We start from the raw sequence: 115,343 nt of genomic DNA, 5'->3' as shown, positions 1-115,343 counted from the left end.
CCGTCGTGGTCTCGGCGGCCGCCGTCAGCCCCGCCTGCTTTCCGGCGTCGTCGAATTCCAGGGCGACTCCCGCGACGTCGCCGCGCGGGTAGATCTCCGGCACGCACACGACGAACCCGGCCGACGCGAGCCGCCGAGCGGTCCGCAGCGTCGACTCGGTGAGCTGGAAAATGTCGGTGTAGAGCACCACTCCAGGAAGCGGCTCCTCACCAACGGGCCTGATCACCTTGGACCGGATCTCGCAGTCGGGCGCGGCAACCCGCACTTCGTCCTCACGCAACTTCATGCCGACCGACCCTACTGGCGTTCCTCGAGCGACCCGCCTACGGCAGCACCCTGTCACGCTCCGGAGGCACTCCAGCGGTCGACCGGCCTGGTCAGCGCCCGTGCCGCAGCCGATCGTTTCGAGCGACGCCCGGGTTGCGGCCAGTCGCCGCAGCGACGCATGGGTCGACTCTCGCGGCGCGGAGTTGCGCCGAGTAGCCGCCGGCGGGCCATGCCGCGTTGATGGACCGGCGGGCGGTGCCGTGCTGATGGACCGGCGGGCGGTGCCGTGCTGGCGGGCCGGCGGGCCGTGCCGCGCTGACGGGCCGGTGGGGTCGGCGGGTCGGCGGATCGGCGGGTTAGCGAGTCAGTACGGAATGCAGGCGCCTCGCCTCTTTCACCAGGCGGGAACTGCCCTTCTGGGTGGCGGCCTCGGCCAGCGGTGGGAGTTCTGTTCGTATGCCGGTTGCCGTGGCTACCTGGGTCGCCAGCTCCAGCAGGTCGGGCAGGCCGCGAGGGGCCGAGGGGAGAAGTCGCGGGATGGCGGCGGCCAGGACCTCCCAGACGGCGGTGGAAGCGCCGGCCCGGTGAGCGTCGGCCAAGGCGGGTACGACCCGGTTCAGTTTGATCAGGCTCAGGGCGCCCAAGTCGCCCAGGTCCCGGCCGACTGCTGTGGCGAACGACCCTGAGGATGGGAGGCCGGACGGGGCCTCGTCGAGGCGTTCGAGTCTGTAGCGGGTGGCCATGGTCAGGAAGGCGTCGGCCGCGGCTACGCGGTCGGCTTCGTGGCGGGCGGCCAGACCGTAAGCCATGGTGAGGGTCGTGGCGGGACCTATCGGGCCGTTGCACTCGGCCAGCAAGGGGAGCAAAGGGCCGGCGCCGCGCTGGTCCTCGTCGGCACCGGCGGCCAGCTCGGGGAGGGCCCAGGCGGCCAGGATCTCGCGATGGTGGGGCAGGGCGGCGGTGAGGACGCTGCCGTTGAGGATCAGGTCGTGGACGAAGACGTGTTTCACGTCGCGGCGGGTCAGGGTGACCAGTTGGTCCTCCACCCGCAGCAGCGGGGCCCGGGTGGGGGCCAGATTGACGGCCAGGCGGGCTACCGCGGGTGGTGGGGCGACCGCGGAGTCGCGTTTCGGGCCGGCGTGGAACTCGAACGTGCGGCCTGCCGCCTGTTCGATGCGGGTGCTTGCCGGGTCGGCCAGACCGCCGGCGGTCAGCCAGTCGAACATCTTGCGGCCGGCGGGAGAAGCCAGGTCGGCGGCGACGGCGGGATCGCTGTCGCGGGGCAGGCGCAGCAGCGCCTGTTCCAGGTCGAGGGGCCAGTGCTCGCGGCCGGTGGCCTCGAGCCGGCGGATGCGGTCGGCCAGGACCGAGGCGTCCAGGCTGCCGTTGGCCAATGTGGGGGTTGAGAGCAGCTCGGGAATGGGCGAGCGGAGGATGCGCAGGTAGAGCTCGGCCGCCCGCAGGGACAGCAGGCGGTCGGGTGGCTCGGAAAGGACCGGGTCGCCGATCGTCCAGGGAGCGTCGACGCCGGCGATCAGGCGGTGCCAGCGGCCTCTCTCGGCCTGGTCGCCGAAGGTGGGGTCGGTCAGGCGGCGGATCGCGGCGGCCAGGAGGGACAGGCGTGCGCGCGGCTGCCAGTGGTCCTCGGCGAAGTGCTCGGCGTGGCGGTTCAGCAGCGGGGTGAGCGCGGTGGCCAGGGCTGGTGTCTCGCCGGCGGCGCTCAGGGTGACCAGGGCGGCCAGGATTCGTTCCCAGCGGACGGCGGTCTCCTCATGCAGCATGGCGGCGACCTCGGTGGCCAGCTCGGACGCCGAGGTGATCGGCGGTGGCATCTCGGCCACCACTGGCAGCGGTGGAAGGTAGATGACGCCGGCGACCGGCGTGGGCTCCTCGGTGCCGAAGAGCAACGCCGCCTTCGCGGCCAGATCGCCACCGAGACCAGCCGCCAGGCCGGCCAGGCGATCGAGAGTGGCCGCGTCGAGCATCCCGTCCGGCGTGTCGGAACGGCCGGGCGTGTCCGGGCCGGTCGGGTTGGCGGAGCCGGTGGATGGGCGTGGCCCTGGCTTGGTGAGTCGCTTGAGGTGCTGGGCGGTCAGGGTCAAAGCGCGTTCCTGTACGTCCAGGGCGGGGTGACCGAAGGCGACGGCGATCGTCTCGAGGATCTCGGGTGCTCGCGCCGGCGTACGGCGGGCTGCCTTGTCGAGCCACGAAAGCTGGGCCTTGACCAACACTTTCTCTTTGCGGAGCAGGGTGTGGTGGCTGACTTCCAGGAGAGTCTCCAGGTCCAGGAGGCCGGCCTCGTCGACCGTACGGAGGGCTCGCTGGGCCAGACCGGCCACCGTGGACGGCGCGTCGGGGAGCAGGCCGGCGTAGTCGACGGCGTGGGTGGCTGACTCTTCGAGCGTGGGGGCCAGCATGTCGTGAAGCATGACGAAGGGGCGCAGCCAGGCGGGGCGGTCGCCGCGGACCAGGCGGTCGATGGTGGCGGCCAGGATCTCCTTGCGTTCGAGGCGGCCCTCGGCGACCAGTTGGGCGGTCACGGCGGGGAAGACCGGCTCATCGATCCAGGAGTTGGTGTCGGGGTCCATGGTGCCGCGGGTCAGCTCGGCGCCCAGGCCGTCGATCTCGAACAACGCGGGGAGGAACAGGTCCAGATAGGGCGAGGCGCGGAACTTGTCGAGCGGTGGCACCGCGGGGCGCTCCCACGGGCTGCGGAGTGTCTCGTCGAGCCAGCAGCGGACCACCGGCTCGGTCACCGGTGGGGTGGCGCCCGACTCGGCCAGCAGGGTGGCAACGAGTTTCCAGCCCCCCGTCCACGTGTCGTCCGTGGACAGCCTCATGGCCAGGCGGGTGGCCAGATCGCCGAGCCAGGGCAGGTCGCGGCCCCGGACGATCTCGAGCAGGCGGGGGATCGGGATCTGCCGCCACTTGTCGCGGATGTCGCGGCGCAGGAGCAGGCGGGCCGCGCGAGGGGCGGTCGGCATCGTGCCGAGGACCGCCAGGGCGAAGCTGCCGGTCGGGTCGGTGGCCGGGCGCCACCAGTCTTCGATCGTCAGGGCCTTGATGTGGGACTCGACCACGGGGGCGAACGCCAGGCGTTCCTCCTCGGTCGCCTTGAGCAGCAGGGAGGTCACGCCGACGGTGTCGCCGTTGTGGGCGCGACGCTCAAGCACTTCCCATTCGAGGCTCATGCGCGCACCTCCTCGGCGTCGACGCCGGAACGGACCAGGCGGACGGCCAGCGCGTGTTTGCACGGGCCCCGCTCGCCGCGATGTCTGGCCCACCACCAGCATGTGCAGGAGCCGTCAAGACGTACGTGATAAAGCTCCTCGCCGCTGCGAACCACCGCGGCCTCGCCCTCGAGGGTCACCGCGCCCTCGGCGGCCAGTGATCGCGCCCCGGCCAGGCGAGGATTCAGGTCGGCCACGGCGTCGGCCGAATAGGGCAGCGTGCGGTGGAAGTAGCCGGCCTCGGCGACGTCGTAGCCGACCCGGCCGGCCGTGCCGAGCTGGGTCAGGGCATCACGCACCCGAGCGGCGGTCAGACCGGCCGCGACGGCCAGCGCGTCGACGTCGATCGTCGGGTCCCAGGAAAGCAGCACGCTGATCAGGTCGGCGTCGTCGGTGGCCTCGTCGCCGGCCAGCGAGTCGAGCACTGAGCCCTCGCCGGAGAAGCCCCGGTAGGGCTCGGGTGAGAGCGTCAGCGACAGGCGCTGCGACGGGGTGCTCAGCTCCCACGTGCTGGCCACCGGGCCGCTGCCGGCGGCGACCGGCGGACCGTAGACGCGCAGCGTGGTGGCATGACGCAGGAAAGGTCTGAGAGCGGCCAGGCGCCCGGGGCCCGCCAGGCAGACCGCTCCGGCTGTGGGCCGCGAGGTGAACCGCAGCGAACGGCCGGCGGGCACCGCCCAGAGCACCGACCGGTCGCCGGCGGAGAGCCGGTTGAGCAGGGCGCGGGCCTCGACGGCACCGAGCTCCGCGCGGGGGTCGAAGCGGGAGGTGAGCACCTGAGCCTCGGCGAAGCCGCGCAGCCAGCGCGACGGCAGCGGCACCTTGCGCTCGACGACCGGTCCGTCAAATGTCGTCACGGTCAGGTCGTCGGGGCCGACGGCCAGGTGCATCGGGTCGGCGCGGCCGACCCGGCCCAGGGCGCGCCGCAACGGTGGATTGACGTCCACATTGGTCGTGCCATGAGCGACGATCTCGCCGTCGATGCCGGCGGGCAGTACGTCGACTCGCGCGTAGACCCCGCAGCAGCCGGAGAACGACTCGAAGCGCAGCCGGTCGCTGCCCGCGGTCACCACCGGGTCGAGGCTGGCCGGGCTGACCGGCCGGAAATATCGGGTGCGGGCGACCTCGGCCACCGCGAGCAGGCCGGCCGCGGCGGCGCCGGGATCGGTCAGGAAGCCGGCGAAGAAGCGCGGATGCGCCGCCGGGCCGCCGGAGGTCTGAAGGGCCAGGCCCGAGGGGTCCAGCGCCGACGAGCCGAGGTATGAGTACGCCGCTGCGGTTGCCATGGCGGACAAGCTAGGGGGTGGGTACGACAAGTTTCCAGGCCATTTTCAGGGCAGCCGGTGACGGGCCGCGTAGGTGGCCGCTTCGGCCCGGTTCCGGGCGCCGATCTTCGCGAAGGCGTTGTTGATGTGGGTCTTCACGGTGGCCTCGGCGATGTAGAGTTCGGCCGCGATCTCGGCGTTCGTGCGCCCCAGCGCTATCCGTCCGAGCACCTCCGCCTCACGCGGTGTCAGGCCGTCCGGGAGCGGCGGCGGTGGTGCCGCGGGCGTACCGGAGAAGGTCTGGGCAATGCGGGCCGCGACGACCGGGTCGAGCAGGGAATGGCCGGTCGCGGCCGCTCGCAGGGCCATGCCGATCTCGGCGCGCCCGGCGTCCTTGGTCAGATAACCGCGCGCGCCGGCGGCGAGCGCCCCCGCGATCGACTCGTCGTCGGCGTAGGTGGTCAGCACGACCACGGCCACACCCGGGTGCTGGTCACGGATGCGGGCGGTCGCGGTGATGCCGTCCAGGACGGGCATGCGCAGGTCCATCAGCACCACGTCGGGCTCGTGCTCGGCGACCAGCGCCAGGGCCTGTTCGCCGTCGGCGGCGGCGCCGACCGCGGTCACGCCGTCGACGAGGTCGAGCAGGGCGGTCAGCCCCTCCCGGACGAGCTGTTGATCGTCGGCCACCACCACCCGCAGTGTCATGCGGGAACCTCCGCGACGACGTGCCACATGCCGTCGGCGACGCCGGCCTCGAGGGTGCCGCCGGCCAGGGCCAGCCGTTCCCGCGCGCCGACGAGCCCGTAGCCGCCATCTGAAGAGGACCCCTCGCACTTGTTGGCGACCGTGAGCCGTACGGCGGAGTCCGTGCATTCGAGAAGAACGGTCACATCGGTCCCTGGGGCGTGTTTGGCGGCGTTGGTCAAAGCCTCACGCGCGGTCCGCACGAGGGCGACCTCAGCCGCCGGATTGAGGTTGTGCGCGCTCCCGTGCGTACACAAGGAGGCCTGAACCCCGTGATCAGCGTGATGCGCCGCAGCGAGATCGGCCAGCGCCCGCGGCAGCGGAGGAACGTCGGCTCGAAGGGCCGCCACCGCGGACCGCGCCTCCGTCAGACCGTCCCGGGCCAGCTTGCGGGCCCTGCGGACCCGGGTCGCGGCGGCGGTCAGGTCACGCTTCTCCGTCAACTCGGCCTCGGCGACTTCCAGTTGTACGGCGAGAGCGCCCAGCGAATGAGCGAGCACATCATGAAGTTCACGGGCGATCCGGGCGCGCTCATCCAGGGCGGCGGCGCGAGCCTGTGCCTCGTGGGTCCGCGCGCGTTCCTCGGTACGAAGGCGATGCTCGCGGCGGTGCAGGCTGAACAGCACCACGATGACGATCACCGCGGCCTGGGCGAGCACGGCGCTGCTTCTGATGCTGAGCGACATGACGGCCACGACGGCGGCGGTGACGCCGAGGATCGCCCAGAGAGGAATCCTCGGCAGCATCACGAAGATGAAAAGAGCGGCGAAAAGGAAAAGCTGCGCCGATCCGTTGCCGTCGCCGCCGACGACCGCGGCGGGCAGAACAGCGGCCACGGCAAGGGACGTGCGCGCCAGTCGTGGCCACCGGTGGTCGGTGGCCACGAAGACGAACCAGCAGACCAGAGCGGCGACGAGCGGAGGCGTCGCCTGCCCGGGCAACGCCCAGATCAGCAGGGCGCTGAGCGCGATCCGGACGATCCACCCGGTCTCCGGGTCGTCGGCGCGAACGAGGGCCGCGGCCCGGCGCAGCAGCGTCAAGCGCGGTCCCGCACGAGGTCGAGGATGATCTCCACCATGAGCAGACGGTAGGCGACGAAAGCCAGCCCCACCACCACGAGAACCACGACGATCGCGGCGATGAGCTTGCCGGTCACCCTGCCACCCTCCTTCTCCAGCACCCGATCGACGACGGTCGCGGCGAGGCGGGTGCTCCGGCTGCCGCGCTTGTCCCCGGTGATCAGATAGTTCGCGGCCCGGACGGCGGGCCGGCGGTCCATGTCCTTGGTCATGGCAAGGAAGCTACGGACGACCCCGGGTGGAGAAGGACCACCGAGAGATGGAGAAGAGGGTGGAGCTACTAAGAGACGACCTGAATCGCCTGCAGGAACAGGATGACCAGCTTGGCGATCGCCACGACCCCGACGATCCCGGCGATGTACGGCGCGATTTCCGGCTTGCCCATTTCGATTACCCCCGACGACGTTTCCCGAAGAGGCAGAGGATTTGACCCTGGCGGGTGTCGCTGAACCCCACTGAGCACGTGAGGAGCGCGACGTTGCCCCAGGTGAACCCCCGGAGCGGATTCCGCCCGAGCTCCTCGTCATAGCGGTGTCCGGGTTGGTCATCGGCGTCGGCAGTCTCACCATGCTCGTGCCCGACGTGCGGGCAGCACACGGCGAAGGCCGCAGGGGAAGTTCACCCTCGCGGAACCGATGCCTTGTGACCGGTCCGATCCGCCGCGCCGGCGATGCGGTTGACTCGGCGACTTCGTCAGCGACAACGGCCGGTTCGTGCGACAAACATGGAACTGTCCGGAGGACTGCCGGACGGAGCAAAGGCCAGCGACGTCATAGCGGCGCGCGGTACTGAAAGCTGGAAGCAGGACCGCGATCCACCCGCTCACAGGCGACCAGACGCGGAAACAGGCAGCCGGATTCGCAGCCATGGGGCTGGGCGCCAGCTTGATCGGCCTGCTAGTCCTCCGCCGTGGTTATGGCTACGCAGATAACAGAGCCAGGAAGCCACCGTGACCCACCCACCGTGACCCACCCACGCAGCGCGCCCACCGCAACGTGGGGTCCGGGGGTCGCCCCCGGAGGAGGTATGACGAGTGGCCCCGGCCCGCGCTCCCCGCGGGCACACTCCACCCATCCACTCGTGGGCCGCCGGGGATTCGAACCCCGAACCTAAGGATTAAAAGTCCTCAGCTCTGCCATTGAGCTAGCGGCCCGCTGATCCATAAGGCTACCGGAGCGATCGCGGGACGAGCATGCGGCTTTCCCCGTGGCGTACGGATCGAGGATCTTCAGGTCTTTCGGGTTTGAGAACGATTGTTCTTGACTGATCGTTCTCAAACCGGCTAGCGTTGTGGTGTGGGACGGCCTAGAGGGTTTGACGAAGAGGCGGCGGTGGTGGCCGCGGCGGCGTTGTTCGCCGGGCGCAGCTATGACGGGACCTCGGTGGACGACCTCGTCGGGCAGACCGGCGTGCACCGCGGAAGCCTCTACAAGACGTTCGGCAGCAAGCGGGGGCTCTATCTCGCGGCGCTGCGGCACTACGTCGATCGGGAGCTCGGTGAGCGCGGCGACCTTCGGTTTCTGCTGTTGGCGGCGGCCGAGCGGGCGCCCGTCGACAGTGAGGTCGCGGCAGAGGTGACGAGAGGGATCCGGCTGCTCGATCGGGGCGACGGTGAGGAGGCCACGACGGTGGCGTTGGGGCTGAGAATTCGGGAACTGGCGGAGGGGAATCATGGCGGTCGTTGAGATCGAGGGTGGCTCGCTGGTGGTGCGGGTCCAGGGGATGGACAAGCTGTGGGCGCTGAAGAGCAGCCTCACCATTCCGCTGGCCAACGTGCGCGGGGCGACAAATGACCCGGGCATCGTGAACGAGCCGAAGGGTGTGCGCAACGCGGGGACGTACATGCCGGGGGTCGTGGTTGCCGGCTCTTTCCGCCGCGAAGGGGAGCGGATCTTCTGGGATGTGCGCGATCCGGCGAAAGCCGTGGTCATCGAGCTGGCCGACGAGCACTACGCGCGGCTCATCGTGCAGGTGGACGATCCGCGGGCGACGGTCGAGCTGATCGAGAACGCCATGACGCATTGACGGGAGCCGCTGCGTAGTCGAATCTCTAGTGGAAACAGTGTTCCGCGAAGGGAAACGACATGGTCCTACGCCGCGCCGCTCTGATCGCTGCCACGCTCGTCGCCGGGGTCGCCATTGCCCCGGCGGCGGCCGAGGCGGCTCCGGCGGTCAGCTCCTACAGCACGACGATCAACGGTGATCAGACCGACGTGTACTACCCGGTGCGCAAGGACCGGGCGCCGGTGGTCCTGCTTCTCCAGGGCGCCAACGTCGACAAATCGGCCTATTCGAACTTCGCGAGCGGTCTGGCGGCGTACGGCTTCGTCGTCGCCGTGCCGAACCACGCACGCAGCTTGGGCCCTGTGAACGGCCTTTACCCGGATGCTCTTCAGGCGAACTGGACCGTGAGCTGGGCCGTGGCCGAGAACGCCCGGGCCGGATCGCCGGTGAAAGGACGGATCGACACCGGCACCCTGCTGCTGACCGGGCACTCCTTCGGTGGAGCGGCGGGGTTGGGCATCTCGACGGGGCTGTCCACCCCGCCCTTCACCGACGTGCCGGTGGCGGCGCCGGCCGAGCTCAAGGCGGCCGCCTTCTATGGCGCCAATTACACCATTCCGGTCGCCAACATCGTGCCGGTGGCGCTGATCCAGGGCAGCGTGGACGGCATCGGGTTGCCGGCGAAAGGCCTCGCGACCTACGAGGCGATGCTGGGACGACCGCGGCTGTACGTCAGCGTGACGGGAGCCAATCACTACGGCATCACCGACACGCAGAACCCGGCCGGCGCCATTCCGGACGCGTCGCCGCCGACGCTGGCGCAGGCGACCGGCACCACGACGATCGCCCGCTGGACGGCCTACTGGCTGCGGGCACAACTGGGCGATCCGGTCGGCCAGGCCTGGGTGAACGGGGTCGGCGATCTGGTCGACCAGAACGTGGAGACACGGAAGGATTAGCCTGCTCGGGCGCGGGATTGCCCGCGAACGGCCGCTGGTCAGGGCGTACCCCGTGGGACAGTATCGGTAGCGTGACCGAGTACGACGCCGAGCAACTGACCGCGGGGTTCCGCTCCATGACCATGCTGACCGCCCTCGTCGGGCGGGGAGGCCGGCCCGCGGCGGTGAGCCCGACCATTGCGCTGCGCGCCGCCGAGAAGCAGTACGGATGGCTGCCGGTCAAGGTCGACGGCTCGAAGATGGAAGTCGCCGTCATCACCAACCTTCGGATGATCCTCGGCGAGAGCGAGATCCCGCTCTGGGCGATCACCCGGCTCCGGCCCGGCAGCGCCCAGTGGTCGGTGGCGCTGGAGATCATCGGGCGCGAGGAGGCGCTGGTGCTCAGCGGGCCCTGGGTGCCGTGGATGAGCGTGGTCATCTGCGCCGAGCTCTACGGCACGGCCTGGCCGCCCGCCTATGCTCCGATCCCGGGAAACAATAGGGAAAATCTTGTGACGGCATAGACCGGGCCCTCCGGTACTGCGACGCTAAGTGTCGTGTACGACTACGACCTGTTGGTGCTGGGCTCCGGGCCCAGCGGTCAGAAGGCCGCCATCGCGGCCTCCAAGCTGGGACGCCGCGTCGGCGTCGTCGACCGCCGGGACATGATCGGCGGAGTCTGTATCAACACCGGCACTGTGCCGTCGAAGACCCTGCGTGAGGCTGTTCTCTATCTGACCGGCCTCAGTCAGCGCGATCTGTACGGCAGCAGCTACCGCGTCAAGGACGAGATCACCGTGAGTGATCTCGCCGCGCGCACCCAGCATGTGATCAGCCGGCAGACCGACGTCATCCGTAATCAGCTCGCCCGCAACCACGTCACGATGATCACCGGCGTGGGCCGTTTCGCCGACGCGCACTCGATCTGGGTCGACGGCGGCAGCGGCCGGGAGAGCAAGGTCAGCGCCGACAAGATCATAATTGCGGCGGGTACGAGGCCCGCGCGGCCGGACAGCGTCGACTTCGACGACCGGACGATCGTCGACTCGGACGGCGTGATCAACCTTCAGGCGGTGCCGCGCAGCATGGTCGTGGTCGGCGCCGGGGTCATCGGCATGGAGTACGCGTCGATGTTCGCCGCGCTCGGCACCAAGGTCACAGTGGTCGAGCGCCGCGAGCAGATGCTCGACTTCTGCGACGACGAGATCGTCGAGTCGCTCAAATACCACCTGCGGGACCTCAGCGTGACGTTCCGTTTCGGCGAGGAGGTGGCCGCGGTCGAGCGTCACCAGACCGCCGCGCTCTGCATCCTCAAGAGCGGCAAGAAGATCGCCGCCGACACGGTCATGTACTCGGCCGGCCGTCAGGGACAGACCGACGACCTGGCGCTCGAGGCGGCCGGGCTCAGCGCCGACCGGCGCGGGCGGATCGAGGTCGACGGCAACTTCCGGACGGCCGTGGACAACATCTACGCGGTCGGTGACGTGATCGGCTTCCCGGCGCTCGCCTCGACCTCGATGGAGCAGGGGCGCCTGGCCGCGCATCACGCCTGCGGCGAGCCCACCCGCGACATGCACCAGCTCCAGCCGATCGGCATCTACACGATTCCCGAGATCAGCTTCGTGGGCGCGACCGAGGATCAGCTCACCGAGAGCTCTACGCCATTTGAAGTGGGCATAGCGCGCTATCGCGAGCTGGCCCGCGGGCAGATCGTCGGCGACTCCTACGGCATGCTGAAACTGCTGGTGGCGCCCGAGGACGGCAAGTTGCTGGGCGTGCACGTGTTCGGCACGGGCGCCACGGAGATCGTGCATATCGGGCAGGCCGTGATGGGCTGCGGCGGCTCGGTCGACTACCTGGTCGACACGGTCTTCAACTATCCGACGCTCTCCGAGGCGTACAAGGTGGCGGCTCTCGACGCCTCCAACAAGATCCGCAACATCACGAGGATCGACGGCTAAGACCTTTATTTCCGTACGCCCGTAGCACGCCTTCCCGCATTTTCGGGACTTATCGGAATCGTGCTCCACGAAAGGGTGCGCTGCCGTGATTGTCCAAGGTGGCATCACGCGATCACCCCGCAGTGTGTCTAACCGGTACAAGAGGAGCGCCTCGTGGCGATGAAAAACTGATCTCTAAGGGGGACCTAAGGTTTCACAGGCATTGCCGTGAAAAAGAATCAAGTACCCTTCGGCTATGTCATGGATGGCCAGTGCCCGGCACGGCGTACGTGAGGCCCCCGCCGGGTTGGCCCTCCTGCAAGAGTTGCTGAACACGCGCGCACCCATGGCGTACGGCGTCGATCTCCTGCTCGACGCCGACGACGCGCAGCGCTGGCTGACCGAGGCCCTGGCCACGTGGTCGCGGGTGTCCGGGTTGCCGGCGCCGACGCTGCTGATCTCGTCGTCCGATCTGCGCTCGCTGCGCCGGCTCCGGTCCACCTTTGAAAACGTGATCCTCGCCGGCGGCACGCGCGAGCCGTCGGGAGCGCTCCCACCGGCGGATGTGCCGGTCAGTCTCGTTCCCGACGCCGACGGTTGGGTGCGCATCGTGCCCACCGGGCGCGGCGTGCGGTGGCTGGCGTCGGCGCTCTGGGCCGAGGCGTTGCTGGCTCAGCAGGCCGGGCTCTGGCCTCGGCTCAAACTGTGCAACAACTCGGAGTGCCGGGCCGCCTTCTTCGACACGTCCCGGAACAACAGCGGTGTCTGGCACGACGTCAGCACTTGCGGCAATACGGCTAATTTGCGGGCCTTCCGCGAGCGCCGCCGTTTGATGGGCGGCAGTGGGGCGGTGCCGCCGCGCCCGACGGTCCAAGGACCGCCGAGCCTGATTTAGGCTCAGCGGCCGACTCGCGTTTCGGCTGGCCTTGAGGGCTCTGCGGCCGACTCGCGTTTCGGCCGGCGTTGAGGGCTCTACCGCTTTCTGCTGAGCTGTCTGGCCCGCCTTGACGTCTGCGGCGAGGGGTTGCGCGCGTTTGAGCGGCGACAGCGGGCAGTCGAATGGTTGTGGACGGTGGAAATGATTGCGGAGGAAAGGTTCGAAAAGGCTGACAACCCCCACTCGGGGATCGGTGTCTTGCTTGTCGTAAGGGATTTCCGACCAAGGAGACACCATGTCGCGCAACACCGAGATCGGCCAGCACGAGGCCAAGCCGCGTCGCACCGTCGTGTGGCGGGCCACCGCGGGAGTGGGCTTCGCCGCCGCGGCGATCGCCGCCGTGGCCGTGGCCACCAGCGGCAGTGGCACGCAGGCGCCGGCGCCGGCCGCCGCGGCCGCGAAGCCGGCGACGACCACCGCCGCCGCCCCGGCCGAGCAGCCGCCGCTGGTGCAGCTGGTCGGCTACCTGAGCAAGGCCGAGCAGCCCAAGGGCGACGCCACCCTCGTGCTCCGCGACCAGCACCTCACGAACGGCCAGACGATCGACGTCTGGGACCTCTTCGCCGACAACGGCGACCTCTACTTCGCCAGGACCCGCGCCGGGATGCCGGCCCAGGTCAAGGGACACCACTCCCAGGTCTCCGAGGACAAGATCGGCCAGCAGAAGGCGGTCGCCGCCGCCAAGTACGCCGCCAAGGGTGACCTGAACGAGGCCCGCAAGCGGATGGCCCTGGCCTACGTGCCGAAGAACCCCAAGGTCAAGCCGACCCTGCTGCCGCCGGGCTTCGTCCCGCCCGCGCCGACCAGCACCAAGGTTCCGGCCGTGCTCAAGGAGATGTCCCAGATCAACACGACCGACAACTGGGTCTGGGGCAACTCGATGACCGCGCTCCAGTCCGGTGCCGGCGACCCGGCCGTCCGCGCCGGCGTGCTGCGGCTGCTCGGCCAGATGCCTGAGGTCAAGGTCAGCAAGAGCAGCGCCGGTGGCAGGGCCGTGCTCGTCCTGACCGCCACCAAGCCGATCAACCCCGAGGTGGAGACCCTGACCGTCGACGCCACGACCGGTCTGCCGACCAAGTACGCCAACGGCGGCGGCACCACCAACTACACGGTTACGCGCGTGACCTTGGCGGATGTCGCCAAGGGCAAGTTCTGAGACCGGGGCTCCGGGAACTTCGGGGCCCTCCCGCGCGACTATGGATTCATGGCTTGTGAGCGGTGGCGCGAGATGCTTTCGGCGCAGCTGGACGGCGAGGACGACCCGGCCGACCGGCCGCTGGTCGAGAAGCACCTGGCCGGATGTGCCGAATGCCGGGATTGGCTGGACGGTGCGGCGGCGGTCAACCGCCTGACGAGCACGCGGATGGCCCCGGCGCCCGACCTCAGCGAGGCGATCCTGGCGGCGCTCCCGGCGCCGTCGCCGCGAAGGCGAGCCTTCTTCGTGAAGCGGATCCCGATCGCGGCGGCGCTCTTCGTGGCTCTCGCGGCCGTCGGGGCCGTGCAGCTCATCCTGGGTCTCGACCAGATCGGCGGCGGGGTCGTCGTCGGCGGCCACCAGCACACCGCCGCGGCCGCCGACCCCGGTCACCTATGGCACGAGTCGGCCGCGTGGAACGTGGCGGTCGGGGCGGGCTACCTGTTCATCGCGTTGCGCCGGGTTCGGCCGTCGGGGCTGGTGCCGATGCTCACCGCGTTCGTGGGGATGCTGGTGCTGCTTTCGGTGAACGACCTCTCCGGCGGCCGGGTCGACGCCACGCGGCTGGTCAGCCACGGTTTTGTGATCCTCGGCTATCTGCTGATCGTCACGCTCTCCCGCATTCCGGGCGGTTTCGTGAGCACGCCGCCGGGTGCGCGGGCCGGTGCCGGCTCGGGCTGGACCGCGCGCTTCGCTGACGAGGAGGACGAGGTCGAGCCCGCGGCGCGGCCGGGGCTGCGACTGGTACCGCGCGGCCCGATGACCGCGCGAGAGGAAGAGCGCCGGGCGGCGTGACCGCGCGAGAGGAAGAGCGCCGGGCGGCGTGACCGCGCGAGAGGTGGAGCGGGTGGTGTGGCCTCGCGGAGGGAGAGTGCCTCTGGCGTGGCCGCGCGGGAGGAAGGCGCCGGCGGCATGGCCACGTCGGGGGAAGGGGCGCCGCGCCGGGGGAAATGCGGGCCGCGGGATCGAGCGGGGATTGCGGGGCGGCATGACCGCCCGGGGAGAAGAGCGGGCGGCATGACCGCGGGAAGTAAGGCGGCGCCGGAACGCTAGAGGCGGGGGCGTATGGAGAGCTCGCGCCACTCGTCCGGGCCGGCGAGCAAGGCGCGTACGGTGTCGAGGGCGGCGTCCTCCGAGTCGTACTCGAAGAAGTGTGAGACGCCGTCGGCACCGCCCGCGCGCTGCTCGACATACCACTGGTCGCCGCTCACCCGCAGGTAGACGTCCTTGCGAGCGACCCGGCCCCACTTACCGTTCCACCAGTGCTTACGCTGCTCCATCCCGGCAGCGTATCGAACATTTGTTCGAACGCTACCGGGTGGGTTGATCTTTTATGAAACCGGGGGCTCCCGGTGACGGCCCAGAACGTCGTCGAGGGCGCTGTTCTGCACCTGGTGACCCTGGCCGCGCAGCAGCGCGTCGCGGATTTCGGTGAGCAGCTTGACCTCCTCGCTGGGCGCCTTCGGCGGCGGCTCCTCGCCGCGCTTGCGACGCTCGGCCAGCTTATTGAGGGGGAAGACGACCAGGAAGTAGATCACCGCGGCGGTCAGCAGGAAGGTGATGAGCGCGTTGATGAACGCCGCGTAGTCGAAGACGACGCCCTGCTCGGGCGACCAGGTGCCCTTGAGGTTGCCGGAGCCGCCGGTGATCCATTTGATCAGTGGCTCGAGGAAGGACTTGGTGAAGCCCGAGACCACGGCAGTGAACGCGGCACCGATGACGACGCCGACCGCCAGGTCGACGACGTTGCCGCGCATGATGAAGTCTTTGAAGCCTTGGAACATTTTGCTCACGAGCGCTCCTGCGTACACCGAAGGGGTTCGTCCGGCAGCAGGTGCCCACGGCCGGTCGGCGACAAACTACGCCGACCGGGCCAACCAGGGAAAGTCAGTCGAGCGCGGGCTCCTGCGCCGTCACGGCCTCGTCGACCGTCGGATAGGTGCGCAGCACCTCCACCAGGCCGCTGACCTCGAGGATGCGCAGCACGCCCCGCTGTGGAGCGGCCAGGCGGACCGTGCCGCCGGCGTCGTCGGTGCTGTTCTTGGCCCGGACGAAGACCGAGAGCCCGGTGGAATCGCAGAACGAGACCTGGGCGAGGTCGAAGACCAGACGGGTGCGGCCCTTCTCCAGAAGGTCGCTGATCTGGTCCTGAAGCTGGGGCGCGGTGGCCATGTCCAGCTCACCCGCGACCGACACGACGACCATGTCGGCGCGCTGTTCCGTTTGTACCGTCAGAGACATTCAGGACCTCCAGATTATGAGCAGAACGGTACTCCAACCCCGGGTGCATCCGCAGAACCGGGGCGCGCCACCGCGTTATTTGGCTGACAGCAAGTATTAGAGCTTCCGGTGGTAAAGTCCGCGCGTTGCTCGCGGGACGGACAGAACAGAGTCGGGAGGCAGCGGTGACGCTGACTGCGGAGGAGGCGGCTCGGTTCGCCGGTCTGCTGGAAGAGAACAGTGACGCCCTGGTGGCGGCTTGGACGGACAAGGTGGCGGCCACCCTACGGGGCCGGTTGAGCCATGCCGAGCTGCAAAGGCAGCACTCCGAGCTGCGCAAGGCCTTTCATCAGGCGCTCTCCGGCGGCGCCCAGGCGATCGGTGACGAGCCCGCGGCCGAGCTGCGGGCCCAGCTGAGCGACCTCTCGGCGAGCCGGGCCCGGCAGGGCTTCTCGGTGACCGAGACGGCGGTCAGCGTGTTCGCCTTCAAAGAGGCCGTGCTGGGGGTCGTCGACCAGGTCGGCGGTGGCGAGGCGGCCCTGCGTGACTACTTGGCCCTGTCCGCTTTCGTCGACGGGGCGGCCCTGTTCACCTCCGACAGCTACGTGCGCGTGCGCGAGGAGCTGATCGCCGACCAGGCCGAGCAGCTGCTCGAGCTCTCCACGCCGGTGGTCAAGCTCTGGGAGGGCGTCGTCGCGGTGCCGCTGGTCGGCACGCTCGACTCGGCCCGGGCCCAGGTCGTCATGGAGCGGCTGCTGCAGACGCTCGTCGACACCGGTTCGCCGTACGCCATCATCGACATCACCGGCGTGCCGGCGGTCGACACCCAGGTCGCCCAGCACGTGCTCAAGACCGTGGTGGCGGCCCGCCTGATGGGCGCCGACTGCATCATCTCCGGCATCCGCCCGCAGATCGCCCAGACGATCGTGGCGCTCGGCATCGAGTTCGGCGACATCGCCACCAAGGCGTCGCTGGCCGACGCGCTGCGCTACGTGCTGGGCAAGACCGGCCAGGCCAAGCGGCTGGGGCGCTGACGTGGAACGTGTTCCGGTCCTCAAGATCGGTGACGTCCTCCTGGTCTCGATCCAGATCGACATGGAGGACCAGACCGCCCTGCAACTGCAGGAGGACCTCGCCGACCGGATCGTCGCGACCGGCTGCCACGGCGTGATCATCGACATCAGCGCGCTCGACATCGTCGACTCGTTCGTCGGCCGCACCCTGGCCACCATCGCCTCGGTCTCACGCGTGCTCGACGCCGAGACGGTGGTCGTCGGCATGCGCCCGGCCGTGGCGATCACCCTGGTCGAGCTGGGCCTGCAACTGCCCGGCATCCGTACGGCGCTGAACGTCGAGCTCGGCATGGAGCTGCTGGCCCGTGAGCGCGCCGCCACGGACTGGGCGCTCGACGAGGGTGACGCCGAGGACGAGGGTGAGCCCGAGACGCCCGCGGCAGCGACACCGTGAACCAGCAGGGCGAGCTGATCCAGGTCAACTCCGACCAGGACGTCGTACGGGTGCGGCAACTCGTCCGTACGGTCGCCGTGGCCGTGAAGCTCTCGCTGGTCGACCAGACCAAGCTGGTCACCGCCGCGAGCGAGCTGGCCCGCAACACCCTGGTCTACGGTGGGGGCGGCACCGTCGAGGTGAGCACGGTCAACAACGGCCGGCGACCCGGCATCCGGATAGTCTTCGCAGATCAGGGTCCCGGCATCGTCGACCTCGATCTGGCCTTCACCGACGGTTACACCACCGGCTCCGGTCTGGGGCTCGGTCTCAGTGGCGCCCGCCGGCTGGTGGACGAGTTCGACATCGTCACCGCGCCCGGCGCGGGAACGAGCATTACCGTGACCAAGTGGTGCCGATGAGCGGAGGCGCAGTGGCGTCGATACCCGAGGGACTCCTCGACGGGGGAGCCTGGTTCCGGGTGGAGGCCGCCGCGACCGCTTCCGCTGTCCGGCGGTCGGCCGAGCGCCTGGCGGTCGAGATCGGCCTGCCCGAGCGCAAGACGGCCGACCTCTCGATAGTGGCCGCCGAGGTCGCCGGAAACCTGGTCAAGCACGCCGACCAGGGTGTCCTGCTGCTGCGCACGGTCCGGGCGGCGGGACAGGCCGGCGTCGAGATCGTCGCGATCGACAGCGGTCCCGGCATGGCCGATCTCGCCCGTTCCTTCGGTGACGGCCATTCGACGGCGGGCACGCTCGGCATCGGCCTCGGCTCGATCCTCCGTCAGTCCGACTGGTGCGATCTTCACTCCGTACCCGGCAAAGGCACCGTCCTGACCGCACAGGTCTGGCCGGCCGACCGGCCCGAGCCCGCCTGGGCCGCCGGGGTGACCCGCCCGCTGACCGGCGAGCCGGTCAGCGGCGACGCGTTCGCCGTCCGCGACGTCGGTGGCCGCCGCCAGATCCTCATGAGCGACGGTCTCGGGCACGGCGGGCTGGCGGCCGCCGCCTCCCACGAGGCCGTGCGCGTCTTCCTCGACGCGCCCGCCGACCAGCCGTCGGGCGTCGTCGACGTGCTTCATCGCCGGCTCAACCACACCCGGGGCGCCGCGCTGGCCGTGGCCGAGCTCGACGGCGAGGCCGGTGTCGTCCGCTACTGCGGCCTGGGCAACATCTCCGGCACGGTCCTCGCGCCCGGCGGGGCCCGGCGCGGCATGGTCTCGCTGCCCGGCATCGCCGGCCATCAGCGGCGGCAGATCCGGCAGTACGACTATCCGCTGGAGCCCGGCTCGGTCGTGCTCATGCACTCCGACGGGGTGGTCGACCGCTGGAACCAGGCGGACTATCCCGGCCTGCTCACCCACTCGCCGGTGGTGATCGCGGCGACCGTGCTCCGCGACGCCGGGGTGCGCCGCGACGACGCCGGTGTGATCGTGGCCCGGCTCCCATGACCAGCGGGCCCGAGCAGCTGATGCGGACGCGCCTGCGGGTGGCGCAGGACGTCTTCGCGGTGCGCCAGCTCGGCCGGGAGGTGGCCCGCGAGGTCGGCCTCGAGCAGCAGGATCAGACCCGGCTCGCGACTGCCCTGAGCGAGGTGAGCCGGGTGATGCTGTCGGAGGGGCGTGATGCCGATGTGACGTTCACGGTCCATCCTGACGGGGTATCACTCACGTTGCGGGTGACGGTCGAGAGTTCGGTGCCCGGCGACGCCGCGAGGCTGCGGCCCGAGTTGGCGCAGGCCGGCCGCCTGGTGGACAAGATGGAGGTCACCGATGCCGGAAACGGTACGGTCGTATGGATGGCTCGACGGTTGCCGGCGAGTGCGCCGAGGCTGACCCCCGACCGGATGGACGAGATCCGCGCCGGGCTGGCCAAGCATGTCCCGGGTAGCCCTCTCGACGAGCTGAACGTCCAGAATCAGCAGCTCATCGCCGCCCTCGACGAGGTGCGGGCGCAGCGTGACGATCTGGCCCGGCTCAACGGTGAGCTCGAGGAGACCAACCGCGGCGTCATGGCGCTCTATCACCAGCTGTCCGAGGAGCTGGAGGAGACCAACCGCGGCGTCGTCGCCCTCTACGCCGAGCTCGACGAGAAATCGGTGCAGCTGGCCGCGGCCAGCGAGGCGAAAAGCCGGTTCCTGGCCAACGTCAGTCACGAGCTGCGGGCGCCGGTCACCGCCATCATCGGGCTGGGCCGGCTGCTCGGCGACGAGGCCTCCGACGAGCTGACCGAGGAGCAGACCCGCCAGGTCGACCTCATCCGCAGCTCCGCCAGCGACCTGCTCTCGCTGGTCAACGACCTGCTCGATCTGGCCAAGGCCGAGGCCGGCCGGGTCGAGGCGAGCATGGCCGACGTCGACCTCAAGGCCGTCTTCGGGCAGCTCCGGGGCACCCTGCGGCCGCTGGCGACCCGGCCCGAGGTCGATTTCGTGGTCGACGAGCCGTCGGTGCCGGCGATCCGTACGGACGAAGTGCTTCTGGCCCGGGTGTTGCGCAACCTGCTCACCAACGCGCTGAAATTCACCGAGTCCGGCGAGGTACGTCTGAGCGTGCGCCAGATCGGCGACGACGCCGAGTTCACCGTGTCCGACACCGGCACCGGCATCCCGCCCGAGCTGCACGAGCGCATCTTCGAGGAGTTCTACCAGGTGCCCGGCAGCAAGCCGATCAGCGGCAAGGGCACAGGCCTGGGCCTGCCGTACGCCCGGCGGCTGGCCGGCATCCTCGGCGGCGCCCTGCGCGTGGCGTCCACGCCCGGTGAGGGCAGCACGTTCACGCTGTGGCTGCCGATCTCATGAGCTCCGCCGCCGCTACCACCACCGTCCTCGTCGTCGACGACAGCGCGACCAAGCGCTATCTGCTGGTGAGCTGGCTGACCCGCGCCGGTTTCACGGTGCGGCAGGCGGAGACGGGCGGCGAGGCGCTGCGGATGTTGCCCGGATCGGGCGTCGACCTGGTGGTCCTGGACGTGAAGCTGCCCGACATGAGCGGTTTCGACGTCTGCGAAAGGATCAAGACCGACGCCGAGTACGGCACGTTGCCGGTCATTCACGTCTCGGCCCACGCCGTCGACGTCGTCGATCGCACGCAGGGCCTGAACCGCGGCGCCGACGCCTATCTGGTCGAGCCGATCGAGCCCGACGAGCTGATCGCCACCGTGCACGCGGTGCTGCGCTATTACTCGGCCCGCCGGCGCGCCGAGACCCTGGCCACCCGTCTGGTGCGGCTGGCCGAGGCCACCCTCGAGATCAACTCGGCGCCGACGCTGGCCGGCCTGCTGACGGCGGCCGCGGACGGCGCCATCGACATCTTCGGCGGCCCGGTCGTGGTGGTGGCCGAGACGGTCGACGGCGAGATCCTGGCCGCGGCCGGCTCTCCGCCGGAGGTTCGGCGGTGGTCACCCTTGTCGCGTGACGTCGCGGTGGGTTCCCTCGTACGCCGAGAGGAGCCGGCCGACTGGAACTTGGTCGAATGGCCCGAGGGCGACACCGTGGCGGTGGCCGCCGCGCGTCTGCGGGCCGACCGTCCGCCGGTCTTCGTGGCCGTGCCGAGCAGCTCGCAGACCCCCGGCTTCCCGGTGCTGCGACAGCTCTCCCAGGCCGTCGCGGCCGCGGTCGAGGCCCAGCGCTCGTACGACGAGGAGCACCGGATCGCGGTGACCCTCCAGCGCAGCCTGCTCCAGTCGCGGCTGCCCGACGTGCCCGGCCTGGAACTGGCCATGCGCTACGAGCCGGCGGGCGCGCAGACCGAGGTCGGCGGCGACTTCTACGAGCTGACCATGCTCGAGGGCCGGCTGCTGGTGGCGATCGGCGACGTGGCCGGCCACTCGCTGCACGCGGCGACGGTGATGGCCGAGGTCCGGCACGCGGTCCGGGCGTACGCGGTCGAGGGTCATCCGCCGGGAACGGTGCTGGGCCTGGTCAACCGCTTCATGCGCACGGTCCTGCCGGCCGAGTCGGCCACCATCTGCCTGCTCACCCTCGACCCGGCCACCGGCCGTGTGCGCCTGGCCAGCGCCGGCCACCTGCCGCCGCTGCTGCACACGCCGGATGGTGGCGCCCACTTCCTGGAGCCTCGCGGCCCGCTGCTCGGCATCAACGCGCCCCGCCCGGACGACCTGGAGTTCGTCCTGCCGCCGGGCGGCACGCTGGTGCTCTACACCGACGGCCTGGTCGAGCGCCGCGACGCCGACATCGACGTGGGCCTGACCGCCCTGGCCGAGGCGGCGGCGACGATCGAGCCCGACCTGGACGACTTCGGCCGCCGCCTGCTGACCCAGCTGGGCGGCGACGGGCAGCAGGCCGACGACGTCGCTGTCGTCGCCCTGCGCCGTCGCCCTTAGGCGCGCTTGGCGCGCCCCGCGCCTACCAGCCGCCGACGCCGCACTTCGCGCGGTCCCGCGCCTACCAGCCGCCCACGCCGGTCAGGACGCGCTCCACCGGCACCGGCTTGCCCAGGTAGAAGCCCTGGCCGAGCGGCACGCCGCAGGCCACCAGGGCGTCGCGCTGCGCGGCCGTCTCGATGCCCTCGGCGATGACCGTGCAGCCGTGCTGCTCGGCGAACTCGACCAGGGCCCGGATGGCGGCCTGCCGCGCGGTCTGGTTCTCGACGCCCTCCAGCGAGTCGAGGCCCAGCTTGAGGAAGGCCGGCCGCACCGTCTCGATCATGGCCAGCGTCTCGTAGCCGGCGCCCAGGTCGTCGACGGCGACCCGCACGTTGCCGCCGAGCTGGGCCAACTCGGCCGGCGTCTCGGCGCCCACCTCGAGCACCACCGGGCGCCGCGCCTGGTGGAGCAGCGGGGCCAGGTCCTGCGGGCGGCGCAGCAGGTCACCGGAGACGTTGATCGCGAGCCAGGTGCCGTTGGGCAGCGACGCCGAGGACGTGATGGCCGCCTGGACCAGCGCGGCGTCGAGCGCGACGTGCACGCCGCGTTCGGCCGCCGCCTCGAGCCCTTCACGCGGGTTGCTGCCGTCGGCGAAGCGGGTGAGCGCCTCGTACCCGACGACGTGGCCGTTGATCATGTGGTAGACCGGCTGGAAGACCGTGAAGAAGCTGAACTCCTCGAACGAGTGCGCGCGGCTGGACGAGGACTTGTCGGCCTTCCAGGCGCCCGCGTCGTTGCGCTGGAGCCGTACGGTCGTCTGCCCGGCGGCGGCGCCGTGCTCGTGCCGGTAGTGCAGCACCGTGGCCCAGTCGCCGACGGCGGCGGCGGCCGTCTTCTTCGGCGCCTTCTTCTTCCGACGGCCCTTCTTCGGGGCGACCGGCCGGACCAGCCAGTCGCGCAGGTGGGTCCAGAGGTCGACGACCGTGTTGCCCAGGCCGACGAAGGCGACCATCGCGTACAGCGAGAGGATCAGGTTGAGGCCGGCGAAGACCAGGTTGTTCCAGTGGTGGAGCTGGATGTCGCGAATGACCGTGTAGACGCAGAGCGCGATCAGCGCCAGCGGCAGGATCAGATAGCTGGTCGCGGCCGTCGTGCGGTCGCGCACCTTCGGCGTCCGTTTAAAGGCGCTCTTCTCGCCGGTGAGCAGTTGCAGCAGCGAGGCGACGCTGCCCGACAGGTTGACCGGCAGCAGGATCAGGTTGAAGCCGTAGATCCGCAGCATGTCCGACCGCTTGTAGCCCAGGTGCTTCAGGTCGGCCGCCATCATCAGGAAGTACGGCACCGAGACGAGCAGCAGGATCGGGTTGAGCAGGTCCTTGTTGAACGGGTAGGCCAGCATCACGATCAGGCACACGGAGCTCCAGAAGATGGAGGCCATGTAGTTGACCCGCAGGAAGTACTCGCCGAAGCGGTTCTTGTCCTCGCGCTTCGACTTCGCCCGGAACTGGTCCTTGAGGCGCGACAGGATCAGCAGGCCGCCGTTGGCCCAGCGCTGCCGCTGGATGCAGAGCGAGCCGAAGTCGGGCGGCGTCGCGCTGTAGGCGAGCCGTTCCGGGTAGTTGTGCAGCGACCAGCCCCGTACGCCGAGGTCGATGGTCGATTCGGTGTCCTCGATGACCGTACGGTCCTGGATGTACCGCTTGATCTCCCAGTCGCCCTCGTACGAGACCTCGCAGATCTCGTCCAGGGCCCTCTTGCGCAGCACGGCGTTGGCGCCCACCCAGAACGTGGCGCCGTAGTGGGTCATGCCCTGGTGGACGATGTACTGGATGTCCGTCGTGGCGCCCGAGATGCGCTCGATGCGCGTCGCCGAGCCCGGATAGGCGCTGTACGGCGTCTGCGCCACCGCGTGCTGCGCGTAGGCGCCCTGTTCGAGCAGGTGGACGAGCCGCAGGGCGTACTCCGGAAGGAGAACGCTGTCGGCGTCGAGGGTCAGCACGTAGTCGGGGTCGGGGACGACCAGGTCGGCCCGGTTGGGGCCCGCGGTCACCAGCGCGGTGCCCATCGGGGTGCTGACCTCCTGATAGGCGCCGCCCATGAGCCCGATGTAGCTGTTGAGGTTCATCGCCTTGTTCGGCTCGTGCGACAGCGACACGTACTTCTTGCGCTCGAAGCTGGTGACGTGCGCGTCGAAGATGGCCAGCAACCGCCGGTAGAGCTGGTTCATCCGGGCCAGCGGCAGCGTGACCTGTTCGTCGGCGCCCTTGTGCAGAGCGCCCGAGATCTGGCCGAGCTCCACGGCCAGCGGGTGGAGGATGTGCTCGACGAAGAACGTGTCGGTGTGGTCGACGATCTCCTGCCGGGCGCCGAGGTCGTACAGCCAGTCGGAGGCGAACCGGTACTCGTCGGCCAGCCGGCGCATGTCCTCGAGGACGACCAGATATCCGCCGCGATAGCGCACCTGGTCGTCGAAGGCCGCGAAGCCGGCCGAGACGTGCTGGTACGGGACCCGCAGCTCACTCTCGATCCGGCCGGGCAGCGCGCGGGCGGCGAGGAGCATGTCGCGGGCGGCCCGCGTCTTCGGCTGCCGGGGGTCGTCGATCAGCAGCGTCACCCGCAGGCCGGGGTACTCCTGAAGGGCGGCCGAGAGCAGCGTGGTGCGGTTGGTGCGCTCGTCCTCCTGATATGAGGGGACCAGAACGGTCACGGACGGCGTCTTCCCGCCGATGAACTCGTCGAGCATGATCCGTGGCGCCCGCTGGTGGCCGCGGCCCCGGTAGAAATAGCCGATCCGCGTGATCAGGTAGGCGATGGCCGACGCGGCCAGGCCGGTGACGACGAGCATGTAGACGATCGCCTCGATCGCCAGCCGCACGCTGGACGCGTGGCCGGCGATGAACTGCTGGATGATCGTGTATGTGATGTAACAGGCCCAGACCGTGATGGTCACCACGATGGCGAGCCGGCCGCGGGTGATCCTGCCTTCGGAGACCGGGGGCGGAACGATCGGATGAGGCTCCGTCCTCCGGTCGGCTCCCCATTGGCGCTGGGCGTCCGGCTTTCGCCGGTCCGCCGGTGTGCGTGGCATGCGTGTTCGGGCCCTTCGGTACGAATTGCGACGTCACTGCGCAGCGACGTCCGGCGGAATTGTCGTGCCAAGATCAAGATTTAGCGCTCCGATGTCCAGATTGGACGCCGTCGTCCTTTTGCCCGATCGTGCAAAAGGCGGGCGTGCGTCACCGTGTGGCGACTCGAAAACTCGAAAGGCCATACATGACGGACCGCGCCACACACGTAGCCGTGCGGCCGGAGTACGACCCGCTCGCCGACCCGAACTGGCAGGAACCGGAACAGCCGCGCCGCCGGCTGTCCTGGCCGAGGCTGGGCATCCTGCTGCTCGTCCTGGCCTTGGCCGGCGTCGGCGGCACCCTCGAGGTCATGCACCTGCGGAACACGTCCGGACCGACCGCGAAGTCCTGGGCGGTGCCGTACGTCGACGTGACCCTGACACCGACCTTCCAGTTCCAGGACCCCACGGCCAACCCGGCCAACGACGTCGCCCTCGGCTTCGTCGTCGCCGACCCCAAGAGCCCGTGCACGCCGAGCTGGGGCGGCGCCTACTCGCTGGACGGGGCGGCTTCGTCGCTGGAGCTCGACCGCCGCATCAGCCAGCTGCGGCAGGCCGGCGGCGACATCACGCTGAGCCTCGGCGGCCTGGCCAACAAGGAGCTCGCCGTCGCCTGCGCCGACCAGGACCGGCTCACCGACGCCTACCGCCAGCTGATCAAGCGGTACGACGTGAAGACCCTGGACCTCGACATCGAGGGCACCGCGGTGGCCGACCAGGCGTCCCTGCGGCGCCGGGTGGCCGCGGTCGCCACGGTGCAGAAGGAGCGGGAGAAGGACGGCAAGCCGCTCGCCGTCTGGCTCACCCTGCCGGTCACCCCGAGCGGGCTGACCGACGACGGCGTCGCCCTGGTCCGCGGCATGCTCGACGGCGACGTCGCCCTGCGCGGCGTCAACGTCATGACGATGGACTACAACAACGGCGACAAGAACCCGGACATGCTGGCCCTGAGCACGAGCGCGCTCAACGGCACCCACAAGCAGCTGTCCGACCTGTACCTGCGCCTCGGCCAGAAACTCACGTCGCCGCAGGTGTGGTCCCGCATCGGCGCCACCCCGATGATCGGCCAGAACGACGTCGACACCGAGCGCTTCACCCTCGACGACGCCGCCGGCCTGGCCAGGTTCGCCGTCGACAACGGCCTCGGCCGGGTCTCGATGTGGTCACTCAACCGGGACGCCGCCTGCCGCGGCACCTTCGCCAACGTGGTGGTGCACTCCAACACGTGCAGCGGTGTCGACCAGGACGCGCTCGCCTTCTCGAAGGTCTTCGCCGGCCTGCCCGGCAAGGCCGCGGCCGGCGGCAACGTCGACTCGGTCGACATCCCCGACCGGGCCGACACCGTCGACGACCCGAAGACCAGCCCGTACCCGATCTGGCGCCTCACGGCGATGTACGTCGGCGGCTACAAGGTGGTCTGGCACGGCGTCGTCTACGAGGCCAAGTGGGCCAACTCCGGCCTCGACCCGTCCGCCGCGCCGGCCGCGGGCACACAGAGCGCGTGGTCGGTGATCGGCCCGGTCAGCCCGGTCGAGAAGGCGCCCCGCCCGGTGCCGACGGTCACCGGGGTCAAGCGCATCTGGGCGCCCAACATCCTCTACCAGCGCGGCGCCCGGGTGATGTCCAACGGCCTGCCGTACGAGGCCAGGTGGGCCACCAAGGGCGAGGTCCCGTCGACCGAGTTCCCGATCGACGCCGACGATCCGTGGAAGCCGCTCTTCAACGTCCCCGGCGAGCCGGTGATGAACTGACAAAAAGGCGCCGTCCACGACCTCGAGGTCGTGGACGGCGCCTTTTTGTTCAGTAGAGGGCGGCGTACTTCTGGTATCCGGTCCCGACGAGCTGGAGGGCGCCGAAGCCGCCCTTGCCGTTGCCGAGTTTGCGCCAGAGGACGCCGGCGCTGTTGCGCATGAGCAGGTCGTTCTTGCCGTCTTCGTTCAGATCACCGGCGCCGATGATGGTGTTGAAGCCGAGATATCCGCTGCCGATCAGATGCATGCCCGGGCTGAAGCCGCCCTTGCCGTCACCCCACCAGGCGTACATCGTCGTGCCGTAGATCGCGATCAGATCGGCCTTGCCATCGCCAGTGATGTCGCCCGGACCGACAAACCGGGAGACGCCCTTGTACGTCCCCCCGTAGGCGGCCGAGGAGCTGAAGCCGCCCTTGCCGTTGCCGGTGAAACGGAAGAGACGGCCGGTGGAGGTCTCCCGGGCGACGAGGTCGGAAACCCCGTCGCCGGTCAGGTCGCCGGTGTGCACGATCTGATTGAAGCGGTTCCAGTTGCCCGGTACGGCCACCGAGGTCTGGATGTCGAAGGCCGGCCGTCCGTAGCCGAGGTAGGCCCGCATGCTGCCGTTGGTGAAGCGGACCAGCAGGTCGTTCTTGGCGTCGCGGTTGATGTCGCCGTAGGGCACCATCGCCGAGATCTTCGAACGGCTCCACGTCTCGGTCGCGCCGCTGGAGTCACGCAGCGCGGACGTGGACGGGCTCGACGCCAGCCAGTGGCCCGCCCCGGTCGGGAGGACACCCAGCACCGAGGGGAAGCCGAAGCGGTCGATCGCGTGCAACGTGGGCGCGCCGAAGGAGAGCAGGAACGAACCCGAGCCGAGCGTCGCCGTGCCCGAGACCAACTGCCATCGGTACGTGCCGCTGGTCGCCCGCTTGCCGCCCACGAGACCGTTCCACGTGACCCGGCGGGAGACGGGAAGGGCGCCGGTGGTCGAGTCGTAGACCACCTTGCCGGTCCGCACCTGGGTGATGATGACCCGCGAGGCGGTCACCGGCCGGGTGAACCGGAACGCGGCCGACCACAGGCTGGGAGCCGTCGTCCCCTGCTCGTAGGTGGTGTTCTCCTCGATCCAGACCGCCGGGGCCGAGGGCGCGACACCGGGATCCACGATGTGCACGGCGTCATCGCTGTCGACCCAGGCGACGTCGCCGCCGAACTTGTCGACCGCCCAGCTCACATTGCGATCGTCGGCCAGCGCGCCGCGGTCGAAGGTGGCCAGCGCGACCGGCTCGCCGAGCTTGCCGCCGGTGATCTCGGTGCGGAGCAGCCGGCCGTCGGCGTCGTGCCGCACGACGTAGTTGTCGCCGAGCAGGTACTGGCCGGACGGCAGCGCGATGTTCACCTTTTGGGCGAGGTCGTAGACGCCGGCCGGCCCGGTGGCGCCACAGGCCCAGTAGAGATATCTCGCGGTGGCCTGGACCTCGGTCGCCGTGCAGGCCGAGCCGGTGGTGACTGTGGCGCCGGTGGTCGCTGTGTCGTTCCGGCCGAGCGGCAGGGTGAGGGCCTGCAACGTGCCGGCCTTCGTGGCGCGCCACAAAGTGCGGAACCACAGAGCGGCGCCGGTCACCGGTCCGCTGTAGACGATGCCGGAACTGTCCAGATCGACGTACTGCGTCTTCGGGTTCCCGCCGTTGATGAGCGTGTACCGGTAGGAGGCGTCGACGACGCTGCTTCCCGTCGAGGGGAGAGCGAAGACCGACCCGTGCTGCCCGGCGCCCTGGAACTTGAGGGCCGTGCCCGTGATCCACGGCATGCCCTGGTCGTGGCCGCCGATCGTCCGCACGCAGGCGGCGCCCGCCTCGCACGGTGACGGGGCACCGAGGAACGCCGTGTCGTCCGTACGGCCGGGAACTCCGATCGTGTAGCTGTAGGGGTGGTAGTCGACTGCCGCCTCGCCGAACGGCTGAGACGCGGTCACATGGCGCATGCGGCCCGACGAGAGCGAGACCCCGGCGTTCACCCTGGGCGCCGCGACCGAGGTGACGACCTCCTCGGCGTCGGCCGTGGCCTTGCGCACCGCCCAGTCGGACCCGTCGGACCGGGCGGCTCCACCGGCGAAGAGCACCCCGTCGGAGGCCTGGGTGAGCGTGGACACGTGGGCGCTGGCCACCGTCGTGGGCGCGGCGCCGTCCGGGGTCTGGCGCTGAATCTGCAGCCAGCCGTTCACCGCGAACGCCGACACGGAGATCAGATCGTCGCCGGCCAGGCCGAACCTTGAGGTGGTCACCGAGAAGACGGTGGCCGCGGTGTCGGTGCCGTCCGTGAGACCGGACCGGGAGTATGTGCGCACGGTCGAGGAGGCGGACAGGCCGATGCGATCCCCGGACAACACGATCCTGGTAGCCGTGCCCGATCCGGGAATCGGCGCGACCCGGCCGGTCGCGGCGTCCACCAGGCCGTACTGAACCAGGCCCGAGGCGACGAACTTCAGCACGGCCGACCGGTCGTCGCCGGTCTGGATCGAGAAGAACGTGGCGCCGTCGGGGATGCCGGTGACCGGCGTCGTGGTGACGGTGCCGTCCTCGGCGGTCCGCCGCAGCTCGGCGGTTCGGCTACCAGGACGGACCACCAGCAGCGCGTCACCGATGAGGCGTTCGTTGTAGGGCGTCCAGGCGTACGGCACGTCGACCTGATGCCAGGTCATGGTGCCGAGGTCCAGCGTCCAGCGCGTGGTGGACGAGACCGGATGATCGGCCGTCGACGCCTGGACGTCGACGGTGTCGCCGAACAGGCCGACGACCGAACCGGCGGGGACGCCGGCCAGCGCGGGAACGGTGACCGTCTCATGGTCGGAATATCTGGTCCACAACCAGGGTGAAGCACTCGTTCGCTGGTGCAGGACGCCGGTCCTGCCGGCGAAGGCCACCGAGTTGGTCAGGCTGAGCGGCGTGGGCGGCGTGTTCACGGCCGGCACCACGACGACTTCGTGGGGGGTGGTCGCGGCCATCGCGACGGCGGGAACCGAGATTCCCGCCGTCGTCGTGAGCGCGCCGCCGACCATCGCCGCGAGGGTGCGGCGGTAGACGTTCTTCACTCTGTGTCCTGTGTCAGTAGAGGGCGGCGTATTTCTGGTATCCGGTCCCGACGAGCTGGAGCGGACCGAAGCCGCCCTTGCCGTTGCCGAGTTTGCGCCAGAGGACGCCGGCGCTGTTGCGCATGAGCAGGTCGTTCTTGCCGTCTTCGTTGAGGTCGCCGGCGCCGATGATGGTGTTGAAGCCGAGGTAGCCGCTGCCGATCAGGTGCAGACCGGGGGCGAAGCCGCCTTTGCCGTTGCCGTACCAGGCGTACATCGTGGTGCCGTAGAGCAGGATCAGGTCGGCCTTGCCGTCACCGGTGATGTCGCCGGGCCCGACGAAGCGGGAGACACCCTTGTAGGTGCCTCCGTAGGCGGCCGAGGAGCTGAAGCCGCCCTTGCCGTTGCCGGTGTAGCGGAACAGCCGGCCGGTCGAGGTCTCCCGGGCGAGCAGGTCGGAGACGCCGTCGCCGGTGAGGTCGCCAGTGTGGACGATGGAGTTGAACCGGTTCCAGTTGCCGGGGATCAGCAGCGTGCGGTTGCCGGCGAAGTTGGCCGTGGGGTCGGAGAGATACGCCCGCAGGGTGCCGTCCGGCCGGCGTACGAGCAGGTCGTTCTTGAGGTCCTTGGCGATGTCGCCGTAGGGCACCACCGCGGTGAGCGCCCCCAGCGACTCCGGGCCCGAGCCGGCGAGCGCGGCCTTGCCGGTCTGCGCGGTCAGCCAGGTGCCGGCGCCGGTGCCGGTCCTGGTGACGCCGAGCAGGGTCGGCAGGCCGTCGCAGGTGTAGCCGTGCAATGCCGGCGTGCCGCCGCACTGCACGGTCACCGAGCCCGAGGCGATGGTCGTGTTCGCGGCCGACAGCGTCCATCGGTAGAGCCCGCTGGCGGGCCGCTTCCCGGCGACCGTGCCGTTCCAGACGATGCTCACGTCGTCCCGGGCCGCGGGGGCGGTCAGGCGCGTGACCTGGCCGGTCCGCACCTGGGTCAGTGTGAGGGTGGCGCTGTCCACCGGGCGGGTCAGCGTCGCGTACACCAGATAGGTGCCGGGATAGGACATGGAGGGATAGTTCTGGCCGACGTAGGCCGCGGCCGGCGCCGACCGGGTGACGCCGGGGTCGACGATGTGGACCGCGTTGCCGCCGTCCACCCAGGCCACGTTGCCGCTGTACTTGTCGACGGCCCAGGTGATGTTGCGGTCGTCGGCCAGGTCGCCGCGGGGGAAGGTCGCCAGCGTCGCCGTGTCGCCGGTGGTGAGGTCGTAACGGGTCAGGGTGCCGTCGGCGTCGTGCCGGACCACGTAGTTGTCACCGAGCAGGTACTGCCCGGCCGGGAGCACCCGGTTCGTCTTGCGGGCCAGGTCGTAGACGCCCGTCGCCCCGGACGGGCCGCACGACCAGAGCACGTGCTTCGCGGTCGCCTGGACGTCGGTGGCGGCGCACGACGACCCGGTGGCGACGGCCGTGCCGAGGGCTCCGCTCTTCAGGTTCTTGGGCTGGAGCCGGCCGGCGCTCGCGGTCCACAAGGTGTCGAACCACAGTCCCGCGCCGACGACCGGGCCCGTCGAGGCGATCTTGTCGTCGGAACCGACGATGTACTGCCGGGCGGGGTTGGTGCCGTCGACGATCCGGTAGTCACGGGAGGCGTCGACCACCCGGCCGCCGGTCGACGGCAGCGGGGTGGTGGCACCGCTGGCGCCGGTCGTCCCGGTGCGCAGGTTGACCGCGCCGGCCAGGTAGGAGATGCCCCGCTGGGAGCCGTCGACCGCGTGCACGCAGGCCACGCCGGTCTCACAGGGAACCACCACGCCGGACAACTTGCCGCCCGTGACGCCCCCCGTGCCGGTGCCCGGCGTCAACTGGTGGCCGTTGAGGTAATACTCCGGAGCCTCGCCGGTGTGGGGCAGCACCGAGATGTGCCGCAACCAGCCACGCGCGAAGGTGACGCCGGCGCTGCTCATGTCGGTCAGCGGCAGCACCGCCGACTGCCCGGAGCCGGTGGCCTTGCGCACCGCCCAGTCCGTGCCGTCGGTGCCGCCCACGAAGAGCACGCCGTCGGGGGCCTGGACGAGCACCATCGACCGGCTCTTCTTGACCTCGACCGACGTGGTCCCGTCCGGAGTGAGCCGCTGGAGATTCCACGGGACGGTCGTGGTGGGCGGCGAGATGATGAGGTCGTCGCCCGCGAGGCCGAAGTTGGACGTCGGCACGGTGAACGTGGTCGCGGAGGTGTCGCTGCCGTCGGCGATGCCCGACCGCGAGAAGGTGCGGACCGTCGGGTTCAGGTAGAAGCCGACGCGGTCGCCGGTGAGCACGACCTTGGGGGACACGCTGCGTACAGGAATCGGCGCGACCTGGCCGGACGCGGCGTCCAGAAGCCCGTACTGATATCCCGCGGTCGTGTGGAACAGCAGCACAGCCGCCTTGTCGTCGCCGGCGACGACGCGGAGGAGGTCGATCCCCTCGGGCAGGCCGACGATCGGCGTGCTCGTGTCCCCGTCGGCGGCGGTCTTCCGCAGCTCAGGAACGTAACCGGGGGCGATCAGGAGCAACGACTCGCCGATCTGCCGCACGTTGTAGACGGCCCAGTTGAACGGCAGGTCGATCTCGTGCCACGTCATGGTCGCGAGGTCCAGCGTCCAGCGCGTGGTCGCGGAGACCGTGTGCCCGGGCGTCGAGACGCGAAGCTCGACGGTGTCGCCGAAGACGCCGAGGGCACCGCCGTTGGGCACGCCGTCGAGCGCGCCGACGACCACCGACTTCCGGTCGGCGTAGGTGGTCCAGAGCCATGGCGAGGTGGTCGTGCGCCGGTGCAGGAAGCCGGTCGCGCCGGCGAAGGCCGGCGAATCGGTCTGGTTGAGGTCGAAGTACGGATATTCCTCGGCCGGAATGACTGTTACTTCGGAGGGAGCGGCCGCAGCCATCGCGGGGGCGGGGACCGAAGTCCCCGCCGTCGCCGCGAGTGCGCCGCCCACCATCGTCGCCAGGAGGCGACGGTAGACGTTCTTCACTTGTGCCCCGATTTTGAGAAAACTTCTCAGTAGCGAGACCTTAGGCGTGAAGATTCCCCATGCGCAAGATCCTATTTAGGGGGTGGTGACGCCCAGCACGTCGAGGGTCCAGGCGTTGACGAACGCCTCTTCCTTCCAGGCGTCGTACCGGCCGCTCGGGCCGCCGTGGCCGGCGCCCATCTCGGTCTTGAGCAGGTAGTCGCCGTCGGGGGCGACGGCGCGCAGGCGGGCGATCCACTTGGCCGGCTCGTGGTAGAGGACGCGGGTGTCGTTCAGGCTGGTCATGGCCAGGATCCGGGGGTAGGCCAGCTTCGCCACGTTCTCGTACGGGCTGTAGGACTTCATATACGAGTACACATCGGCCGACTCGATCGGGTTGCCCCACTCCTCCCACTCGGTGACCGTCAACGGCAGCGACGGGTCGAGGATGCTGGTGAGCGGGTCGACGAACGGGACCTGGGCCACGATGCCGGCGAAGTCGTCCGGCGCCAGGTTGGCCACCGCGCCGACCAGCAGGCCGCCGGCCGAGCCACCGCGGGCCACCAGGCGGTCGGCCGAGGTCCAGCGGCCGCGGACCAGCTGGCGGGCCGCGGCGATGAAGTCGGTGAACGTGTTCTTCTTGGCGAGCAGCTTGCCCTCCTCGTACCACCGGCGTCCCATCTCGCCGCCGCCGCGGATGTGCGCGATGGCGAAGATGACGCCGCGGTCGAGCAGCGACAGGCGGGCGATCGAGAAGTACGGGTCGATGCTCGTCTCGTACGAGCCGTAGCCGTAGAGGACCGCCGGGGCCGTGCCGTCGCGCCGCACGCCCTTGCGGGCCACGATCGAGATCGGCACCCGGGTGCCGTCGTCGGCGATCGCCCACTCGCGGAACTGCTCGTAGTCGCCCGGGTCGTAGCCGCCCAGCACCGGGCGCTGCTTGCGCAGCGTCATCGTGCGGGTGATCAGGTCGACGTCGTACACCGCGTCGGGGGTGATCATCGAGGTGTAGCCGATCCGGACCGACGAGGTGTCGTACTCCGGGTTGCCGGCGAGGCCGACGCTGTAGAGCGGCTCGGGAAACTCCATCTCGTACGAGTCGGTGCTGCCGTCGACCATCACGCGCAGCCCGGTCAGCCCGTCGCGGCGCTGCGAGACGACGATGTGCCGCGCGAACGCGTCGACCGACTCGAGGCGGGTGCCCGGCTCGTGCGGGATCAGCTCGACCCAGTCGCCGGGCGCGTCGGCCGACGTGTACGCCAGGGCGAAGTCCTCGGCGTCCTTGTTGTGCAGGATCAGCAGGCGGTGGCCGTGGTGCTCGATCGAATATTCGACGCCCTGCTCGCGCGGGGCGACCAGGACCGGCTCGGCCTCCGGCGTCTCGGCCGGGATGATCCGGACCTCGGACGTGATCTTGCTGCCGGCCTCGACGACGATGAACTTCTCGCTGCGGGTGAGCTCGACGCCGACCCAGAACCGCTCGTCCGGCTCCTCGAAGATGACCACGTCGTCGGCCGCCGCCCGGCCGACGGTGTGGCGCCAGACGCGGTACGGGCGCCAGGCGTCGTCGACCGTGATGTAGAACAGGGCGCTGCCGTCGGCCGACCACGCCGTGCCGTACGAGGTGTCGGGCACCTCGTCCGGGAACACCTCACCCGTACGCAAGTCTTTGATCTTGAGGGTGAAGCGCTCGTCGCCCTCGAAGTCGGTCGAGTAGGCCAGGCGGGTGCCGTCCGGGCTCACGTCGAACGTGCCGAGCGCGAAGAAGTCCTTGCCCTCGGCCAGGGCGTTGCCGTCGAGCAGCACCTCTTCGCCGGGCACCGGGCCCTCGGAGGACGGCGGGCCGGTTTCGCCCGGGCGTACGGCCACGCGGCAGTGAATGCCGTACTGCCGGCCCTCGACGGTGCGCGTGTAGTACCAGAAACCGCCCTTGCGGCTCGGTACCGTCAGGTCGGTCTCCTTGGTCCGCGACTTGATCTCGGAGAAGAGCTTGTCGCGCAGGCCGGCCAGGTGTGCGGTGGCGCCGTCGGTCCACGCGTTCTCGGCCTCGAGATAGGCGACCGTCTCCGGGTTCTCCTTCTCGGCGAGCCACGCGTACTCGTCGGTGACGGTGTCGCCGTGGAAGGTGCGCTCGTGCGCCACCTGGCGGACCGAGGGTGGGCTGTCCGGAGTCTGCGTAGTCACGCGCACAACGTTACCGGGCGGTCCGATTTCCTAGCCTTCTTTACTTCTTGCATCTGGACGGCGGCCGTTCGAACACGTGTACGATATGCCAGAGTGGACGATCTTAAGGCGTTGGGGGACTGGCCGAATGAGAGAGCACGTGCTGAGCGCGCTTGTGGACATCTGCGGGCCCGACTACGCGCGTGTCGCTCGCTCGGTGGACACGGTGGCCGGCCGTCGCGCCGGTTTCGTCGCATTGCCCGCCACGCCGCACGCGGTCGCCGACACGGTCCGTCTCGCCGCCGACCTTCCGCTGAGGTTCCTGGTCCGCGGTTCAGGATCAAAGATTGATTGGGGTACGCCTCCGAGTGCCGACGTCGATCTCCTCGTCGACACCGGCCGGCTCAACGGCATGTGGGACCACGACGTCGCCGGCGCCACGGCCGAGGTCGCCACCGGCACGCCCGTCCATGCTCTGCAAGCCGCCCTGGCGTTGCAGGGCCAGCGGCTGCCGGTCGACCCGCCGTCACGCACGGCCACCCTCGGCGGCATGCTCTCGCTGAACGAGTCAGGACCGCTGCGCCACCGCTTCGGCACCCCGGCGGAGCATGTGGACCGTGTCGTCTACGTCGACGCCGAGGGGCGCCCCGGCGAGTCCGACGGTGAACAGGGCCGCCCCGGCATCGCCGAGATCGACGGCGTGATCACGTCGGCCGTTCTCCGGCTGCAGCCGCTGCCGCCGGCCCGCCGCTGGGTCGGCACAGCGGTCGCCACCCCGCCGCAGATCCGCAAGCTCGAGTCGGCCGCGGCCGAGCTCCAGCCGAGCGCCATCGAGATCGACCTGCCGGCCGGCGGACCGGCGGGCACGCTGGCGGTGCTCTTCGAGGGGGCCGAGGCCGAGGCGGTCGAGCGGTCCGAGCAGCTCGCGGCGCTGTGGGGCGCGGGCGCGGTGGTCACGCCGATCGCGCCGCCGTGGTGGGGCGCCTATCCGTTCGGCCGCGACGACGTGGCGCTGCGCCTCGCGGTCTCGCCCGACGACCTGCCCGCGGTGATCTATTCGCTGGGCGACGCGGCCGGCGCGCCCGTGCCGGTGCGCGGCTCGGCCGGCCTGGGCCGGGTCCATGCGGTGCTGCCCGGCTCCCTGCCACCCGACCGGCTGCGCGGCATCGTCGACAGCGTTCGCCACGTGCTGCTGGCCCGGGACGGCCGCGCGGTGGTCATCGCGGCGCCCCCGTCGCTGGCGGCCGAGATCGAGATGGCCGACCGCCACGACCTGTTCTGACGCGCCCCATCGTCTTCTGACGCGACCGGGCGTCGGCGGAGCGCGGGCGGCCGGGCGGCGGGCATCGGCGGAGCGCGGGCGGCCAGGCGGCGGAGCGCGGATGGCTGCGTGGCGGGCTGGTCAGCGGAGGACGGCCTGGCGGCGCTCGGAGTTGGCGGGGTGGCGGCCGGGGATGGGCTCGGTGCCGACGGCGTAGGTGAGGTAGGCGAAGCGGCCGATCTGTGCGGTTCCGGTGAGGGCCAGATGCCGGGCGGTCAGGTGCCGGGGCAGCAGCGGGACGCCCTTGCCGAGCACCACCGGGGCGATGCCCAGGATGATCTCGTCGAGCAGGCCCTGGTCGACGAACTGGCCGACCAGGTCGCCGCCGCCCACCAGCCAGACGTTCTTGCCCTTGGCGGCCACCATCATGGCCTCGTGCACGCGCTGGACGTCGCCGCTGACCATGAAGATGTTGGCGTCCGGCACCAGCGGCAGCTCACGGTTGCCGAACACCCAGCACGGCATGTCGCCGTAGAGGTCGTGCCAGTTCTGCGGCTCGGCCAGCACGTTGTCGTTCTCCAGCACCCACTCGTAGGTGTTCGCGCCCATGGCGAACGCCCCGACACCCGCGAAGAAGCCGCCGAACGGGTTCTCGGTGCCCCCGTCCACGTCGGCGAGCCAGTCGAGCGAATTGCTTTCGTCGGCGATGTAACCGTCGATGCTCGTGGCCGTGTAGTACTGAGTTTTAGCCATGACAAACACCATGCCACGACCAACCGGGCGAAAGGGGCGAATCCGCAGACGTCAGGCGTCGTTCCTGAGTACCAGGATGGCGATGTCGTCGCGGGGCTCCTCGACCGAGAAGTTGATCGTGGTGGAGCGCAGGCGGGCGGCCATGACCTCGGCCGGATATCCGGCCAGCGGGCCCGCCGCGTCGCGCAGGCGGCCCGTGCCGAACAACTCCCGGCCGCGGCGGCGCTCGGTCACCCCGTCGGTGTAGAAGATCAGCGAGTCGCCGGGCTGGAGCCGGATCTCGGCGTCGGGCGACGAGATCGTCTCGAGCAGGCCCAGCGCCGTGCCGCCCTCGCCCACGAACGACGTCTTGCCGTCGGCGTGCACCAGCACCGCCCGGTCGTGCCCGGCCAGGTGCAGGCAGACCGACAGCACCCCGTCGGCCACTCGGGTCACCGACGCCATGGCCAGCGTGCAATATCGGCCGCCGCCCCGCTGGACCAGCGTCTTGTTGACCCGGCAGAGGATCTCGTTCATCGGCTTGCCGTCGTCGACCAGGATCCGGATCACGTCGCGGACCAGGCCGGTCACCGTGGCCGCCTGCACGCCCTTGCCGGAGACGTCGCCGACCACCACGACCCAGCTGTCGGGGCCCGACGGCACCACGTCGTAGAAGTCGCCGCCCACCTCGGAGCCGGTCGGCACGTATTCGGCGGCGAAGCCGACACCGTCGACGCGGGGCAGGGTCGGCGGCAGCAGGGAGGCCTGGAGCGTACGGGCGACCTTGTGCCTTTCGTCGTGAATGCGGGCGTTGTCGATGGCCAGGGCCGCCCGCCGGGCCACGTCCTCGAGGATCGCCACCTCGTCGGTGTCGTGCCGGATGCGGTGGTGGCGGCCGACCGCGAGCGTGCCCAGCCTCGTGCCCCGGGCGACCAGCGGCACCGCGAAACCCTCGGCCGGCGGCGGCAACATCACCTGCGTGCCGAGGCGGGACGCCTCCTCGAGCCGGGCCAGGACCGTGTCGGGGCCGGTCTGCGCCAGCGTCTCGTGCAGCTCGGGCAGGGCGCCCTCGTCGGTGTGGGTCGCCGCCGCGAGCTGGAGGTGGCCCCAGGCGTCGGTCGTGTGCACCGCGCACCACTGGCCCAGCCGGGGCACCACCAGCTGCGGGATCAGCGCCATGGTCAGGTTGACGTCGAGCGACTGGGCGAGCAGCTCGCTGGCCTCGGCCAGGAACGTGAGCCAGGTCTGCCGGCGCAGGTCGGTGCGGCGCAGGCGGTCGTTCTCCAGGTGCAGGGAGAAGCGCTCGGCCACCATCGTGGCCAGCGGGTGGGCGTAGCCGACGGGGGAGGCGTCGAGTTCGAGCTCGCCCGCGTACGGCCGGTTCACCGACAGGGGCACCCTGATCGTCTCGGCGTCGTCGCGCGGGGCCCGGCCGTATCGGGCCAGCAGCTGCCGCCCGCCGCCGTCGCCGCGGTCGAGCCGGATGACGCCGCCGGCCGCCCCGGTCAGCCGGGCCAGCTGCGCGAGCAGGCCGGCCGCGAACTCGGCCAGGCCGTCCTCGCTCGGCCGCTCGGGGCTGACCTGCAACAACGAGGTGAGCGCGCCCGCGCTCGGCATGCCCCCCTCGATCTGGTTGGAGATGGCCGGCACCACCACGGCCGTGGAGGTCTCGCCGGGGGCGCCGCCCTCCAGGCGGAACCAGACGCCCTTGCCGGTGCCCTCGTGCACCGTGCCCCAGCGGCTGGCGAAGTGGTCGACCAGCAGCAGGCCGCGCCCGCGCTCGGCCACCTCGCCGATGTCGACGCTCTCGTTGCGGGGGCCGACCGCGAGTTGCTCGACCGGCCCGGGCGCGAAGTCGGTGACCGTGACGGTCAGGCCGGTCTCGTCGGCGCGGACCTCGATGTCGAGCTCGGTGTTGGCGTGCACGACGGCGTTCGTGGAGAGCTCGGTGGTCAGCAGCAGAGCCTCGTTGAGCAGGGAATCGAGCCCGGCCTCCTCGAGGACCGAGCGCACCAGGGCGCGCGCGGCCGCCGGCGTACGCCGGTCGTTGGGCAGGCGAACGCGCCGGACCAGCCCGCCTGCTGGACTGTCCGAGATCGCCCCGGCCTCCGCTGACACGAGTGCATCCTCTCCTGAGGATGGGCCTGTGCACAAAGTCGTCTCTCGCATTGACCCGGTCGGGCGAGAGAGGATAGGGCGGCCCACAGAGTTGGACAGCGAGTGAGGACAGCATGACCGCCGCCAAGGAAGCCAGCGTCGGCGCGCCCGACGACACCGCCGTGCTCGGCGAACTCGCCGACGCGCTCCGGCGGGTTCGCCGTGGCGATCTCAAGGTTCGGTTGCCCCGCCGCAGCGGGATGGCCGGTGAGGTCGCCGACGCGTTCAACGAGGTCGTGTCGCTGCAGGAGCGGCAGAACCTCGATCTGCGGCGCATCAGTCGCATCGTCGGACGGGACGGCCGGCTCACCGAGCGTCTCGACGACGAGGGCCTCGACGGGGCCTGGGCCGACAGCGTCCGATCGGTGAACGCGCTGATCGACGACCTCGGCCGGCCGACGACGGAGATCTCCCGGGTCATCGTGGCCGTCGCCGAGGGTGACCTCTCGCAGCACATGGCTCTCGAGATGGACGGGCGACCCCTTCGGGGTGAATTCCTCCGCATCGGCCGCACGGTGAACACGATGGTGGACCAGCTGTCGTCGTTCGCCGACGAGGTGACCCGCGTGGCCCGCGAGGTCGGCACCGAGGGCGAGCTCGGCGGTCAGGCCGACGTCCGCGGCGTCGCCGGCACGTGGAAGGACCTCACCGACTCGGTGAACACGATGGCGTCCAACCTGACCCACCAGGTGCGATCCATTTCACAGGTCGCGACGGCCATGGCGCGCGGCGACCTGTCGCAGAAGATCACGGTGTCGGCCCGGGGCGAGGTGGCCGAGCTGGCCGACACCATGAACGGCGTGACCGACACGCTGCGGCTGTTCGCCGAGCAGGTCACCCGGGTGGCTCGCGAGGTGGGCACCGAGGGCAAGCTGGGCGGCCAGGCCGAGGTGCCGAACGTGGCCGGCACGTGGAAGGACCTGACCGACTCCGTCAACTCGATGGCGTCCAACCTGACGAGCCAGGTCCGCAACATCGCCCAGGTCTCGACCGCGGTGGCCAAGGGCGACCTGTCGCAGAAGATCACGGTGGCCGCCCAGGGCGAGATCCTCGAGCTCAAGGACACCGTCAACACGATGGTCGACCAGCTCTCGTCGTTCGCCGACGAGGTGACGCGTGTGGCCCGCGAGGTGGGCACCGAGGGCAAGCTCGGTGCTCAGGCCCAGGTCCGTGGCGTCTCCGGCACCTGGCGTGAGCTCACCGAGAACGTGAACCAGCTGGCCGCGAACCTCACCGACCAGGTCCGTAACATCGCCCAGGTCTCGACCGCGGTGGCCAAGGGCGACCTGTCGCAGAAGATCACGGTCGACGCCCGGGGCGAGATCCTGGCCCTGAAGAACACGATGAACACGATGGTCGACCAGCTCTCGTCGTTCGCCGACGAGGTCACCCGGGTCGCCCGCGAGGTCGGCTCGGAGGGCAAGCTGGGCGGTCAGGCCCAGGTCAAGGGCGTCTCCGGCACCTGGCGCGACCTGACCGACAACGTGAACTACATGGCGACCAACCTGACCAGCCAGGTCCGCAACATCGCCTCGGTCACCACCGCCGTGGCCAAGGGCGATCTCTCCCAGAAGATCACGGTCGACGCCCGCGGCGAAATCCTCGAGCTCAAGTCGACCGTCAACACCATGGTCGACCAGCTCTCGTCGTTCGCCGACGAGGTGACCCGTGTGGCCCGCGAGGTGGGCACCGAGGGCAAGCTGGGTGGTCAGGCGCAGGTACGCGGCGTGGCCGGCACCTGGCGCGACCTGACCGACAACGTCAACTCGATGGCCTCCAACCTGACCGCCCAGGTTCGTAACATCGCCCAGGTCTCGACCGCGGTGGCCAAGGGCGACCTGTCGCAGAAGATCACGGTCGACGCCCGGGGCGAGATCCTCGAGCTGAAGAACATCGTGAACACGATGGTCGATCAGCTGTCGTCGTTCGCCGACGAGGTGACTCGTGTGGCCCGCGAGGTGGGCTCGGAGGGCAAGCTCGGTGGCCAGGCCCAGGTGCAGGGCGTGGCCGGCACGTGGCGCGACCTGACCGACAACGTGAACTACATGGCGACCAACCTGACGAGCCAGGTCCGCAACATCGCCTCGGTGACCACGGCCGTGGCCAAGGGCGACCTGTCGCAGAAGATCACGGTCGACGCCCGGGGCGAGATCCTCGAGCTCAAGGACACCGTGAACACGATGGTCGACCAGCTGTCGTCGTTCGCCACCGAGGTCACCCGGGTCGGCCGCGAGGTTGGCGTCGAGGGCAAGCTCGGCGGTCAGGCCCAGGTCAAGGGCGTCTCCGGCACGTGGCAGGACCTCACCGACAACGTCAACCAGCTCGCCTCCACGCTGACCATCCAGCTGCGCGCGATCGCCGAGGTGTCCACCGCCGTGACTCGCGGCGACCTGACCCAGAGCATCGCGGTCGAGGCGCAGGGCGAGGTCGCCGAGCTGAAGGACAACATCAACCAGATGATCGTCACCCTTCGGGAGACGACCAAGGCCAACGCCGAGCAGGGCTGGCTCGACTCCAACCTGGCCCGCATCGGCGGCCTGCTCCAGGGTCAGCGCGACCTCGGCGAGGTCTGCCGCATGATCATGACCGAGGTGACGCCGCTGGTCGACGCCCAGCTCGGCGCGTTCTTCCTGGTCGACAACGAGCAGGCGGTGATGCGGCTGCGGCTGGCCGCGTCGTACGGCTACGTGGCCCGCAACCACGAGGTCACCTTCGGTCCGGGTGAAGGCCTGGTCGGCCAGGCCGCGGTTTCCCGCCGTACGATCCGGGTCCGCGCCACCCACGACGGCATCCTCACGATGCGCTCCGGCCTCATGTCGATGCCGCCGAACGACCTGGTGGTGCTGCCGGTGCTGTTCGAGGGCGAGATGCTGGGCGTCATCGAGTTCGCCTCGGTGGCCGCCTTCTCCGGACTGCATCTGACGTTCCTGGAGCGCCTGGTCTCGACGATCGGGGTCGCTCTCAACACCATTCAGGCCAACCGGCGTACGGAGGAACTGCTCTCCCAATCGCAGCGTCTGGCCCGCGAGATGCAGGACCAGTCGGCCGAGCTCCAGCGCACCAACGCCGAGCTCGAGGACAAGGCGCAGCTGCTCAGCGAGCAGAAGGCCAACATCGAGACGAAGAACCGGGAGATCGAGCAGGCCCGGCGCGGCCTGGAGGAGAAGGCGCAGCAGTTGTCGCGCGCGAGCGCGTACAAGTCGGAGTTCCTGGCCAACATGAGCCACGAGCTGCGCACCCCGCTCAACTCGCTGCTGCTGCTGGCCCGGCTGCTGGCCGACAACGCCGACACGAACCTGACCGAGAAGCAGATCGAGTTCGCCCGCACCATCCACAGCGCCGGCTCCGACCTGCTGTCGCTGATCGACGACATCCTCGACCTCGCCAAGATCGAGGCGGGCCGGATGGACGTCGAGCCCGACCAGGTCGACTTCGACGGCGTGCGCAGCTACGTCGAGCAGGCGTTCGCGCCGCAGGCCGAGGAGAAGGGCCTCCAGTTCCGGGTCCAGGTCGAGACCGGGCTGCCGTCCTCGATCGTCACCGACCCGCAGCGCCTCCAGCAGATCCTGCGCAACCTGCTGTCCAACGCGGTCAAGTTCACCGACAAGGGATCGGTGACGCTGAACATCTTCGCGGCACCGGCCACCACCGATTTCGAGGTGCCGGCCCTGGCCGCGGCCCAGCAGGTGATCGCATTCTCGGTCAGCGACACCGGCATCGGGATCAACGACGAGAAACTGGCCATCATCTTCGAGCCGTTCCAGCAGGCCGATGGCACGACGACCCGGAAATACGGCGGCACCGGCCTGGGCCTGTCGATCAGCCGCGACCTGGCCGCCCTGCTCGGCGGCACGATCGTGGTGTCGTCGCGGCCGGGTGAGGGCTCGACCTTCACCCTCTACATGCCCGACGCGCTGAGCGCCGAGGGCATCCCGGCGATCGCCCTGCCGACCCTGCCCACGGCGACCGTGGTGGTGCAGCCGGCGGCGGCGTCGCTCGACATGCCGCTGATGGAGATGCCGGTGCTCAGCCAGCGGGCCGACATCGAGAGCCACGTGGTCACCCCGGCCAGCCGCCAGCTCGACGGGGCCACGGTGCTGATCGTCGACGACGACGTCCGCAACGTCTTCGCCCTGACCAGCGCCCTCGAGATGCACGGTCTGAACGTCCTGTACTCGGACAACGGCGTCGACGGGGTGCGGGTCCTGGCCGAGCACCCCGAGATCGACATCGTGCTGATGGACGCGATGATGCCCGACCAGGACGGCTACGAGACGACCCGGGGAATCCGCCGAAACCAGCGCTTCCAGGACCTCCCGGTAGTGTTCCTGACGGCGAAGGCGATGCCCGGCGACCGGGAGTCGGCCCTCGCGGCGGGTGCGAGCGACTACATCACCAAGCCCGTCGACCTCGATGAGCTGATCGAGCTGATGGCTCGTTGGGTGAACGCGGACCCCGAGGAAAGGATCACGCGTGGCTGAGCGTGCCAAGGCCCTGCTCGTCGACGACCGGAAGGACAATCTGCTCGCGCTGGAAGCGATCCTCCAGGGCCTGCCGGTGACCCCGGTGGCCGTGCAGAGCGGCGAGGCGGCGCTGAAGCAGCTGCTCACCGACGACTTCGCGGTCATCCTGCTCGACGCGCAGATGCCCAACATGGACGGCTTCGAGACGGCCAGCCACATCAAGCGGCGGGAACGCACCAGGCACGTGCCGATTCTGTTCCTGACCGCCGCCGACCGCGACGCGCAGCTCGCGCTCCGGGGATACGCGGTGGGCGCGGTCGATTACCTGACCAAGCCGTTCGACCCGTGGGTGCTGCGGGCCAAGGTGTCCATCTTCGTCGAGCTCTGGACGAAATCGCAGCAGCTCAAGGCGCAGGGCGACGCCAGCCGTGAGCGTGAGGCGCAGTGGCAGCGGCTGACCGAGACGGTCGACGAGGCGGCGCGGGTGCTGCGCTCCGGCGGCGACGACGCCGCCGCCGAAGCGCTGGCCCTTCTGGAGAAGGCCCGCTGGGGCAATTAATCACACATTGGCGTACGGCGTGATGGCGCTGGCCAGGAGCTGCCGGAGCACCGATTTCGGTCGCGCTCCGACGGTCGACCCGGTCAGCGTCCCGTTCTCGTAGATCAGCAGGGTCGGCAGCGACATGATCCGGTGGGCGCGGGCCGTCTCCGGGTTCTCGTCGGCGTTGAGCGTGTAGATCCGCAGCTTGCCGGCGAACTCCGGGGCGAGCTCGGCCAGGGTGCGAGCCATCGGGCCGCAGGGCGGGCACCATTCGGCCCAGACGTCGACAACGACGGGCGTGGTGGCGGTGCGGATGGTCTCCGCGAAGGTCTGGTCGGTCAGGGCTGGCAGGTCATGGTCTGGCACAGGGACTCCTCGACGGCCTCGTTGAGCTGGGCGCGCAACCGCTGCCGGATGTCCGTGAGCTGCCCGATGTAGCCGTCCACTTCGGCCAGCTTGCGGCGCAGCACCTCGACCGAGTCGGGGCACACGTGGCCCAGCTCGTTTCCGGCTCGCAGGCACGCGACGAAGGGCTTGATGTCCTCGAGACCGAAGCCGACGGCGAGCAGCGAGCGAATCTCATGCACGACCCGCAGCTCGGCGTCGTCGTACTGGCGATATCCGTTCGTGTCGCGGCCGGCCTGGACCAGACCGTGCTGCTCGTAGTAGCGCAGCGTCCTCGTGCTGGTGCCGGCCTTCTCGGCCAGCTCTCCGATCAACATCAGCGCCCCCTCGTCCGTCACCAGACGTTAGGCATTGACACCGGCGTCAAGGCAAGTCCGGCCGGTCAGGCCGTGCTGCTGATCATCAGGGCGCTGCGGAGGCCGGTGATATCCAGCACTCGCATGAGGAAGTCGCCGACGTTGGCCAGGGCCAGCACCGCGCGGGCGTGCTGGGCCTTGCGGCTGAGCACGACCAGGGTGCCCAGGCCCTGCGAGTCGCAGAACGTGACACCGGCCATGTCCAGGACTATGCGGGCGGGCGGTTCGGCGAGCACTTCGTTGACGAGCGTCGACAGATTATTGACCGTGAGCACGTCGATCTCCCCGGCGAGGTGGAAGACGACCTCGTCGGGGGCTCGCTGAACCGTGATCGACAGTTCGGGTCGCTCCACCGGGTCAGCCTATCGCCTATGCACCGGTTCGGCCCGCCGGGCGCGTGCGTAACCGGGCGTTACGGACATCCCCGTGTGCCCCTTTACGGCATCCTCGGGTGATGTGAGGAACCCTCTTGAGATTCTCGCCCGAGCGCGCTGACACAATGGGAGCCGCTGTGACCACCTCATACCGCGCCGAGGGCCTCCCCTATCCGGAGGACGCCCCGGCTTCCCAGGCCCTGTTCGACCGCGCCCAGGCCATCGTGCCGGGCGGGGTCAATTCACCCGTGCGTGCGTTCCGAGCGGTCGGTGGCACGCCCCGATTCATGGCGCACGGCTCGGGTCCGTGGCTCACCGACGCCGACGGCCGGCGCTATGTCGACCTGGTCTGCTCGTGGGGCCCGCTGATCCACGGCCACGCGCATCCCGAGGTCATCGCCGCGATCCAGGCCGCCGCCGCGCGCGGCACCAGCTTCGGCACGCCCACCGCGGGCGAGGTCGACCTGGCCGAGGAGATCGTCCGGCGCACCGCGGTGGACGAGGTCCGCCTGGTCAACTCGGGCACCGAGGCCACCATGTCGGCCATCCGGCTGGCCCGCGGCTTCACCGGCCGTTCCAAGATCGTGAAGTTCGCCGGCTGCTACCACGGGCACGTCGACGCGCTGCTGGCCGCGGCCGGCTCCGGCGTGGCCACCCTCGGCCTGCCCGATTCGCCCGGAGTCACCGGCGCCGCCGCGAGCGAGACGCTCGTCCTGCCGTACAACGACGTCTCCGCCGTCGAGGCCGTCTTCTCCGAGAGCGGCGGCGAGATCGCCGCCGTCATCACCGAGGCCGCCGCCGGCAACATGGGCGTCGTCGCCCCGCGCGAGGGCTTCAACCAGCGGCTGGCCGAGATCGCCCACGCGCACGGCGCGCTGCTGATCGTCGACGAGGTGATGACCGGCTTCCGGGTCTCGGCCGGCGGCTGGGCCGGGCTCGACCCGGTCGACGCCGACCTGTTCACCTTCGGCAAGGTGATGGGCGGCGGCCTGCCCGCGGCCGCGTTCGGCGGTCGGCGCGACGTGATGTCGAGGCTCGCCCCGGCCGGCCCGGTCTACCAGGCCGGCACGCTGTCGGGCAACCCGCTGGCCTGCGCGGCCGGGCTCGCCTCGCTGCGGCTGGCCGACGACGCGGTCTACAAGCGGCTCGACGAGCTGTCGGCCACGATCGGCGCGCTCGCCTCCGACGAGCTGACGAAGGCCGGCGTGCCCCACCGGCTGTCCTTCGCCGGCAACATGTTCTCGATCTTCTTCACCGAGGTCGACGTGGTCGACTACGACTCGGCCAGGACACAGGACGCCGGCGCGTTCAAGGCGTTCTTCCACGAGATGCTGTCGCGCGGGGTCTACCTGCCGCCGAGCGCCTTCGAGTCGTGGTTCGTCTCGACCGCGCTCGACGACGCGGCGCTGGAGCAGATCGCGACGGCGCTTCCGTACGCAGCGAGGGCGGCCGCACGATGAGCGAGTCCACGAAGACCACGGTGCACGTGCTGCGCCACGGCGAGGTCCACAACCCGGGCAAGGTTCTGTACGGCCGCCTGCCCGACTTCCACCTCTCCGAGCTGGGCCAGCAGATGGCCAAGGCGGCGGCCGAGGCCCTCAAGGACCGCGACGTGACGTACGTGGTCTCCAGCCCGCTCGAGCGGGCACAGGAGACGGCGGCGCCGATCGCGGCCGAGTTCGATCTCGAGATCGCCACCGACGTACGGCTGATCGAGAGCTCGAACTTCTTCGAGGGCAAGAAGGTGTCCGTCGGCGACGGCGCGTTCAGCAACCCGCGTCACTGGTGGGTGCTGCGCGACCCGATCACCCCGTCCTGGGGCGAGGCGTACATCGTGATCGCGCAGCGCATGTTCGCCGCCGTCCAGGCGGCCCGGGTCGCCGCCGAGGGCCACGAGGCCGTCTGCATCTCGCACCAACTGCCCATCTGGACGCTTCGGCGCTACGTGGAGAAGAAGCGGCTCTGGCACGATCCGCGTAAGCGGCAATGTGGGCTCGCCAGCCTCACCTCGTTCCACTTCGAAGACTCGAAGATCGTCGGAATCGACTACTCCGAGCCGGCCGCCCATCTGGTCGCCATGTCCGCGACAGCCAAGACCGCCAAGGGAGCTTGACCGTGCGCCGCCTCGCCATCGTCCTGGCCACCGCCGTCCTCTCGGCCGGTGCGTTAGCCGGGTGCGGCGGGGACAGCTGGGCCGACAAGTGCTCCACCGCCGATGGCGTGGTCGACTGCGCCCCTGACCAGCGCACCGCGGTCAAGGAGGTCAAGGGCGAACTTCTCGACGGCAAGCAGTACGACCTCAAGAGCGACCTCGGCAAGGTGGTCGTGGTCAACTTCTGGGGCTCGTGGTGCGCGCCGTGCCGGGCCGAGGCCGACGACCTGGAGAAGACGTTCCAGTCGACCAGGGCGCAGAACGTGACCTTCGTCGGTGTCAACACGCGTGACGACCGGGACGCGGCCATCCAGTTCGAGCGCAGCCGGGTGACGTACCCGAGCATCTACGACGTCGACGGCAAGGTCGCGCTTCAGTTCGACGTGACGCAGACCAGCACGCCGGCCACGCTGATCATCGATCGGCAGGGCCGGATCGCCGTGGCGATCCGGCAGGCCACCACGGTGACCCAGTTGCAGCCCCTGGTGGAAAAGGTGGCCGCGGAGGGGAACGGCTGATGGGCGAGCAGTTCGCTTCGATCGCCACCGGTGGCCCGCTGATCCTGGGTCTGGCGGTGGCCGCGATCGCCGGCCTGGTCAGCATCCTGTCGCCCTGTGTCCTGCCCCTTCTGCCGGGTTACCTGTCATATGTAACGGGCCTGGCCGGGTCGGACCTCGACTCGCGGCAGGAGAGCTCGAAGGCCGAAGGCGGGGCGGGCGGTGTCGCGACCCTGACCCGGGTCCGGTCGAAGGGCCGGGTCCTGGCTGGGACGAGCCTGTTCGTGCTCGGCTTCGCGGTCGTCTTCATCCTGCTCAACGTGGTCGTGGTGAACGCCGGATTTTTGATCCGCCACCAGGACGCGCTCAACGTCACCCTCGGCGTCCTGATCATCGTGCTCGGCCTCGGCTATCTCGGCTGGATCCCGGGTCTTCAGCGCGAGCTGCGCATCACCAAGCTTCCGGCGGCCGGCCTGGTCGGCGCGCCGATCTTCGGGGCGATCTTCGCCATCTCCTGGGCGCCCTGTGTGGGGCCGACGCTGGGCGCGGTCATGGCCATGGGCATGACCTCGGGTCAGACCGACCGGGCCGTGCTGCTCGCCGTGGCGTACAGCCTGGGCCTGGGTCTTCCGTTTGTGCTTTTCGGCCTTTTCTTCAGCAAGCTGATCGGGGTCTTCCGGGCGATCCGGCGCAACAGCCGGTGGGTCACGCGGGTCGGCGGTGTGCTGTTGATCCTGGTCGGCCTCGCGCTGGTCACGGGCGGCTGGGGCGACTTCCTGATCTGGCTGAAGACGACCTTCGACCTGGGAGCGGAGGGCATCCTGTGACGATCGTCGAGGAACGTCCGGCGCCGCCCGCCGCCCCGCCGCCGAGCCGCGCCGGACGGCTGTGGGCGCTGCTGCGCAACTCGTGGCGGCAACTGACCAGCATGCGCACGGCGCTGGTGCTGCTCTTCCTGCTGGCCGTCGCCGCGATTCCGGGATCGGTCTTCCCGCAGCGTGCGGTGAACGCGGAAAAGGTCAGCCAGTACTACACGGCACATCCGAAGCTGGCGCCCTGGCTGGAGAAGATCGGCGGCTTCGAGGTGTACGCCTCGCCGTGGTTCGCCTCGATCTATCTCCTCCTGTTCGTCTCGCTGATCGGCTGTGTCGTGCCGCGGCTGATCGACCACGTGCGGGCGCTGCGGATCGCCGTGCCGGACGCGCCGAAGCGCTTCGGGCGGCTCCCGCAGCACAGCGACGAGTGGACCAGCTCGCAGGAACCGGCCGCGGCGGCCGCGCTGATCGCCACCCAGTTGCGCAAACGCCGATTCCGCACCAAAGTGCGCGAGCAGGCCGACGGCGGCTTCACGGTGTCGGCCGAGAAGGGCTACCTCAAGGAGACCGGCAACCTTCTCTTCCACATCAGCATGCTGGCCGTGCTGATCGGGGTCGGCTTCGGTCACTGGTACGGCTGGCACGGCAACCGCATCCTCGTCGGCGGCACGGACCAGGGCTTCTGCAACTCGCTGACGCAGTACGACGACTCGACGCTCGGCCCGCGCGTCACCGCCGCCGACCTGCCGAACTTCTGCCTCAAGCTCACCGACTTCGACGCCACCTTCCAGAGCACAGGCCAGCCCAAGACGTTCTCGGCGACCGTCTCGGTCACCCAGGACGACGGGCCGGCCGAGACCCGGAAGTTCACCGTCAACGACCCGCTGCGGCTCGACGGGGCCAGCGTGCACCTGCTCGGCCACGGCTACGCGCCGATCCTGCGCTACACCGACCGCTACGGCGTCACGCAGACCAAGGTCGTGCCGTTCCTGCCGGTCGACGCCATGCAGACCAGCGAGGGCGTGGCTCAGTTCCCAGACGTCAACATCGACCCCAAGACCGGCAAGCGCGACGCCAAGCTCCAGATCGGCTTCGAGGGCCGCTATCTGCCGACGGTCGCCAAGGACGGCAGCGCCACCTCGGCCTTCCCGGCCGAGAACGACCCGGCGCTCTACCTGACCGCCTACCAGGGCGACCTCGGCCTCGACGTGGGCACGCCGGGTTCGGTCTACTCGCTCGACCAGGGCCAGATCGCCACCGGCGCGCTGAAGAACATCACCGGCGCCCGCCCGCACCCGCTGCGGATCGGCGAGACCTGGACCCTGGACGACGGCAGCAAGCTGGAGTTCCTCGGCACCCAGCCGTTCGCCACGCTCTCCATCCGGTACGACCCGACGCAGTCGCTGGCCCTCGTCGGCGCAGTCCTGGGCCTGGCCGGTCTCATGCTCTCGCTGTGGGGGCAGCGGCGCCGGGTCTGGTTCCGCGCCCTGCCAGGTACGCCGGCATCGTCCGGCGGTACGTTGTTGGTGGCCGGTGGGCTGCCGCGCACCGACTATCCCGGTTTTCCCGATGAATTCGCATCTTTGGTCAAAACCGCCGAGGAAGGGACGTCCTGATGGCGGAGCTGTCTAATCAATTGTTGGCCGCCGCTGTCCTGGCGTACCTGTTCGCGATGATCTGTTACGCGGGGGAGTACGCCTTCGGCAAGCGCAGCCACATCGGCAAGGCGGCGTCACGCCCAGCCCGTCAGCTCGTGGGCGCGGGTGCCCCCCTCACCGAGGAAGTCGTTCCGGACGACGCGCCGCCGCCCCCAGCCCGGCGTGACCGGGCGGAGCTGATCGGGCGCATCGCGGTCGGCCTGAACGTCCTCGCGCTGCTGTTCCACCTCGGCGCCCTGGTCACCCGCGGGGTCGCGGCCGACCGGATGCCGTGGGGCAACATGTACGAGTACATCCTGTCGACGACATTCGTCGCCTCGGCCGTCTGGGCGGGCGTCGTCCTGACTCGTCCGAAGGTGCGCCATCTGGGCCTGTTCGCCACGCTGGCGCTGGTCGTCATGCTGGGCGCGGCCAGCCTCATCGCGTACACGCCGGTCGGCCCGCTTGTGCCGGCGCTGAACTCGTACTGGTTCATCATCCACGTCTCGACGGTCATCATCGGCTCCGGCATCTTCCTGATCGGCGCCGTGCCGGCCGCGATGTTCCTCATCCGCCAGGGGTACGAGGACGGCAAGCGGAGCTTCCCGTACACGCTGGGCAAGCGGGTGCCCGAGGCCGCGCTGCTGGAGCGGCTGACGTTCCGCCTGCACGCCTTCGCCTTCCCGCTGTTCACCTTCGGCGCCCTGATCGCCGGCCCGATCTGGGCCGAGGCGTCGTGGGGCCGCTACTGGGGCTGGGACCCCAAGGAGGTGTGGGCGTTCATCTCCTGGATCGTCTACGCCGGATATCTGCACGCGAGGGCCACGCCCAGCGTGAAGCGCACGGTGGCGACGTGGATCGCGCTGATCGGCTTCGTGACCATGCTGATGAACCTCTTCGGCGTCAACCTGTTCTTCGAGGGCCTGCACTCGTACGCCAACGCGGGTTGAGCCTGTTCGTTCGCTTTCCGAGCGCGGCGCCGGTCTCCGGCGCCGCGCTTTTTTGTTGCTTGCTTCCGGGCGCGGAGCCGAATCTCTGACGGCTCGCTTCCGGGTGCGGCGTCCGTCTGTCGCGCCGGGCTGTCGTACTACCCGCTCGTGGGCGCCGTGTTGGGTGCTGGCGCTGTGCTTTCGTGTTGCTCGCTCGTGGGCGCCGTGTTGGGTTCTGGCGATGCGCTTTCGTGTTGCTCGCTCGTGGGCGCCGCGTCGGGCTCTGGCGGCGCGCTTTCGTAGGCGTAGGGCTCTCCGACGACGTCGGCGTCGCCCCGTGGCGGTGGCAGCGGGGCGGCGGGGCTGAGCAGGCCCCGGGAGCAGTCGCCGGCCGTCCACGTGTCGTAACGGGTGCGCCAGTCCAGGCAGAAGCCGCCGCGCTGCTGCCGCTGGGCGGGGTCGGTGCCGGTCAGGGTGGGAACGTCCTCCCGCCACAGGCGTGGCTCGCCGCCGTCGCCCGGACGCAGGCGCACATTGTCGACGCTCACCGGTGGCACGTCGATCAGGCCGGGGCGCCCGGCGTCGACGTGCACCTCGACGTACTGCTCCATCACGGCGGTGGTGCCGATCGGCAGGCGCTGGGCGGTGAGCAGGTTCCAGCGGTTGCCCCACCAGAGCCAGGCGCTCCACACGCCGCCCGGGTCGCTGTGCAGGTCGAGCCAGACTTTGTCGCCGGGCCGCAGGGCGTACTGGTCGTAGAACTGCCAGGTCTTGGTATTGGTGTTGAAGGTGTAGATGTGCTGCCGTCCCGGGCCGGCCCAGCCTGTCTCGGCCCAGCCGGCCTCGAGCCAGGTGATGACGCCGCGGCCCATGTTGCGCTTGACCATGAAGCGGCCGGCCACGAAGTCGTACGAGCGAGGCCGGATCGACCCGTCGACGATCGACATGCGACCGGAGATGCCACCCCACTCGCCGCCGGTGTTGGCCCCCAGATGGTGATAACCGCTCGGGGTGAAGCCGGCTTCACCCCGCCGGGGCAGCCGCACACCCGACTCGACGATCGGACTGGTAGCCGCCCGGCACGCGCCCGGAGCCTCAGGCCCCGCAGGCGTGGTGGGCGCCCTGTTCGAACGCCCCGAAGCAGGACAGGCCGGCAGCCCGCCCGTCCGCACCTCCGCGAAGGCGGTCTCTCCCCCCGCGGCCCCGATGCCCGCCGCCCTGCGTCCCGCCGCCGAGCCTCCCGCCGCCGAGCCTCCCGCAGCCGAGCCTCCCGCAGCCGAGCCTCCCGCAGCCGAGCCTCCCGCAGCCGAGCCTCCCGCAGCCGAGCCTCCCGCAGCCGAGCCTCCCGCAGCCCCGCTTCCCGCGGCCTCTCTTTCTCCGCCTTCCCTTCCTGCGGACAGGGCCGGGGTCGCGCTGATCAGCGCGGTGGCCAGTCCTGCCGCGACACACCAGCGCGCCACGTTTCGGACCTTCACCGGATCACCTCCGCTCCAAGGGAACAATCGCCCACTCCAACTCGAATCGGACATCGCGAGTGACGGTGATCGCCCCGGCTCGGAACTGCTGGAGCCGTGGTGAAGACTGGTGTGCATGGCGCCGCGTGGGTTTCCCTATGAAGATCTGCAGAGCTTCGTCGCCGCCCTCGAGGCGGCCGGTGAGCTGCGCCGGGTGACCGTTCCGGTCGACCCGACGCTGGAGATCAGCGAGGTGGTGACGCGCACGGTACGGGCCGGTGGTCCGGCGCTGCTGTTCGAGCGGCCGACCCGGGGTGACATGCCCGTGGCGATCAACCTGTTCGGCACCGAGAAGCGTATGGCCATGGCCCTCGGCGTCGACTCGCTCGACGAGGTCGGCGACCGCATCGGCGCCATGCTCAAGCCCGAGCTTCCGGTCGGCTGGTCCGGCATCCGCGAGGGCATCGGCAAGGTGCTTCAGCTCAAGTCGCTGCCGCCCCGCAAGGTCAAGACCGCCCCTTGCCAGGAGGTGGTGCTCAAGGGCGACGACGTTGATCTCAACCTGCTGCCCGGCCTCCAGGTCTGGCCCGGCGACGGCGGCATCTTCCACAACTTCGGCCTCACCCACACCAAGCACCCCGAGACCGGCAAGCGCAACCTGGGGCTCTACCGCCTCCAGCAGCATTCGCGGAACACGCTCGGCATGCACTGGCAGATCCACAAGGACTCGACCGCCCATCACGCGGTGGCCGAGCGCCTGGGGCAGCGTCTGCCGGTCGCTATCGCGATCGGCTGTGACCCCGTGGTGTCGTACTCAGCAAGCGCTCCTCTCCCGTCCGACATCGACGAATATCTCTTCGCGGGTTTCCTGCGCGGCGAGCGGGTCGAGATGGTCGACTGCCTGACGGTTCCGCTCCAGGTGCCGGCGAACGCCCAGATCATCCTCGAGGGCTACATCGAACCCGGCGAGCGGATGCCCGAAGGGCCGTTCGGTGACCACACCGGCTTCTACACGCCGGTTGAACCCTTCCCGGTGCTGCACGTCGAGACAATGACGATGCGAAAGAAGCCGATCTACCACTCGATCATCACGTCGAAGCCGCCGCAGGAGGACCACGGCCTGGGCAAGGCGACGGAGCGCATCTTCCTGCCCCTGCTGCGGATGCTGATCCCCGACATCGTCGACTACGACCTGCCGGCGGCCGGCGTCTTCCACAACTGCGCGATCGTCTCGATCCGCAAGCGGTACCCGAAGCACGCGCAGAAGATCATGAACGCGATCTGGGGCGCCCACCTCATGTCGCTGACCAAGCTCATCGTGGTCGTCGACGAGGACTGCGACGTCCACGACTACAACGAGGTCGCCTTCCGCGCCTTCGGCAACGTCGACTACGACCGCGACCTGATGTTGAACCAGGGGCCCGTCGACCACCTCGACCACGCCTCCTACCAGCAGTTCTGGGGTGGCAAGGCCGGCATCGACGCCACCCGTAAGCTGCCGAGCGAGGGTTACACGCGGGGCTGGCCGGAAGAGATGACGATGTCGCCCGAGGTCGTGGGCCTGGTGGACAAGCGCTGGAAGGAATACGGCATATGACAGCAGTCGCGGTGCCCGAGCAACCGGGCAAAGTGAAGTCGTTCCTGCGGCTGGTCGCCATCGAGCACTCGGTCTTCGCGCTGCCGTTCGCCTATCTCTCGGCCGCGGTCGCGCTCGACCGCGAGGGTACGGGCATCCACTGGATCGACCTGCTGCTGATCACGATCGCGATGGTCTCGGGCCGTACGTTCGCGATGGCGGCCAACCGGATCCTCGACCGGAGGATCGACGCGCAGAACCCGCGGACCCGCAACCGCGAGCTGGTGACAGGAGCGGTTTCCCCTCGTACGGCCTGGACGGGCGCGATCGTCTCGCTCGTGGTCATGGCCGTCGCGGCCGGGCTGCTCAACTGGCTCTGCCTGGTGCTCTTCCCGCTCGCCGTGATTCCGCTGGTCGTCTATCCGTACGCCAAGCGCTTCACGAACTTCCCGCACTATGTGCTGGCCCTGGCCCAGGCGGTCGCCCCGGTCGGCGCCTGGCTCGGCATCACCGGCACGTTCTCCGGATCCGGGCCGGCCTGGCTGCTCGGCGTCGCGGTCGGCCTGTGGATCGGCGGCTTCGACATCATCTACGCCTGCCAGGACGTGGAGATCGACCGCAAGATCGGGGTGCACTCGACGCCGGCCCGCTTCGGCGTGCGCACGGCGCTGCACATCTCGACCGCCACCCACGTGGTGACGTTCGCGCTGTTCGTCTGGTTCGGCCAGGTCGTGGGTCTGAGCTGGCTCTGGTGGATCGGCCTGGCGCTGACCGCGGCCGCCTTCGTCTACCAGCACGTCGTCGTGACGCCGAACGACCTCTCAAAGGTCAACCGGGCGTTCTTCACGGCCAACGGGTTCGTCGGCATCGCGCTGTTCCTCTTCGCCCTGCTCGATCTGATCCTGCTGTAACCCCCGGGGCATCGGCTTCCGTCTAATCCGCGTGAGCGACAAAGAGGCCGAGTTCCGGGAGTTCGTCGGCGCGCAGATGGAATCCCTGCGCGGGCTGGCCTACCTCACGTGCGGCGACTGGCAGGTGGCCGAGGACGCGGTCCTGGCTGCCCTGGCCCGCCTGTACGTGAAGTGGAACAGGGTCGACAAACCCGACGCGTACGCCCGCACCGCCGTGGTGCGGGCCGCGATCGACGAGACCCGGCGCCCGTGGTGGCGGCGCGAGCAGTCACACAGCCACGCCGCCCTGCCCGAGCAAACGGCGCCCGATCTGATCCCGCATGCCGACGATCGGGTGCAACTGCGCCAGGCGCTGTCCCGCCTGCCCGTGAAGCAGCGAGCCGTGCTGGTGCTGCGCTTCCTCGAAGGGCTGAGCGTCCAGCAGACCGCGGCCGTCCTACGTTGCCCGGAGGGCACGGTCAAGGTCTACACAGCCCGCGGGCTCGACGCGCTGCGCCGCGTCCTCCACGTGGATCTCGGCATTGACGAGCGGAACGGAGGACGTCATGAAGCAGCTGTCTGACCTGATGGAAGAGGCCGCCTGGCAGGACGCACCGCCGCTGCGCCACACCGTCGACGACGTGGTGACCGCGGGCAAACGGCGGACGAGGCGCCGCAACCTGGGATGGGCGTCTGTGGCCGCGGCGGCGGTGGCCGTCGCGATCGGGGTGCCACAGATTCTCACCTCTCGCGACGCTGAGCCAATGCCGCTGCTGGTCGCCCCCGCCACCACCTCGGCGCCTCCGGTGGCCGCGACGCCGAGGGCGGCGTACAGCTTCAAGGGATACACGGCCGGGGAGTTCCGGGTCGCCGACCCTACCGGCTGGCGGCTCGCCGACCAGCACGCCGAGATCCTTCGGGGCACCGAGAGCGCCGGCACGCTGACCGTCTACAACGGCGGAGTCGATCCTCGTCGCGTCTACCGGGACGGCACGATCACCGTGGTCGACCCGGTCGGCGGTCACCCGGCCGTCCTGATCGTGCCCAAGGGCGGGGCGTCCCGCGACGCGATGCTGGCCTGGGAATACGCGAAGGGCGCCTGGGCCATGGTCGCCCTGAACGATCCGAACACCGAAAGCGACGCGCGGCGGGTCGCCGAGGCGTTCAGGCCTTCGCCGGCCTACGACGTCACCATCCCGTTCCGGGCGGGCTCGGTGCCGTCGAACTACCGGATCATGTCGGTCACCACCGGTGGCGGCGAGGTGTCAGTGCTGGTCGCTCCGGCGGCGGCCGTCCGGCTGATGCTGCGCGACCCCGAACGGAAATATCCGACCGCCGAGTTCGGCAACGCGTTCACCGGGCTTGTCTTCGAGCTTCACCCACGAGCCACCGGATTCCTCAAGCCGACCGGATCCAAGGTCGTCTGCGAGACGTACGAGAACGCCACGAACGGCCAGCCCTGCGCCAAACTGGCCGCACAGGGCCGCTACGTCGTCGAAGCGCACGGACCGGCCACGTCGAAGCGGGCGGAGGCGATCGCGATGCTCGCCGGCGTCACGGTGACTGACCCGGCCGATCCGTCGACGTGGTACCCGCTGGAGAAGGCATTCCCGGCATCGGCTCAGCCCTTCCGGGCCTGACGGGCACACTTGAGGCATGCGTGAACCCTGGATCGTCGGTGTCTCAGGGGCGTCCGGTACGCCGTACGCCAAAGCGGTCTTGACCTCGCTCCTTGATGCCGGCGAAGCGGTTGACCTTGTCGTCTCGCGGGCGGCTCGGCTGACCCTGCTCGACGAGACCGGGGCGACCGTGCGGGATGCGCACTGGAAGGACGATGTCGGTGCCTGGCTTGGGCGCGACCTGGGTGATTTGAGCTATTGGCCGGCTGGTGACCTGGCGGCCGGGCCGAGCAGTGGCTCGTACCCGGCCAAAGGCATGATCGTGGTGCCGGCCAGCACCGCGGCGTGCGCCGGCATTGCCATCGGGTTGTCCAAGGACCTGCTTCAGCGGGCGGCCGAAGTCAACCTCAAAGAACGGCGACGGACGGTGATCGTGCCGCGGGAAACACCCGTCACGCGCAGTCACCTCGAGCACCTTATTGCTCTGCTCGACGCCGGTGCGGTCGTTCTGCCGGCGAGCCCCGGGTTCTACGGCTCCGGGGCTCAGGCGACCGCGCAGCAGCTCATCGACTTCGTGGCGGGCAAAGCGCTGGACGCTCTTGGCGTACCCCACACGCTTCTGACCCGTTGGAAGGGTGAGCTGAATGCTCAGCGCAACCCGTTGGGTGGGCCGTAACCCATGCCCGGATTGCTCGGTCCGGCATTTCGTGGCCGGTTGGCGGCGTCGTCCTCGCGCATTTCCTCGACCACGCCATCGCCCTCCAAAAGGGCCCTGACCTCGGATTCGCGAAACCGGCGGTGGCCACCCGGAGTGCGGATGCTGCCGATGCGCCCGGCGGCCGCCCAGCGCGTGACCGTCTTCGGGTCGACGCGGAACAGCGCGGCCACCTCGCCCGGTGTCAGCAGACGATCTCCAGTGTCCACAACCCCCTCCTCGCGTCGGTGTTCTGGAGCGGCCGTGATCACGGTGAGTGTCGGCGTGCTCGATCGGGACGTAAAGCCATTAGAGCATTGCCCCGGAACCGAGTCCCTGGAATGCGGAAAAAGCCCTAATTGCGACAGTGATCGTTATCCTGCCGACGATTCATCGCTACCGGGCGTGAGTAGCGATCTGCCACCCGATTAGGGTCATCAGCATGGACTCCATCGACCTGCGGCTGATCGAGCTGCTACGGGAGAACGCCCGCTCGTCGTACGCGGAGCTCGCCCGCAAGGTCGGGCTCTCGGCGCCCGCCGTGCACGAGCGCGTCGGCAAGCTCGAAGCGGCCGGCACCATCCGCGGCTACCGGGCCGAGGTCGACCACGAGGCGCTGGGCCTGGGCGTCACCGCGCTGATCGGCATCATCGAGGACTCCGGGGCCGACACCGACGACGTGCTGGCCGCGGTGCGCGCGATGCCCGAGGTGGAGAGCTGCTACTTCATGGCCGGCGTGGAGTCGTACCAGCTGACCGTGCGGGTCGGCACGATCGCCGAGCTGGAACAACTGATCGTCCGGATCAATCGCACACCAGGTGTCGCCTCGACCCGTACGGCGATCGCCCTGTCCACGAAGTGGGAAAACCGGCCCCAGCCGGGCCTGGCCTAGCGTTCCGGCCCAGCCGCCCAGCCCGTCTGGCAGTGTGGGTCTCAGCCGGACTTGCCGTCGGCGCGGGCGGCCAGCCCCGGATAGTCGATGACGAAACCGTCGTCGTCGATGCTCAGATCGGCGCTGAACGTCTCGCTGGCGTAGCGGACGCGGCCGTCCGGCAACGCCGTGTAGATCTGATCGGCCTGCACCACCTCGAGGCTGGGCAGAAGGACCCAGGCCACGCTGAGGCGGTGGGCCACGCCGATCTCCGCCCCGTGCGCCTGGTGAAGACCGAGACGGCGTACGGGCAGAGTGTTCGTCAACGGCGAGCCGCCGAGGTCGACGTCGAAGGCGCCGAAAAGGCGATCGGGGTCCTCGATGCCGGGAAAGCCGGCGCCGGCGTGACCGGCCGACGACAGCACGGCGTCCAGGTCGCCCTGCTCCTTGGTGGTGGACCGCCAGCGGCCGGCGGCCAGTTCGAGCCGCACGCTGCGCGACCAGTGGGAGCCTTCGGCGATGACGTCGAAATATCCGGTCACCCAGTCGGCGTCGGTTCGCAGTTCGTAACGGCACGTGTACGGAATCGGGTCGACGGCGAGGGCGGTCCCTCGCGCGTACAGCCCGGCCGAGGAGTCGACGAGGGCGTGCTCGGCCCCCGAGGTGTCTTTGCGTTCCCAGAACAGAGACTGCGGCAGCGGCGACATGCCTCCTGTGTACCCGGGGCGGCCCGGTTCGCAACAGCCTCCCACCCCAACCAGGCGGGAACGCCGGAAGCCCGGCACGATCGCTCGTGCCGGGCTTCCGGAGGGAACTGTGGATCAGTAGGTGCGCGCCGGGCGCGGGCTGCCGTAGCGGCCCGCCGAGCCGCCCTCACGGCGGTCGTTGCGCTGGTTGCTGCCGCGGAAGCCACCGGTGCGCTCGGCGTTGCGGCCGTAGCCGCCACGCTCGCCCGCGGGACGGTCGCCGAAGCCACCGCGGTCGCCGGCCGGACGGTCGCCGTACGAACGCTGCGGACGGTCACCGTACGAAGGGCGGTCGCCGTACGTGGGGCGGTCACCGTAGGAACGGTCACTGCCCGTGCGGTCGTCGTAGGAACGCTGCGGACGGTCACCGTACGAGCGCTGCGGACGGTCACCGCGGGGGCGGTCACCGAAACCGCGGCGGTCACCACGGTCACCGCCGCCGAAGCGGCCACGCGAACCGCCACGCTCGCGGCGGGGCTCCGGCTCGTCGACCACGGGAACGCCACTCGGCTCGCGAGCGCCGGTGACTTCAGCCAGCTTCTCGTCGCCGAGGCGTACACGGACCTCGCCGGGGTTGACTCCGGCCTTCGACATCATCGCCTGGGTGCTGCGGCGCTGCTTGGGCAGCACCAGCGTCACCACGGCGCCCGACTCGCCGGCCCGGGCCGTACGGCCGGCGCGGTGCAGGTAGTCCTTCGGGTCCTTCGGCGGGTCCACGTGCACGACCAGCGAGATGCCGTCGACGTGGATGCCGCGGGCGGCCACGTCCGTCGCCACGAGGACGCTGGTGCGGCCCTCCTTGAACTCGGCGAGCGTGCGGGTGCGTACCCGCTGGGTCTTGCCGCCGTGAAGAGCGCCGGCACGGACACCGACCGCGCGAAGCTGCTCGACCAGACGGTCGACGCCCATCTGCGTGCGGGCGAAGACGATCGTCTTGCCCTCACGGTTGGCGATCGACGCCGCGATCGGGAACTTGTCGTGCGGCGGGATCAGCAGCAGGAAGTGGTCCATCGTGGACACGCTGGCCTCGGCCGGAGCGGTCGAGTGCGTGACCGGGTCGTGCATGAACCGCTTGACCAGCGTGTCGACGTCACCGTCGAGAGTGGCCGAGAAGAGCAGGCGCTGCGCGTTCTCCGGCGTCTTGGCCAGCAGCTCGGTGACCTCGGGCAGGAAGCCCATGTCGGCCATCTGGTCGGCCTCGTCGAGCACCGTGATCTCGATGTCGTCGAGCTTGCAGGCGCCCCGCTCGATCAGGTCGCCGAGGCGGCCCGGGGTGGCGACCATGACCTCGACGCCGCGGCGCAGCGCGTCCATCTGACGGTCGTACGGCACGCCGCCGACCGCGGTCTTGAGGAAGACGCCGACCGAACGGCCGAGCGGCATCAGCGCGTCGGCCACCTGCATGGCCAGCTCGCGGGTGGGCACCAGGATCAGCGCCTTGGGGTGGTGCGGGCGGGCGCGGCCGCCCTGGGCGACCCGGGCCAGCAGCGGCAGGCCGAAGGCCAGCGTCTTGCCGGAGCCGGTCTGGCCACGGCCGAGGACGTCACGGCCGGCGAGCGCGTCGGGCATGGTCGCGGCCTGGATCTCGAACGGCTGCGTGATGCCCTCACGGTTGAGGACGCGGACCAGCTCGGCGGGGAGGCCGAGCTCGGCGAAGGTCTTCACCGGCGCCGGGGTGTCCTCGGCAGCTGCCTCGGTGGTCTCGACGGCTACCTCGGTGGTCTCGACGGCTGCCTCGGTGGTGTCGACGGCCGCCTCGGTGGTCTCGACAGCCGCGGTTTCGGTCGCCTCGGTCTCAACGACGGGGACGTCGGTGACGGGCGTCTCGGTGACCGCGGTCTCATCGGCGGTCTCGGTGGGGTTTTCGAAGACGGACGGGAACGTGCTGGGATCAGCGAAAGTGGTCAAGAGAACCTCTCTACGGGGGCGCATGCTCGCAAGTGGCCCGCCTCGGCTGCCTTGAGCCGACCGCTGAAATGCCCGCAAGAACGCCCGTGGCGTGCTCCGCAAGGGCACGCCGCGTCAATAACTGTCATAAGTGTACGGCTCAACGTTTTCCGCGCCGACCGCATTCCACGCCTGTAGTGGGCAGGCTCACCCCCGGGCGCAACCTCGCCAGCTTAGGGTCAGGCGAGGTCCACCGCCAAAAAAGTCGGATAACGGTCAGTGCGTTACTCGAACATCTTGCCGATCATGTCGCTGAACGAACTGCCCGCGGTGAGCAGGAAGACGACACTGACGGCCACCAACAGGCCTAGCACGATCAGCATGGCCACGGCCACCTTGAGGTTGCCGCGACGACGGTCGACGACCTCGTCGTGCCAGCCCTGAGCCAGGATGTGGCCGGTCAGGGAGCCGGAGTTCTCCACGGCGCTCATCGAGACGGGCATCGTTGTGTCGATCGTCTCGTATCCGCCGGTGCCGTAGAGCGTGCCGTGCAGCCGCTGCTGCGGAACGGCCATGGTCGAGTCGATGTCGTCACCGTGCGCCTCGAAGGCGGTGGTGGCGGGCGATCCGAAGACGGTGCCGGCGGGAACTCCGGTCGGCGGAGAAGAAGTCGGCCCGAACGGCCGGGCGGACGGGACCGGCTCGCCGACCCCGAAGGGGGTGGTCACGCTGCGTGCGCTCGCTTCCGGGGGCATTGAGTACGCCGGAAGACCGGCGCCGTTGGACGGGATCATAGGCGGCGGCGGCACGATCGGCGGCGGCGGCCCCGGCACGGGGCTGGGTCCGGGCCCCGGCGGTACCGGGCTGGGCCCCGGACCCGGAGGCACGGGAACCGGACCCGGACCAGGCGGAACGGGCGACGGACCGGGACCGGGCGGAACCGGCGAGGGGCCGGGACCGGGCGGCACAGGACCGGGTGGCGTCGGGCTCGGGCTCGGCGGCACGGGGCCGGGCGGCACGGGGCTGGGCGGCACGGGGCCGGGCGGCACGGGGCTGGGCGGCACGGGGCCGGGTGGCGTCGGGCCAGGGCTGGGCGGGACGGGGCCGGGTGGCGTCGGGCCCGGGGGCACGGGGCTGGGTGGCGTCGGGGCCGGGCTCGGGGGCGCCGGGGTGGGGCTCGGCGGCGCGGGGCTCGGCGTGGGTGCCGGGAACGGGCCGGGCGTCGGTCCCGGGAAGGGGCCGGGCGCGGGCGGGGCCGGGAACGGGTCGGGCGGTTCGATCGGCTCGGGGCGGCCCGGCTCGGGGCGCGTGGGTTCCGGCTTCTGCGGCGGCGTGGGGACCGGCGGCGCCGGAGTGGGGCCGGGCTCGGGCTTGTCCGGGTCGGGAGTGGGCTCGGGCTCGGGCTCGGCGGGCTCCGGCTCACCCGGGGTGGGGTCACCGGGCTGTGGCGGGTCGGCCGGCTGGGGCTCACTCACCGAGGTCGCGGAAGGGGCCTTGGGGGTGGCGGTGCCGACTACGGGCGCGGCCGGGGCGGTCTCGATCGGCGTCTCGGGTGTGCCGGGGGGAGTGACCAGTTTGGCGCTTTTCGCGCCGTACAGCTTCGACTCGCCGGTCGGCCGCGTCAGCGCGCGGGCCACCTCGCCGGCGTCCGGCGTCACCGCTCCGGGCACGGTGGCCCGGGCCGCGCCCGACCCCAGGGTGGGGGAGAGCTGACGGCTGGACCCGTCGACCCGCTCAGGCACGAGGGCCGAGCTGGCCGGCTCCGACCCGTCTTCAGCCTTTTCGTCCGGATTGGCAGATGGGGGAGTGGACGCCGAAGAGGGTGCCGCGGACACAGGCGCGGACGCCGAGACGGAGGCGGCGGGCGCGGCGGACACGGGCGCGGATGCAGAGACCGAGGCGTTCGCCCCGGAGGCGGGTGCGGCGGATACGGGCCTGGATGCAGGGACCGAGGCGGCGGGCGCGGCGGACACGGGCGCGGATGCCGAGACCGAGGTAGGCGTCGCGGTGGCGGGCGCCGCGGATACGGGTGCGGATGCCGAGACGGAGGCGGCCGGCGCGGTGGCGGGCGCGGCGGATACGGGTGCGGATGCCGAGACGGAGGCAGCTGGCGCGGAGGTGGGCGCTGCGGACACGGGTGCGGATGCCGAAACTGGGGTCGGCGCCGCAGAGGTGGGCGCCGCGGACACAGGCGCGGAGGCGGAAGCCGGGGCCGCTGATGTGGGGTCGGAGGCTGAGGCAGAGCCCGCGGACGCCGAGGTGGGCGCACCCGATGTGGAGGCGGATGCCGAGATGGGGGCCGCCGACACGGATGCGGAAGCCGAGAACGAGGCCGGCGCGGACGGGGCGGCCGAGACCGGGGCCGACGCGGAGACCTTGGACGGGGCGGGGATCGACCCTGAGACCGAGGCGCGGCCGCTCGCGGCACCGCTCACCGGGGCGCTGGCGGGTGCGTTGCCGTTGGCCGGGGCGCTGGCGGGTGCGTTGCCGTTGGCTGGGGCGCTGGCGGGAGTGCTGCCGCTCACCGGGGCGCTGGCGGGAACGCTGCTGCTCACCGGGGCGCTGGCGGGAGCACTGCTGCTCACCGGGGCGCTGCTGGGGGTGGCGTCGCTCTTGGGGGTGCTGCTGGGAGCGGCCCAAAGCGCGCCCCCGGCCGGCGGCGGCGGGGGTGAGAACCAGTCGTCGCTGCTCGACGGCGTCGGGTCAGCGGGCGGCTTTGTGCCGTTGCTGTCCGGTGTCGCCTGCCGCTCGTCCATGGAACCTCCCGACGCCGCGTGCCGACGGTTGGGGAACGTCGGGCGCTGACCATAACCGTGCCATATCCGCGCGCGTCATCGCACCTGGCATCAACCGGACCATGCCCTGGGACCGGGGCTGACCACCGGAAAGGCGGTTTTCGCCGCCCCTGGGGGCAACTCTTGATCAGACCCCGATACCGAAGAGGACGACAGGCGTTTACGAACCCGAAGCGGATGGCTCGGCCGCCTTCGCCGAGCTGCTGGACGCCGACCCGGACGAGCTCGACGACGACGTGGCCGAGGAAGACGACGTTGCCGCCGCCGACGAGGTGGCCGACGAAGACGACGACGAGCCGCCCTCGGATGGGGTCGTCTCGGTGTCGCCGCTCGAGCTGGAACCGCCGCCCGAAGGCTGCTCGTTTGTCGGCTCGGTCGAGGGCTCCTCCGTGTCCGCCGGCGGGTTGGTGGTGGTCGGCGGATTCGTCGTCGGCTCGGTCGAGGGCTCCTCGGTGTCCGGCGGCGGGTTGGTGGTCGTCGGCGGCGGCTCGCTCGGCGTCGTGATCGGCGGCTTGGTCGGCGTCGACGGTGTCCCGGGCTTGGTGGGCGCCGTCGGGGTCGTCGGCTTGGTCGGTGTGCCCGTTCCGGGGTTGGTCGGCGAGCCCGGGGTGCCCGGCGTGCCGGTGCCCGGGTTGGTCGGTGTGCCCGTACCGGGGTTCGACGGGGTGCCCGGCGTGCCGGGAGTACCCGGCGTGCCCGGAGTCGTCGGCGTGGTGCCGCCGTCGGTCGGGTCGGGGTCGGGCGCACCAAGGTTGGGGCCCTGCACGATGCCCTCGACCGAGCCGAAGACCCGCGTCGCCTGGAACAGCCTCGTCCAGCGCACGGGCGTGAGACGCACGTTCAGGCCGGTGCGCGGGGCCTCGACCATCATGCCGTTGCCCGCGTACATCGCCACGTGGTGGATGCCGCGCCAGCTGCTCGACGAGCTGAAGAACAGCAGGTCGCCGGGGAGCAGCGAGTAGCGGTCGACCACCTTGTTGCGGGTCTGCCAGTACTGGTCGCGGGAGACGCGGGTCAGCTGGAAGCCGACCGAGCGGTACGCCGCGTACATCAGGCCGGAGCAGTCGTACTGATCCGGGCCCTCCTCGGACCAGACGTAAGGGTCGCCGCGCTGGGCGAGCGCGAAGTTGAGCGCCTGGATGGCCCGGGCGTCGGCGCCGCGACCCGCTTCCTCGCCGGCGAGGATGGACGCGCCGAGCTGGCTGTCCTGGACGGTCTCGGCGGCCTCGAAGGCGTTCAGCTCGTCCTGGTGGGTGAGCTCGAGGGCCTGCTGCGCCGTCTGCTTGGCGGTGAGCTGCTTGTTGAGGGCGTCGTATTTCGCGGCCAGCTCGGCGTAGCGCTCGGCGCTCAGCGTCTGCTCGTCGAGCGCGATCTGCGCGTTGATCTGCGCCTGCTCGATCTGCCGGGTGATGGCCTGCTGGGTGTCGACCTGGCCGCGCTGGAGCCGGGCGAGATCGCCGAGGCCGCTGAGGCCGGAGTCGAGCATGCCGGGCGGCATGGCGGCGGCCTGACGCACGGCCTCGGCGGCGGCGTCGGAGGCGGCGGTCTGTGCCTGGCGGAGCGATTCCTCGGCCTGGGTGTATCTGACCTGGGCGGCGGCCTGCTGGTCACGCGCCCCGTCGCGGTCCTGCCCGATCTGGATGAGCTGGTCGCCGAGGCTGGAGATCTCGGTGCGGCCCTTTTCGATGGCCTGCAGCGCGGGGCTGGTCGGCGTGGGCGTCGCGATCGGGAGCGCGCCGGCCTTCTGCCCGGGCAGCGACAGGGTGCCCAGCGCCAACGGGCGGGAGCCGATGTCGGGCACCGCGAGGCCGACCTGTGGGGCCGCGAGGTTGCCGGGCGGGGCCGCGGCCGGGTCGGCGAAGGCGGCGGTCGGCGTGAGCAGCGGCGTCAGGAAGGTCGCGACGACGGCGGCCACGGCGGAATACACGACGGGGCGCCACCACGGGCGCGATCGCCGAGAACCGAGTCGTGCAGTCGCCATGTGCTCCCCGTCCACCGCGACGCCGGAGGCGCCGCTCGTCGTTCCCCCCTAATTGAATACCTCACGTCTCACATTCCTGTCGATTGATCCGAGATGAAAGAAGACTGGGAATCTAGGTAACGGCGACATGATCAACACCCCGCCCGGCGGTTCCTGTCGGGGGTGAGCCGTACTCTCGACGCCGAGGCAAGTGAGAGGGGCGCACATGGATGCCGGCTTGAAGCGTGAGCTCGAGGCCAAGGTCTACGCAGGTGAGAGGCTCACCCGGTCCGACGGCGTGGCCCTTTACGAGAGCGACGACCTGGCCTGGCTCGGCCGCCTCGCCCACCACAAGCGCACCGAGCTCAACGGCGACCGTGTGATGTTCAACGTCAACCGCCATCTGAACCTGACCAACGTCTGCTCGGCCAGCTGCGCGTACTGCTCCTTCCAGCGCAAGCCGGGCGAGAAGGACGCGTACACGATGCGCATCGACGAGGCCGTGGCCAAGGCCAAGGAGATGGAGGACGAGCAGCTGACCGAGCTGCACATCGTCAACGGCCTGCACCCCAGCCTCCCCTGGCGTTACTACCCCAAGGTGCTGCGCGAGCTGAAGGCCGCGCTGCCCAATGTGAAGCTCAAGTGCTTCACCGCGACCGAGGTGCAGTGGTTCGAGAAGATCAGCGGCCTGCCCGCGAGCGAGATCCTCGACGAGCTGATGGACGCCGGGCTCGAGTCGCTGACCGGTGGCGGCGCCGAGATCTTCGACTGGGAGGTCCGGCAGCACATCGTCGACCACGACACCCACTGGGAGGACTGGTCACGCATCCACCGGCTCGCCCATTCCAAGGGCATGAAAACCCCGGCCACCATGCTGTACGGCCACATCGAGGAACCGCGTCATCGCGTCGACCACGTCATGCGCCTGCGTGAGCTTCAGGACGAGACCGGTGGCTTCGCCGTCTTCATCCCGCTGCGCTACCAGCACGACTTCGTCGACTCCCAGGACGGCAAGGTCCGCAACCGCATCCAAGAGCGGACCACGATGGCCGCGCCGGCCGAGTCGCTCAAGACGTTCGCGGTTTCCCGGCTGATGTTCGACAACGTGCCGCATGTGAAGTGCTTCTGGGTCATGCACGGCCTGTCGGTGGCCCAGCTCTCGCTCAACTTCGGAGCGGACGATCTGGACGGTTCGGTGGTCGAATACAAGATCACCCACGATGCCGACTCGTACGGGACGCCGCACACCATGCACCGCGACGACCTGCTCAACCTGATCTGGGACGCCGGATTCCAGCCGGTCGAGCGCAACACGCGTTATGAGGTCGTCCACGAGTACGACAAGGCGCCCTCGCTCGCGAGCCGCCGCGCGGAGCCGCAGAAGGTCTGGGCGTAGCAGGCGCGTACCCTGCTTGTTGTCATGTCGGATACCCAGAGTGCGCGCCGCCCGCGCCGCGACGCCAGCGGACGCCTGGCCACGATCGGTGACCTCGTCGGCACCGCGATGGCCGGGCTGGTGACCGGCGCCGTCGTCCTGCTGCTGCTCGAGGCCGTGCTGTCGCTGACGCACGTCTCCGAGTTCGGCAACACCAGCGGCTGGCTCGCGGTGATCCTTCCGGTGTGGTTGTTCGTCGAGGAGTTCCGGGCCGAGGGCTTCGGCGCGCCCCGGGTCGTGGTCGCGCTGCTGGCCATCGGCTTCGGCGTCGCCGCCGGGATGACCCTGGCCGGCTTCGCGTCGTCCCAGTTCGCCTTCCCGACGCTGGTGAGCGGGCTGCTCGGTGCGCTGGGCGCCACGGTTGTCTACTGCCTGATCTGGTTCTACGGCCTGCGGTGGCTCGACCACCGCATGGGCTAGGGAGAAAAGATGAACCCCGCCGTCAAGTACTCGCTGGGCCGCCTCGGACTGTTCGTGGTCGTCTTCGCGGCGCTTCTGCCGGTCCCGCTCAACTTCCTGGTCCGGGCCATGGTCGCGCTGGTCGTCTCGGCCGTCGCGTCGTACTTCCTGCTCGCCTCCTGGCGCAACCAGATGAACGAGCAGCTGGTCGGCGTGGCCTCCCGGCGCACGGCCGAGAAGCAGCGGCTGCGGGCCGCCCTGGCCGGCGATGAGGACGCGTCCGCGGCCGGCGACCGCGCCGCGCCGAAGACCGAGTCCACGACGACGACCGCCGCCCCGACGACGACCGGCGCCCCGGCGACGACCGCCACGACGGCCGCCGCCCCGGCGACGACCGCCACGACGACCGGCGCCCCGGCGACCGACACCACGACGGCCGGCGCCAAGGTGGACGACGAGGCCGAGAAGGCCGACCGCAAGGCCGCGGCCGACGCCGACAAGTAGGAGCCGGCCGGTAGGGCGGGGGAGGCTCAACAACCCGGCCCGACTGGAGGACCTCAATGAAACGTATGCTCACCGCCGCCCTGGCGGCTGCCGCCCTGCTGCTCGCCGGTGGGTGCGGCGACGACGGCGACACGTCGTCGACGACCACCACGCCGCCCAGCGCCGCGGCCTCCTATCCGGTGACCGTCGGCGACCTGACGCTGGACGCGCGCCCCGAGAAGATCGTCTCGCTGACGCCGTCGGCCACCGAGATGCTCTTCGCCATCGGCGCCGGGCCGCAGGTCACCGCGGTCGACGACCAGTCGACGTACCCCGCAAACGCTCCTAAGACCGATCTTTCCGGTTTCAAGCCGAACGCCGAGGCCATCGCCGCGAAGGACCCCGACCTGGTCGTCCTCTCCGATGACATCGACAAGATCGTGTCGCAGCTGGAGAAGCTGAAGATCCCGGTCTTCCGTACGCCGGCCGCGAAGACCCTCGACCAGACCTATGAGCAGATCGAGCAGCTGGGCACGCTGACCGGCCACAGCTCCGAGGCCGGCGCGGTGACGACGCAAATGTCGAACGACATCGAGAAGATCGTCGCCGGCGTCCCGAAGAGGACGACCCCGCTGAGCTACTACTACGAGCTCGACCCGACTTTCTTCTCCGTCACGTCCAAGACCTTCATCGGTGAGGTCTTCTCGCTGTTCGGTATGACCAACATCGCCGACCCGGCCGACGCCGACGGTTCCAAGGGCGGATATCCGCAGCTCTCGCAGGAGGCGATCGTCAAGTCCAACCCGGACACGATCTTCCTGGCCGACAGCAAGTGCTGCCAGCAGTCGGCGGCGACGGTCACGAAGCGTACGGGCTGGAGCACGATCACCGCGGTCAAGACCGGCCAGATCTACGCGCTCGACGACGACATCGCCTCACGCTGGGGCCCCCGCACCGTCGATCTCGTGCGCTCCGTCGCTGACGCGGTGGCCAAGGTCCCCGCGTGACAGTTCGGGTCCGGCCGGCCGGTCTGCGGCCGGCCTGGCTCATCGGTGGCATCGTCGCCGTGCTGGTCGCGCTGATCGCGGGCCTGGCCTTCGGGTCGGTCCCGCTCCCGCCGGCCGGCGTGGCCCTGGAACTTCTCAACCTCATTCCCGGTGTACGTCTTCACAGCGGCCTCTCCGAGCGCGAAGTCGCCATCCTGACCGAGCTCCGGTTGCCCCGGGTCGTGCTCGGCCTGCTCGTCGGCGCGATGCTGGCGCTGGCCGGCGCCGCCTATCAGGGCGTGTTCCGTAATCCGCTGGCCGATCCGCACCTGCTCGGCGTGGCGGCCGGCGCCGGCCTCGGCGTGACCGCCGTGATCTCGCTGCGGGCCGGGACGACGGGCGGCGACGCCACCGCCAACCTGCCGTTCGGGGTGCCGGTGGCCGCCTTCGCCGGCGCCCTGCTGGCCGTGTCCCTGACCTGGCTGCTGGGCGCGGCCGGCGGGCGCGACCGCACCCCGTCCACGTTGATCCTCTCCGGCGTGGCGGTCTCGTCGTTCCTCGCGGCCGGGCAGACCTATCTCATGCAGCAGCACGTCGAGACGCTGCGCGAGGTCTACTCGTGGCTGCTCGGCCGGCTCGCCACCGCCGGCTGGCACGACGTGCTGGTGATGCTTCCGTACGCGGTGGTGACCGGCGTGATCGTCCTGTCGCAGCGGCGTGAGCTCGACGTGCTGACCGTCGGTGACGAGGAGGCGAGCGCGCTCGGCCTGCATCCGCAGCGTTCCCGCTATCTGCTGATCATCGCCGCCTCGCTCGGCACCGCGGCGGCGGTCTCCGTCTCCGGCTTGATCGGTTTCGTCGGCATCATCGTCCCGCACACGATGCGGCTGCTCGCCGGGCCGAGCTACCGGTCGATCCTGCCGCTGTCGGTGCTGTTCGGCGGGGCCTTCCTGGCTCTGGCCGACCTGCTGGCCCGTACGGCCGGTGGTCAGGCGGAGATTCCGATCGGGGTGGTCACGGCGTTTTTCGGCGCGCCCTTCTTCATCGTCGTGCTGCGCACCAGCCGGCAGGCGGCCGCCGCGTGACCGCGATCCGCGTCGAGAACCTGCGGGTGAGCCTCGACGGGACGCCGATCGTGCTCGGGGTCGACCTCGACGTCGAGCGCGGCGAGTGGGTCACGGTGATCGGGCCGAACGGCGCCGGGAAGTCGACAGCGCTGCGCGCGATCGGCGGTCTGGTGCCGTTCACCGGCACGGTCGAGCTCGACGGCAGCCCGCTCGACCGGCTGCACAGGCGCGAGCGGGCGAAGACGATCGCCACGGTCGCGCAGTCGCCGGTCGTGCCGCCCGGCATGCTCGTCGTCGACTATGTGCTGCTCGGGCGTACTCCCTATGTCCCGCCTCTGGGTCGTGAGTCGGCTAACGACCTGACCGTGGTGGAGCAGGTGCTGGAGGAGCTCGACCTCACCCGGTTCGCGGGCCGGCGGCTCGACACCCTGTCCGGCGGCGAGCGGCAGCGGGCCTTCCTGGCCCGGGCGCTCGCCCAGGGGGCCGGGATCCTGCTGCTGGACGAGCCGACCAGCGCGCTCGACATCGGCCATCAGCAGGAGGTGCTCGAACTGGTCGACCGGCTGCGGGCCGAGCGTGCTCTCACCGTGCTGGCCACGATGCACGACCTCACCACCGCCGGCGAGTACGCCGACCGGATGGTGCTGCTGGCCGCGGGCCGGGTGGTGGCGGCCGGAACGGCTCGCGACGTGCTGACCGAGGAGAACCTGGCCGAGCACTACCGGGTCCGGGTCCGCGTCATCGAGGGCGAGCACGGCCCGCTGGTCGTCCCGGTGCGCCGGTAGCCGGCTAACGATTGCCGGCCAGGACCGCGAACATTCCGCCCTGCGGGTCGCTGAGCACGGCGTACCGGCCGATCGAAAGGCTTCTCGGTCGGTGCAGGACCCGGCCGCCGAGCGCCAGCGTGTGCTCGGCGGCGGTGTCGCAGTCGTGGACCGCGAAGTAGACCATCCAGTGCGGGCCCATGTCGTCGGGCCAGAGCTCGGGAACCATGGGCTGGATGCCGCAGACCGGCGTCTCGCGGACCTTGGCCACGACGTACGGCACCCCGTCCATCCGGCTGTTGCGGAACTGCCAGCCGAACACGGCCTGATAGAACGCCATCGAGCCGTCGAGGTCGCGGGTGTTCAGCTCGTTCCAGGTGAGCGCGCCGGGCACGTCGAACAGCTCGGCGCCGCGCATCGCCCACGGCTGCCAGACGCTGAACGGCGCCCCGCCCGGATCGAGAAAGGCGGCCATCCGGCCCTGGTCGGCCACGTCGAACGGCGGCACCAGCACCTTGCCCCCACCGGCGGCCACCCGGGCCGCCACCGCGTCGGCGTCGTCGGTGCCGATGTACGTGCTCCAGGCCGTCGGCTGTCCCACGCCGTAGAGCGGGCCGGCGCCGGCCACCGGCCGCCCGTTACGGCAGAAGGTGATGTATTCGCCCGAGACCTCCGACGTCCACCCGAACAGCTCGGTGTAGAACCTCTCCGCGTCGGCGAGATCGGCGGTTCCGAGATCGACCCAGCTGGGCGTCCCGGGCGTCGATGAGGTCATCGCCGCATCATCACACCGGGTATCTAAACAGCGCCTTAAGTGTCAATGTTCTAGCTGAATCCGAGTGGATGGGGCAGCGGTTTCGCGTGCACAACGGACAACCGGGACACCGCCCGGGTCAGCACCACGTAGAGCCGGTTCAGGCCCTTCGGCTCGGCGGCGACGATGTCGGCCGGCTCGTGAACGACCACATGGTCGTACTCCAGGCCCTTGACGACCGTGGCCGGCACCACCGTGACCCGCGCCTCGGAGTCGACGTCGTCGGGCGTCGCGTGCTCGATCCCCGCGGCCGTGAGATGACCTCGCAGCCGTTCCACCGCGGTGTCGGCCGCGATCACCGCGACCGAGCCTTCGTGGGTGAGCGCGGCCGTGATCTCGGCCAGCGTCTCGGTGTCCAGATCGGATGGCGGGGTGACCGGCACGATCACCAGGTCGCCGTCGCGGCGCAGGGAGACCGCCTCGGGCACGTTCACACCCAGGGCTGGAAGCAGGCGATTGGCCAGTTCCACCACCGCGGCCGGCACCCGGAAGCCGACGGTCAGCGGGACGACTTCGGTCTGCGGCTTGCCGAGGTGGTGGAGGATCTCCCGCCACTCGGGCGCGGCCCACGGCGCCGTGCCCTGGGCCAGGTCGCCCAGCACCGTGATCGAGCCGTGCTCGCTGCGCCGGGCGATCGCCCGCGCCTGCATGGGTGAGAGGTCCTGCGCCTCGTCGATGACCACGTGGCCGAAGCTGGCCGCACGTTCCAGCAGCCCGGCCGCCTCGTCGATCAGCACGAGGTCGGCCGTGGTGAACTTCGCGGCCTTCACCGTGCGGGGCGGTTTCGGCCACCGGATCGCCTCCTGCTCCTCGGCGGTGAGCAGGTCGCCGGCCACGAACGGGTCGGTGAGCACCTCGGCCACCAGCGACTCCGGGGTCACCGCGGGCCAGGCCTTCTCGAGGAACTCGGTGACCGGGGCGACCTTGCTCATCCGGCGCAGCCAGCCCTCGGTGGGTGAGTTGCCGGTGCGATATTCGGACTGCCTCTGGAGCAGGCCGACGACCCGGGCCTGGACCCTTTCCCGGCCCACCGAGTACGGAAGCCCTTCGCGCCGGGCCTCGTCGACGATCCGGCGCAGCGGCTCGGCGTCGATCCGCCAGCGGTACGACCCGTCCGACACCATGATCGGATCGGTGGGCTTGGTCAGCCGGCTCCACAGCGTCTTCCGGAGCACCTCGGCCATCCGGACGTCGTTCTTGACCAGCGCCGCCGCCGGGCCGTCGACCGCGCGCACCGGCACCCGGCCGACCAGCTCGTCCACCGTGGACTGGCCGACCTCCACCTCGCCCAGGGCGGGCAGGACGGCTGAGATGTACGACAGGAAGGCCGTGTTCGGCCCGACGATCAGCACTCCCGAGCGCCGCAGCCGCTCGCGATGCAGATAGAGCAGGAAGGCGGCCCGGTGCAGGCCGACCGCCGTCTTCCCGGTGCCGGGCGCGCCCTGCACGCAGATCGAGTCGGCCAGCTCGGCCCGGACCAGCTCGTCCTGCTCGGGCTGGATGGTGGCGACGATGTCGCGCATCGGCCCGACGCGCGGACGCTCGATCTCGGCGGTCAGGATGCGGCTTTTCGTTCCCAGCTCCTCGCCCCGGTCGAGGTGCTCGTCCTCGAAGCTGGTGAGCTCGCCCTTCACGAAGCCGAACCGGCGGCGGACGCTGACGCCCTGCGGGTCGCGGACGCTGGCCCGGTAGAACGAGCGGGACAGCGGGGCGCGCCAGTCGAGCACCATCGGCTCGCCGGCGTCGTCGGTGACGTGCCGCCGGCCCACGTGGTACGCCGACTCCTCGATGTCGAGCCGGCCGAAGAACAGCGGCGTCGTGGGGTCGTCGGCGAGCTCCTTGACCCGCCGGGCCATGTGCCGGCCGAGCTGCTCGGCGGTGTAGGCGTCGCCGGCCACCTTGTCGCCGGTCGAGAAGAGCGCCTCGGCGCGCCCTCGCATCCGGCCGAGCGCGGCGCGCGACTCGCTCAGGTGGTGTCTCTCGGCTGCTAGTTCGGTGTCCAGGTCGAATGCGGGCACGCTTCATCCTCAGGCAGGTTGGTTCCTGGCTGCTCGCGTATCCGGCGGTCCGCCGGCGCGGGGGAGACGTCCGCTGCGGTGCATGCTCACCACGGCCGTCGAGCGGCCCTCCACGCTACGCGCAACCGTTCGGCCACTCCACCGAATAATGGTGGCCATGACGGACGGGCAGAGCAGGCGGATCTCCGAACCCCAGGTCATGAGGGCGCTGGCCCATCCGGCCCGCATCGAGATCATGGAACATCTGAACAACACCGGCGCCGCGATCACCGCGACCGAATGCGCCGAGCTGGTCGGCCTCTCGCCCAGCGCCACCAGCTATCACCTGCGTGAGCTGGCCAAATACAAGCTGATCGAGCAGGCGCCGAGCCGCGGCGACGGCCGCGAGCGGGTGTGGCGCAGCACCAGCACCGGGCTGCGCATCGAGACCGAGGGGGCCGACCCGGCCGCGATCTCGGCCGCCCTGGCGCTGGTCGACGCCTTTCTCGAGCGCGACGTGCGGCGGGCCCGCGAGTGGGTGGAGCGGCAGCCGGACGAGCCGGAGCCCTGGCGCGACGCGGGCGGGATGACCAGCCTGGAGATGATGGTCACGGCCGATGAGCTGAAGGAGCTCACGGCCCGGATCAACGCCCTCGTGGAGCCCTATCGGGTCCGTGATCGCCAGGACCCGCCCGCCGAGGCCCGGCGCGTGCACTTCAACTACTTCGCTTTTCCCACGGAGGCCGAGGGGTAGCGATCAAGAAGTGTGAAGGACTATTTTCGAAGTATGTCTTTCACATCTCAAACCTCGCGGTGGTCCGACGTCTATCTGGTCGTCGGCTCGCGGGCTTTGTCGGTCTGTGGAGACTTCCTCGCCGCCACCACCCTCGCCCTCGTGTTGCAGGAGGCGGGCCACGGCGGCGTGGCGGTCTCCGCGCTGATGCTGGCCGCCGGCGTGCCCCCGGTGCTGCTCGCCCCGCTCAGCGGCCGCCTGGCCGACGCCGCCGACAGCCGGGTGATCCTGGCCGTCACCGCGGCCGCCCAGGCCGTCGTGTGCGCGGTCCTGGCCTTCGTGACCCATCCGGTGCTGATCGTCGCGCTCGTGGCGCTGCTCGCCTGTGGCCTCGCCTTCACCGCGCCGGTGCTGTCGGCCCTGCTGCCCGAGATGGTCCGGCGCGAAGACCTGGCCAAGGCGAGCGGCATCAGCCAGACCGCGGGCCAGATCGGCGTGCTGATCGGGCCGGCCCTGGCCGGCGTCCTGGTCGGGTCGACCGGCTCCCGCGTGCCCCTGTTGATCGACGCGGCCACCTATCTCGCGCTTGTCGTGGCCGCCCTCGCCATCCGCACCCGGCGGCGGGGCGGGGGAGTGCGGTCCGCGGCGCCGTTGACGCCGTGGCGCCTGCGCGACGACCGGATCCTGGCCATGGTGGTGGGCCTGCTCGCGGCGGTCGTGCTCGGGGTCAGCGCGATCAATGTCTTCGACGTCTTCTTCGTCCGCGAGACGCTCGGGGCCTCCGCCACCGTCTACGGCTTCGTCGCCGCCTCCTGGACGGTCGGCATGCTCGGCGGCTCGGTGCTGTTCAGCCGCTTCCCGCCCGGCCGGATCACGCCGGTGGCCATGCTGACCGTGGCCGCCGCGACCTGCGTGCCCTTCATCGGAGCGGCCTTCGTGGGCGGGGCGCTCTGGCTCATCCCGTTCTGGATCGTCGGCGGTGTCTTCAACGGGGCGGTGAACGTCTTCACGATGGTGTTCGTCGCGAGCCGCGCGCCGTCGGCCGCCCGGGGCCGGGCCTTTGCCGCGATGAACGCCCCGATTCAGGGCGCCGGCATGATCGGCCTGCTCGTGGCCGGTCCGCTGGTCGGCCTGGTCGATCTGCGGGTGCTGGTCGCCTCGGCCGGTGTGGCCGGGCTGCTCGCCGCGCTGGCGGCCCTGGCGGTCGTGCGACATGAACCACCATCACGACCGGCCGCGGGCGGTTCCCACTTGGTGAGAGATAGCGTCGGGGCATGAGCGACAGCGCCGGTCGGCCCCGGGTCGGGCACATCCAGTTCCTCAACTGCCTGCCCATCTACTGGGGCCTGATGCGGTCGGGCGCCCTGCTCGACGTCGATCTGCGCAAGGACACGCCGGAGCGGCTCAGCGCCAGCCTGGTCGCCGGTGATCTCGACATTGGCCCGATCACCCTGGTCGAATATCTGCGTCACGCCGACGAGCTGGTGCTGCTGCCCAACCTCGCGGTTGGCAGCGACGGGCCGGTGCTCTCGGTCAACCTGATCTCCACCCGGCCGCTGGCCGAGCTCGACGGGCGGCCGGTGGCGCTCGGTTCGACGTCACGCACGGGTGTGCTGCTGGCGCAGATGTTGCTGGCCGAGCAATACGGCGCCGAGCCCGAATATTTCCGCTGCCCGCCCGAGCTCACCCAGATGCTCATCGAGGCCGACGCCGGCGTGCTGATCGGTGACCCGGCGCTGCGGGCGATGTACGAGGGGCCGCGGCTCGGCCTCGAGGTGACCGACCTCGGCGAGGCCTGGAAGAAGTGGACCGGCCTGCCCATGGTGTTCGCGGTCTGGGCGGTCCGCAAAGACTTCGCCGCGGCCAACCCGGGCGTGGTCAAGGATGTGCACGAGGCGTTCCAGCGCTCCCGCGACCTGTGCCTCGGCGAGCTCGACGAGGTGGCCGCCGCGGCCGCCCGGTGGGAGCCGTTCGACGCGGAGACCCTGGCGACGTATTTCCGGGTGCTCGACTTCTCGCTCGGGGAGCGCCAGATCGCCGGAATGCGCGAGTTCGCCCGTCGTGCGGCCGCTCGGGGTGAAGTGCCACCGCTTCCGGCCGAAGGCCCGGTATTCGCCGAAGTTTGATCTTCGAAAGCGGAGGCTCTACGCTCCCGGGACTCTCAGTTGGCTCATAGGAAGCACAGCTGACTCCCAGGAACCGGTGATCAATGCGCCTCCGCTCTCTGGCCGTCCCGGCCGCTCTCGCCGCCGCCGCCCTCGGCGGGCTCGCCGCGCCGGCCCAGGCCGCGCCGTCCGACGACGTGCCGTTCGTGGACTTCTACCTGCCCGAGCAGGTGTCGGTGATCCAGGGAAAGACGAAGACGATCAAGGCGGAGCTCTTCAACGCGGGCACGGCCGACGCCAAGGGCGTCGTCATGTCGTTCAGCGGCGTCGACCCGAGCCTCGGCCTGACGCTTCCGGCCGACTGCGACGCCACCAGCTGCAAGATCGACCTGAAGGCCGGCAAGCGGGCCAACCTCGCCATCACGCTCAAGCCGACCGGTGACAAGCTCGTCTCGCGCTTCACCGCCACCGTCGACGGTTTCAGCAGCGACGTCACCGTGGTGCGCTCGACCGGCGGCGTCGACCTCGAGGTCGACCCGATCGACGACCTGAAGCTCAACCGCGGCCAGTCCACCGACGTGCCGATCGTCGTGCGCAACACCGGCAGCGAGACCGTCGACTCGATCGGCGTGGCCGTGGTCGCCGAGGACGGCCTGGAAACGCTCACCAAGTACCGCAACTGCCTCACCGAGGTCGAGGGCGAGAAGATCCCCGGCGTCCTCTGCTTCTTCCAGCAGGAGTTCGCCCCGGACACGACCTTCACCGTGCCCGCGGCCACCCCGGTGAAGATCAAGCTGCGGGCGGACGCCGGCGGCCCGTACACCTACGGCGCGGCCGTCTCGGCCGTCGGCGTCAAGGAGTCGGTCGCCGACGCGCTCGCCGCCAGGACCGGGCCGGTGCTCAAGCTCGAGGCGCAGCGCAAGGCGGCCGTCGAGATCCCCGACGACAGCCAGGTGCCCGACGACCTCAACGAGGACGACAACGTCGCCTACTTCGGCGTCGAGGTCGGCAAGTCGGCCGCCGACAGCGCGGCGATCGGCGGCGCCTTCTCCGGTGCGATCGGCGACGAGGCCACCGTCAAGGTGGGCCTTCGCAACCTCGGCCCGACCAGCGTCGTGCCCTCGACGCTCGACTGGTACCAGACCGTGCAGGTCACCGTGCCGACCGGCCTGAAGCTGACCGAGGTCGACGAGGCCTGCTTCCCCGGTCGCGGGGTGCCGGCCGACTTCGAGGGCATCGACAAGGACAGCAACATCAACGGCCGGGTCTACACCTGCCTGCCCGGTGACGGCCTCGGCAAGGGCGGGGAATCCCTGTTCACCTTCACCGGCACCATCACCGAGGAGAAGGTCACGGCCGGCTCGGTCACGGTCGACGGCGGCCCGCAGGACGGCAACGCCAAGAACAACAAGGCGGCCCTCACGCTGAAGCTCACCGGCGGCGGCCAGGGCGGCGGCGACGACGAGGACGAGCCGGGCCTTCCGGTCACCGGCGCCCCGGCGGGCTGGGTCGCGCTGGGCGGCGCCCTCCTGCTGATCGCGGGCGGCGTGGCGGCATACGTCTTCCGGCGCCGGCGCGTCATCACCACGATCTGAGAACTCCGTACGCGATCGAAGACCGTCCTGGTCACATGCCGGGGCGGTCTTCGTGTTCGTTGGCTAAGGTCCCCGATCAAGGTCGTTTTCGAGGGGGATCGCATGGGCTACCAGTTCGACGCTGACACCGCGGTGAGCGGCGACGACGAACGGTGGTCGGCGACGCTGACCGACGACTGGTCGATCGCGAGCGGCGTGCCCAACGGGGGCTACCTGTTCGCCGTGGCGCTGGCCGCGGCCGGGCAGGTCGTGCCCGGGCAGCGGCTCATCACGGCGACCGCCCACTACGTGCGGCCGGGCCAGGACGGCCCGGCCGACCTCGCCGTCGAGCTGGTCAAGCGGGGCCGTCTGACCAGCACGGTCGCGGTGGCCCTGAACCAGGACGGCAAGGAGCGGGTGCGGGTCGTGGCCACGTACGCCGACCCGGCCCTGCAGGACGCTCCGGTCGAGCACCCGATCCCGGCGCCGGTGATCGCGCCCCCGGATGAGTGCCGGTCGACCCATTCCGAGCTGGCGGAGGCGATCGGCGCGACCATCGCCGAGCGTTTCGACTATCGGGTGCTGCCCGTCTCGCGGTGGGTGGGCGGTGAGGGCCCGGGCGAGGCGCGCATCGACGGCTGGATCCGCTTCGCCGACGGCCGCGAGCCCGACCTGGCCGCGCTGCCGTTCTTCGTCGACGCCTTCCCGCCGGCGCTGGGCGAGCTCGTCGGGCCGGTGACCGCGCCGACCCTCGAGCTCACCGTGCACGTCCGCAAGCAGCCGGCGCCGGGCTGGGTCCAGGCGCGGATCGAGGCCCGGCACATCGCGCCGGGCCTCGTCGAGGAGGACGCCTACCTCTGGGACAGCACCGGAGAGCTGGTGGCGCTGTCCCGTCAGCTCGGCCTCTGGCGTCCCTAGGACGTCCGCCACTTCTGATTGGCCGCGCCGACGCAATCCCAGAGGTGGAGCCGGGCGCCGTCGGCGGGGTTGACCTCCTTGATGTCGACGCACCGGTTGGCCTGGGGGTTGACCAGGTCGCCGGCGGCGGAGAGGACGAACTGCTGCGCTCCGGTGCCGTTGCAGGCGTACAGCTGGATGGGTGTGCCGTTGGCCGTGCCCGCGGCCGCCACATCCATGCACTTGTTGTTCTGGCTCTTCAGGGTGCCGCCGGTGAACGTCCACTTCTGGGCGTTCGTGTTGTTGCAACCCCACATCTGCAAGGGCGCGCTGTCGACGAAGTTCGAGCTCGGCACGTCGATGCACTTGTTGTTCAGAGCGCTGATCAGCGGAACGCCGCTGCCCGAAGGCGGGGGAGTGGTGCCGCCACCGCTGAACGGCGTCAGGATGAGCCCGGCCGAGCGCGGATCGCCGTCGTGCACCAGCGACTCGAAGGCGCCGACGTCGTCGAAGGCGAACGCGTAGGCCTTGCCGTCGGTCATGTTCGCGTGGATCACCTTGGCGTACACGTTGGTCGGGTTGTTGCGGTAGAAGTCGGCCGCGTTCGTGCTCGGCTGCGTGTCGATGGTGCCGAGCGTGCCCCGGTTCAGGGCCGCGCACAGCGTCCGCGAGATCGGGCCCACGACCTGGTCGTTCGGCGCCGGCAGATCGCCGTCGCAGCCCCAGACGCTGGCCGACGAGGGCCGGTTGAACGACGCCACCTGCGCGCCCGACGAGTTCGTGAAGACCATCGTGTTGCCCGAGGTGCGCCCGAAGTACCGCGTGTTGGGCTGGTCGCCGAACGGCACGACGGTCAGCGTCTTGGAGGCGTACGCGTTCCAGGCCGAGGCGATGTACGAGTCGAGGTAGTTGGCGCTCAGCAGGCCCGCTCCGGCCGCCTTTCCGGGCGCGAGCACCCGCAGCACGGTTCCGTCGGAGCGCGTGTAGACCGTGTTGGCCCACCCCGAGGTGCCGCGAATGGTGTTGATGACGGTGTCGCGGCCGTTCGCCACGAGATCGCCCGTCCGTTTCGTGGCTCCGGAGGCGCCGGTGACCGTGACGGCGTGCGGCACGGCGAACATGTCCACCTGCGAGCTGTTGAGCCACAGCCCGGCGTCGTTGTAAGTGAATTCGCTCCAGTCGAACAGGATGTCCCGGTTGGCGTCGCCACCCGCCCAGGGGGCCGGCTGCACGAGCCCGTCGGGCGTGAGGAAGAACTTCAGCTTGGCGCCGAGCGAGAAGTAGACCCGTCCGGAGAAGCCGCGCGGGAAGTTGATGGTCGAGCTGCCGCCGTTGCCGGCGCCGGAGATGGCCACGTCCGGCGCGGCCACGGGCGGCAGCGCCCCGCCACTCCACGCTGTGAAGGTGCCGGCCTGGTTCACATAGCCGAGGCGGCCGGAGGAGAGCTGCACGCCGATCACGTAGAGGTAGACGGCGTCGCCGCGGCCGGTGTTGTTGGTGACGGTGACCGGCAGGACCGCGGGGCCGACGGCCGACGCCGCCGGTGGAGACACTAAGGGCGCGGCCAGGACCGCGGCGGCCAGGAGACCCAGGAACTTGCGCACGGGGGAACCTCCAAAAAATGGGGGAGAGCGCTCTCACCCGAGCGTCGGATTTGTTAACAACCCGTGTCAATAGATCGACGGCGATATAACCCCGTCACGGGCAAACGACGGTACGAACGGGCATAGGGTCGTGCTCATGAGTGAGATGAGCTACCGCCGGCTGGGCACCTCGGGCCTGGTCGTCTCCGTCGTCGGCATCGGCTGCAACAACTTCGGCCGCAAGCTGGACGCCGACGGCACCCGCGAGGTCGTCGATGCCGCCTTCGACACCGGCATCACGCTGTTCGACACCGCCGACATCTACGGCACCCCGCACGGCGCCTCCGAGGAGTGTCTCGGCGCCGCGCTCAAGGGCCGCCGGGACGAGGTGGTGCTGGCCACCAAGTTCGGCATGAACATGGAGGGACTCAACGGCAACGACTTCGGCGCCCGCGGCTCCCGCCGCTACATCGTGCGCGCGGTCGAGGCCTCGCTGCGCCGGCTCGAGACCGACTACATCGACCTCTACCAGATCCACGAGCCCGACCCTCGGACCCCGATCGAGGAGACCCTCTCCGCCCTCGACGACCTGGTCCGCTCGGGCAAGGTGCGCTATCTGGGCAACTCCAACTTCGCCGGATATCAGATCGCCGACGCCGACTGGACCGCCCGGGCGGCCGGGCTCACCCCGTTCATCAGCGCGCAGAACCGTTACAGCCTGCTCCAGCGCGACGTCGAGTCCGAGGTCGTCCCCGCCTGCGAGCACTACGGACTCGGCCTGCTGCCGTTCTTCCCGCTCGACTCGGGCCTGCTCTCCGGCAAATACCGGCGCGGTGAGAAGCCGGCGGCCGGCACCCGCCTCTCGCAGGACCGCTACCAGCGCTTCCTCGACGCCGCCGACTGGGACAAGATCGAGGCGCTGTCGTCGTACGGCGCCGAGCGTGGCCACAGCCTGCTCGACGTCGCGATCGCCGGCCTCGCCTCCCGTCCGGCCGTGGCCAGCGTGATCGCCGGCGCGACCAGCGCCGAGCAGGTTCAGGCCAACGCCGCGGCCGGCGCGTGGGAGCTCTCCGCCGACGATGTCGCGGCGCTGGACGGCATTCTCAACTCATAGGTCGCGGTACGCCGGTCGCAGCAGATCGACCAGGGGGATGTGACGCACCTTGACCGGAGGTGCGTCCAACGCCCGCAACAGCAGCTCGGGCGGCGCCGTGACCCGCGCCGGCCGCTCGCGCAGCCGTCCCAGACTGATCGCGGGCGTGTAGAAGTCGCCGAGCCGGGCGTCCAATGGGGACTCGTCGACGGCGAGCGGGTCGACGGCGGGCGCCGGCTCGGGGGTGCCGCGCAGCGCGTCCAGCAGATCCTCACGGGCGCGCCCGCGCCACGCCAGCACCAGGAACGGGTCGTCGTCGAACGCCTCGGCCAGCACATAGAGCGCGGCCGAGCCGTGCTTGCAGGGCACTCCCCAATCAGGACAGTTGCACCGGATGTCGAGCCGATCGGGGAAGAGCGGCGCGTCGTGGGCGGCGAACAGCTCCACGATCTCGTGCGGCATCTCGCCCGCGAGCAGAGCCGCGCGATAGAGCGCCTGTGCGCCCAGCGCCTCCGTCAGAACGGTCCACTGTGCTTCGTCAAAGGCGGAGATCTCGACATTGACCTCGTACGGCTGTGGCCGCGACCCCTGCACGCGGGCGGTGACCCGCCCGGCGGACAGGGCGAAGTCCATGACCTGGCCCTTGCGGGCGTAGGCGCGCCCGCGCGCGAGGCGCCCGCCGTCGCAGACCTGCTCGAGCACGTCGACGAAGCGGCGTGACCACCACTGCTCGCCGATCTTGCCGCGCTTGGCCCGCACGGCGATGCCACCGTCCACTTCGATCGGACGGCCGCCCTCGAAGAAGCGCCCCTTCGGATCGGTCGGCATCACCTCACCGCCGCGGGGTCGAGCGCGAACAGCTCGCGCAGCTGATCGGTGCTGAGATCGGTGATCCAGTCCTCGCCGGTGCCGACGACCGAGGAGGCCAGCGCCTTCTTCCGCTCGATCATCGCGTCGATCTTCTCCTCCAGGGTGCCGGTGCAGATGAACTTGCGGACCTGCACGTTGCGCGACTGTCCGATGCGGAACGCGCGGTCGGTCGCCTGGTTCTCGACGGCCGGATTCCACCACCGGTCAAAGTGGACGACATGGTTGGCGGCGGTCAGGTTCAGGCCGGTGCCGGCCGCTTTGAGGGACAGCAGGAAGAGCATCGGCTCGTCGTCGTTCTGGAAGCGCTCGACCAGATCGTCACGCTTGGCCTTCGGCAGTCCACCGTGGAGCCACAGCACCGGCCGGTCGAGATGGGCGGCCAGATAGGGCTGCAGCAGGGACCCCCACTCGGCGTACTGCGTGAAGATCAAGGCCTTGTCGCCGTCCTCGATGATCTCCTCGGCGAGTTCCTCGAGCCGGGCCAGCTTGCCCGACCGCGCGGGCAGCCGCGAACCGTCCTTGAGCAGGTGGGCCGGGTGGTTGCAGACCTGCTTGAGCTTGGTCATGGCGGCCAGCACGTTGCCGCGGCGCTGGATGCCCTCGCTGCCCTCGATCTCGGAGAGCATGTCCTCGACCACGGCTTGGTAGAGCGTGGCCTGCTCGGCGGTGAGCGTGCACCAGACCTTCATCTCGTTCTTCTCGGGCAGGTCCGAGATGATCGTCTTGTCGGTCTTGAGGCGGCGGAGCACGAACGGGCCGGTGGCGCGCTTGAGGGCCTCGGCCGCCAGCTCGTCCTGGTGGATCTCGATCGGCTCCTGGAAGCGGCGGCGGAACCGTTTGGCCGGGCCGAGGATGCCCGGGTTGCAGAAGTCCATGATGGACCACAGTTCGGCCAGGTGGTTCTCGACCGGCGTGCCGGTGAGGGCGAGGCGCGTGCGGGCGGGCACGGCGCGGACGGCCTGGGACTGCCTGGTGCCGCTGTTCTTGATCGCCTGGGCCTCGTCGCAGACCACGCGGCCCCAGTCGGCCTTCTTCAACGTCTCCAGATCACGCGTCGCCGTACCGTACGTGGTGAGGACCAGGTCCGAATTGTCCACAGTGGCGGTGAAGTCGTCGCCGCGGACACGTGTGCCGCCGTGATGGACGTATACGCGCAGGGATGGTGCAAATCGGGCGGCTTCCTTTTGCCAGTTGCTCACCAGAGACATTGGACAAATCAGAAGCGTCGGTTTTATTGCTTTATCGGCGGCGCGCTCGGCCAGTAGTAGGGAGAGGGTTTGTGCGGTCTTACCGAGGCCCATGTCGTCGGCGAGGATGCCGCCCAGCCCGAGCCGGGTGAGGAAGTGCAGCCAGGAGAGGCCGCGCTCCTGGTAGGGGCGCAGGGCGCCCTGGAAGGAGGCCGGGGTGGGCACCGGCTCCATCCGGTCGGCCGCCTGGCCCGAGAGCAGGTCGCCGAGCATGCCGTCGGCGTCGATCTCGACCAGCGGCAGGTCCTCCTCGCCGCCGTCCACGACCTGCTGGAGCACCTCGCCCGCGGTCAGCTCGCCCTCGCGCCGTTTGGTGACGGCCTTGAGGGCGGCCCGCAGCTGCCGGTCGTCCAGCTCCACCCACTGCCCGCGCACCCGGACCAGCGGCACCTTGAGCCGGGCCAACTCGGCCAGCTCCTCGGCGGTGACCACGCCGTCGCCGATCACCAGATCGAGGCGGAAGTCGACCAGCTCCTGAAGGCCGAAGCCGGAGTCGGCGGCGGCCCGGGTCGAGGTGCCCTTCGGTTTGCGGGAGCGGGTGGTCAGCTTCAGGCCGACCGCCTTACGCCCGGCCCATGCCGGCAGCTGAACGCCGAAGCCGGCCGCCTGGAGCAGCGGCGCCGCGCTCCGCAGGAACTCGTGAGCCTCGGCGGTGTCGATCGCCATCCAGCCCGGCTCCTGGTCGCGCAGGGCCACGTGGAGCTGCGGGAAGAGCCGGACGGCCCGGCCGAGCCCGGCCAGCAGGGTCTCGTCGGGCCGGGCGGGCATGCCGGGGAAGCGGCCGCCGGCCCAGACCTCCTCGGCCGGAAGGTAGAGGCTGGGATCCTCGGCCGACTGGAGGGCGAACTCGAGGCCCCACTCGTCGGTGTCGGGCTCGGGCTCGAACAGCCGGAAGCTGACCCGCACCGGGCCGTTAGCCTCGTGGGCGGCCCGCAACCAGGCGTCGAGCGCTTCGCGAAGCTCACGTTCCTCGGCCGGGCGGGCGCCGGGCAGGGTGGGGTCGTCGGCGGTGAGCGCGGCGATCCAGCGGTCGGGCAGCGGCGCCTTGGGCCCGGCCCGGTGGCCGTACAGGATCCGCTCGGGCATCACGGAGCGTGCGCCCGAGTCGACGAGGTGATCGAGCGCGTCGCGCAGCGTGATCGCCGCGCCGTCGCCGGCCGCCCGCACCGACGGTGGCATCCCCGCGGCGAAGTCGCGATAGGTGGCGGCGTCGCCGCCGGTGAGCACCGGCCGCCAGCGGGCGGTGGCCACGCCGTTCTCGGTGACCAGCTGCGGCAGCATCCGGCCACGCCGGGCCAGGTCGCAGGCGTAGCCGGCCAGTACACAGAGATAGCGCAGGTCGGAGCCGGCCAGCCAGTCGTCCCCGGGCTCGGCCAGCTCGCCCAGCACCGCCATCGCCTCGGAGCCGGGAACGATGAGCACCGGCACCCGCCATGGGGAGAGCTTGAGCCCGCGCCCGCCCGCCTCGACCCCGGTCTCGGGCGACGGCACCGGCCCCCGCGCGGTACTGGGCAGAAACAGCACGGCCGTCGCCCCGCCGCCCTCGCGCCCCGCACCGCCCTTCGCCTCGCGCCCCGCGCCGCCCGCGCCGCCCGCGCCGCCTTCGCGCCTCACGCCGCCCGCGCCGCCTTCGGGCCTCACGCCGGCCTCGCGTTCTGCGCCGGCCTCGCGGTCCGAGCCGCCCGCGCTTTCTGTGGACAAATGCGATATTTCCGCTGTTGGGGCCGCGAACGGGTGTGGGCGCTCTGTCGCCCGGGAGGTCGTGGTCAGGGGGCGGGTCGGGTCCTCGGCCCAGAGCATCAACTGCCCGCCTGCCCAACCACCGTGTACTACGAGCACAGCCACCCCCACCGACAGACCGCCATCGAGAGTAACGACCCATCTGAGAGGTAGGCCGCTGACGGTTCACCCCCGGCGGACGTACTCTTCGGTACGTGACGGCGAACCGGGAGATCGACAGCATTCTGCAGCGCGCGGCCGACGGCGGGCGGATCACGCCCGAGGAGGCGTTGCTGCTCTACACCGACGCTCCGTTCCACGCGCTGGGCGAGGCCGCCGACGCGGTGCGCCGCCGCCGTCACCCGGAGGGCATCGTCACGTACCTGATCGACCGCAACATCAACTACACGAACGTGTGCGTCACCGCCTGCAAGTTCTGTGCCTTCTTCCGTGCGCCCAAGCACAAGGAGGGCTGGTCGCACCCGATGGAGGAGATCCTCAACCGGTGCGGTGAGGCGGTCGACCTCGGCGCCACCCAGGTGATGCTCCAGGGCGGCCACCACCCCGACTACGGCGTGGAGTACTACGAGAACCTCTTCTCGTCGGTCAAGCAGGCGTACCCCCAATTGGCGATCCACTCGATCGGCCCCAGCGAAATCCTGCACATGGCCAAGGTCTCCGGCGTCTCGATCGAGGATGCCGTCCTGCGGATCAAGGCGGCCGGCCTCGACTCGATCGCCGGCGCGGGCGCCGAGATGCTGCCCGACCGGCCGCGCAAGGCCATCGCCCCGCTCAAGGAGAGCGGCGCCCGCTGGCTCGAGGTGATGGCGGTCGCGCACCGCAACGGCCTCTCGTCGACCGCGACCATGATGATGGGCACCGGCGAGACGCACGAGGAGCGCATCGAGCACATCCGGATGATCCGTGACGTGCAGGATCTGGCCGTGGCCAACGGCTACCGCGACGATGCCGTCGAGACCGGGCAGGCCATCGGGGGCTTCCGGGCCTTCATCCCGTGGACCTACCAGCCGGAGAACAACCACCTGAAGGGCCGCACCCAGGCCACCACGATGGAATACCTGCGGTTCCTGGCGATGTCGCGGCTGTTCTTCGACAACGTGTCCCACCTGCAGGCCTCGTGGCTGACCACGGGCAAGGACGTGGGCCAGCTCTCGCTGCACCTCGGCGTCGACGACCTGGGCTCGATCATGCTGGAGGAGAACGTCATCTCCTCGGCCGGCGCCCGGCACCGCTCCAACCTGCACGAGCTGATCTGGATGATCCGCACGGCCGACCGCATCCCGGCCCAGCGCGACACCCTCTACAAGCACCTGGCCGTGCACCACACGCCCGAGGACGACCCGACCGACGAGCGCGTCGTGTCGCACTTCTCCTCGATCGCGATGCCCGGCGGCGGCGCCGGCGCGGGCCGCAAGCAGCTCCCGGTGGTCGGGGTCTCGTAAAGGGTCTCGTAACGGTAAAGAAAGTCACAGGCTGAGACCCGGAACGCCCTGTTCGGGGGGTCGCCGATGACCGTTCGGTCAGGTGCCCCTCGGCGAACCGGGGAGGGCGGATTGCCACTTCGTAACGAGCGACGTGAACCTCTGTTCCGAGCTTTCCGCGCTGGTTACGTTGCCCTCGTAAGACCTGAGAACTTCTTGAACTTCTACCGGGTGAGCCTTCCCGGTATGGGTTTGCGGACCCGACCGATGGCGGTCGTATATATAACGCACAAGGAACCGGGCGGGATGGGTGACCATCCCGCCCGATCTGTGTGTGCAGGTAGCTTGGAGCCGTGACGCGCGCAGACCTGGACAAGCAGCCGCATGAGGTCGCCGAGATGTTCGACGGCGTGGCCAAGCGGTACGACCTGACGAACACCGTGCTCTCGTTCGGTCAGGATCGTGGCTGGCGGCGGGCCACCCGGGCCGCGCTGGGGCTGCGGCCGGGGGAGCGGGTGCTCGACGTGGGCGCCGGCACCGGGGTCTCGACCGAGGAGCTGGGCCGGTCGGGCGCGTTCGCGGTCGGCGCCGATCTCTCGGTCGGCATGCTGCGGGTGGGGCGCCAGGCCCGGCCGGTCGTGCCGTTGGTCGCCGGTGACGCGCTGCGGCTGCCCTTCCCGGACGGCACCTTCGACGCGGTCACCATCTCCTTCGCGCTACGGAACGTGGTCGACACCGGCGCTGCGCTGCGTGAGCTCGGCCGGGTCACCCGTCCCGGTGGCCGCTTGGTGGTGTGCGAGTTCAGCCACCCCACCAACGGGCCTTTCCGCACCGTCTATCTGCAGTACCTCATGCGCTCGCTGCCGGCGGTCGCGCGAAGCGTGTCGAGCAACCCCGACGCGTACGTCTATCTCGCCGAATCCATTCGCGCCTGGCCGGACCAGCAGGCACTGGCCGGCCGCATCGCGGAGTCGGGATCGTGGGACCGGGTCGGCTGGCGCAACCTGACTGGCGGCGTTGTCGCGCTGCACCGGGCCACTCGTCTCTAAAGGGGACAAGTCGCACGTTTCCGCCCATCTACGGCGAGTTCCTGTTTTCCTCGGAGAATGACCACTTTCGGGCACCTCGAGGACACCGACATCGACATCGCGATCGACGACCGTGACGCCGGCGAGCGTCGTGGCATGGAGCTGGCCGCCCGCATCCGGATGGTGGCCGCTCAAGATCCTGAGCTGGCACAAGATCTCGTCGAGCAGTTGATCTCCGCGCTGGAGAAGGCGACCGGCGGCACCTTCCGTCAGTTCCTCGACTCCGACGGCGAATCGGAGATCATCGCGGATGCCCCGTCCGTTAATTCACCGGCGCGAAACAGTTAGGGTTCCCTTACCCGAACGAGCTTCGATGGCCGTCTTAGACTCCGACTGGGCGCGCTTGTGAACTGTTTCACGAGCCGCTGCGAGACGGAGGTGTGGTGTGCGCAACGAGGTACTATCCGGTCCGATCGCCGACGAAGCGGATGTGATCGTCGTCGGGGCAGGCCCGGGCGGGTCCGCAGCCGCTTATCACATGGCGCGTCATGGCTTGCGCGTTCTGCTTCTCGAGAAAACCGAGTTCCCGCGCGAAAAAGTGTGCGGTGACGGCCTGACCCCGCGCGCCGTGCGACAGCTGGTCCGCATGGGTGTCGACACCTCCGAGAAGGCCGGCTGGCTGCACAACCGCGGCCTGCGGGTGATCGGCGGCGGCGTCCGGCTCGAGCTCGACTGGCCCGACCTGGCCAGCTTCCCCAACTACGGCCTCGTGCGCACCCGGCTCGACTTCGACGACATGCTGGCCAAGCGCGCGGTCGAGGCCGGAGCCATCCTGCGTACGTCGGTGAACGTGACCGGCCCGGTGCTGGACGACGACGGCCACGCCATCGGCGTCGAGGCCAAGGTCGGCCCCGGTAAGGAGCCCGTGCAGTTCCGGGCGCCCCTGGTGATCGCGGCCGACGGCGTCTCGGGCAAGCTGCCGCTCGCCATGGGCCTGACCAAGCGCGACGACCGGCCGCTCGGCGTGGCGGTCCGGCGCTACTACACCTCGCCCGTGCGCGCCGACGACGACTACCTCGAGTCCTGGCTGGAGCTGCGCAGCTCCGAGGACTCCTCCCGCCTGCTGCCCGGCTACGGCTGGATCTTCGGCATGGGCGACGGCCGGGTGAATGTGGGCCTCGGCATCCTCAATTCGTCCAGCGCCTTCGGCAAGACCAACTACCGCTCGATGCTCACCGACTGGCTGGCCGGGACCCCGGCCGACTGGGGTTTCCGCGACGAGGCGAACGCCGACGGGCCGATCCTCGGCGCCGCCCTGCCGATGGGCTTCAACCGGGTGCCGCACTACACGCGGGGCCTCATGCTGGTCGGCGACTCCGGCGGCATGGTCAACCCGATGAACGGCGAGGGCATCGCCTACGCCATGGAGTCGGGCGAGCTCGCGGCCGAGGTCGCCGTGCAGGCGCTGGCCCGGCCCGAGGGCGCCGACCGCGAGCGTGCGCTGCGGGCGTACCCGTCGGAGCTTAGTCTGCGGTTCGGCGGCTACTACCGACTCGGCGGAGTGTTCGTGAAGCTCATCGGCAACCCGCAGATCATGCGGATCGCGACGAAGCACGGCATGCCGCATCCGACGTTGATGCGGTTCGTTCTGAAACTGCTGGCCAACCTCACCGACCCGCGCGGCGGTGACGCGATGGACCGGGTCATCAACGGCCTGACGAAGGTGGCTCCCGCCGTCTGACCCGCACCCCCGCTAGACCAAGAACAAATCGGACGAATAGTGTTATACGGCTCATAGTCGAAGCAGGAGTCCTGAGATGTCGGTCAACCCATACGTCCCGATCGTCGGGTTACTCATCCTCGGCGCGCTCTTCGCGTTGTTCTCCGTGTCGATCGCGCCGATCGTCGGTCCACATCGCTACAACCGCGCCAAGCTCGACGCGTACGAATGTGGCATCGAGCCCGCGCCGCAACCCGTCGGCGGCGGCCGGTTCCCGGTGAAGTTCTACCTGACCGCGATGCTCTTCATCATCTTCGACATCGAGACCATCTTCCTCTATCCGTGGGCCGTGTCCTTCAACGCGCTCGGCCTGTTCGGCTTCGTCGAGATGGTCCTCTTCATCGTCACGGTCTTCATCGCCTACACCTACGTGTGGCGGCGTGGCGGCCTCAACTGGGACTGATCCGCGGCACAAGGTCTTAACAGGAGACACAGCCATGGGAATCGAAGAGAAACTACCGGCCGGCATCCTGCTGACCTCCGTCGAGAAGTTGTCGAACTGGGCCCGCAAGTCCTCGTTCTGGGGTGCCACCTTCGGACTGGCCTGCTGCGCCATCGAGATGATGGCCGCCGGCGGTCCGCACTACGACCTCGGTCGCTGGGGCATGGAGGTCTTCCGGGCCTCGCCGCGGCAGGCCGACCTGATGATCGTGGCGGGCCGGGTGAGCCAGAAGATGGCGCCCGTCGTCCGGCAGATCTACGACCAGATGCCCGAGCCGCGCTCGGTGATCTCGATGGGCGTGTGCGCCTCGTCCGGCGGCATGTTCAACAACTACGCGATCGTGCAGGGCGTGGACCACATCGTCCCGGTCGACGTCTATCTGCCCGGCTGCCCGCCGCGGCCCGAGATGCTGATCGACGCCATCCTCAAGATGCGCGAGAAGGTCATGGCCCAGCCGCTCGGCCCCAACGGCCGCAAGATGCTCGAGCAGCGCCAGGCCGAGGGCAAGGTGCCGATCGTCGCGCCGGGCGCGATGCCGTCGTCGTACCGCGTGGACAAGGTCCGCCGGGCCGAGTGGACGCAGGCGGTCAAGGAAGGCCGCGAGGAACAGCTGCGCATCGAGAACTGGATGAAGCTCCAGCCGCATCTGCGGGAGGGCAAATGAGCATCGCACCACAGGACGGCCACGAGCCGGCCGGCGCCGACATCGACGCTCCGGCCCAGTCGCCGGCCAGCCCGCAGAAGGGCATGTTCGGCATCACCGGCACCGGTGACGTCTCCGGCTTCGGTGGCCTGGTCCGCCGGCAGCCCGAGGTGGTGGGCAGCCCGAAGCCGTACGGCGGTTACTTCGACGAGGTCACCGACGCGCTCGAGGAGGCGTACCCCGGGTTCGCCGACGCGATCGAGCGGGTCGTGGTCGACCGGGGCGAGCTGACCCTGCACATCAAGGCCGAGCGCATCGCCGAGGTCGCGCAGATCATGCGCGACGACGAGTCGCTGCGCTTCGAGCTGTGCTCGTCGGTGTCCGGGGTGGACTACCTGAGCAGCGACGCCCGCCGGCTGCACGTCGTCTACCACCTGGCGTCGATGACCTATCGGCGCCGCGTGCGGCTCGAGGTCGCCGTGCCCGACGGGGTGAGCGTTCCCAGCGTCACCAGCGTCTACCCGACCGCCGACTGGCAGGAACGGGAGACGTACGACATGTTCGGCGTGGTCTTCGCGGGTCACCCCAACCTGACGCGGGTGCTCATGCCGGACGACTGGGAGGGTCACCCCCAGCGCAAGGACTATCCGCTCGGCGGCGTGCCCGTCGAGTACAAGGGCGCCGAGATTCCGCCTCCTGACCAGCGGAGGGTCTACCAATGACACAGTCCGGATACGCAACCGAGCGCGAGACCACCGAGGGTCGCGTCTTCACCGTCACCGGCGGCGACTGGGACACCGTCACCGGCAGCGTCGATCCGCTGAGCAACGAGAAGATCGTCGTCAACATGGGTCCGCAGCACCCGTCGACGCACGGCGTTCTGCGGCTCGTGCTCGAACTCGAGGGTGAGACCGTTCAGGAGGTACGGCCGGTGGTCGGTTACCTCCACACGGGCATCGAGAAGAACCTCGAATATCGCAACTGGACGCAGGGCACCACCTTCGTCACCCGGGCCGACTATCTCGCGCCGCTGTTCAACGAGGCCGGTTACTGCCTCGCCGTCGAGAAGCTGCTCGGCATCACCGACCAGATCACCGAGCGGGCGAACACCATCCGGGTGCTCTTCATGGAGCTGAACCGGATCTCGTCGCACCTGGTCTGGCTGGCCACCACCGGCATGGAGCTGGGCGCCATCTCGATGATGCTCTACGGCTTCCGCGAGCGTGAGTACATCCTCGACATCTTCGAGGAGACCTCCGGCCTGCGGATGAACCACGCCTACTTCCGTCCGGGCGGAGTGGCGCAGGACGTGCCCGAGTCGGCGATCAAGAAGATCCGCGACTTTCTGGTCTACCTGCCCAAGAAGCTCAAGGAGTACGAGGCGATGCTCTCCGGCCAGGTGATCTGGCAGGAGCGCACCCAGGGCGTCGCCGTGCTCGACGTGACCGGTTGCCTCGCGCTCAGCATCACCGGGCCCGTGCTGCGTTCCGCGGGACTGGCTTGGGACCTGCGGAAGACGATGCCCTACTGCGGCTATGAAAATTATGAGTTCGACGTACCGACCGCGACGACCGCCGACGTCTGGGGGCGGTACCAGGTTCGTCTCGCCGAGATCCGAGAGTCTCTCAAGATCATAGAGCAGGCCCTCGACCGTCTCCGGCCGGGGCCGATCTTCATCGCCGACAAAAAGATAGCCTGGCCTGCGCAATTGGCCGTCGGGCTGGACGGCATGGGCAACTCGCTCGAGCATGTGGCCAAGATCATGGGCCAGTCGATGGAGTCCCTTATCCACCATTTCAAGCTCGTGACCGAGGGCTTCCGGGTGCCGGCGGGCCAGGTCTACGTCGCCATCGAACACCCGCGCGGAGAACTCGGCGTGCACGCCGTCTCCGACGGTGGCACCCATCCCTACCGGGTGCACATGCGCGACCCGAGCTTCGTGAACCTCCAGGCCATCCCCGCGATGGCCGAGGGTGCGCTGCTGGCCGACGTGATTGCCGGCGGTGCGTCATTGGACCCCGTGATGGGTGGGTGTGACCGGTAATGACAGCAACAAAGGTGGAATTCTCCCCCGCCGCCGCTCCACTGGCCGAGCAGCTGCTCGGCCAGGCAACTGAGATCATCGCTCGCTACCCCGCCGGTCGCGAACGGTCGGCTCTCCTGCCGCTGCTGCACCTGGTGCAGACGGTCGAGGGCCACGTCAGCCCCAACGGCGTGGCGTTCTGCGCCGAGATCCTGGGCATCAACAAGGCCCAGGTCGGCGCGGTCGCGACGTTCTACACGATGTACAAGCGACGCCCCACCGGCGAATACCTCGTGAGCGTCTGCACCAACACGCTGTGCAACACGCTCGGCGGTCAGGAGGTCTACGACCAGCTGTCCGAGCACCTAGGTGTCGGGCACGACGAGACCACCGGCGACGGCCGCATCACGCTGGAGCACGCCGAGTGCCTGGCCGCCTGCGACTACGCGCCGGTGGTGACGGTCAACTACGACTTCGCCCTCGACGAGGCCACCCCGGAGGCGGCGGTCGGCCTGGTCGAGAAGCTGCGCGGCGGCGAGTCGTACACCCCGGCCCGTGGCGCTCGGATCTGCTCCCTCAAGGAGATGCAGGTCCAGCTGGCCGGTTTCGCCGACCCCCGCGACGGCGCGGTCGGCGACGGCCGGGCCGGTGCGCCGACGCTGCGCGGCGTGAACCTGGCCCAGGAGCACGGCATCGCGGTGCCGAACTTCAACCCGGACACCCCCATCACTAAGACCAAGCCCTCCCCGCGTGAAGAGAGCAAGGGCAAGGTCGCCACGGTCGTCGACAAGGCGGCGGGCGCGGTCAAGGCCGCCGCCGCGAAGGTCGCCGGTGACAAGGCCGGCGAGCCGGTCAAGGCGGGCGACGCCAAGGACCCCGAGGTCCGTACGGCCCAGCAGCGCAACCCCGACGCGAGCACCCCCGACAAGACGGGCGACGCCAAGGCCACGCCGCCGGCGCCGAGCAACCCGGCGGAGGCGGCCGGCGCCGCCGCCAACCAGCCCGCCGGTGACGGCAAGCCCGCCGGCGACACCGCCCGCGGCAGCGAGGAGGCGAAATGACCCAGCCACGGCGTGAGCTTCTCGAAAAGCTGACCCCGGTCCTCACCAAGCGCTGGCTCTCGCCGAACGCGTGGCAGATCGGCGTCTACGAGCAGCTGGACGGATATCGGGCGGTCCGCAAGGCGCTCGACGTCCACCCCGACGACCTGATCCAGCTCATCAAGGACTCGGGCCTGCGCGGCCGCGGCGGCGCGGGCTTCCCGACCGGCCTCAAGTGGGGCTTCATCCCGCAGGGCGACGGCAAGCCGCACTACCTCGTGATCAACGCGGACGAGGGCGAGCCAGGCACCTGCAAGGACCTGCCGCTGATGACGTACGACCCGCACTCACTGATCGAGGGTGCGATCATCGCGGCGTACGCGATCCGGGCCAACCGGGCGTTCATCTACATCCGCGGCGAGGCGGTGCACGCCGCCCGGCGGCTGCGCAACGCGGTGGAAGAGGCGCGCGCGGCCGGATATCTGGGCACGAACATCCTCGGCTCCGGGTTCGACCTCGAATTGGTCGTGCACAGCGGCGCCGGGGCGTACATCTGCGGTGAAGAGACTGCCCTGCTGGACTCGCTCGAGGGTTTCCGCGGCCAGCCGCGGCTGCGGCCGCCGTTCCCGGCCATCGCCGGCCTGTACGCGAGCCCGACGGTGGTCAACAACGTCGGCACCATCGCGAGCGTGCCGTACATCGTGCTCGGCGGCGCCGACTGGTGGAAGAGCATGGGCACGGAGAAGTCGGCCGGTCCGATGATCTACTCGCTCTCGGGCCGGATCGCCAACCCGGGACAGTACGAGTGCGGCCTCGGCATCACGCTGCGCGAGCTGATCGAGCTGGCGGGCGGGATGAAGCCGGGGCACAAGCTGAAGTTCTGGACGCCCGGCGGCTCGTCGACGCCGCTGCTCACGGCCGAGCACATCGACACCGCGATGGACTTCGAGGGTGTGGCCGCGGCCGGCTCCATCCTCGGCACGACGGCCATGCAGATCTTCAGCGACCAGGACTGCCCGGTCTACTCGACCTGGCGGTGGCTGGAGTTCTACCACCACGAGTCGTGCGGCAAGTGCACCCCGTGCCGCGAGGGCAACTACTGGATGGTCCGCACCTATCGCCGGATCCTCTCCGGTGAGGGCACGTACAAGGACCTCGACACCCTGCAGGACACCGCCGACAACATCTTCGGCCGGTCGTTCTGCGGTCTGGGCGACGGCGCGGCCACTCCGGTCATGTCCACGCTGAAGTTCTTCCGCCAGGACTACCTGGACTACATCGAGGGCCGGACCGCTCCGCGGCTGTCCGCCAAGGCTCTGGTTGGAGCTCACTGATGACGGACGTAGCCAAGAAGGCCGACACTGTCACGCTCACGATCGACGGGATCGAGGTGACCGCGGAGAAGGGCGAGCTCGTCATCCGCGTCGCCGAGCGGATGGGCATCGCGATTCCCCGGTTCTGCGACCACCCGCTGCTCGCGCCGGCCGGCGCCTGCCGGCAGTGCCTGGTCGACATCGAGGGCCAGCGCAAGCCGGTCGCCTCCTGCACCCAGACGGTCGCCGAGGGCATGGTCGTCAAGACCCAGCTCACCTCGCCGGTCGCGGCCAAGGCGCAGGGCGGCGTGATGGAGCTGCTGCTGGCCAACCACCCGCTCGACTGCCCGACCTGCGACAAGGGCGGCGAGTGCCCCCTGCAGAACCAGGCGATGACCAACGGCCGGGCCGACTCCCGCTTCCACGAGCACAAGCGCGAGTACGAGAAGCCGATCCACATCTCCAGCCAGGTGCTGCTCGACCGTGAGCGGTGCATCCTCTGCCAGCGCTGCACCCGGTTCTCCGAGGAGATCGCCGGCGACAAGTTCATCGACCTGATGGACCGCTCGTCGGGCGAGCAGATCAACGTCTACCGGGACGACTTCTTCGGCGGTCGCGGCACCGGTGACGGCCAGGTCGGCGAGGGCGAGGGCGACGTCGCCTTCAACTCGTACTTCTCCGGCAACACGATCCAGATCTGCCCGGTCGGCGCGCTCACCGGTGAGCAGTACCGCTTCCGGGCCCGCCCGTTCGACCTGGTCTCCACGCCGACCGCGTGCGAGCACTGCGCGGCCGGCTGCTCCATGCGGGCCGACCACCGCCGCGGCAAGGTGCTGCGGCGGCTGGCCGGCGACGACCCGGCGGTGAACGAGGAGTGGAACTGCGACAAGGGCCGCTGGGGCTTCCGCTACACCACGGCCAACGACCGCATCACCACGCCGCTGATCCGCGACGCCAACGGTGAGCTGCGGGAGGCGTCCTGGAGCGAGGCTCTGCTCGCGGCGGCCGAGGGTCTGACGGCGGCCCGGACGGCCGGCGTCGGTGTGCTCACCGGTGGGCGGCTCACGGTGGAGGACGCGTACGCGTACGCCAAGTTCGCCCGTCTGGCCCTGGGCACCAACGACATCGACTTCCGGGCCCGCCCGCTCAGCGCCGAGGAGGCCGACTTCCTGGCCTCGTCGGTGGCCGGGCTGGCCGACGTGACCTATGAGGACGTCGAGAACGCGGGCTCCGTGGTCATCGCCGGGCTGGAGCCGGAGGAGGAGTGCCCGATCCTCTTCCTGCGCCTGCGCAAGGGCTTCAACCGCAAGCGCCTGAAGGTCACGGCCGTCGCGCCGTTCCTGACCCGGGGCTTCACCAAGCTCGGGGCGTCGCTGGTCGCCGCGGTGCCCGGCGAGGAGGCCCGCCTGCTGGCCGAGGACCCGGCGATCGCCGCCGCGCTCTCGGAGCCCGGCGCGGTGCTGATCGTCGGCGAGCGGCTGGCCACGGTGCCCGGCGGCCTGTCGGCCGCGGCGGCGCTGGCCCAGCGCACCGGCGCCCGCCTCGCGTGGGTGCCCCGCCGGGCCGGTGACCGCGGCGCGATCGACGCCGGCTGCCTGCCCAACCTGCTGCCGGGCGGACGCCCGGTGAGCGACCCGGCCGCCCGCGCCGAGCTCTCGCTCGCCTGGAAATCAGAGGCGCTGCCGAGCACGGCCGGCCGCGACACCGACGCCATCATCGCGGCAGCGGCCGAGGGAAGGCTCGGCGGCCTGCTGGTCGCCGGCGTCGACCCGGGCGACCTGGCCGACCCGCGGCTGGCCGAGCAGGCGCTCGACAACGCCGGCTTCGTGGTCAGTCTCGAGCTGCGGCACAGCGCGGTCACCCGCCGCGCCGACGTAGTGCTGCCGGTGGCCCCGGCGGCCGAGAAGTCGGGCACCTATCTCGACTGGGAGGGCCGGCTGCGGTCCTTCGGGACGGTGCTGCCGACCAGCACGGCGATGACCGACGGCCGGGTGCTGGAGGCGATCGCCGCTCTCATGGACGTCCCGTCCAACCACCCCGCCACCGCCCTGGAAACGACTAAAGGCATCTTCCTGGGAACCGGTGACGTCATGGCGATCCGGCGCGAGCTGGGCGCCATGCCGGCGAGCAGCGCGGCCCGCCCGGCGTTGCCTTCGGTCTCTGGGGATTCGCTTCCGCAGGCGAACGAAGGCGAGGCCGTTCTCGCCACCTGGCACCACCTGATCGACCTCGGCTCGATGACCGAGGGCGACGCGGTGCTGGCCGGCACGGCCCGGACGCCGCTGGCCCGCATCGGCAAGGACCTGGCCGAGGAGCTGGGTGTGGCCGACGGTGACGCGCTCACGGTCGGCACCGACCGCGGGGCGATCACCCTGCCGGTCGCGATCACCGATCTGCCGCCGCGGGTCGTGTGGCTGCCCACGAACTCGCCGGGCTCGACGCTGCGCCGCAGCCTCGGGGTCACCGCCGGCGCGGTTGTCCGGCTCTCGGCCGGCCGGCCCGGACCGATCCTCGCCTCCGCGGGAGCGAACGCATGAAGTCGACATTCCTGGCGGCCCACGCCGTCGACCCCAGCCTCCAGACGTTCGAGGACGACATCTGGTGGATCACGCTGATCAAGCTGTTCGGCGTCTTCGTCCTGCTGCTCCTGTTGACGCTCTTCACGATCAACTATGAGCGCAAGGTCGTGGCCCGGATGGCGGTCCGCCCCGGTCCCAACCAGGTCGGTCCCAAGGGCTGGCTGCAGAGCCTCACGGACGGCGTGAAGCTGCCGTTCAAGGAGGAGATCATCCCGAAGACCGCCGACAAGGTGGTCTACTTCATCGCCCCGGTGATCTCGGCGACCACGGCGTTCACCGCCTTCTCGGTCATCCCGTTCGGCGGCGTGGTCAACATGTTCGGCCAGACGACCGCGCTCCAGCTCACCGACGTGCCGGTCTCGGTCCTGGTGCTGCTCGCCTGCTCCTCGATGAGCGTCTACGGCGTCGTGCTGGCCGGGTGGGCGTCCGGCTCGACCTATCCGCTGCTGGGCGGTCTGCGCTCGAGTGCGCAGATGATCTCGTACGAGGTCGCCATGGGTCTTTCGATCGTCGCGGTCTTCATGACGGCCGGCTCCATGAGCACCTCGCAGATCGTGAAGGCGCAGGCCGAGGGCAACCCGGTCAACATCCTCGGCTGGGAGGCGACGACACCCAGTTGGTACGCCATCCTGCTGCTCCCGAGCTTCGTCATCTACTGCATCGCGGCCGTGGGCGAGACCAACCGGGCGCCGTTCGACCTGCCCGAGGCCGAGTCCGAGCTGGTCGGTGGTTTCCACACCGAGTACTCGTCGTTCAAGTTCGCGCTGTTCTTCCTGGCCGAGTACATCAACATGATCACCGTCTCGGCGTTCTGCACGACGCTGTTCCTCGGTGGCTGGCGCGCGCCGTGGCCGATCACCACGATCTGGGAAGGCGCCAACGCGGGCTACTTCGGCCTGATCTGGTTCTTCGCCAAGGTGCTGCTGCTGCTCTTCGGCTTCATCTGGCTGCGGGCCACACTGCCCCGCATGCGCTACGACCAGTTCATGCGGTTCGGCTGGAAGGTTCTCATCCCGGTCAACCTGGTGTGGATCCTCTTCCTGGCGTACGTCAAGGTCGCCAACAACGAGCTGTCGCAGCAGGCCAAGTGGATTTCGATCGTCGGCATCGTCGTGGTGGTCCTGCTGGTCGCCATGCTGTGGCCGGCCGCCCGCAAGCCAAGACAGCTCTCCCTGGAGGAACAGCTGGCCGCGCGACCACCGGGCAGTTTCCCGGTTCCACCGATCGACCTTCAGGTTCCCCCCAGCCCACGGGCCCGCCGCGCGGTGGCCGAACGTGCGCCCGCCACGGTGGGCGGCGACCCCGCTCCCTCGGAAAACAAGGAGGTGTGACGTGGGTACGTTCACCGGCTCGTTCAAGGGCTTCGGGGTGACCTTCGCGCACATGTTCCGCAAGGTCATCACGACCGACTACCCGTTCACACCGCCGACGCCGGCCCCGCGCTATCACGGCCGGCACATCCTCAACCGGCACCCGGACGGCCTGGAGAAGTGCATCGGGTGCGAGCTGTGCGCCTGGGCCTGCCCGGCCGACGCGATCTACGTCGAGGGCGCCGACAACACCGACGAGCAGCGCTTCTCGCCCGGTGAGCGGTACGCGGGGATCTACCAGATCAACTACGCGCGGTGCATCTTCTGCGGTCTGTGCATCGAGGCCTGCCCGACCCGTTCGCTCACCATGAGCAACGAGTACGAGCTGGCCCGCGACAGCCGGCAGGACCTGATCTTCACGAAGAAGGAGCTGCTGGCCCCGCTGCTGGAGGGCATGGAGCAGCCACCGCACCCGATGCGCCTGGGCGAGACCGACAAGGACTACTACGTCGGCGCTCTCACCAACCCGGGCACCTCGGTCGGCGCCGAGCGGGCCCCCTGGGCCACGAACGACGCCGAGGACGCGACGGGCGCCGCCTCCAAGGAGGCCGTGTGATGGACGCCGTATCCACCGGCGAAGCCGTCGCCTTCTGGATCCTCGGTCCGATCGCGGTCATCGGCGCGCTCGGCATGGTCATCGCCCGCAACGCCGTGCACTCGGCGCTCTGGCTCGTGCTGACCATGCTCTGCCTGGGCGTCATCTATGTGGTCAACGCGGCGCCGTTCCTGGGCATGGTGCAGATCATCGTCTACACCGGCGCGATCATGATGCTGTTCCTGTTCGTGCTCATGCTGGTCGGCCGGGACGCGTCGGACTCGCTGATCGAGACGTTGCGCGGCCAGCGGGTCGCCGCGATCATTCTCGGCGTCGGCTTCGCGATCCTGGTCGGCACCGGCCTGGCCCGGTCGCTCGGGGACACCCCCACGGTCGGCCTGACCGAGGCCAACGCCAACGGGAACGTGCAGGGCCTGGCGGCGCTGCTGTTCACCCGCTACGTGTTCGCCTTCGAGGTCACGTCGGCGCTGCTCATCACGGCGGCGGTCGGCGCCATGATCCTGGCTCACGTCGAGCGGACCAAGGCGGACGTCGTCGACCAGCTGACCCGGATGAAGCAGCGCTTCCGTCCCGGCAACTACCCCGGGCCGAAGCCGGGACCGGGTGTGTACGCCAACACCATGTCGGTCGCCGCGCCCGCCCGCCTGCCGGACGGCAACGGCGCCGAGCGGAGCATCTCCCCGATCCTGCCCCTCCGCGAGCTCACGGCGGACGAGGCGGCTCCGAAGGGAACAGAGAAGTGACTCCTGACTACTACCTCGTTCTGGCGGCCATCCTCTTCACCATCGGCGCCTCCGGGGTGCTCGTCCGCCGCAACGCGATCGTGCTGTTCATGTGCATCGAGCTGATGCTCAACGCCGCGAACCTCGCCCTGGTCACCTTCAGCCGCATCAACGGCAGCCTCGACGGCCAGATCATCGCGTTCTTCGTGATGGTCGTCGCGGCGGCCGAGGTCGTGGTGGGTCTGGCGATCATCATGTCGATCTTCCGTACGAGGCGCTCCGCGAGCGTCGACGACGCGAACCTCCTCAAGTACTAAAGGGGCCTTCACGTGGAACACGCAGTGGAGTACGCCCCCGCGTCGGGGGTGCTGAGCGGAATCTGGCTGCTCGTGGCCATTCCGCTCGCCAGCGCGGCGATCCTGCTGCTGCTGGGCAAGCGGGCTGACAAGTGGGGACACTGGCTCGGCGTCCTCGCGGTGGCCGCCTCGTTCGTGCTGGGCCTGATCTTCTTTATCAGCCTGGCCGACCTGGAAGAGGGTCAGCGCACGGCGCAACAGAGCCTCTGGGACTTCATCGCCGTCGGCAGCCTGCATGTCGACTTCGGACTGCTCTTCGACCCGCTGTCCGGTGTCTTCGTCCTGCTGATCACCGGCGTCGGCTCGCTCATTCACATCTACGCCGTCGGCTACATGGAGCACGACCCCGGCCGCCGGCGGTTCTTCGGCTACTTCAACCTGTTCGTCGCGGCGATGCTCCTGCTCGTCCTCGGCAACAACTACGTCATGCTCTACTTCGGCTGGGAGGGCGTCGGCCTGGCGTCGTACCTGCTGATCTCGTTCTGGTACACCCGGCCGTCAGCGGCCACCGCCGGCAAGAAGGCCTTCCTGATGAACCGGGTCGGCGACGCCGGCCTGGCCATCGGCATCTTCATGCTCTTCGCCTACCTCGGCACCACGAACTACGACGAGGTGTTCAACAGCGTGGGCGGGCTGAGCTCGACCGTGACGCTGGTGCTCGGCATCCTGTTGCTGCTCGGCGCGGCCGGCAAGTCCGGTCAGTTCCCGCTCCAGGCCTGGTTGCCGGACGCGATGGAGGGCCCGACCCCGGTCTCGGCCCTCATCCACGCGGCCACCATGGTCACCGCGGGTGTCTACCTGATCGCACGGTCCAACCCGATCTTCTCGGCCAACCACACGCTCCAGGTGATCGTGGTCAGCGTCGGCGCCCTGACGCTGCTGATGGGCTGCATCATCGGCGCCGCCAAGGACGACATCAAGCGGGTGCTGGCCTGGTCGACGGTGAGCCAGATCGGATACATGTTCGTCGGCGTCGGGCTCGGCGGCGGGGCGTACGCCCTGGCCATCATCCACCTGCTGGCGCACGGCTTCTTCAAGGCCAACATGTTCCTCGGGGCCGGCTCGGTCATGCACGGCATGCACGACCAGGTCGACATCCGCCGCTTCGGCGGCCTGCGGAAATATATGAAGTGGACGTGGCTGACCTTCGCCACCGGCTGGCTGGCCATCATCGGCATCCCGCCGCTGTCCGGTTACTTCTCCAAGGAGCCGATCATCGCGGCCGCCTTCGAGCGCGGTGACTGGACGTCCTGGCTGTTCGGCATGGCGGCGCTGCTCGGGGCCGGGCTGACCGCGTTCTACATGACGCGGTTGTTCGTGCTCACGTTCCACGGGCCCGAGCGGTACACCGAGGACAACAAGCATCCGCACGAGTCGCCGTACATCATGACCGTGCCTTTGATGATTCTGGCTCTCGGCTCGATCGCCGCCGGTGGGCTGATGGTCTGGACCGACGTGCCGCACTGGCTGGAGCCGGTGCTCGGACCCGAGGCCGAGCACGAGGCGGTCCTGTCGCACAGCCTGATCACGGTGCTGAGCCTGGTCGTCACGGTGCTCGGCGCGGGTCTGGCCTGGGCGTTGTTCCGCAAGGGGACCGCGCTCGAGCCGCAGCCGGCCGGTGTGGTCGTCACGGCGGCCCGCCGCAACCTCTACACCGACGCGTTCAACGAGGCGGTGTTCGAGCGGCCCGGCATCTATCTCACGCGGGCGCTGGTCTTCCTCGACAACAAGGGCATCGACGGGCTGGTCAACGGGATCGCGGCCGGTGTCGGCGGCAGCTCCGGGCGCCTCCGGCGACTGCAGACCGGGTTCGTTCGGTCGTACGCCCTCTCCATGCTCACCGGTGCCGTCCTCGTCGTCGGCGCCTTCCTCGCGATCCAGCTTGGGTGGTTGGCGTGAACGACTTTCCGTTTCTGTCCATCCTGACTCTGCTGCCGTTGGTCGGCGCGGTGGTGGTGGCCTGCATTCCGCGCGCGAAGGCCGACCTGGCCAAGATGGTCGCGCTGGGCTGGTCGCTGGTGGTGCTCGTGCTGAGCGTCGTCATGTGGATCGCCTTCCAGACCGGGGGCGACCGCTTCCAGTTCCGGGAGTCGTACGCCTGGATCCCGTCCTGGGACGCGCGGTTCACCTTCGCCGCCGACGGCATCGCGCTGGTCATGCTGATGCTGATCGCGGTGCTCTTCCCGATCGTCATCCTGGCGTCGTGGCGTGACGTCGACCAGAGCAAGCGCTCCGTGCCGACGTACTTCGCCCTGCTGCTGGCCTTCGAGTTCACGATGATCGGCGTCTTCGCGGCCGCCGACATCTTCCTGTTCTACGTGTTCTTCGAGGTCATGCTGATCCCGATGTACTTCATCATCGGCTCGTTCGGCGGACCCCGCCGGCAGTACGCCGCGGTGAAGTTCTTCCTCTACAGCCTCGTCGGCGGCCTGTTCATGCTGGCCGCGGTGATCGGGCTGTGGGTGGTCGGCGGGCACACGTTCGACTTCAACAACCTGGCCGCGGCCGCCGGCTCGATCGACCAGGACACGGCCCGCTGGCTGTTCCTCGGCTTCTTCGTGGCCTTCGCGATCAAGGCGCCGTTCTTCCCGTTCCACACGTGGCTGCCGGACGCCGGTGGCGCCGCCCCGGCCGGCGCGGCCGCGCTGCTGGTCGGCGTGATGGACAAGGTCGGCACGTTCGGCATCCTGCGCTACTGCCTGCCGCTGTTCCCGGAGGCCTCCCGCTGGTTCGCGCCGGCGGCCCTGGTCCTCGCGGTCATCGGCATCATCTACGCCGCGCTGCTGGCGGTGGGGCAGAACGATCTGAAGCGCCTGGTGTCGTACACCTCGATCGCGCACTTCGGTTTCATCGGCATCGGCATCTTCGCCTTCACCACGCAGGGTGGGACCGGCTCGGTGCTCTACATGGTCAACCACGGCCTGGCCACCGGCCTGCTGTTCATCGTGGTCGGCATGTTCGTCGCCCGCCGCGGATCGAACCTGGTCAGCGACTTCGGCGGCGCCGGCAAGATGGTCCCGGTGCTGGCCGGCGTGCTGTTCTTCGCTGGTCTGGCCTCGCTGGCCCTGCCCGGCACGGCCCCGTTCATCAGCGAGTTCCTGGTGCTGATCGGGACCTTCACGGTGCACAAGACGTACGCCGTGATCGCGACCGCCGGGATCATCCTGGCCGCCGCGTACGTGCTGTGGATGATCCAGCGGACCACCCAGGGCACGCTCAACCCGACCCTGCCCACGGTGCCGGCCATGCGCCGCGACATCACGCTGCGGGAGAAGGTCGTGGTCGCCCCGCTCATCCTGCTGATCATCCTGCTCGGCTTCTATCCCAAGCCGCTCACCGATGTGATCAACCCGGCCGTGCAGGCGACCATGCAGGACGTCGGCGTGCAGGACCCGACACCGGTCGTCGCGAATGAAAGGGTGGCGCGCTAGCCATGGGAGACCTGAAACTGCCCGCCATCGACTACGGCGCGCTCCTGCCGATGTTGATCCTGTTCGGGGTGGCCTGCGTCGGCATCGTCGTCGAGGTGGCCACGCCGCGGCGGCTGCGCAACACCGTCCAGCTCAGCCTGGCCGCGCTCGGCGTCATCGCGGCCTTCGTCGCGGTGGTCGCCCAGCACAGCACCCGCACGATCACCATCGGTGGCGCGGTCGCGGTCGACGGACCGACCCTGTTCCTCCAGGGCGCGCTGCTCGTGCTCGGCCTGGTCTCGCTGATGCTGATCGGCGACCGTTCGCTGGAGCGCGGCGGCCCGTTCGTCTCCCAGGCGGCGATCACCGTCGGCTCGCAGAAGGACGTGAAGCAGGCCGGCGACCAGCCCGGCCTCACCGAGGTCTACCCGCTGACCGTGTTCGCGCTGGGCGGCATGCTGCTGTTCGTGGCGGCCAACGACCTGCTCACGATGTTCGTCGCGCTCGAGGTCTTCTCGCTGCCGCTCTACCTGCTGTGCGCGCTTGCCCGCCGGCGGCGCCTGCTCAGCCAGGAGGCTGCCCTCAAGTACTTCCTGCTCGGGTCGTACGCCTCGGCGTTCTTCCTGTTCGGCGTGGCGCTCATCTACGGCTTCGCCGGCGGCATCAGCCTCGACCAGGTGCACCAGGCGGTGAGCAACCCCCAGCAGAGCCAGATCCTGCTGTACGGGGGTCTCGCGCTCCTCGCCATCGGCCTGCTCTTCAAGGCGGCGCTGGCGCCGTTCCACGTGTGGACGCCCGACGTCTACCAGGGCGCGCCGACCCCGATCACGGCGCTCATGGCGGCCTGTACGAAGGTCGCGGCCTTCGGCGCGCTGCTGCGGATCCTGTACGTGGCGTTCGACGGCGTCCGCTGGGACTTCCAGCCGGTGCTGGGCACGGTCGCGGTCCTGACCATGCTGACCGGCGCGGTCCTGGCGGTCACACAGACCGACATGAAGCGGCTGCTCGCCTACTCGTCGATCGCCAACGCCGGATATCTGCTGGTGGGCGTGCTGGCCCTGAACGAGGAGGGCCTCAGCAGCACGATGTTCTACCTGGTGGCGTACGGCTTCACGGTCCTCGCCGCCTTCGGCATCGTCACCCTGGTTCGCGACGCCGACGGGGAGGCGACCCACCTGTCCCGCTGGGCGGGCCTGGGCCGCAAGAGCCCGCTGTTCGCCGCGGTCTTCACCTTCATCCTGCTGGCCTTCGCGGGCATCCCGCTGACCAGCGGCTTCACCAGCAAGTTCGCGGTCTTCGGGGCGGCCATCGAGGGCGGGCAGACCTGGCTGGTCATCGTCGGCGTGCTCACGAGCATGCTGCTGGCCTTCCCGTACCTGCGGGTGGTCGTCCTGCTGTGGCTCTCCGAGCCCGGCGAGTCGACCCCGACGGTGTCCATCCCCGGCTTCCTGACGTCGGCGGCCCTGGCCATCGGCGTGATCGCGACGTTCGCCCTGGGCGTCGTGCCCGCCCCGCTGATCGACCTGACCCGGGACGCGGCCCAGTTCGTCCGATGACCGGCGGCCCGGCGCCTCGCTAGTTGAGGCGCTGGGCCGAGGTGCCTGGCGCCTCGCTGGTTCAGGAGGCGCTGGGCCGAGGTGCCTGGCGCCTCGTCAATTCAGGAGGCGCTGGGCCCAGGTGGCCCGGCCGTGCTCGTTCACCTGCACCAGGGCGACGGTCAGGTCCTCGGCCCGGGCCGGCGCCGGGGCGCTCGGAATCCGGCTCCCGAGATCGACGTCGCTGGGCAGCAGAACCGCGGCGAAAGTAGCCTCGCCCGGGTCGAGCGAATAGATCGCGACGGCGTCGGTCGAGATGTAGTCCGATCCCGGCTCGTGCACGCCCGCCGCCCCGGCCAGCCACGGGTAGCGGTCGGCGGCGTCCCACAGGGCGCCGGTCGAGCCGAGACCCAGGTCGTCGTCGGACGTGGCCTTCGGAATGAGCATCGCCGGTGGGCGATGGCTGCGGTTGTGCAGCACCATCACATAGAGAGCGCCCTCGGCCCGCTGCGGGCGCAGCCAGGACACCCGGCCGAGGAAGACCTGCTGGCCCGGGGCGAGCCGCGGGATGATGTTGGGGCTCAGAGCGGACTCGGCGGTGGCCTCGTCGACGAGCCGTAGATCGGCCCGGGCGGCCAGGTCGTCGGCCGAATAAGGGGCGCGGCCCGTCCACCAGCGAGAACCCTCGACAGCGGCCACGACCACCAGCAGGATCCCGAGAACGACCGCAGCCCACTTACGCACGCGGGGAGTGAACCACAACTTGTCGAGCGGCGGCGAAAACATGCTGGTCAACGGTGTATCGCTGTTCGTGCGGCGGTTCGGTGACCCGAGCCGGCCGACGTGGGACCACAGCTATCTGCTTCCGGCGGTCGCGCGGCTCAGCGACGTGGCTTATGTCGTGATGTTCGACCTGAGGGGGTGCGGGCGCAGCAGCCGTACGCCGGAGCTGCCCGTCTCGGCGCTCCAGCCCGATCATCTGGCCGACGACGTGGCGGCGCTGGTCCGGAGCCTCGGCGCCGAGAAGGCGGACGTGCTCGGCTTCTCGTACGGCGGCATGGTGGCCATGCGGGTCGTCGAGCAACATCCGGAGCTGGTGCGGTCGGTGATCCTGGCCTCCACGACGGCGTACCGGAACTGGTCGCCCTCGGCGGACTATCAGGAGCGGCGCCGGTTGTGTCCCGAGGTGTCGTTCAGCGATCCCGTGCTCAGCGGGCCGGAGGCGCCGGACGGGGCGCTGAGCCGGGCGATGGCGGTGGCCGACGCGCCGCTGGCCATCTGGCATCTGGACCGGCTGGCCGAGTGGCATGAGGTGCTCGACGGGGTGCGGTTCTCGAGCGATTGGAACGAGCCGTACGCGGCGGGGAAGCTCCGGCCGGCCGCCCCCGAGGACGCGCCGCGCGTGCTGCGGGAGTGGGGTGGCCCGGCGTTGGTGGTCCACGGAGCGCGCGACATGGGCTTCCCGGTTGGTGTGGCGCGGCGGCTGCACGCCGAGCTGCCCGGCAGCACACTCGCCGAGATCCCCGAGGCCGCGCACATGGCGCATTTCGACGATCCCGAGGCGTGGTTGGCCGCAGTCCGGGCGTTTCTCAGCGCTCAGTCTTCGGCTTCGTAGTCGCTGGGGCGGTCGGCTCGGGGCGCGGTCAGCTTGTGCGGTCGGCGATGAAGTCGCAGAGGGCTTCCATGGCCCGCTTGGCGTCGCCGGCCGGGAGCGGGGCCAGCTGGGCGCGGGCCTCCTCCGCGTAGGTGCGGACCGTCTCGCGGGCCTTCTTCATGGCGGCGGACTCGCGGAGCAGGGTGAGGGCCTCGGCGTGCAGGGCGTCGTCGGTGATCGGGCCGCTGGCCAGGAGCTCGCGGAGGCGTACGGCCGAAGCGTCTGTGTCGTCGCCGGCCAGGGCGTAGAGCACGGGCAGGGTCGGCACGCCCTCGCGAAGGTCGGTGCCGGGGGTCTTGCCCGACTGCACCGACTCGGAGGCGATGTCGAGCAGATCGTCGGAGAGCTGGAACGCGATGCCGATCGTCTCGCCGTAGCCGGCGAGCGCCTCGACCGACGTGGCCGGCGCGCCCGAGAAGAGGCCGCCGAAGCGGGCCGACGTCGCGATCAGGGACGCCGTCTTCTCCGTGATGACATGCAGATAGTGCTCGATCGGATCGGTGCCGCGAGGGCCCACCGTCTCGGCGATCTGGCCGTGCACCAGCCGCGCGAAGGTGCGCGCCTGAAGGTGAACGGCCTCCGGCCCGAGCGTGGCGGCCAGGTCGGCGGCCTGCGCGAACAGGTAGTCGCCGACGAGAATGGCCACGGAGTTGCCCCAGCGCGAGTTGGCGCTGGGCGCCCCCCGCCGCACGGGCGCCTCGTCCATGACGTCGTCGTGATAAAGCGTCGCCAGATGGGTCAGCTCGACCACGTTGGCCGCCGCGACGACCTCGCGCGCCTGCGGATCTCCGAACTGCGCCCCCAGCGCCACGAGCAGCGGCCGGAACCGCTTGCCGCCCGCATCGGCGAGATGCCGCGCGGCCTCGGCCACCAGCGGATCGGCGCTGGCCACGTTGGCCCGAAGCTCCTCCTCCACAGCAGCCAGAGTCGCCGTCACCGACGCATCGACCCTCGGATCGACGTCGAGGCCGAGCGACGACAGCGCCATGTCGGAAGGCGTCATATCCCCGGTGCTCACCACGCTTTCACGATGCCACATGCTCCCGACCCCCACGGCCCCAGGGGTCACAGCAGCAAGATCAAAATCAAGATCTGGCACACGTACGCCGCCAAGCCCGAACCCACCCCCGCACCCCCACCCCCGACATCCGGGCCGCCGCAGCTCACCGCCCACCCATCCGGCCCCAGCATCCCGCCCCAAACCCCACCAAAGCCCCTCCCCGAACCTCCCGACCACGCCCACGCCGAACCCCCACGAAGGCCGAGCAGAGGTTGTGGCTCGCATCTGTGCCGAGGTTCTGACCCCGGCCGAGTAGAGGTGTGGCTCGCATCTGTTCCGAGGTCCTGACTGCGGCCGAGTGGAGGTTGTGGCTCGTAGCCGTGCCGAGGTCCCGACGTGGCCGCGTTGAGGTCCCGCCCCCGAGGGCTTCCGACTGCGTCATGTTGAAGCGCCCGCCTAAAGCTGCGCCGATGGCCTCCTGAGGCGCTGGGTCGAGGTTCCATCGAGGTCCATGCGGGGTGGGAGTCGCTGGTCGAGGTTCCCTCCAGGTCTACGCGGTGTGGGAGTCGGAGTTGGCGCGGATGGGGCTGGGCGCTGAAGAACCGTGCGTGACTGGCAGAGGCGTTGCGGAAATCCCTTTCGCGCTCTTGTGGTGCCGTCCGATTTGTCTGCTGGCGCGGATGGTCGGGTTTGGGTTGAGCGCAACCACTCACTCAGGTCGCCCGGGTGTGGTGAGCGTTCTGGGCGCGCCAGCGCCCTGCTCGCCGCGGCCGGGCCCTCGGCGGGAGCAGCGATCCGTACGCCCCACCCAGATGCGACATCGTCTTTAAATGGTTGTCGGTAATCAGGCCGCCGAGACATCACTCATTGTGGTGGGGCGCTGATTACGAGACGTGGCGACGCTTAATTTCAGATGGCGTGACGGCGCAGGAGATTGCTGCCCAGAAGCATCAAGGCGGCCGCCGTCAGCATGGATGTCGCGGCGACCGACCACATGACGGGGTAACTCGTTGTGGATGCCACCGTGCCCAAGCCGAGTGGGCCGATGCAGCCGCCGGCATAGACGCCGGTTTGGGTGATTGACGTGGCGGCGGCGGGGGCCTGCGGGTGGAGCCGGACGACGGCGAAATTCATCAGGCCGGGCCAGCACCAGCCGAGGCCGAAGCCGAGCACCACGCCGGCGATCAACGGGAGGGTGCCAGGGACGGCCAGCAGGGCCAGGCCGGCGGCGCCGCAGACCAGGAGGCCGGCGATCACGCCCACCTGATTGTCGGGGCGGCGGTCGGCCAGCCAGCCGCCGAGGATGCGGGCTGCGACGCATACGGCGCTACCCAGCGTGAGGGTCAGGCCGGCCGCTCCGGGGGCTATGCCGCGGGTTACGGCCGAGTCGACGAGGAAGGTTCCGAGGGCGTTGGCGGCGCCGGAGGCGAGGGTGGCGCCGAGACCGATCACGATCAGGGCGCCGGTGGCCCGCTTGGCCTGGGTCGAGGTCGACGTGGCCGCGGGTGGCGAGTCGCTCGGCACGAGCAGGAGAGCGGCCAGCGCCAAGGCCGCGGCCAGCACGAATGCCCACCGCCAGCCGATCGTCAGGGCCACGATGGGCACCGACGCGCCGGAGAGCAGCGTGCTGATCGGGATGGCGGCCTGCTTCACGCCGAACGACAGGGCCTGGCGGCGGGCCGGCACGTGCCGGGACAGGCTCGTGTTGCTGGCCAGCTGGCCCATCGCGTTGGCGGCGGCGCCGAGGGCCAGAATGGCGATGAGGCTCCACAGTGCACTCGCGAAGATCGCTACGCCAAGTAGCGATGCCGAGGCCAGGGCGATTCCGGCCCGTGACACCGGTGCGGCGCCGTAGCGTTCGACGAGGGCGCCCGCCGGCACGGAGGCCAGGGCGCTGACTCCGAAATAGGCCGAGACGGCGAGGCCCAGTCCGGCGGGGGAGAAGCCGAGCTCGTCGCCGATCTGTACGGCCAGACCGCCCACCAGAAAGACCGGAACGCTCACCGCGATCGTGGTGGTCAGCGCGCCGGCGACGGCTCTGGAGGGTGAAACGATCATCAATCGGAGGCTATGACAGCGCGGTGCTATCGAGCGCGCTGAGTGCTAATGACCACACGGCTCGTGTAAATCGATCGTGATCCACATGCTTTTGGCATTCCCCCGGAGGAAGATTATTCATATGGTGTAAGTCCCTGGCGTCGGAGGTAGCTGTGCGCGACCCCCTGGCGGAGCCGTCCGATCTGATCCGGAGCGTGTCACGCGCCCTGCGCGTTCTCGAGTCGGTAGGTCGAGCCCCGCGCGGACTCACCGTGAAGCAGATAGCGCGACGGTGCGAGTTGACCGTCGCGACGACGTATCACCTTGTGCGCACTCTGGCCTACGAGGGCTACGTGATCCGCCGTGAGGACGGCACGTACATCGTGGGACTGGAGATCGCCGACCGTTATCGGGAGCTCGTCTCCGCGTTCCGTGGCCCGCCCGCGGTCGGCGAGGCGTTGCGGCGGGCCGCTCTGGACAGCGGCTACAGCCACTATCTCGGCCGCTTCGTGGGCGGTCGCATAGCGGTGACCGCCTCGGCCGAGGGCGCCCGGTCGCCGTTCATCGACGACATGACGCCGGGCTTCGACGAGGGCGGCCACGCGACCGCGCTCGGCAAGGCCCTGCTGGCCACGCTCACGCCCGACCAGCGTGCCCGTTATCTGCGTGATTACGGCATGCGCGCGTTCACCCCGGCCACGCTGACCACGCCCGAGGCGCTCGAGGCCGACCTGGCCGCGGGCGAGCGGCGGGGCATGCAGCTCGAGATGGGACAGTTCCGGCAGGGGCTGGCGTGTGCCGCGGTGTTGGTCATCGCCGACCGCGACATCGAGCGGCGGCTCGTGCTCTCCTGCGCGCTGCCGGCCGCCGAGATGCTCACTTCCGCCCGGGTTGTCCGGGCCAAGCTGACGTCGGCTGCCCGAAATGTCGCCGAAGCGCTCTCCGCGGGCGAGTCGGCCACCGCCTGACAAGGGAACCTAAGACTCCGTTGAACTCCACGTTCGTCCCTCTCGTAAGACAGGGTGCAAGCGGGAGATCAGCGGAGGGTGGTGACGGGGTGCGCTGTGAGCATGAGCACGATGACGGGGCGTATGTACTGGGTGCCTTGTCGCCGGCCGAGCGGGCCGCCTACGAGCAACACCTGGCGACGTGCTCGTTCTGCCGTGAGGCGGTGGCCGATCTGTCGGCCATGCCCGATCTGCTCGCTCGCCTCGACGCCAAGGAGTTCGCCAAGCTCCTCGATCCCACGCTCACCGGCGGCACGAGCCACCCCGGAGCGTCGCTACGCGACTGGGCTACGTCGGAGTGGGCCACGTTGGCACCCTCCGCTAAGCGTCGCAAAAAGGACAAGGGCGTTCGTGTACGCCTTCTGAGCACCGCCGCCGCGGCGATCTTCGTGGTGCTGGTCGGCGCGGGATTGTTCCTCTGGACGCGGGACACGGCGGCCCCGGCCGCGCCTCCGCCCGGCCCGGCGGTCGCCATGACGGCGGTCGACGGCGCCTCGCCGATCAAGGCGACGCTGCGGCTGACCGGCACGCCCGGCGGCACCAAAGTGGACATGGTCTGCAACTACAGCGCGGCCGCGAGCCGCCCGTACACCTTTCGCCTGATCGCCTACGGCCCGGACGAGCAGAAGGAGCAGGTCGGCTCCTGGCAGGCCGAGCCGGGCTCGCAGTTCACCATGCCCGGAGCCACGCATTTCGGGCCGGGCAGCCTCTCCCGGCTTGAGCTGGTGCGGTACGACGGAAAGGCGCTCCTGGCCTACGACGTCCCCTGACCCTGAGGTCAGCGGGGTGGCAGGGTGGCGATCGGCTCGGCAGTGGCGGCTGCGGGGCCGATCGCCGTCCTCTCTCGCCTCGTCCGGGTCAGCGCGTCCACGGTGAAGATGATCAGCGCGACCCAGACCAGCGCGAACCCGGCGAGGCGGGCCGGCGGCATCGGCTCGTGATAGATGAGCAGGCCGCAGGCGAGCTGGAGGATCGGCGCGACGTACTGAAGGATCCCGATGCCCACCATCGGCACCCGGTTCGCCGCCCCGGCGAAGAGCAGCAGGGGTACGGCGGTGGCCAGCCCCGAGAGAACCATCAGCACGGTGTGCGTGGCCGACACGTGCCCGAATTGCGCGTCTCCACCGATGTTGAGCCAGGCCAGGAAGACCAGCGCCGGCACGGCGAGCACCGACGACTCGACGAAAAGACCTTCGGCCGGCGGCAGCGACATGCGTTTCTTGACCAGGCTGTACGTCCCGAAGCTGGCGGCCAGGAGCAGGGCGATGTACGGCAGTCGCCCGTAGTCGATGGTGAGCACGGCGACCGCGATCGCACCGACACCGACGGCGATCCACTGCCACCGGCGCAGCCGCTCGCCCTGCACGGTGACGCCGAGCAGCACGACGACCAGCGGGGTGATGAAGTATCCGAGCGCGGTCTCGACGACCCGGTCGGTGTTCACGCCGTAGATGTAGGTCGCCCAGTTCACCCCGATCAACACGGCGGCGATCGAGATGCCGCCGAGCAGCTTCGGCGTACGCAGCAGCCGGCCGAGGAACCGCCAGTTCCGCAGCGCGGCGAGCAGCATGGTCACGAAGACGACCGACCACACGACGCGGTGAGCGAGGATCTCCAGCGCCGACGCCGGCTGAAGATGCTTGAAGTAGATCGGGAAAAATCCCCACATCACGTACGCCGCGAGGCCGTAGAGATATCCGCGCCGCTCGTCGCTCATGACCCCACCGTAAGGTCTAGCCCTCGTAGCGGTCCTTGCATATGGCCGAGGTCTCAGGCGGTGGACGCCGCCCGTACGGCCTGAAGATCGCAAGCCATCCAGCGGCCGGGCTCGACCTCGACGAAACCCTGAGCGGCGTAGACCGGCTGAGCGTCGCGGGTGGTCAGGAGGAAGCGCTTGAGCCCGAGCCCCGCGTAGTGGTCGCGGAGGCTTCCGACGAGCCAGCCGCCGAGGCCGCGTCCCCGATGGGCCGAATCGACATAGACGTCGCACAGATAGGCGAAGACGGTCCCGTCGCTGACCACGCGGGCGACGGCCACCTGCACATCGCCGAGGTAGATCCCGAAGGCGTCGGATCCGTCGAGGGCCGCCCGCATCTGTTCGAGCGACCGGCCCATGGCCCAGTAGGCGTCGGTCGACAGCCACCGGTGCACCAGCGGGAGGTCGATCCGCTCCCGCTCGGAGCTCAACTCGTATCCGTCATCACGGCTCGCACGCAACACGCCTGCGAGTCAAACGTGGATCTTGCCGGCCCGCCACCGGAATCCCGATCCGCTGCCGCGGCCGATCCGCTGGCGCGGCTGGTCCGATGGCGGGGCCGGTTCGGGTCAGTCGTCGCCGTCGGGGACGAGCATGTTGAGGAGCCAGCTCACGACGCCGACCAGCAGGGCGCCCAGCACCGCGCTCGGCCAGAAGTTGTCGACGTGGAACGGCAGGTCGAACTGCCCGGCGATCCAGCTGGTCAGCAGGAACAGCAGCCCGTTCACGACCAGCGCGATCAGGCCGAGCGTGAGCACGTACAGCCCACAGCCCACGATCTTGATGATCGGCCGCAGAACCGCGTTGATCACACCAAAGATGACCGCCACAACCAGCAGCGTCACGATCTTCTGAGACGTGGAGTCGGTCGTCAGCTCGATGCCGTCGATCAGCACGGTCGCCAGCCACAGCGAGAACGCGGTGATCAAAAGCCGGATGATGAGGCCCATGGCCCGGAATCGTGCCACGCCCCCGCCACCAGGCACGACACCACACACCGATCTTGTCGATGTCGTTCCCGAAGATCACCACATATCGACCGTTACAGCCCGCCCGCGAGCCCAGAATCCAGGCGTCCCACAGCAGCCGCGAGCAAACGGCGAAAGGCGCGGGCGTGGTCGCGAGCTGGGCCCGGGGCGTAGTCGCAGGCTGGCGCGTGGTTGCGGGCTGGCGCGTGGTTGCGGGCTGGCCTGGGGCGTGGTTGTGGGCTGGCCTGGGCGTGGTTGCGCGGCCGGGCTGGGCTGGATCGTGAGCAGGGCGTGTTGTGGGGCGGGCCTGGGCGTGATTGCGGACAAAGGGCGTGGCGCGGGGTGGGCGGAGGGGCGGCACCGCGGTGGCGTGGAGTGGCGTGGCACCGGCGGGCGCGGAGGAGCGGCATCGCCGTGGCGTGGCGCGAGGTGGGCTGAGAGGCGGCATTGCGGTGGCGTGGCACGGGGTGGGCTGAGAGGCGGCATTGCGGTGGCGTGGCACGGGGTGGGCTGAGAGGCGGCATTGCGGTGGCGTGGCACGGGTGGGCTGGGGTTGTGGCAACGCGTCGGGGTGGGCACGGAACAGGCCTTGGGTAGCCGTGGAAACGCGGCGGGTGGGCGCCTGGAAATGGGGCCGGGGTGGGACGTGGCGATTGGGCCGGGTGGAGTGGGGCGATGGGGGCCGGGGTGAAGTGCGGTGATGAGGCTGGCTGAGGGGTGTGGGTGAGTTAGCGGCCTGGAGGGCCTATCAGTTGCGTTTCGATGGGGGTGTGGGCCAAGGCTGCCCAGCGGACTGCTCGGCGGTTCACTACGCCGACCATGTCGGGGCGGATTCTGGTCATCCACTGGGCTACCTCGCCCAAGCCCAGGGCGCCGCCTATCAAGGTGGCCTCCTCGGGGCGTAAGGGCTGGAGGATCAGGAGGTCGGCTCGGGAGGCCACGTCTACGTCGGCTGCTGAGAACTCGTCTCGGACCACCAAGGTGGCCTGCCAACCGGCGCCGGGGCGGGAGTCGGAGCCGACGGGGCCGATGTCCACGACCACCAGCAGGGGCTGGAGGGCGGAGCCGGGGGCGATCTCGACCGGGCGGCCGGGTGGCACCACCGCGATCGACTCGCCGGGGACGGCGGCGCCTCGCACGAAAGGCTCCCAAGCGCGTGGGCGGGCGGTCTGGACCATGACGCGGGCGCCCAGGGCCATCGCCCGCAGAACTACGAGCTGGGCGCAGCGGACGCCGCCGATCAGCAGGGCCCGGGTCTGCTCGGGGCGGAACAGGCGGGTGACCACCGGGTTGCCGTGGCGGTTGCGGCCCAGCATCAGGCCGGCCGTGCCGACCGGGAGATCGAAGCCCTCGAGCTGCTCGGCCGGCTGGAGGCCGTCGGGTGGCAGGCCGGGCACCGCGGCCGGTGAGCCGCCCAGCGGGAGGGTCGCCGACAG

101 protein-coding genes, 1 tRNA gene and 1 pseudogene (2 of these 103 cut by a window edge) are annotated in these 115,343 nt (G+C 70.0%); 65 read left to right on the top strand and 38 right to left on the bottom strand.

Annotated features, from left to right (window positions below):
- The 7 genes from ACFY36_RS27390 to ACFY36_RS27360 all read right to left on the bottom strand — a co-directional run.
- Positions 1 to 286, bottom strand: partial view of a dienelactone hydrolase family protein gene (locus tag ACFY36_RS27390; RefSeq protein WP_499748771.1) — the beginning only. The gene continues 446 nt to the left of window position 1, outside the view; the window shows 286 of its 732 coding nt (coding positions 1–286); its start codon is at positions 284 to 286; its stop codon lies off the left edge, out of view.
- A 337-nt stretch (positions 287 to 623) separates the two neighbouring features.
- Entirely contained in the window at positions 624 to 3,458 is a 2,835-nt protein-coding gene (locus ACFY36_RS27385; protein ID WP_499748770.1) for a hypothetical protein, read from the bottom strand.
- A complete protein-coding gene (locus ACFY36_RS27380) occupies positions 3,455 to 4,783 on the bottom strand; it encodes an SWIM zinc finger family protein (protein WP_499748769.1) in 1,329 nt (442 codons plus the stop codon). Before ACFY36_RS27380 ends, ACFY36_RS27385 begins: the two co-directional genes overlap by 4 nt.
- A 45-nt stretch (positions 4,784 to 4,828) precedes the next feature.
- Positions 4,829 to 5,470, bottom strand: a complete 642-nt coding sequence (locus ACFY36_RS27375) for a response regulator transcription factor (RefSeq protein ID WP_499748768.1) — start codon at positions 5,468 to 5,470, stop codon at positions 4,829 to 4,831.
- Positions 5,467 to 6,549 (bottom strand): sensor histidine kinase, encoded by a 1,083-nt coding sequence (locus tag ACFY36_RS27370; protein WP_499748767.1) that lies wholly within the window; start codon positions 6,547 to 6,549, stop codon positions 5,467 to 5,469. Before ACFY36_RS27370 ends, ACFY36_RS27375 begins: the two co-directional genes overlap by 4 nt.
- Positions 6,546 to 6,800, bottom strand: a complete 255-nt coding sequence (locus ACFY36_RS27365) for a hypothetical protein (protein ID WP_499748766.1) — start codon at positions 6,798 to 6,800, stop codon at positions 6,546 to 6,548. The genes ACFY36_RS27370 and ACFY36_RS27365 overlap by 4 nt, the downstream gene beginning before the upstream one ends.
- An 869-nt stretch (positions 6,801 to 7,669) precedes the next feature.
- Positions 7,670 to 7,741, bottom strand: a tRNA-Lys gene (locus tag ACFY36_RS27360).
- Positions 7,742 to 7,883: 142 nt separating this feature from the next.
- Here ACFY36_RS27360 and ACFY36_RS27355 point away from each other — a divergent pair.
- From ACFY36_RS27355 to ACFY36_RS27320, 8 genes are all read left to right on the top strand, one after another.
- The gene (locus ACFY36_RS27355; protein WP_499748765.1) at positions 7,884 to 8,273 is read left to right on the top strand and encodes a TetR/AcrR family transcriptional regulator; all 390 of its coding nucleotides are present in this window, start codon (positions 7,884 to 7,886) and stop codon (positions 8,271 to 8,273) included.
- Positions 8,260 to 8,613: a hypothetical protein gene (locus tag ACFY36_RS27350; protein ID WP_498693703.1), complete on the top strand. Its 354-nt coding sequence runs from the start codon at positions 8,260 to 8,262 to the stop codon at positions 8,611 to 8,613. Before ACFY36_RS27355 ends, ACFY36_RS27350 begins: the two co-directional genes overlap by 14 nt.
- 59 nt (positions 8,614 to 8,672) lie before the next feature.
- Complete coding sequence (locus ACFY36_RS27345) at positions 8,673 to 9,551, top strand: alpha/beta hydrolase family protein (RefSeq protein ID WP_499748764.1); 879 nt, start codon at positions 8,673 to 8,675, stop codon at positions 9,549 to 9,551.
- A gap of 71 nt (positions 9,552 to 9,622) precedes the next feature.
- Positions 9,623 to 10,054: a hypothetical protein gene (locus tag ACFY36_RS27340; RefSeq protein ID WP_499748763.1), complete on the top strand. Its 432-nt coding sequence runs from the start codon at positions 9,623 to 9,625 to the stop codon at positions 10,052 to 10,054.
- A 33-nt stretch (positions 10,055 to 10,087) separates the two neighbouring features.
- On the top strand, positions 10,088 to 11,491 hold the full coding sequence (gene sthA / locus ACFY36_RS27335) for a Si-specific NAD(P)(+) transhydrogenase (protein ID WP_499748762.1): 1,404 nt from the start codon (positions 10,088 to 10,090) through the stop codon (positions 11,489 to 11,491).
- Positions 11,492 to 11,726: 235 nt separating this feature from the next.
- The gene (locus tag ACFY36_RS27330; RefSeq protein WP_498693708.1) at positions 11,727 to 12,365 is read left to right on the top strand and encodes a CGNR zinc finger domain-containing protein; all 639 of its coding nucleotides are present in this window, start codon (positions 11,727 to 11,729) and stop codon (positions 12,363 to 12,365) included.
- 277 nt (positions 12,366 to 12,642) lie between these two features.
- On the top strand, positions 12,643 to 13,563 hold the full coding sequence (locus ACFY36_RS27325; RefSeq protein ID WP_499748761.1) for a hypothetical protein: 921 nt from the start codon (positions 12,643 to 12,645) through the stop codon (positions 13,561 to 13,563).
- A 48-nt stretch (positions 13,564 to 13,611) separates the two neighbouring features.
- Positions 13,612 to 14,397 (top strand): zf-HC2 domain-containing protein, encoded by a 786-nt coding sequence (locus tag ACFY36_RS27320; protein WP_499748760.1) that lies wholly within the window; start codon positions 13,612 to 13,614, stop codon positions 14,395 to 14,397.
- A 254-nt stretch (positions 14,398 to 14,651) separates the two neighbouring features.
- Here the strand turns inward: ACFY36_RS27320 and ACFY36_RS27315 are convergent, their stop codons facing one another.
- The 3 genes from ACFY36_RS27315 to ACFY36_RS27305 form a co-directional block, all read right to left on the bottom strand.
- The gene (locus tag ACFY36_RS27315; RefSeq protein WP_498656325.1) at positions 14,652 to 14,882 is read right to left on the bottom strand and encodes a hypothetical protein; all 231 of its coding nucleotides are present in this window, start codon (positions 14,880 to 14,882) and stop codon (positions 14,652 to 14,654) included.
- Between the two features lie 51 nt (positions 14,883 to 14,933).
- Entirely contained in the window at positions 14,934 to 15,386 is a 453-nt protein-coding gene (gene mscL / locus ACFY36_RS27310; RefSeq protein WP_499748800.1) for a large conductance mechanosensitive channel protein MscL, read from the bottom strand.
- A gap of 103 nt (positions 15,387 to 15,489) precedes the next feature.
- Entirely contained in the window at positions 15,490 to 15,843 is a 354-nt protein-coding gene (locus ACFY36_RS27305; protein ID WP_097327808.1) for an STAS domain-containing protein, read from the bottom strand.
- 164 nt (positions 15,844 to 16,007) lie between these two features.
- Here ACFY36_RS27305 and ACFY36_RS27300 point away from each other — a divergent pair, with 164 nt between their 5' ends.
- Genes ACFY36_RS27300 through ACFY36_RS27275 form a run of 6 tightly spaced genes read left to right on the top strand, consistent with a single transcriptional unit; the run spans position 16,008 to position 21,608 of the window.
- Positions 16,008 to 16,856 (top strand): STAS domain-containing protein, encoded by an 849-nt coding sequence (locus tag ACFY36_RS27300; protein ID WP_499748759.1) that lies wholly within the window; start codon positions 16,008 to 16,010, stop codon positions 16,854 to 16,856.
- Position 16,857: 1 nt separating this feature from the next.
- Positions 16,858 to 17,289 carry an STAS domain-containing protein gene (locus ACFY36_RS27295; RefSeq protein ID WP_499748758.1) on the top strand — a complete coding sequence of 144 codons (432 nt, stop codon included), beginning with the start codon at positions 16,858 to 16,860 and terminating at the stop codon, positions 17,287 to 17,289.
- Positions 17,286 to 17,690: an anti-sigma regulatory factor gene (locus ACFY36_RS27290; RefSeq protein WP_499748757.1), complete on the top strand. Its 405-nt coding sequence runs from the start codon at positions 17,286 to 17,288 to the stop codon at positions 17,688 to 17,690. The genes ACFY36_RS27295 and ACFY36_RS27290 overlap by 4 nt, the downstream gene beginning before the upstream one ends.
- On the top strand, positions 17,687 to 18,718 hold the full coding sequence (locus ACFY36_RS27285; RefSeq protein ID WP_499748756.1) for an ATP-binding SpoIIE family protein phosphatase: 1,032 nt from the start codon (positions 17,687 to 17,689) through the stop codon (positions 18,716 to 18,718). The genes ACFY36_RS27290 and ACFY36_RS27285 overlap by 4 nt, the downstream gene beginning before the upstream one ends.
- A complete protein-coding gene (locus ACFY36_RS27280) occupies positions 18,715 to 20,064 on the top strand; it encodes an ATP-binding protein (protein ID WP_499748755.1) in 1,350 nt (449 codons plus the stop codon). Before ACFY36_RS27285 ends, ACFY36_RS27280 begins: the two co-directional genes overlap by 4 nt.
- Positions 20,061 to 21,608: a SpoIIE family protein phosphatase gene (locus ACFY36_RS27275; RefSeq protein WP_499748799.1), complete on the top strand. Its 1,548-nt coding sequence runs from the start codon at positions 20,061 to 20,063 to the stop codon at positions 21,606 to 21,608. Before ACFY36_RS27280 ends, ACFY36_RS27275 begins: the two co-directional genes overlap by 4 nt.
- A 61-nt stretch (positions 21,609 to 21,669) precedes the next feature.
- On the opposite strand, the gene ACFY36_RS27270 is transcribed toward ACFY36_RS27275, so the two are convergent.
- Positions 21,670 to 24,678, bottom strand: coding sequence for a glycosyltransferase family 2 protein (locus tag ACFY36_RS27270; protein ID WP_499748754.1), 3,009 nt, complete (start codon positions 24,676 to 24,678; stop codon positions 21,670 to 21,672).
- Between the two features lie 185 nt (positions 24,679 to 24,863).
- Between ACFY36_RS27270 and ACFY36_RS27265 the strand changes: the two genes are divergently transcribed.
- Positions 24,864 to 26,468: a chitinase gene (locus tag ACFY36_RS27265; protein WP_499748753.1), complete on the top strand. Its 1,605-nt coding sequence runs from the start codon at positions 24,864 to 24,866 to the stop codon at positions 26,466 to 26,468.
- A 49-nt stretch (positions 26,469 to 26,517) separates the two neighbouring features.
- On the opposite strand, the gene ACFY36_RS27260 is transcribed toward ACFY36_RS27265, so the two are convergent.
- The 3 genes from ACFY36_RS27260 to ACFY36_RS27250 form a co-directional block, all read right to left on the bottom strand.
- Positions 26,518 to 29,541: an FG-GAP repeat domain-containing protein gene (locus ACFY36_RS27260; protein WP_499748752.1), complete on the bottom strand. Its 3,024-nt coding sequence runs from the start codon at positions 29,539 to 29,541 to the stop codon at positions 26,518 to 26,520.
- Between the two features lie 13 nt (positions 29,542 to 29,554).
- Positions 29,555 to 32,527: an FG-GAP repeat domain-containing protein gene (locus ACFY36_RS27255; protein WP_499748751.1), complete on the bottom strand. Its 2,973-nt coding sequence runs from the start codon at positions 32,525 to 32,527 to the stop codon at positions 29,555 to 29,557.
- Between the two features lie 75 nt (positions 32,528 to 32,602).
- Positions 32,603 to 34,690 carry a S9 family peptidase gene (locus ACFY36_RS27250; protein WP_499748750.1) on the bottom strand — a complete coding sequence of 696 codons (2,088 nt, stop codon included), beginning with the start codon at positions 34,688 to 34,690 and terminating at the stop codon, positions 32,603 to 32,605.
- 127 nt (positions 34,691 to 34,817) lie between these two features.
- Here ACFY36_RS27250 and ACFY36_RS27245 point away from each other — a divergent pair, with 127 nt between their 5' ends.
- Positions 34,818 to 35,951, top strand: a complete 1,134-nt coding sequence (locus ACFY36_RS27245; protein ID WP_499748749.1) for an FAD-binding oxidoreductase — start codon at positions 34,818 to 34,820, stop codon at positions 35,949 to 35,951.
- Between the two features lie 120 nt (positions 35,952 to 36,071).
- Here the strand turns inward: ACFY36_RS27245 and ACFY36_RS27240 are convergent, their stop codons facing one another.
- Both ACFY36_RS27240 and ACFY36_RS27235 read right to left on the bottom strand, forming a co-directional pair.
- Positions 36,072 to 36,683 carry a dihydrofolate reductase family protein gene (locus tag ACFY36_RS27240; RefSeq protein ID WP_499748748.1) on the bottom strand — a complete coding sequence of 204 codons (612 nt, stop codon included), beginning with the start codon at positions 36,681 to 36,683 and terminating at the stop codon, positions 36,072 to 36,074.
- 51 nt (positions 36,684 to 36,734) lie between these two features.
- Positions 36,735 to 38,780: a SpoIIE family protein phosphatase gene (locus ACFY36_RS27235; RefSeq protein WP_499748747.1), complete on the bottom strand. Its 2,046-nt coding sequence runs from the start codon at positions 38,778 to 38,780 to the stop codon at positions 36,735 to 36,737.
- A gap of 113 nt (positions 38,781 to 38,893) precedes the next feature.
- Here ACFY36_RS27235 and ACFY36_RS27230 point away from each other — a divergent pair, with 113 nt between their 5' ends.
- Together ACFY36_RS27230 and ACFY36_RS27225 are read left to right on the top strand one after the other, a co-directional pair.
- Positions 38,894 to 43,300, top strand: coding sequence for a HAMP domain-containing protein (locus tag ACFY36_RS27230; protein WP_499748746.1), 4,407 nt, complete (start codon positions 38,894 to 38,896; stop codon positions 43,298 to 43,300).
- Positions 43,293 to 43,841 carry a response regulator gene (locus tag ACFY36_RS27225; protein ID WP_097327821.1) on the top strand — a complete coding sequence of 183 codons (549 nt, stop codon included), beginning with the start codon at positions 43,293 to 43,295 and terminating at the stop codon, positions 43,839 to 43,841. The genes ACFY36_RS27230 and ACFY36_RS27225 overlap by 8 nt, the downstream gene beginning before the upstream one ends.
- Here ACFY36_RS27225 and ACFY36_RS27220 read toward each other — a convergent pair whose 3' ends face one another.
- The 3 genes from ACFY36_RS27220 to ACFY36_RS27210 all read right to left on the bottom strand — a co-directional run bounded on the left by ACFY36_RS27220 (position 43,842) and on the right by ACFY36_RS27210 (position 44,937).
- Positions 43,842 to 44,189: a thioredoxin family protein gene (locus ACFY36_RS27220; RefSeq protein WP_499748745.1), complete on the bottom strand. Its 348-nt coding sequence runs from the start codon at positions 44,187 to 44,189 to the stop codon at positions 43,842 to 43,844.
- Entirely contained in the window at positions 44,162 to 44,545 is a 384-nt protein-coding gene (locus ACFY36_RS27215; RefSeq protein WP_499748744.1) for a MerR family transcriptional regulator, read from the bottom strand. The genes ACFY36_RS27220 and ACFY36_RS27215 overlap by 28 nt, the downstream gene beginning before the upstream one ends.
- 65 nt (positions 44,546 to 44,610) lie before the next feature.
- A complete protein-coding gene (locus ACFY36_RS27210) occupies positions 44,611 to 44,937 on the bottom strand; it encodes an STAS domain-containing protein (RefSeq protein WP_097327824.1) in 327 nt (108 codons plus the stop codon).
- Between the two features lie 146 nt (positions 44,938 to 45,083).
- On the opposite strand from ACFY36_RS27210, the gene hemL reads away from it, so the two are divergent.
- The 6 genes from hemL to ccsB are packed head-to-tail and all read left to right on the top strand — an operon-like array spanning position 45,084 to position 51,009.
- Positions 45,084 to 46,418: a glutamate-1-semialdehyde 2,1-aminomutase gene (hemL, locus tag ACFY36_RS27205; RefSeq protein ID WP_499748743.1), complete on the top strand. Its 1,335-nt coding sequence runs from the start codon at positions 45,084 to 45,086 to the stop codon at positions 46,416 to 46,418.
- On the top strand, positions 46,415 to 47,071 hold the full coding sequence (locus ACFY36_RS27200) for a histidine phosphatase family protein (RefSeq protein ID WP_499748742.1): 657 nt from the start codon (positions 46,415 to 46,417) through the stop codon (positions 47,069 to 47,071). Before hemL ends, ACFY36_RS27200 begins: the two co-directional genes overlap by 4 nt.
- Entirely contained in the window at positions 47,068 to 47,628 is a 561-nt protein-coding gene (locus ACFY36_RS27195; protein WP_499748741.1) for a TlpA family protein disulfide reductase, read from the top strand. The genes ACFY36_RS27200 and ACFY36_RS27195 overlap by 4 nt, the downstream gene beginning before the upstream one ends.
- Positions 47,628 to 48,434 (top strand): cytochrome c biogenesis CcdA family protein, encoded by an 807-nt coding sequence (locus ACFY36_RS27190; protein ID WP_499748740.1) that lies wholly within the window; start codon positions 47,628 to 47,630, stop codon positions 48,432 to 48,434. The genes ACFY36_RS27195 and ACFY36_RS27190 overlap by 1 nt, the downstream gene beginning before the upstream one ends.
- Positions 48,431 to 50,038, top strand: coding sequence for a cytochrome c biogenesis protein ResB (gene resB / locus ACFY36_RS27185; RefSeq protein ID WP_499748739.1), 1,608 nt, complete (start codon positions 48,431 to 48,433; stop codon positions 50,036 to 50,038). Before ACFY36_RS27190 ends, resB begins: the two co-directional genes overlap by 4 nt.
- On the top strand, positions 50,038 to 51,009 hold the full coding sequence (gene ccsB, locus ACFY36_RS27180) for a c-type cytochrome biogenesis protein CcsB (RefSeq protein ID WP_499748738.1): 972 nt from the start codon (positions 50,038 to 50,040) through the stop codon (positions 51,007 to 51,009). Before resB ends, ccsB begins: the two co-directional genes overlap by 1 nt.
- A 137-nt stretch (positions 51,010 to 51,146) precedes the next feature.
- Here ccsB and ACFY36_RS27175 read toward each other — a convergent pair whose 3' ends face one another.
- On the bottom strand, positions 51,147 to 52,034 hold the full coding sequence (locus ACFY36_RS27175; protein WP_499748737.1) for a hypothetical protein: 888 nt from the start codon (positions 52,032 to 52,034) through the stop codon (positions 51,147 to 51,149).
- 215 nt (positions 52,035 to 52,249) lie between these two features.
- A pseudogene (locus tag ACFY36_RS27170) lies at positions 52,250 to 52,339 on the bottom strand (pentapeptide repeat-containing protein); the annotation flags it as partial.
- 239 nt (positions 52,340 to 52,578) lie between these two features.
- Here ACFY36_RS27170 and ACFY36_RS27165 point away from each other — a divergent pair.
- Genes ACFY36_RS27165 through ACFY36_RS27145 form a run of 5 tightly spaced genes read left to right on the top strand, consistent with a single transcriptional unit; the run spans position 52,579 to position 57,203 of the window.
- A complete protein-coding gene (locus ACFY36_RS27165; RefSeq protein WP_499748736.1) occupies positions 52,579 to 54,039 on the top strand; it encodes a menaquinone biosynthesis decarboxylase in 1,461 nt (486 codons plus the stop codon).
- Positions 54,036 to 54,929 (top strand): menaquinone biosynthesis prenyltransferase MqnP, encoded by an 894-nt coding sequence (gene mqnP, locus ACFY36_RS27160; RefSeq protein ID WP_499748735.1) that lies wholly within the window; start codon positions 54,036 to 54,038, stop codon positions 54,927 to 54,929. The genes ACFY36_RS27165 and mqnP overlap by 4 nt, the downstream gene beginning before the upstream one ends.
- Before the next feature lie 31 nt (positions 54,930 to 54,960).
- Positions 54,961 to 55,491: a SigE family RNA polymerase sigma factor gene (locus ACFY36_RS27155; protein ID WP_499748734.1), complete on the top strand. Its 531-nt coding sequence runs from the start codon at positions 54,961 to 54,963 to the stop codon at positions 55,489 to 55,491.
- Positions 55,475 to 56,548, top strand: a complete 1,074-nt coding sequence (locus ACFY36_RS27150) for a hypothetical protein (RefSeq protein ID WP_499748733.1) — start codon at positions 55,475 to 55,477, stop codon at positions 56,546 to 56,548. The genes ACFY36_RS27155 and ACFY36_RS27150 overlap by 17 nt, the downstream gene beginning before the upstream one ends.
- 16 nt (positions 56,549 to 56,564) lie before the next feature.
- On the top strand, positions 56,565 to 57,203 hold the full coding sequence (locus tag ACFY36_RS27145; protein ID WP_499748732.1) for a UbiX family flavin prenyltransferase: 639 nt from the start codon (positions 56,565 to 56,567) through the stop codon (positions 57,201 to 57,203).
- On the opposite strand, the gene ACFY36_RS27140 is transcribed toward ACFY36_RS27145, so the two are convergent.
- On the bottom strand, positions 57,176 to 57,451 hold the full coding sequence (locus ACFY36_RS27140; RefSeq protein WP_026206443.1) for a BldC family transcriptional regulator: 276 nt from the start codon (positions 57,449 to 57,451) through the stop codon (positions 57,176 to 57,178). The genes ACFY36_RS27145 and ACFY36_RS27140 overlap by 28 nt on opposite strands.
- Positions 57,452 to 57,663: 212 nt before the next feature.
- Between ACFY36_RS27140 and ACFY36_RS27135 the strand changes: the two genes are divergently transcribed.
- On the top strand, positions 57,664 to 58,113 hold the full coding sequence (locus ACFY36_RS27135; RefSeq protein WP_097327836.1) for an Lrp/AsnC family transcriptional regulator: 450 nt from the start codon (positions 57,664 to 57,666) through the stop codon (positions 58,111 to 58,113).
- 41 nt (positions 58,114 to 58,154) lie between these two features.
- Here ACFY36_RS27135 and ACFY36_RS27130 read toward each other — a convergent pair whose 3' ends face one another.
- The 3 genes from ACFY36_RS27130 to ACFY36_RS27120 all read right to left on the bottom strand — a co-directional run bounded on the left by ACFY36_RS27130 (position 58,155) and on the right by ACFY36_RS27120 (position 61,453).
- Positions 58,155 to 58,799 carry a putative glycolipid-binding domain-containing protein gene (locus ACFY36_RS27130; protein WP_499748731.1) on the bottom strand — a complete coding sequence of 215 codons (645 nt, stop codon included), beginning with the start codon at positions 58,797 to 58,799 and terminating at the stop codon, positions 58,155 to 58,157.
- A 114-nt stretch (positions 58,800 to 58,913) separates the two neighbouring features.
- Positions 58,914 to 60,746, bottom strand: a complete 1,833-nt coding sequence (locus ACFY36_RS27125; protein WP_499748730.1) for a DEAD/DEAH box helicase — start codon at positions 60,744 to 60,746, stop codon at positions 58,914 to 58,916.
- A gap of 263 nt (positions 60,747 to 61,009) precedes the next feature.
- Positions 61,010 to 61,453, bottom strand: a complete 444-nt coding sequence (locus ACFY36_RS27120) for a hypothetical protein (RefSeq protein WP_499748729.1) — start codon at positions 61,451 to 61,453, stop codon at positions 61,010 to 61,012.
- Between the two features lie 772 nt (positions 61,454 to 62,225).
- Here ACFY36_RS27120 and ACFY36_RS27115 point away from each other — a divergent pair.
- Together ACFY36_RS27115 and ACFY36_RS27110 are read left to right on the top strand one after the other, a co-directional pair.
- Entirely contained in the window at positions 62,226 to 62,438 is a 213-nt protein-coding gene (locus ACFY36_RS27115; RefSeq protein ID WP_499748728.1) for a hypothetical protein, read from the top strand.
- 93 nt (positions 62,439 to 62,531) lie between these two features.
- Entirely contained in the window at positions 62,532 to 63,530 is a 999-nt protein-coding gene (locus ACFY36_RS27110; RefSeq protein WP_499748727.1) for a hypothetical protein, read from the top strand.
- 150 nt (positions 63,531 to 63,680) lie between these two features.
- On the opposite strand, the gene ACFY36_RS27105 is transcribed toward ACFY36_RS27110, so the two are convergent.
- Positions 63,681 to 65,447 carry a C40 family peptidase gene (locus ACFY36_RS27105; RefSeq protein WP_499748726.1) on the bottom strand — a complete coding sequence of 589 codons (1,767 nt, stop codon included), beginning with the start codon at positions 65,445 to 65,447 and terminating at the stop codon, positions 63,681 to 63,683.
- A 259-nt stretch (positions 65,448 to 65,706) separates the two neighbouring features.
- On the opposite strand from ACFY36_RS27105, the gene mqnE reads away from it, so the two are divergent.
- The 6 genes from mqnE to ACFY36_RS27075 are packed head-to-tail and all read left to right on the top strand — an operon-like array spanning position 65,707 to position 70,635.
- Positions 65,707 to 66,876 (top strand): aminofutalosine synthase MqnE, encoded by a 1,170-nt coding sequence (gene mqnE, locus ACFY36_RS27100; RefSeq protein ID WP_499748725.1) that lies wholly within the window; start codon positions 65,707 to 65,709, stop codon positions 66,874 to 66,876.
- A gap of 24 nt (positions 66,877 to 66,900) precedes the next feature.
- Complete coding sequence (locus ACFY36_RS27095; RefSeq protein ID WP_499748724.1) at positions 66,901 to 67,335, top strand: hypothetical protein; 435 nt, start codon at positions 66,901 to 66,903, stop codon at positions 67,333 to 67,335.
- A 9-nt stretch (positions 67,336 to 67,344) separates the two neighbouring features.
- Entirely contained in the window at positions 67,345 to 67,818 is a 474-nt protein-coding gene (locus tag ACFY36_RS27090; protein WP_499748723.1) for a DUF4229 domain-containing protein, read from the top strand.
- A 56-nt stretch (positions 67,819 to 67,874) separates the two neighbouring features.
- Positions 67,875 to 68,804: an ABC transporter substrate-binding protein gene (locus ACFY36_RS27085; protein ID WP_499748722.1), complete on the top strand. Its 930-nt coding sequence runs from the start codon at positions 67,875 to 67,877 to the stop codon at positions 68,802 to 68,804.
- Positions 68,801 to 69,868: a FecCD family ABC transporter permease gene (locus ACFY36_RS27080; protein WP_499748721.1), complete on the top strand. Its 1,068-nt coding sequence runs from the start codon at positions 68,801 to 68,803 to the stop codon at positions 69,866 to 69,868. The genes ACFY36_RS27085 and ACFY36_RS27080 overlap by 4 nt, the downstream gene beginning before the upstream one ends.
- The gene (locus ACFY36_RS27075) at positions 69,865 to 70,635 is read left to right on the top strand and encodes an ABC transporter ATP-binding protein (RefSeq protein WP_499748720.1); all 771 of its coding nucleotides are present in this window, start codon (positions 69,865 to 69,867) and stop codon (positions 70,633 to 70,635) included. The genes ACFY36_RS27080 and ACFY36_RS27075 overlap by 4 nt, the downstream gene beginning before the upstream one ends.
- A gap of 4 nt (positions 70,636 to 70,639) precedes the next feature.
- Here ACFY36_RS27075 and ACFY36_RS27070 read toward each other — a convergent pair whose 3' ends face one another.
- Together ACFY36_RS27070 and ACFY36_RS27065 are read right to left on the bottom strand one after the other, a co-directional pair.
- Complete coding sequence (locus ACFY36_RS27070; RefSeq protein WP_499748719.1) at positions 70,640 to 71,389, bottom strand: VOC family protein; 750 nt, start codon at positions 71,387 to 71,389, stop codon at positions 70,640 to 70,642.
- Positions 71,390 to 71,439: 50 nt separating this feature from the next.
- Entirely contained in the window at positions 71,440 to 73,446 is a 2,007-nt protein-coding gene (locus tag ACFY36_RS27065) for a HelD family protein (protein WP_499748718.1), read from the bottom strand.
- Positions 73,447 to 73,603: 157 nt separating this feature from the next.
- On the opposite strand from ACFY36_RS27065, the gene ACFY36_RS27060 reads away from it, so the two are divergent.
- From ACFY36_RS27060 to ACFY36_RS27040, 5 genes are all read left to right on the top strand, one after another.
- Entirely contained in the window at positions 73,604 to 74,179 is a 576-nt protein-coding gene (locus ACFY36_RS27060) for an ArsR/SmtB family transcription factor (RefSeq protein ID WP_499748717.1), read from the top strand.
- 33 nt (positions 74,180 to 74,212) lie between these two features.
- Positions 74,213 to 75,436: an MFS transporter gene (locus ACFY36_RS27055; protein ID WP_499748716.1), complete on the top strand. Its 1,224-nt coding sequence runs from the start codon at positions 74,213 to 74,215 to the stop codon at positions 75,434 to 75,436.
- Positions 75,433 to 76,284 (top strand): menaquinone biosynthetic enzyme MqnA/MqnD family protein, encoded by an 852-nt coding sequence (locus ACFY36_RS27050; RefSeq protein ID WP_499748715.1) that lies wholly within the window; start codon positions 75,433 to 75,435, stop codon positions 76,282 to 76,284. Before ACFY36_RS27055 ends, ACFY36_RS27050 begins: the two co-directional genes overlap by 4 nt.
- An 83-nt stretch (positions 76,285 to 76,367) precedes the next feature.
- On the top strand, positions 76,368 to 77,858 hold the full coding sequence (locus tag ACFY36_RS27045) for an LPXTG cell wall anchor domain-containing protein (RefSeq protein ID WP_499748714.1): 1,491 nt from the start codon (positions 76,368 to 76,370) through the stop codon (positions 77,856 to 77,858).
- A gap of 102 nt (positions 77,859 to 77,960) precedes the next feature.
- Positions 77,961 to 78,755 (top strand): thioesterase family protein, encoded by a 795-nt coding sequence (locus tag ACFY36_RS27040; RefSeq protein WP_499748713.1) that lies wholly within the window; start codon positions 77,961 to 77,963, stop codon positions 78,753 to 78,755.
- Here ACFY36_RS27040 and ACFY36_RS27035 read toward each other — a convergent pair.
- Positions 78,752 to 80,338: a beta-1,3-glucanase family protein gene (locus ACFY36_RS27035; RefSeq protein ID WP_499748712.1), complete on the bottom strand. Its 1,587-nt coding sequence runs from the start codon at positions 80,336 to 80,338 to the stop codon at positions 78,752 to 78,754. The genes ACFY36_RS27040 and ACFY36_RS27035 overlap by 4 nt on opposite strands.
- A 136-nt stretch (positions 80,339 to 80,474) precedes the next feature.
- Here ACFY36_RS27035 and ACFY36_RS27030 point away from each other — a divergent pair, with 136 nt between their 5' ends.
- A complete protein-coding gene (locus ACFY36_RS27030; protein ID WP_499748711.1) occupies positions 80,475 to 81,431 on the top strand; it encodes an aldo/keto reductase in 957 nt (318 codons plus the stop codon).
- Here the strand turns inward: ACFY36_RS27030 and ACFY36_RS27025 are convergent.
- Together ACFY36_RS27025 and ACFY36_RS27020 are read right to left on the bottom strand one after the other, a co-directional pair.
- On the bottom strand, positions 81,426 to 82,238 hold the full coding sequence (locus ACFY36_RS27025) for an SWIM zinc finger family protein (protein WP_499748710.1): 813 nt from the start codon (positions 82,236 to 82,238) through the stop codon (positions 81,426 to 81,428). The two genes, ACFY36_RS27030 and ACFY36_RS27025, sit on opposite strands and share 6 nt — an antisense overlap.
- Entirely contained in the window at positions 82,238 to 85,141 is a 2,904-nt protein-coding gene (locus ACFY36_RS27020; RefSeq protein WP_499748709.1) for a DEAD/DEAH box helicase, read from the bottom strand. Before ACFY36_RS27020 ends, ACFY36_RS27025 begins: the two co-directional genes overlap by 1 nt.
- A gap of 320 nt (positions 85,142 to 85,461) precedes the next feature.
- On the opposite strand from ACFY36_RS27020, the gene mqnC reads away from it, so the two are divergent.
- From mqnC to nuoN, 18 genes are all read left to right on the top strand, one after another.
- On the top strand, positions 85,462 to 86,709 hold the full coding sequence (mqnC, locus tag ACFY36_RS27015; protein WP_499748708.1) for a cyclic dehypoxanthinyl futalosine synthase: 1,248 nt from the start codon (positions 85,462 to 85,464) through the stop codon (positions 86,707 to 86,709).
- A 332-nt stretch (positions 86,710 to 87,041) separates the two neighbouring features.
- Positions 87,042 to 87,737: a demethylmenaquinone methyltransferase gene (locus ACFY36_RS27010; protein WP_499748707.1), complete on the top strand. Its 696-nt coding sequence runs from the start codon at positions 87,042 to 87,044 to the stop codon at positions 87,735 to 87,737.
- 57 nt (positions 87,738 to 87,794) lie between these two features.
- Entirely contained in the window at positions 87,795 to 88,064 is a 270-nt protein-coding gene (locus tag ACFY36_RS27005; protein WP_499748706.1) for a hypothetical protein, read from the top strand.
- Between the two features lie 97 nt (positions 88,065 to 88,161).
- Entirely contained in the window at positions 88,162 to 89,457 is a 1,296-nt protein-coding gene (locus ACFY36_RS27000) for a geranylgeranyl reductase family protein (RefSeq protein ID WP_499748705.1), read from the top strand.
- A gap of 76 nt (positions 89,458 to 89,533) precedes the next feature.
- Positions 89,534 to 89,899: an NADH-quinone oxidoreductase subunit A gene (locus ACFY36_RS26995; protein ID WP_097327860.1), complete on the top strand. Its 366-nt coding sequence runs from the start codon at positions 89,534 to 89,536 to the stop codon at positions 89,897 to 89,899.
- A 34-nt stretch (positions 89,900 to 89,933) separates the two neighbouring features.
- Complete coding sequence (locus tag ACFY36_RS26990; protein WP_499748704.1) at positions 89,934 to 90,602, top strand: NuoB/complex I 20 kDa subunit family protein; 669 nt, start codon at positions 89,934 to 89,936, stop codon at positions 90,600 to 90,602.
- Positions 90,599 to 91,303 (top strand): NADH-quinone oxidoreductase subunit C, encoded by a 705-nt coding sequence (locus ACFY36_RS26985; RefSeq protein ID WP_499748703.1) that lies wholly within the window; start codon positions 90,599 to 90,601, stop codon positions 91,301 to 91,303. The genes ACFY36_RS26990 and ACFY36_RS26985 overlap by 4 nt, the downstream gene beginning before the upstream one ends.
- The gene (locus ACFY36_RS26980) at positions 91,300 to 92,625 is read left to right on the top strand and encodes an NADH-quinone oxidoreductase subunit D (protein ID WP_499748702.1); all 1,326 of its coding nucleotides are present in this window, start codon (positions 91,300 to 91,302) and stop codon (positions 92,623 to 92,625) included. Before ACFY36_RS26985 ends, ACFY36_RS26980 begins: the two co-directional genes overlap by 4 nt.
- On the top strand, positions 92,625 to 93,665 hold the full coding sequence (gene nuoE / locus ACFY36_RS26975) for an NADH-quinone oxidoreductase subunit NuoE (RefSeq protein ID WP_499748701.1): 1,041 nt from the start codon (positions 92,625 to 92,627) through the stop codon (positions 93,663 to 93,665). Before ACFY36_RS26980 ends, nuoE begins: the two co-directional genes overlap by 1 nt.
- Positions 93,662 to 94,978: an NADH-quinone oxidoreductase subunit NuoF gene (gene nuoF, locus ACFY36_RS26970; protein ID WP_499748700.1), complete on the top strand. Its 1,317-nt coding sequence runs from the start codon at positions 93,662 to 93,664 to the stop codon at positions 94,976 to 94,978. The genes nuoE and nuoF overlap by 4 nt, the downstream gene beginning before the upstream one ends.
- Positions 94,978 to 97,494, top strand: a complete 2,517-nt coding sequence (locus ACFY36_RS26965; RefSeq protein ID WP_499748699.1) for an NADH-quinone oxidoreductase subunit G — start codon at positions 94,978 to 94,980, stop codon at positions 97,492 to 97,494. Before nuoF ends, ACFY36_RS26965 begins: the two co-directional genes overlap by 1 nt.
- Complete coding sequence (gene nuoH / locus ACFY36_RS26960) at positions 97,491 to 98,867, top strand: NADH-quinone oxidoreductase subunit NuoH (protein ID WP_499748698.1); 1,377 nt, start codon at positions 97,491 to 97,493, stop codon at positions 98,865 to 98,867. Before ACFY36_RS26965 ends, nuoH begins: the two co-directional genes overlap by 4 nt.
- 1 nt (position 98,868) lies before the next feature.
- A complete protein-coding gene (nuoI, locus tag ACFY36_RS26955) occupies positions 98,869 to 99,462 on the top strand; it encodes an NADH-quinone oxidoreductase subunit NuoI (RefSeq protein WP_097327868.1) in 594 nt (197 codons plus the stop codon).
- Positions 99,462 to 100,205 (top strand): NADH-quinone oxidoreductase subunit J, encoded by a 744-nt coding sequence (locus tag ACFY36_RS26950; protein ID WP_499748697.1) that lies wholly within the window; start codon positions 99,462 to 99,464, stop codon positions 100,203 to 100,205. The genes nuoI and ACFY36_RS26950 overlap by 1 nt, the downstream gene beginning before the upstream one ends.
- Positions 100,202 to 100,501: an NADH-quinone oxidoreductase subunit NuoK gene (nuoK, locus tag ACFY36_RS26945; RefSeq protein ID WP_097327870.1), complete on the top strand. Its 300-nt coding sequence runs from the start codon at positions 100,202 to 100,204 to the stop codon at positions 100,499 to 100,501. The genes ACFY36_RS26950 and nuoK overlap by 4 nt, the downstream gene beginning before the upstream one ends.
- A gap of 12 nt (positions 100,502 to 100,513) precedes the next feature.
- A complete protein-coding gene (nuoL, locus tag ACFY36_RS26940) occupies positions 100,514 to 102,439 on the top strand; it encodes an NADH-quinone oxidoreductase subunit L (RefSeq protein ID WP_499748696.1) in 1,926 nt (641 codons plus the stop codon).
- Positions 102,436 to 103,971 (top strand): NADH-quinone oxidoreductase subunit M, encoded by a 1,536-nt coding sequence (locus ACFY36_RS26935; RefSeq protein WP_499748695.1) that lies wholly within the window; start codon positions 102,436 to 102,438, stop codon positions 103,969 to 103,971. The genes nuoL and ACFY36_RS26935 overlap by 4 nt, the downstream gene beginning before the upstream one ends.
- A gap of 2 nt (positions 103,972 to 103,973) precedes the next feature.
- Positions 103,974 to 105,506, top strand: coding sequence for an NADH-quinone oxidoreductase subunit NuoN (gene nuoN, locus ACFY36_RS26930; protein ID WP_499748694.1), 1,533 nt, complete (start codon positions 103,974 to 103,976; stop codon positions 105,504 to 105,506).
- A gap of 96 nt (positions 105,507 to 105,602) precedes the next feature.
- Here the strand turns inward: nuoN and ACFY36_RS26925 are convergent, their stop codons facing one another.
- Positions 105,603 to 106,229: a hypothetical protein gene (locus ACFY36_RS26925; protein ID WP_499748693.1), complete on the bottom strand. Its 627-nt coding sequence runs from the start codon at positions 106,227 to 106,229 to the stop codon at positions 105,603 to 105,605.
- Positions 106,230 to 106,236: 7 nt separating this feature from the next.
- Here ACFY36_RS26925 and ACFY36_RS26920 point away from each other — a divergent pair, with 7 nt between their 5' ends.
- Positions 106,237 to 107,100, top strand: coding sequence for an alpha/beta fold hydrolase (locus ACFY36_RS26920; RefSeq protein ID WP_499748692.1), 864 nt, complete (start codon positions 106,237 to 106,239; stop codon positions 107,098 to 107,100).
- Between the two features lie 28 nt (positions 107,101 to 107,128).
- On the opposite strand, the gene ACFY36_RS26915 is transcribed toward ACFY36_RS26920, so the two are convergent.
- Both ACFY36_RS26915 and ACFY36_RS26910 read right to left on the bottom strand, forming a co-directional pair.
- Positions 107,129 to 108,142, bottom strand: a complete 1,014-nt coding sequence (locus ACFY36_RS26915) for a polyprenyl synthetase family protein (RefSeq protein ID WP_499748691.1) — start codon at positions 108,140 to 108,142, stop codon at positions 107,129 to 107,131.
- A gap of 906 nt (positions 108,143 to 109,048) precedes the next feature.
- Positions 109,049 to 110,197, bottom strand: a complete 1,149-nt coding sequence (locus ACFY36_RS26910) for an MFS transporter (protein ID WP_499748690.1) — start codon at positions 110,195 to 110,197, stop codon at positions 109,049 to 109,051.
- 152 nt (positions 110,198 to 110,349) lie between these two features.
- Between ACFY36_RS26910 and ACFY36_RS26905 the strand changes: the two genes are divergently transcribed.
- Together ACFY36_RS26905 and ACFY36_RS26900 are read left to right on the top strand one after the other, a co-directional pair.
- Positions 110,350 to 111,144: an IclR family transcriptional regulator gene (locus ACFY36_RS26905; protein WP_499748689.1), complete on the top strand. Its 795-nt coding sequence runs from the start codon at positions 110,350 to 110,352 to the stop codon at positions 111,142 to 111,144.
- Positions 111,145 to 111,281: 137 nt separating this feature from the next.
- Positions 111,282 to 111,953 (top strand): anti-sigma factor family protein, encoded by a 672-nt coding sequence (locus ACFY36_RS26900; RefSeq protein ID WP_499748688.1) that lies wholly within the window; start codon positions 111,282 to 111,284, stop codon positions 111,951 to 111,953.
- A gap of 8 nt (positions 111,954 to 111,961) precedes the next feature.
- Here the strand turns inward: ACFY36_RS26900 and rarD are convergent, their stop codons facing one another.
- The 4 genes from rarD to eccE all read right to left on the bottom strand — a co-directional run.
- Positions 111,962 to 112,900, bottom strand: a complete 939-nt coding sequence (gene rarD / locus ACFY36_RS26895; protein WP_499748687.1) for an EamA family transporter RarD — start codon at positions 112,898 to 112,900, stop codon at positions 111,962 to 111,964.
- 53 nt (positions 112,901 to 112,953) lie between these two features.
- The gene (locus ACFY36_RS26890; RefSeq protein ID WP_499748686.1) at positions 112,954 to 113,370 is read right to left on the bottom strand and encodes a GNAT family N-acetyltransferase; all 417 of its coding nucleotides are present in this window, start codon (positions 113,368 to 113,370) and stop codon (positions 112,954 to 112,956) included.
- 138 nt (positions 113,371 to 113,508) lie between these two features.
- Positions 113,509 to 113,889, bottom strand: a complete 381-nt coding sequence (locus ACFY36_RS26885) for a phage holin family protein (protein WP_097327882.1) — start codon at positions 113,887 to 113,889, stop codon at positions 113,509 to 113,511.
- A gap of 746 nt (positions 113,890 to 114,635) precedes the next feature.
- Positions 114,636 to 115,343, bottom strand: the end of a protein-coding gene (gene eccE, locus ACFY36_RS26880) for a type VII secretion protein EccE (protein ID WP_499748685.1). It continues 1,143 nt past the right edge of the window; the window shows 708 of its 1,851 coding nt (coding positions 1,144–1,851); its start codon lies off the right edge, out of view; the stop codon is at positions 114,636 to 114,638.

It is taken from the genome of Actinoplanes sp. NPDC000266 (assembly GCF_042899005.1).
In the GTDB taxonomy this organism is placed as follows: domain Bacteria; phylum Actinomycetota; class Actinomycetes; order Mycobacteriales; family Micromonosporaceae; genus Actinoplanes.
The sequence above is the reverse complement of the archived record's forward strand: the minus strand, read 5'-3'. Positions and strand labels throughout refer to the sequence as shown.

Coding starts and splice junctions, on each gene's coding strand:
- ACFY36_RS27385 (WP_499748770.1), bottom strand. CDS start 3,458: ATGAGCCTCGAATGGGAAGTGCTTGAGCGTCGCGCCCACAACGGCGAC.
- ACFY36_RS27380 (WP_499748769.1), bottom strand. CDS start 4,783: ATGGCAACCGCAGCGGCGTACTCATACCTCGGCTCGTCGGCGCTGGAC.
- ACFY36_RS27375 (WP_499748768.1), bottom strand. CDS start 5,470: ATGACACTGCGGGTGGTGGTGGCCGACGATCAACAGCTCGTCCGGGAG.
- ACFY36_RS27365 (WP_499748766.1), bottom strand. CDS start 6,800: ATGACCAAGGACATGGACCGCCGGCCCGCCGTCCGGGCCGCGAACTAT.
- ACFY36_RS27350 (WP_498693703.1), top strand. CDS start 8,260: ATGGCGGTCGTTGAGATCGAGGGTGGCTCGCTGGTGGTGCGGGTCCAG.
- ACFY36_RS27345 (WP_499748764.1), top strand. CDS start 8,673: ATGGTCCTACGCCGCGCCGCTCTGATCGCTGCCACGCTCGTCGCCGGG.
- ACFY36_RS27330 (WP_498693708.1), top strand. CDS start 11,727: ATGTCATGGATGGCCAGTGCCCGGCACGGCGTACGTGAGGCCCCCGCC.
- ACFY36_RS27325 (WP_499748761.1), top strand. CDS start 12,643: ATGTCGCGCAACACCGAGATCGGCCAGCACGAGGCCAAGCCGCGTCGC.
- ACFY36_RS27320 (WP_499748760.1), top strand. CDS start 13,612: ATGGCTTGTGAGCGGTGGCGCGAGATGCTTTCGGCGCAGCTGGACGGC.
- ACFY36_RS27315 (WP_498656325.1), bottom strand. CDS start 14,882: ATGGAGCAGCGTAAGCACTGGTGGAACGGTAAGTGGGGCCGGGTCGCT.
- mscL (WP_499748800.1), bottom strand. CDS start 15,386: ATGTTCCAAGGCTTCAAAGACTTCATCATGCGCGGCAACGTCGTCGAC.
- ACFY36_RS27305 (WP_097327808.1), bottom strand. CDS start 15,843: ATGTCTCTGACGGTACAAACGGAACAGCGCGCCGACATGGTCGTCGTG.
- ACFY36_RS27285 (WP_499748756.1), top strand. CDS start 17,687: ATGAGCGGAGGCGCAGTGGCGTCGATACCCGAGGGACTCCTCGACGGG.
- ACFY36_RS27280 (WP_499748755.1), top strand. CDS start 18,715: ATGACCAGCGGGCCCGAGCAGCTGATGCGGACGCGCCTGCGGGTGGCG.
- ACFY36_RS27275 (WP_499748799.1), top strand. CDS start 20,061: ATGAGCTCCGCCGCCGCTACCACCACCGTCCTCGTCGTCGACGACAGC.
- ACFY36_RS27270 (WP_499748754.1), bottom strand. CDS start 24,678: ATGCCACGCACACCGGCGGACCGGCGAAAGCCGGACGCCCAGCGCCAA.
- ACFY36_RS27265 (WP_499748753.1), top strand. CDS start 24,864: ATGACGGACCGCGCCACACACGTAGCCGTGCGGCCGGAGTACGACCCG.
- ACFY36_RS27245 (WP_499748749.1), top strand. CDS start 34,818: ATGAGAGAGCACGTGCTGAGCGCGCTTGTGGACATCTGCGGGCCCGAC.
- ACFY36_RS27240 (WP_499748748.1), bottom strand. CDS start 36,683: ATGGCTAAAACTCAGTACTACACGGCCACGAGCATCGACGGTTACATC.
- ACFY36_RS27230 (WP_499748746.1), top strand. CDS start 38,894: ATGACCGCCGCCAAGGAAGCCAGCGTCGGCGCGCCCGACGACACCGCC.
- ACFY36_RS27215 (WP_499748744.1), bottom strand. CDS start 44,545: ATGTTGATCGGAGAGCTGGCCGAGAAGGCCGGCACCAGCACGAGGACG.
- hemL (WP_499748743.1), top strand. CDS start 45,084: ATGGGAGCCGCTGTGACCACCTCATACCGCGCCGAGGGCCTCCCCTAT.
- ACFY36_RS27200 (WP_499748742.1), top strand. CDS start 46,415: ATGAGCGAGTCCACGAAGACCACGGTGCACGTGCTGCGCCACGGCGAG.
- ACFY36_RS27190 (WP_499748740.1), top strand. CDS start 47,628: ATGGGCGAGCAGTTCGCTTCGATCGCCACCGGTGGCCCGCTGATCCTG.
- ccsB (WP_499748738.1), top strand. CDS start 50,038: ATGGCGGAGCTGTCTAATCAATTGTTGGCCGCCGCTGTCCTGGCGTAC.
- ACFY36_RS27165 (WP_499748736.1), top strand. CDS start 52,579: ATGGCGCCGCGTGGGTTTCCCTATGAAGATCTGCAGAGCTTCGTCGCC.
- mqnP (WP_499748735.1), top strand. CDS start 54,036: ATGACAGCAGTCGCGGTGCCCGAGCAACCGGGCAAAGTGAAGTCGTTC.
- ACFY36_RS27150 (WP_499748733.1), top strand. CDS start 55,475: ATGAAGCAGCTGTCTGACCTGATGGAAGAGGCCGCCTGGCAGGACGCA.
- ACFY36_RS27145 (WP_499748732.1), top strand. CDS start 56,565: ATGCGTGAACCCTGGATCGTCGGTGTCTCAGGGGCGTCCGGTACGCCG.
- ACFY36_RS27135 (WP_097327836.1), top strand. CDS start 57,664: ATGGACTCCATCGACCTGCGGCTGATCGAGCTGCTACGGGAGAACGCC.
- ACFY36_RS27130 (WP_499748731.1), bottom strand. CDS start 58,799: ATGTCGCCGCTGCCGCAGTCTCTGTTCTGGGAACGCAAAGACACCTCG.
- mqnE (WP_499748725.1), top strand. CDS start 65,707: ATGGATGCCGGCTTGAAGCGTGAGCTCGAGGCCAAGGTCTACGCAGGT.
- ACFY36_RS27095 (WP_499748724.1), top strand. CDS start 66,901: ATGTCGGATACCCAGAGTGCGCGCCGCCCGCGCCGCGACGCCAGCGGA.
- ACFY36_RS27090 (WP_499748723.1), top strand. CDS start 67,345: ATGAACCCCGCCGTCAAGTACTCGCTGGGCCGCCTCGGACTGTTCGTG.
- ACFY36_RS27085 (WP_499748722.1), top strand. CDS start 67,875: ATGAAACGTATGCTCACCGCCGCCCTGGCGGCTGCCGCCCTGCTGCTC.
- ACFY36_RS27070 (WP_499748719.1), bottom strand. CDS start 71,389: ATGACCTCATCGACGCCCGGGACGCCCAGCTGGGTCGATCTCGGAACC.
- ACFY36_RS27060 (WP_499748717.1), top strand. CDS start 73,604: ATGACGGACGGGCAGAGCAGGCGGATCTCCGAACCCCAGGTCATGAGG.
- ACFY36_RS27055 (WP_499748716.1), top strand. CDS start 74,213: ATGTCTTTCACATCTCAAACCTCGCGGTGGTCCGACGTCTATCTGGTC.
- ACFY36_RS27050 (WP_499748715.1), top strand. CDS start 75,433: ATGAGCGACAGCGCCGGTCGGCCCCGGGTCGGGCACATCCAGTTCCTC.
- ACFY36_RS27045 (WP_499748714.1), top strand. CDS start 76,368: ATGCGCCTCCGCTCTCTGGCCGTCCCGGCCGCTCTCGCCGCCGCCGCC.
- ACFY36_RS27040 (WP_499748713.1), top strand. CDS start 77,961: ATGGGCTACCAGTTCGACGCTGACACCGCGGTGAGCGGCGACGACGAA.
- ACFY36_RS27030 (WP_499748711.1), top strand. CDS start 80,475: ATGAGTGAGATGAGCTACCGCCGGCTGGGCACCTCGGGCCTGGTCGTC.
- ACFY36_RS27025 (WP_499748710.1), bottom strand. CDS start 82,238: ATGCCGACCGATCCGAAGGGGCGCTTCTTCGAGGGCGGCCGTCCGATC.
- ACFY36_RS27005 (WP_499748706.1), top strand. CDS start 87,795: ATGACCACTTTCGGGCACCTCGAGGACACCGACATCGACATCGCGATC.
- ACFY36_RS26995 (WP_097327860.1), top strand. CDS start 89,534: ATGTCGGTCAACCCATACGTCCCGATCGTCGGGTTACTCATCCTCGGC.
- ACFY36_RS26990 (WP_499748704.1), top strand. CDS start 89,934: ATGGGAATCGAAGAGAAACTACCGGCCGGCATCCTGCTGACCTCCGTC.
- ACFY36_RS26985 (WP_499748703.1), top strand. CDS start 90,599: ATGAGCATCGCACCACAGGACGGCCACGAGCCGGCCGGCGCCGACATC.
- ACFY36_RS26980 (WP_499748702.1), top strand. CDS start 91,300: ATGACACAGTCCGGATACGCAACCGAGCGCGAGACCACCGAGGGTCGC.
- nuoE (WP_499748701.1), top strand. CDS start 92,625: ATGACAGCAACAAAGGTGGAATTCTCCCCCGCCGCCGCTCCACTGGCC.
- nuoF (WP_499748700.1), top strand. CDS start 93,662: ATGACCCAGCCACGGCGTGAGCTTCTCGAAAAGCTGACCCCGGTCCTC.
- ACFY36_RS26965 (WP_499748699.1), top strand. CDS start 94,978: ATGACGGACGTAGCCAAGAAGGCCGACACTGTCACGCTCACGATCGAC.
- nuoH (WP_499748698.1), top strand. CDS start 97,491: ATGAAGTCGACATTCCTGGCGGCCCACGCCGTCGACCCCAGCCTCCAG.
- ACFY36_RS26950 (WP_499748697.1), top strand. CDS start 99,462: ATGGACGCCGTATCCACCGGCGAAGCCGTCGCCTTCTGGATCCTCGGT.
- nuoN (WP_499748694.1), top strand. CDS start 103,974: ATGGGAGACCTGAAACTGCCCGCCATCGACTACGGCGCGCTCCTGCCG.
- ACFY36_RS26915 (WP_499748691.1), bottom strand. CDS start 108,142: ATGACGCCTTCCGACATGGCGCTGTCGTCGCTCGGCCTCGACGTCGAT.
- ACFY36_RS26910 (WP_499748690.1), bottom strand. CDS start 110,197: ATGATCGTTTCACCCTCCAGAGCCGTCGCCGGCGCGCTGACCACCACG.
- rarD (WP_499748687.1), bottom strand. CDS start 112,900: ATGAGCGACGAGCGGCGCGGATATCTCTACGGCCTCGCGGCGTACGTG.
- ACFY36_RS26885 (WP_097327882.1), bottom strand. CDS start 113,889: ATGGGCCTCATCATCCGGCTTTTGATCACCGCGTTCTCGCTGTGGCTG.